This is a genomic window from Psychromarinibacter halotolerans (assembly GCF_029168315.1).
Classification (GTDB): domain Bacteria; phylum Pseudomonadota; class Alphaproteobacteria; order Rhodobacterales; family Rhodobacteraceae; genus Psychromarinibacter; species Psychromarinibacter halotolerans.
This window is the reverse complement of the sequence record NZ_JARGYD010000010.1, coordinates 56,357-159,039: the sequence shown is the minus strand read 5'-3', so window position 1 is coordinate 159,039 and position 102,683 is coordinate 56,357. Positions and strand designations below refer to the sequence as shown.

The 102,683-nt window shown below is 65.5% G+C and carries 106 protein-coding genes and 2 tRNA genes (1 of these 108 cut by a window edge); 60 read left to right on the top strand and 48 right to left on the bottom strand.

The genetic code is table 11. The features are described 5' to 3' along the window. The 14 genes from P1K30_RS20590 to P1K30_RS20525 form a co-directional block, all read left to right on the top strand. Positions 1-2,294, top strand: a 2,294-nt coding sequence (locus P1K30_RS20590) for a hypothetical protein (protein WP_275634664.1), incomplete at its 5' end; no start/stop codon positions are given. 16 nt (positions 2,295-2,310) lie between these two features. Beyond that, positions 2,311-2,766 carry a hypothetical protein gene (locus P1K30_RS20585; protein ID WP_275634663.1) on the top strand — a complete coding sequence of 152 codons (456 nt, stop codon included), beginning with the start codon at positions 2,311-2,313 and terminating at the stop codon, positions 2,764-2,766. Further along, a complete protein-coding gene (locus tag P1K30_RS20580) occupies positions 2,741-3,037 on the top strand; it encodes a hypothetical protein (RefSeq protein WP_275634662.1) in 297 nt (98 codons plus the stop codon). The genes P1K30_RS20585 and P1K30_RS20580 overlap by 26 nt, the downstream gene beginning before the upstream one ends. A gap of 65 nt (positions 3,038-3,102) precedes the next feature. Then, entirely contained in the window at positions 3,103-3,825 is a 723-nt protein-coding gene (locus tag P1K30_RS20575) for an NlpC/P60 family protein (RefSeq protein WP_275634661.1), read from the top strand. Positions 3,826-3,828: 3 nt separating this feature from the next. Next, entirely contained in the window at positions 3,829-4,119 is a 291-nt protein-coding gene (locus P1K30_RS20570) for a ubiquitination-like system serine protease family protein (protein WP_275634660.1), read from the top strand. Further along, entirely contained in the window at positions 4,116-4,394 is a 279-nt protein-coding gene (locus tag P1K30_RS20565; RefSeq protein WP_275634659.1) for a hypothetical protein, read from the top strand. The genes P1K30_RS20570 and P1K30_RS20565 overlap by 4 nt, the downstream gene beginning before the upstream one ends. Beyond that, complete coding sequence (locus P1K30_RS20560; RefSeq protein ID WP_275634658.1) at positions 4,375-4,749, top strand: hypothetical protein; 375 nt, start codon at positions 4,375-4,377, stop codon at positions 4,747-4,749. Before P1K30_RS20565 ends, P1K30_RS20560 begins: the two co-directional genes overlap by 20 nt. After that, positions 4,746-5,093: a hypothetical protein gene (locus tag P1K30_RS20555; RefSeq protein WP_275634657.1), complete on the top strand. Its 348-nt coding sequence runs from the start codon at positions 4,746-4,748 to the stop codon at positions 5,091-5,093. Before P1K30_RS20560 ends, P1K30_RS20555 begins: the two co-directional genes overlap by 4 nt. Before the next feature lie 45 nt (positions 5,094-5,138). Further along, entirely contained in the window at positions 5,139-5,507 is a 369-nt protein-coding gene (locus P1K30_RS20550; RefSeq protein ID WP_275634656.1) for a hypothetical protein, read from the top strand. A gap of 26 nt (positions 5,508-5,533) precedes the next feature. Further along, on the top strand, positions 5,534-6,883 hold the full coding sequence (locus P1K30_RS20545) for a hypothetical protein (protein WP_275634655.1): 1,350 nt from the start codon (positions 5,534-5,536) through the stop codon (positions 6,881-6,883). Next, positions 6,883-7,170, top strand: coding sequence for a hypothetical protein (locus P1K30_RS20540; protein WP_275634654.1), 288 nt, complete (start codon positions 6,883-6,885; stop codon positions 7,168-7,170). The genes P1K30_RS20545 and P1K30_RS20540 overlap by 1 nt, the downstream gene beginning before the upstream one ends. Next, complete coding sequence (locus P1K30_RS20535; protein WP_275634653.1) at positions 7,148-9,286, top strand: hypothetical protein; 2,139 nt, start codon at positions 7,148-7,150, stop codon at positions 9,284-9,286. Before P1K30_RS20540 ends, P1K30_RS20535 begins: the two co-directional genes overlap by 23 nt. Before the next feature lie 9 nt (positions 9,287-9,295). Next, a complete protein-coding gene (locus tag P1K30_RS20530; protein ID WP_275634652.1) occupies positions 9,296-9,589 on the top strand; it encodes a phage fiber-tail adaptor protein in 294 nt (97 codons plus the stop codon). A gap of 760 nt (positions 9,590-10,349) precedes the next feature. Next, a complete protein-coding gene (locus P1K30_RS20525) occupies positions 10,350-11,438 on the top strand; it encodes a cache domain-containing protein (RefSeq protein WP_275634651.1) in 1,089 nt (362 codons plus the stop codon). A gap of 992 nt (positions 11,439-12,430) precedes the next feature. Here P1K30_RS20525 and P1K30_RS20520 read toward each other — a convergent pair. After that, positions 12,431-12,772: a hypothetical protein gene (locus P1K30_RS20520; RefSeq protein WP_275634650.1), complete on the bottom strand. Its 342-nt coding sequence runs from the start codon at positions 12,770-12,772 to the stop codon at positions 12,431-12,433. Positions 12,773-13,273: 501 nt separating this feature from the next. Between P1K30_RS20520 and P1K30_RS20515 the strand changes: the two genes are divergently transcribed. Next, positions 13,274-14,560, top strand: a complete 1,287-nt coding sequence (locus tag P1K30_RS20515) for a DUF1963 domain-containing protein (RefSeq protein WP_275634649.1) — start codon at positions 13,274-13,276, stop codon at positions 14,558-14,560. Positions 14,561-14,737: 177 nt separating this feature from the next. Here P1K30_RS20515 and P1K30_RS20510 read toward each other — a convergent pair whose 3' ends face one another. Next, on the bottom strand, positions 14,738-15,412 hold the full coding sequence (locus P1K30_RS20510; protein WP_275634648.1) for a hypothetical protein: 675 nt from the start codon (positions 15,410-15,412) through the stop codon (positions 14,738-14,740). Between the two features lie 40 nt (positions 15,413-15,452). Between P1K30_RS20510 and P1K30_RS20505 the strand changes: the two genes are divergently transcribed. After that, positions 15,453-15,836, top strand: coding sequence for a recombinase family protein (locus P1K30_RS20505; RefSeq protein ID WP_275634647.1), 384 nt, complete (start codon positions 15,453-15,455; stop codon positions 15,834-15,836). Here P1K30_RS20505 and P1K30_RS20500 read toward each other — a convergent pair. Next, a tRNA-Thr gene (locus tag P1K30_RS20500) sits at positions 15,815-15,889 on the bottom strand. The genes P1K30_RS20505 and P1K30_RS20500 overlap by 22 nt on opposite strands. Positions 15,890-16,136: 247 nt before the next feature. Here P1K30_RS20500 and murA point away from each other — a divergent pair. From murA to P1K30_RS20445, 11 genes are all read left to right on the top strand, one after another. Further along, positions 16,137-17,405 (top strand): UDP-N-acetylglucosamine 1-carboxyvinyltransferase, encoded by a 1,269-nt coding sequence (gene murA, locus P1K30_RS20495; RefSeq protein ID WP_275634646.1) that lies wholly within the window; start codon positions 16,137-16,139, stop codon positions 17,403-17,405. Next, positions 17,402-17,878 (top strand): DUF2948 family protein, encoded by a 477-nt coding sequence (locus tag P1K30_RS20490; RefSeq protein ID WP_275634645.1) that lies wholly within the window; start codon positions 17,402-17,404, stop codon positions 17,876-17,878. Before murA ends, P1K30_RS20490 begins: the two co-directional genes overlap by 4 nt. 127 nt (positions 17,879-18,005) lie before the next feature. Beyond that, complete coding sequence (hisD, locus tag P1K30_RS20485) at positions 18,006-19,310, top strand: histidinol dehydrogenase (RefSeq protein ID WP_275634644.1); 1,305 nt, start codon at positions 18,006-18,008, stop codon at positions 19,308-19,310. Positions 19,311-19,614: 304 nt separating this feature from the next. After that, positions 19,615-20,103: a UPF0262 family protein gene (locus P1K30_RS20480; RefSeq protein ID WP_275634643.1), complete on the top strand. Its 489-nt coding sequence runs from the start codon at positions 19,615-19,617 to the stop codon at positions 20,101-20,103. A gap of 4 nt (positions 20,104-20,107) precedes the next feature. Further along, positions 20,108-20,572, top strand: coding sequence for an arsenate-mycothiol transferase ArsC (locus P1K30_RS20475; protein ID WP_275634642.1), 465 nt, complete (start codon positions 20,108-20,110; stop codon positions 20,570-20,572). A gap of 17 nt (positions 20,573-20,589) precedes the next feature. Continuing rightward, complete coding sequence (locus P1K30_RS20470) at positions 20,590-21,165, top strand: GNAT family N-acetyltransferase (protein ID WP_275634667.1); 576 nt, start codon at positions 20,590-20,592, stop codon at positions 21,163-21,165. After that, positions 21,162-22,055 (top strand): carbon-nitrogen hydrolase family protein, encoded by an 894-nt coding sequence (locus tag P1K30_RS20465; protein WP_275634641.1) that lies wholly within the window; start codon positions 21,162-21,164, stop codon positions 22,053-22,055. Before P1K30_RS20470 ends, P1K30_RS20465 begins: the two co-directional genes overlap by 4 nt. Before the next feature lie 76 nt (positions 22,056-22,131). Continuing rightward, positions 22,132-22,350, top strand: a complete 219-nt coding sequence (gene infA, locus P1K30_RS20460) for a translation initiation factor IF-1 (RefSeq protein WP_011455993.1) — start codon at positions 22,132-22,134, stop codon at positions 22,348-22,350. 77 nt (positions 22,351-22,427) lie between these two features. Beyond that, positions 22,428-23,003, top strand: coding sequence for a Maf family protein (locus P1K30_RS20455; protein ID WP_275634640.1), 576 nt, complete (start codon positions 22,428-22,430; stop codon positions 23,001-23,003). Continuing rightward, positions 23,000-24,022 (top strand): ribonuclease E/G, encoded by a 1,023-nt coding sequence (locus tag P1K30_RS20450; RefSeq protein ID WP_275634639.1) that lies wholly within the window; start codon positions 23,000-23,002, stop codon positions 24,020-24,022. The genes P1K30_RS20455 and P1K30_RS20450 overlap by 4 nt, the downstream gene beginning before the upstream one ends. 101 nt (positions 24,023-24,123) lie before the next feature. Next, positions 24,124-24,198 (top strand) — tRNA-Phe (locus tag P1K30_RS20445). 28 nt (positions 24,199-24,226) lie between these two features. Here the strand turns inward: P1K30_RS20445 and P1K30_RS20440 are convergent. The 6 genes from P1K30_RS20440 to P1K30_RS20415 all read right to left on the bottom strand — a co-directional run bounded on the left by P1K30_RS20440 (position 24,227) and on the right by P1K30_RS20415 (position 29,646). Next, on the bottom strand, positions 24,227-25,006 hold the full coding sequence (locus tag P1K30_RS20440; RefSeq protein ID WP_275634638.1) for an HpcH/HpaI aldolase family protein: 780 nt from the start codon (positions 25,004-25,006) through the stop codon (positions 24,227-24,229). A 113-nt stretch (positions 25,007-25,119) separates the two neighbouring features. Beyond that, positions 25,120-25,806, bottom strand: coding sequence for an ABC transporter ATP-binding protein (locus P1K30_RS20435; protein ID WP_275634637.1), 687 nt, complete (start codon positions 25,804-25,806; stop codon positions 25,120-25,122). Beyond that, positions 25,803-26,552 (bottom strand): ABC transporter ATP-binding protein, encoded by a 750-nt coding sequence (locus P1K30_RS20430; RefSeq protein ID WP_275634636.1) that lies wholly within the window; start codon positions 26,550-26,552, stop codon positions 25,803-25,805. Before P1K30_RS20430 ends, P1K30_RS20435 begins: the two co-directional genes overlap by 4 nt. Next, positions 26,545-27,528: a branched-chain amino acid ABC transporter permease gene (locus P1K30_RS20425; protein ID WP_275634635.1), complete on the bottom strand. Its 984-nt coding sequence runs from the start codon at positions 27,526-27,528 to the stop codon at positions 26,545-26,547. The genes P1K30_RS20430 and P1K30_RS20425 overlap by 8 nt, the downstream gene beginning before the upstream one ends. After that, positions 27,525-28,445, bottom strand: coding sequence for a branched-chain amino acid ABC transporter permease (locus P1K30_RS20420; RefSeq protein WP_275634634.1), 921 nt, complete (start codon positions 28,443-28,445; stop codon positions 27,525-27,527). The genes P1K30_RS20425 and P1K30_RS20420 overlap by 4 nt, the downstream gene beginning before the upstream one ends. Positions 28,446-28,497: 52 nt before the next feature. Further along, complete coding sequence (locus P1K30_RS20415) at positions 28,498-29,646, bottom strand: ABC transporter substrate-binding protein (RefSeq protein WP_275634633.1); 1,149 nt, start codon at positions 29,644-29,646, stop codon at positions 28,498-28,500. A 479-nt stretch (positions 29,647-30,125) separates the two neighbouring features. Between P1K30_RS20415 and P1K30_RS20410 the strand changes: the two genes are divergently transcribed. Further along, the gene (locus tag P1K30_RS20410) at positions 30,126-31,172 is read left to right on the top strand and encodes a siderophore-interacting protein (protein WP_275634632.1); all 1,047 of its coding nucleotides are present in this window, start codon (positions 30,126-30,128) and stop codon (positions 31,170-31,172) included. A 39-nt stretch (positions 31,173-31,211) separates the two neighbouring features. On the opposite strand, the gene P1K30_RS20405 is transcribed toward P1K30_RS20410, so the two are convergent. Beyond that, positions 31,212-31,988, bottom strand: a complete 777-nt coding sequence (locus P1K30_RS20405; protein WP_275634631.1) for an SDR family NAD(P)-dependent oxidoreductase — start codon at positions 31,986-31,988, stop codon at positions 31,212-31,214. A gap of 285 nt (positions 31,989-32,273) precedes the next feature. Here P1K30_RS20405 and P1K30_RS20400 point away from each other — a divergent pair, with 285 nt between their 5' ends. The 4 genes from P1K30_RS20400 (at position 32,274) to P1K30_RS20385 (ending at position 35,134) form a co-directional block, all read left to right on the top strand. Continuing rightward, positions 32,274-32,864 carry a TetR/AcrR family transcriptional regulator gene (locus P1K30_RS20400; RefSeq protein WP_275634630.1) on the top strand — a complete coding sequence of 197 codons (591 nt, stop codon included), beginning with the start codon at positions 32,274-32,276 and terminating at the stop codon, positions 32,862-32,864. Positions 32,865-32,952: 88 nt separating this feature from the next. After that, positions 32,953-34,446, top strand: coding sequence for a class I adenylate-forming enzyme family protein (locus P1K30_RS20395; protein ID WP_275634629.1), 1,494 nt, complete (start codon positions 32,953-32,955; stop codon positions 34,444-34,446). Continuing rightward, entirely contained in the window at positions 34,443-34,796 is a 354-nt protein-coding gene (locus tag P1K30_RS20390) for a MaoC family dehydratase (RefSeq protein ID WP_275634628.1), read from the top strand. The genes P1K30_RS20395 and P1K30_RS20390 overlap by 4 nt, the downstream gene beginning before the upstream one ends. Next, the gene (locus tag P1K30_RS20385) at positions 34,793-35,134 is read left to right on the top strand and encodes a hotdog family protein (protein WP_275634627.1); all 342 of its coding nucleotides are present in this window, start codon (positions 34,793-34,795) and stop codon (positions 35,132-35,134) included. The genes P1K30_RS20390 and P1K30_RS20385 overlap by 4 nt, the downstream gene beginning before the upstream one ends. A gap of 14 nt (positions 35,135-35,148) precedes the next feature. On the opposite strand, the gene P1K30_RS20380 is transcribed toward P1K30_RS20385, so the two are convergent. From P1K30_RS20380 to P1K30_RS20360, 5 genes are all read right to left on the bottom strand, one after another. Beyond that, positions 35,149-36,201 carry a branched-chain amino acid ABC transporter permease gene (locus P1K30_RS20380; RefSeq protein ID WP_275634626.1) on the bottom strand — a complete coding sequence of 351 codons (1,053 nt, stop codon included), beginning with the start codon at positions 36,199-36,201 and terminating at the stop codon, positions 35,149-35,151. Position 36,202: 1 nt separating this feature from the next. Beyond that, on the bottom strand, positions 36,203-37,234 hold the full coding sequence (locus P1K30_RS20375) for a branched-chain amino acid ABC transporter permease (protein WP_275634625.1): 1,032 nt from the start codon (positions 37,232-37,234) through the stop codon (positions 36,203-36,205). Next, positions 37,234-37,956: an ABC transporter ATP-binding protein gene (locus tag P1K30_RS20370; RefSeq protein ID WP_275634624.1), complete on the bottom strand. Its 723-nt coding sequence runs from the start codon at positions 37,954-37,956 to the stop codon at positions 37,234-37,236. Before P1K30_RS20370 ends, P1K30_RS20375 begins: the two co-directional genes overlap by 1 nt. Beyond that, on the bottom strand, positions 37,949-38,713 hold the full coding sequence (locus tag P1K30_RS20365; RefSeq protein ID WP_275634623.1) for an ABC transporter ATP-binding protein: 765 nt from the start codon (positions 38,711-38,713) through the stop codon (positions 37,949-37,951). The genes P1K30_RS20370 and P1K30_RS20365 overlap by 8 nt, the downstream gene beginning before the upstream one ends. Before the next feature lie 106 nt (positions 38,714-38,819). Next, positions 38,820-39,992: a substrate-binding domain-containing protein gene (locus P1K30_RS20360; protein WP_275634622.1), complete on the bottom strand. Its 1,173-nt coding sequence runs from the start codon at positions 39,990-39,992 to the stop codon at positions 38,820-38,822. 306 nt (positions 39,993-40,298) lie between these two features. On the opposite strand from P1K30_RS20360, the gene P1K30_RS20355 reads away from it, so the two are divergent. Genes P1K30_RS20355 through P1K30_RS20335 form a run of 5 tightly spaced genes read left to right on the top strand, consistent with a single transcriptional unit; the run spans position 40,299 to position 46,125 of the window. Next, on the top strand, positions 40,299-41,324 hold the full coding sequence (locus P1K30_RS20355) for a BMP family protein (RefSeq protein WP_275634621.1): 1,026 nt from the start codon (positions 40,299-40,301) through the stop codon (positions 41,322-41,324). 2 nt (positions 41,325-41,326) lie between these two features. Beyond that, positions 41,327-42,868 carry an ABC transporter ATP-binding protein gene (locus tag P1K30_RS20350; protein ID WP_275634620.1) on the top strand — a complete coding sequence of 514 codons (1,542 nt, stop codon included), beginning with the start codon at positions 41,327-41,329 and terminating at the stop codon, positions 42,866-42,868. After that, positions 42,858-43,907 carry an ABC transporter permease gene (locus P1K30_RS20345; RefSeq protein ID WP_275634619.1) on the top strand — a complete coding sequence of 350 codons (1,050 nt, stop codon included), beginning with the start codon at positions 42,858-42,860 and terminating at the stop codon, positions 43,905-43,907. Before P1K30_RS20350 ends, P1K30_RS20345 begins: the two co-directional genes overlap by 11 nt. Further along, entirely contained in the window at positions 43,907-44,851 is a 945-nt protein-coding gene (locus tag P1K30_RS20340; protein WP_275634618.1) for an ABC transporter permease, read from the top strand. The genes P1K30_RS20345 and P1K30_RS20340 overlap by 1 nt, the downstream gene beginning before the upstream one ends. Beyond that, a complete protein-coding gene (locus tag P1K30_RS20335; protein WP_275634617.1) occupies positions 44,851-46,125 on the top strand; it encodes an amidohydrolase family protein in 1,275 nt (424 codons plus the stop codon). The genes P1K30_RS20340 and P1K30_RS20335 overlap by 1 nt, the downstream gene beginning before the upstream one ends. Here the strand turns inward: P1K30_RS20335 and P1K30_RS20330 are convergent. From P1K30_RS20330 to P1K30_RS20265, 14 genes are all read right to left on the bottom strand, one after another. Continuing rightward, positions 46,122-46,610 carry an SRPBCC family protein gene (locus P1K30_RS20330; RefSeq protein ID WP_275634616.1) on the bottom strand — a complete coding sequence of 163 codons (489 nt, stop codon included), beginning with the start codon at positions 46,608-46,610 and terminating at the stop codon, positions 46,122-46,124. The genes P1K30_RS20335 and P1K30_RS20330 overlap by 4 nt on opposite strands. Continuing rightward, positions 46,607-47,749, bottom strand: coding sequence for an aminotransferase class V-fold PLP-dependent enzyme (locus tag P1K30_RS20325; protein ID WP_275634615.1), 1,143 nt, complete (start codon positions 47,747-47,749; stop codon positions 46,607-46,609). The genes P1K30_RS20330 and P1K30_RS20325 overlap by 4 nt, the downstream gene beginning before the upstream one ends. Positions 47,750-47,779: 30 nt before the next feature. Further along, positions 47,780-49,072: a TRAP transporter large permease gene (locus tag P1K30_RS20320; RefSeq protein ID WP_275634614.1), complete on the bottom strand. Its 1,293-nt coding sequence runs from the start codon at positions 49,070-49,072 to the stop codon at positions 47,780-47,782. Beyond that, positions 49,069-49,557, bottom strand: a complete 489-nt coding sequence (locus P1K30_RS20315) for a TRAP transporter small permease (protein WP_275634613.1) — start codon at positions 49,555-49,557, stop codon at positions 49,069-49,071. Before P1K30_RS20315 ends, P1K30_RS20320 begins: the two co-directional genes overlap by 4 nt. Next, on the bottom strand, positions 49,554-50,555 hold the full coding sequence (locus P1K30_RS20310) for a TRAP transporter substrate-binding protein (protein WP_275634612.1): 1,002 nt from the start codon (positions 50,553-50,555) through the stop codon (positions 49,554-49,556). Before P1K30_RS20310 ends, P1K30_RS20315 begins: the two co-directional genes overlap by 4 nt. 207 nt (positions 50,556-50,762) lie before the next feature. Then, positions 50,763-51,722: a LysR substrate-binding domain-containing protein gene (locus P1K30_RS20305; protein WP_275634611.1), complete on the bottom strand. Its 960-nt coding sequence runs from the start codon at positions 51,720-51,722 to the stop codon at positions 50,763-50,765. A 151-nt stretch (positions 51,723-51,873) separates the two neighbouring features. Beyond that, the gene (locus P1K30_RS20300; protein ID WP_275634610.1) at positions 51,874-52,806 is read right to left on the bottom strand and encodes a 2-hydroxyacid dehydrogenase; all 933 of its coding nucleotides are present in this window, start codon (positions 52,804-52,806) and stop codon (positions 51,874-51,876) included. Then, positions 52,803-53,951, bottom strand: coding sequence for a rod shape-determining protein RodA (gene rodA / locus P1K30_RS20295; protein ID WP_275634609.1), 1,149 nt, complete (start codon positions 53,949-53,951; stop codon positions 52,803-52,805). Before rodA ends, P1K30_RS20300 begins: the two co-directional genes overlap by 4 nt. Continuing rightward, the gene (gene mrdA / locus P1K30_RS20290; RefSeq protein WP_275634608.1) at positions 53,948-55,897 is read right to left on the bottom strand and encodes a penicillin-binding protein 2; all 1,950 of its coding nucleotides are present in this window, start codon (positions 55,895-55,897) and stop codon (positions 53,948-53,950) included. The genes rodA and mrdA overlap by 4 nt, the downstream gene beginning before the upstream one ends. Further along, positions 55,894-56,433, bottom strand: coding sequence for a rod shape-determining protein MreD (locus P1K30_RS20285; protein WP_275634607.1), 540 nt, complete (start codon positions 56,431-56,433; stop codon positions 55,894-55,896). The genes mrdA and P1K30_RS20285 overlap by 4 nt, the downstream gene beginning before the upstream one ends. Further along, the gene (gene mreC / locus P1K30_RS20280) at positions 56,426-57,334 is read right to left on the bottom strand and encodes a rod shape-determining protein MreC (RefSeq protein WP_275634606.1); all 909 of its coding nucleotides are present in this window, start codon (positions 57,332-57,334) and stop codon (positions 56,426-56,428) included. The genes P1K30_RS20285 and mreC overlap by 8 nt, the downstream gene beginning before the upstream one ends. Positions 57,335-57,406: 72 nt before the next feature. Continuing rightward, positions 57,407-58,444, bottom strand: a complete 1,038-nt coding sequence (locus P1K30_RS20275) for a rod shape-determining protein (RefSeq protein ID WP_275634605.1) — start codon at positions 58,442-58,444, stop codon at positions 57,407-57,409. A gap of 354 nt (positions 58,445-58,798) precedes the next feature. Further along, entirely contained in the window at positions 58,799-60,373 is a 1,575-nt protein-coding gene (locus P1K30_RS20270; protein ID WP_275634604.1) for a 2-isopropylmalate synthase, read from the bottom strand. Positions 60,374-60,736: 363 nt separating this feature from the next. Then, on the bottom strand, positions 60,737-61,498 hold the full coding sequence (locus P1K30_RS20265; RefSeq protein WP_275634603.1) for an SdiA-regulated/phytase-like domain-containing protein: 762 nt from the start codon (positions 61,496-61,498) through the stop codon (positions 60,737-60,739). A gap of 70 nt (positions 61,499-61,568) precedes the next feature. On the opposite strand from P1K30_RS20265, the gene P1K30_RS20260 reads away from it, so the two are divergent. Continuing rightward, entirely contained in the window at positions 61,569-62,234 is a 666-nt protein-coding gene (locus tag P1K30_RS20260; RefSeq protein ID WP_275634602.1) for an SDR family NAD(P)-dependent oxidoreductase, read from the top strand. Further along, positions 62,231-63,766, top strand: a complete 1,536-nt coding sequence (locus P1K30_RS20255; protein ID WP_275634601.1) for a cryptochrome/photolyase family protein — start codon at positions 62,231-62,233, stop codon at positions 63,764-63,766. Before P1K30_RS20260 ends, P1K30_RS20255 begins: the two co-directional genes overlap by 4 nt. On the opposite strand, the gene P1K30_RS20250 is transcribed toward P1K30_RS20255, so the two are convergent. Further along, a complete protein-coding gene (locus P1K30_RS20250; protein WP_275634600.1) occupies positions 63,763-64,488 on the bottom strand; it encodes a hypothetical protein in 726 nt (241 codons plus the stop codon). The genes P1K30_RS20255 and P1K30_RS20250 overlap by 4 nt on opposite strands. Positions 64,489-64,637: 149 nt before the next feature. Between P1K30_RS20250 and P1K30_RS20245 the strand changes: the two genes are divergently transcribed. The 6 genes from P1K30_RS20245 (at position 64,638) to P1K30_RS20220 (ending at position 69,160) form a co-directional block, all read left to right on the top strand. Beyond that, a complete protein-coding gene (locus P1K30_RS20245; RefSeq protein ID WP_275634599.1) occupies positions 64,638-66,200 on the top strand; it encodes a bifunctional metallophosphatase/5'-nucleotidase in 1,563 nt (520 codons plus the stop codon). A 248-nt stretch (positions 66,201-66,448) separates the two neighbouring features. After that, complete coding sequence (locus tag P1K30_RS20240; RefSeq protein ID WP_275634598.1) at positions 66,449-67,531, top strand: DUF429 domain-containing protein; 1,083 nt, start codon at positions 66,449-66,451, stop codon at positions 67,529-67,531. A 403-nt stretch (positions 67,532-67,934) separates the two neighbouring features. Then, entirely contained in the window at positions 67,935-68,141 is a 207-nt protein-coding gene (locus tag P1K30_RS20235; RefSeq protein WP_275634597.1) for a cold-shock protein, read from the top strand. Beyond that, entirely contained in the window at positions 68,138-68,377 is a 240-nt protein-coding gene (locus P1K30_RS20230; protein ID WP_275634596.1) for a hypothetical protein, read from the top strand. Before P1K30_RS20235 ends, P1K30_RS20230 begins: the two co-directional genes overlap by 4 nt. A gap of 198 nt (positions 68,378-68,575) precedes the next feature. Then, a complete protein-coding gene (locus tag P1K30_RS20225) occupies positions 68,576-68,737 on the top strand; it encodes a hypothetical protein (protein ID WP_275634595.1) in 162 nt (53 codons plus the stop codon). 165 nt (positions 68,738-68,902) lie between these two features. Beyond that, positions 68,903-69,160: a DUF982 domain-containing protein gene (locus P1K30_RS20220; protein ID WP_275634594.1), complete on the top strand. Its 258-nt coding sequence runs from the start codon at positions 68,903-68,905 to the stop codon at positions 69,158-69,160. 132 nt (positions 69,161-69,292) lie between these two features. On the opposite strand, the gene P1K30_RS20215 is transcribed toward P1K30_RS20220, so the two are convergent. Continuing rightward, entirely contained in the window at positions 69,293-71,680 is a 2,388-nt protein-coding gene (locus P1K30_RS20215) for a membrane-bound PQQ-dependent dehydrogenase, glucose/quinate/shikimate family (RefSeq protein ID WP_275634593.1), read from the bottom strand. 324 nt (positions 71,681-72,004) lie between these two features. Between P1K30_RS20215 and P1K30_RS20210 the strand changes: the two genes are divergently transcribed. Beyond that, entirely contained in the window at positions 72,005-72,667 is a 663-nt protein-coding gene (locus tag P1K30_RS20210; RefSeq protein ID WP_275634592.1) for an SOS response-associated peptidase, read from the top strand. A 351-nt stretch (positions 72,668-73,018) separates the two neighbouring features. Here P1K30_RS20210 and P1K30_RS20205 read toward each other — a convergent pair whose 3' ends face one another. From P1K30_RS20205 to P1K30_RS20195, 3 genes are all read right to left on the bottom strand, one after another. After that, positions 73,019-73,363, bottom strand: a complete 345-nt coding sequence (locus tag P1K30_RS20205; protein ID WP_275634591.1) for a PRC-barrel domain-containing protein — start codon at positions 73,361-73,363, stop codon at positions 73,019-73,021. 134 nt (positions 73,364-73,497) lie between these two features. Beyond that, positions 73,498-74,583, bottom strand: coding sequence for a Zn-dependent alcohol dehydrogenase (locus tag P1K30_RS20200; protein ID WP_275634590.1), 1,086 nt, complete (start codon positions 74,581-74,583; stop codon positions 73,498-73,500). 154 nt (positions 74,584-74,737) lie between these two features. After that, positions 74,738-75,958, bottom strand: a complete 1,221-nt coding sequence (locus tag P1K30_RS20195; protein WP_420852179.1) for a class I SAM-dependent methyltransferase — start codon at positions 75,956-75,958, stop codon at positions 74,738-74,740. 307 nt (positions 75,959-76,265) lie between these two features. Between P1K30_RS20195 and aspS the strand changes: the two genes are divergently transcribed. From aspS to P1K30_RS20180, 3 genes are all read left to right on the top strand, one after another. After that, on the top strand, positions 76,266-78,047 hold the full coding sequence (aspS, locus tag P1K30_RS20190) for an aspartate--tRNA ligase (RefSeq protein WP_275634588.1): 1,782 nt from the start codon (positions 76,266-76,268) through the stop codon (positions 78,045-78,047). 165 nt (positions 78,048-78,212) lie between these two features. Next, complete coding sequence (locus tag P1K30_RS20185) at positions 78,213-79,601, top strand: DUF1800 domain-containing protein (protein WP_275634587.1); 1,389 nt, start codon at positions 78,213-78,215, stop codon at positions 79,599-79,601. 11 nt (positions 79,602-79,612) lie between these two features. Then, positions 79,613-80,797: a DUF1501 domain-containing protein gene (locus tag P1K30_RS20180; protein WP_275634586.1), complete on the top strand. Its 1,185-nt coding sequence runs from the start codon at positions 79,613-79,615 to the stop codon at positions 80,795-80,797. Positions 80,798-80,919: 122 nt separating this feature from the next. On the opposite strand, the gene glpK is transcribed toward P1K30_RS20180, so the two are convergent. The 4 genes from glpK to P1K30_RS20160 all read right to left on the bottom strand — a co-directional run bounded on the left by glpK (position 80,920) and on the right by P1K30_RS20160 (position 84,118). Continuing rightward, positions 80,920-82,392, bottom strand: coding sequence for a glycerol kinase GlpK (glpK, locus tag P1K30_RS20175; protein ID WP_275634585.1), 1,473 nt, complete (start codon positions 82,390-82,392; stop codon positions 80,920-80,922). A gap of 425 nt (positions 82,393-82,817) precedes the next feature. Next, the gene (locus P1K30_RS20170; protein ID WP_275634584.1) at positions 82,818-83,315 is read right to left on the bottom strand and encodes a MarR family winged helix-turn-helix transcriptional regulator; all 498 of its coding nucleotides are present in this window, start codon (positions 83,313-83,315) and stop codon (positions 82,818-82,820) included. Positions 83,316-83,414: 99 nt separating this feature from the next. Then, the gene (locus tag P1K30_RS20165; protein ID WP_275634666.1) at positions 83,415-83,642 is read right to left on the bottom strand and encodes a succinate dehydrogenase assembly factor 2; all 228 of its coding nucleotides are present in this window, start codon (positions 83,640-83,642) and stop codon (positions 83,415-83,417) included. A 50-nt stretch (positions 83,643-83,692) separates the two neighbouring features. Continuing rightward, positions 83,693-84,118: a helix-turn-helix domain-containing protein gene (locus P1K30_RS20160; protein ID WP_275634583.1), complete on the bottom strand. Its 426-nt coding sequence runs from the start codon at positions 84,116-84,118 to the stop codon at positions 83,693-83,695. An 89-nt stretch (positions 84,119-84,207) separates the two neighbouring features. Between P1K30_RS20160 and P1K30_RS20155 the strand changes: the two genes are divergently transcribed. Beyond that, on the top strand, positions 84,208-85,410 hold the full coding sequence (locus P1K30_RS20155) for a pyridoxal phosphate-dependent aminotransferase (protein WP_275634582.1): 1,203 nt from the start codon (positions 84,208-84,210) through the stop codon (positions 85,408-85,410). A gap of 11 nt (positions 85,411-85,421) precedes the next feature. Continuing rightward, complete coding sequence (locus P1K30_RS20150; protein WP_275634581.1) at positions 85,422-85,844, top strand: hypothetical protein; 423 nt, start codon at positions 85,422-85,424, stop codon at positions 85,842-85,844. A 32-nt stretch (positions 85,845-85,876) separates the two neighbouring features. Here P1K30_RS20150 and glpD read toward each other — a convergent pair whose 3' ends face one another. Then, complete coding sequence (glpD, locus tag P1K30_RS20145; protein ID WP_275634580.1) at positions 85,877-87,457, bottom strand: glycerol-3-phosphate dehydrogenase; 1,581 nt, start codon at positions 87,455-87,457, stop codon at positions 85,877-85,879. Positions 87,458-87,517: 60 nt separating this feature from the next. Next, positions 87,518-87,868 (bottom strand): ArsR/SmtB family transcription factor, encoded by a 351-nt coding sequence (locus tag P1K30_RS20140; protein WP_275634579.1) that lies wholly within the window; start codon positions 87,866-87,868, stop codon positions 87,518-87,520. A 216-nt stretch (positions 87,869-88,084) separates the two neighbouring features. Here P1K30_RS20140 and P1K30_RS20135 point away from each other — a divergent pair, with 216 nt between their 5' ends. The 5 genes from P1K30_RS20135 to P1K30_RS20115 all read left to right on the top strand — a co-directional run bounded on the left by P1K30_RS20135 (position 88,085) and on the right by P1K30_RS20115 (position 90,691). After that, on the top strand, positions 88,085-88,417 hold the full coding sequence (locus P1K30_RS20135; RefSeq protein WP_275634578.1) for an AtpZ/AtpI family protein: 333 nt from the start codon (positions 88,085-88,087) through the stop codon (positions 88,415-88,417). A gap of 4 nt (positions 88,418-88,421) precedes the next feature. Beyond that, complete coding sequence (locus tag P1K30_RS20130; protein ID WP_275634577.1) at positions 88,422-89,198, top strand: F0F1 ATP synthase subunit A; 777 nt, start codon at positions 88,422-88,424, stop codon at positions 89,196-89,198. 70 nt (positions 89,199-89,268) lie between these two features. After that, a complete protein-coding gene (locus P1K30_RS20125; protein WP_275634576.1) occupies positions 89,269-89,505 on the top strand; it encodes a F0F1 ATP synthase subunit C in 237 nt (78 codons plus the stop codon). A gap of 74 nt (positions 89,506-89,579) precedes the next feature. Continuing rightward, positions 89,580-90,131, top strand: a complete 552-nt coding sequence (locus tag P1K30_RS20120; protein ID WP_275634575.1) for a F0F1 ATP synthase subunit B' — start codon at positions 89,580-89,582, stop codon at positions 90,129-90,131. A gap of 2 nt (positions 90,132-90,133) precedes the next feature. Beyond that, entirely contained in the window at positions 90,134-90,691 is a 558-nt protein-coding gene (locus P1K30_RS20115; RefSeq protein ID WP_275634574.1) for a F0F1 ATP synthase subunit B, read from the top strand. 93 nt (positions 90,692-90,784) lie between these two features. On the opposite strand, the gene P1K30_RS20110 is transcribed toward P1K30_RS20115, so the two are convergent. From P1K30_RS20110 to P1K30_RS20100, 3 genes are all read right to left on the bottom strand, one after another. After that, positions 90,785-91,540 carry an SDR family NAD(P)-dependent oxidoreductase gene (locus P1K30_RS20110; RefSeq protein WP_275634573.1) on the bottom strand — a complete coding sequence of 252 codons (756 nt, stop codon included), beginning with the start codon at positions 91,538-91,540 and terminating at the stop codon, positions 90,785-90,787. Positions 91,541-91,803: 263 nt separating this feature from the next. Beyond that, positions 91,804-92,457, bottom strand: a complete 654-nt coding sequence (locus P1K30_RS20105; RefSeq protein WP_275634572.1) for a YiaD family glycine zipper/OmpA-like lipoprotein — start codon at positions 92,455-92,457, stop codon at positions 91,804-91,806. Positions 92,458-92,596: 139 nt separating this feature from the next. Beyond that, on the bottom strand, positions 92,597-93,448 hold the full coding sequence (locus tag P1K30_RS20100; RefSeq protein WP_275634571.1) for a bifunctional helix-turn-helix domain-containing protein/methylated-DNA--[protein]-cysteine S-methyltransferase: 852 nt from the start codon (positions 93,446-93,448) through the stop codon (positions 92,597-92,599). 127 nt (positions 93,449-93,575) lie between these two features. Here P1K30_RS20100 and nth point away from each other — a divergent pair, with 127 nt between their 5' ends. Together nth and P1K30_RS20090 are read left to right on the top strand one after the other, a co-directional pair. Further along, on the top strand, positions 93,576-94,220 hold the full coding sequence (nth, locus tag P1K30_RS20095; RefSeq protein WP_275634570.1) for an endonuclease III: 645 nt from the start codon (positions 93,576-93,578) through the stop codon (positions 94,218-94,220). Then, the gene (locus P1K30_RS20090) at positions 94,217-95,206 is read left to right on the top strand and encodes an adenosine kinase (protein ID WP_275634569.1); all 990 of its coding nucleotides are present in this window, start codon (positions 94,217-94,219) and stop codon (positions 95,204-95,206) included. Before nth ends, P1K30_RS20090 begins: the two co-directional genes overlap by 4 nt. Positions 95,207-95,232: 26 nt before the next feature. Here the strand turns inward: P1K30_RS20090 and P1K30_RS20085 are convergent, their stop codons facing one another. The 4 genes from P1K30_RS20085 to P1K30_RS20070 form a co-directional block, all read right to left on the bottom strand. After that, positions 95,233-96,354: an iron-containing alcohol dehydrogenase gene (locus P1K30_RS20085; RefSeq protein ID WP_275634568.1), complete on the bottom strand. Its 1,122-nt coding sequence runs from the start codon at positions 96,352-96,354 to the stop codon at positions 95,233-95,235. 156 nt (positions 96,355-96,510) lie between these two features. Then, positions 96,511-97,416, bottom strand: a complete 906-nt coding sequence (locus P1K30_RS20080; protein WP_275634567.1) for a dihydrodipicolinate synthase family protein — start codon at positions 97,414-97,416, stop codon at positions 96,511-96,513. Between the two features lie 28 nt (positions 97,417-97,444). After that, a complete protein-coding gene (gene pdxA, locus P1K30_RS20075) occupies positions 97,445-98,395 on the bottom strand; it encodes a 4-hydroxythreonine-4-phosphate dehydrogenase PdxA (protein ID WP_275634566.1) in 951 nt (316 codons plus the stop codon). Further along, on the bottom strand, positions 98,377-99,522 hold the full coding sequence (locus P1K30_RS20070; protein ID WP_275634565.1) for a sialidase family protein: 1,146 nt from the start codon (positions 99,520-99,522) through the stop codon (positions 98,377-98,379). Before P1K30_RS20070 ends, pdxA begins: the two co-directional genes overlap by 19 nt. 277 nt (positions 99,523-99,799) lie before the next feature. Between P1K30_RS20070 and P1K30_RS20065 the strand changes: the two genes are divergently transcribed. Continuing rightward, on the top strand, positions 99,800-100,690 hold the full coding sequence (locus tag P1K30_RS20065) for a DMT family transporter (RefSeq protein WP_275634564.1): 891 nt from the start codon (positions 99,800-99,802) through the stop codon (positions 100,688-100,690). 47 nt (positions 100,691-100,737) lie between these two features. Here the strand turns inward: P1K30_RS20065 and P1K30_RS20060 are convergent, their stop codons facing one another. Next, on the bottom strand, positions 100,738-101,649 hold the full coding sequence (locus P1K30_RS20060; protein WP_275634563.1) for a LysR family transcriptional regulator: 912 nt from the start codon (positions 101,647-101,649) through the stop codon (positions 100,738-100,740). A 182-nt stretch (positions 101,650-101,831) separates the two neighbouring features. Here P1K30_RS20060 and P1K30_RS20055 point away from each other — a divergent pair, with 182 nt between their 5' ends. Further along, positions 101,832-102,683: the 5' portion of an ABC transporter substrate-binding protein gene (locus P1K30_RS20055; protein ID WP_275634562.1), read on the top strand. Its footprint extends 651 nt past the window's final position; the window shows 852 of its 1,503 coding nt (coding positions 1-852); it begins with the start codon at positions 101,832-101,834; its stop codon lies off the right edge, out of view.

Below are 102,683 nucleotides of genomic sequence, written 5' to 3'. Positions count from 1 at the left end.
GGCCCCACGTTGTCGAGCTCGATGCGATCCTGCGCGACTCCATCCACATCGAGCGTGTCGATTACACCGGCGACGCGACCAACGGCGGCGGGGGCACGATTGTCCGCTCGTCCACGGGTGCGTTCTACGGCGGGGTTCGGGGCGACTCCACACTGGACAACGGCTCGGACCCGGCGCTTTGGTACGCGCCCACCAACGACATATCCGCAGCGACGGTGACCGCGTTCCCGACCGGCTTCGGAGACGATTCCATCGTGGACATCGCCCTCGATGAGACGAACGGCTACGTCTACGTCGTGGCGACCGACACGCGCTACCGGGACGAGACGCCCGGGCCGGTGCCGATGATGGTCGGCTGGGCCACGCTCGCGGCCTTCCAGGCGGATCCGGCGGGGTCGATTACGTGGTGGCACCTGCTCGACCTTCACTACACGCACTCGAACAACAACGAGGCCAACAACGGTGTCGGGATCCAGAGCATCGCCTGCGATCCGGATAACGCGCTCTACATCTCGTTCTCGAACGAGCATGGCGTCCGCTTCTTCGATGACGACGGCGCCCCCCGCACCTATGACCTTGCGCTGGCCATCGGCGCGAACGGGCCGATCGGGGCAAAGCTGAAGCCGCGCAACATCCTCCGGCCGCCGGCCTCGGTGATGTCGCACTATGTCACGCCGCAAGAGATGAGCCTGGTGAGCCAGGGCCGCGCGACCTTCAAGGATGACGCGATCGCGTGGCAACGCGCGAGCGAGGTCGCGGCTCAGTTCGGGAAGACGATGTTCGTCCCGCCGCAGACTTATCGCTTCCTCACCCCGCCGACCTTCGCCGATGGCGCGAACATCCTCGGCGGCGGCGTCGATAACCCGAACGCCAACCAGTTCGGGCCGGGGCCGACGGTGATCATGGACTCGAGCATGACCGGGGCGCCCGCGATCCGGTCGCTCGGGAACCTGCGGATGCAGGGGATCTCCTTCCGAGGGACGAACAAGACCGCCGGCGTCGGAATGTACCTCGAGCGCGATACCGCGGACGGGTCGGAATACGAGGACCTCGATTCCAAGATCCGCAATTGCTACTTCTACCTCTTCGACCAAGGCATCGCGTCTAAGGGCCGGGGCATCGAGGTGGTCGATTGCGTATTCGCTGGCTGCAATTGGGCGTTCAACCCGGCGCCGTGGGTAGCGGCCGATTGGGTCGATAACCCGTCGCAGGAATACGACGGGGAGGGTGTCGGCGAGCGCGAGTACGTGTTCGAGGGCAACCGTGTCCACCAGTGCAACATCGCGGTCTCGGCGAATGAAGCGGACACCGAGAATATGCGCGGCCTGATCATCCGGCACAACCGGCTCGATCTCGGCGGCGTCCTGTTCAACGGCAAGTTCTACTCGGCCGACATCTCGCACAACCTGGTCGACATGGCCGATACAAACACAGGCATTGTCGACGTGCGGGCAGCCTTCCGCCGTCTTTCGGCCCTCGGAAACCACTTTCAGGGCGCGCCGATCGCGGCGGGCGGCGGGGATCTGACCGAGGACATGGCGCGGTACGGATACCGTTTCCGGGGCCCGGCCGCGAACTTCGTGATCGGTTCCGGCTCTGTCTATCGGACGATGGCCAAAGACAGTGCGCTCGGCACCAGCCCGGAAAATAACGAGTCCGCGTGCATCGTGTTCGAGGACACGGCGACGCGCGGCCGGATCGTCGACATGGATTTGCGGAACTTCGGGCTCTACGACGATGTGGGCAACTCGCCTGCGGTCGCGGGCACAGACGACGAGGCGGCGATCATCTTCAAGGCGGCTGTCGATCGTATGAAGATCGACGCGGACTTCGAGAGGAATGCGGATTCGAACGCGTTGAACATCGATTTCCGGGGCCAGAGTGTGACCCGCACCACGATCGCTGAGTCCTGCACCGCGCCCGACGGCGAGGAGCTCGTCGCCACGGCGAACGGCGGTTACGTCGATGGCGGCGGCAACGTGTTCTACATCCCGCGCAAGGCGAACCCGGAGCTCACCATCGATCTCGATGGTGAGATCACCGCGATCGAGCATTGGAACTTCGTTGACACCCGAAACAACGATGCGGCCGACAACTGCGACAACATCGCGAACAACTGGCCGCAGGGGACGGTCGGGTCGTTCCTGGCGGAGAACGCTGCCCGGGTGGTGACATTCCGCCACAACACTGGCGGCGGGAACATCCGCACGATCAGCGGGGCCGATTGGACGTTCGGCACCGACGGTAATGTCTTCCGAGTGATGAAGCTCGGGAGCAATCTCTACCAGATCTGACGGGGTGGGTGTGAGCATGCCAAAGAAGATCGCCCGGGCCCTGATCGAGCATGGCCGCGCGACCGAGTGGCTGACGGCGTGTGTGATGCTGATGTTCGCGGTCACGCTGGCGATGCCTGGCGACACGTTCAGGATAAGTCCGTCCTACAGCGGGTTCCTGAACCTCGGTTTCGACGAGGCCTCGATCGCCATGCCTCTGACGCTCCTGGCCGGGGCGCGACTGACGGCGCTTTACATCAACGGAAACTGGCGCCGGTCGCCGGTGATCAGAGCCTTCGGCGCAGCGGTCGGCGCGATGGTGTTTACGATGCTTGCGGTGACCTTCGGGTGGAATTGGATTTCGGCAGGAGGTCCGCGGCAGAGCGCCGTCGCCCTCGGAACGGGAACAGGCACTTATCTGACGCTTGCCCTCTTTGACTTCTTGGCAGCCTACAGGAGCGGTGCGGATGTTCGAGTTACTCGGCCTATCTGAGCAGGACGCGGTCGTGATCGGTACGGGTGTGGGTGCGTTTATCGGGGCGCTCCTGATCGCCGTGCGTGGCGCGAAAAAAGGCCGGCCGACAAGCGCGGCGGTCGCCGGCGCCATCCAGTCGGCCAACTGCCGCGTGCCCGACCTGCAGCCCGCGATCGAGGCGCTCCGCGCCGAGCAGGAGGAAATCTCGGACACGCTCCGCGAGATGCGCCGCGATGCGAACAGCACGCGCGAGATGGTCGTGCGGATCGAGGAACGCACCCGAGGCTGATTGCCACTGAACGAGAACCTATCCGCCCGGCCGTTGCGCCGGGCTCTTTCGCATGGGGAGACGCCATGACCGGCTACAATTACGACGCGCGCGATCTGCAGCGGCGGCTCGCTGCTCTAGGGCTCTATTCCGGCGAGATCGACGGTGTCGTCGGCCCGAAGACCGAGGCCGCGATCGTCGCGTTCAAGCGGGGCAGAGGCCTGCGCCCGCGGCCCTACATCGGGCCTCTGACCTGGAATGCGCTGATCGGCATGACGACGTCGACCAGTGGCCGGTCGGACGCCGCGTACCAGCCGCCCTGGCTAAACGAGTTGGGCAAGGTCATCGGCCTACACGAGGTTCGCGACAACGGCGCGCTGACGGCCTGGCTCCGGTCGGACGGACGGACGCTTGGCGATCCGGCCGCGCTGCCCTGGTGTGGCGATGCGGCCGAGACTGCAATGCTGCGGGCGCTGCCGAATGAGCCGGTCGTGCCATCGACGAACGATAACCCGTATTGGGCGCGCCACTGGCAGGGGTTCGGCAAACCCTGCGGCCGCGTTCTCGGCGCGGCCGTGCCGATGTCGCGTGACGGCGGAGGGCACATCGCGTTCCTGATCGGCGTCAGCCTCGACGGTCAGGCCATCCGCTGCCGGGGCGGCAACCAGTCGAACATGATCAGCGACGCCTGGTTCGATGCCGATCGGGCGCTCACCTATCGCTGGCCGGTTTCCTATCCGGAGAGCATGCAGCGGCCGGCGCCGATCATGGACGCGGCCGGCGCGATCCTGTCAGCGAACGAGGGCTGAGTGATGATGGCGCGGATCCGTGTCGACGGCAGCGACGTCGTGTTCGATTGCCCGGGCTGCGGCGGGCAGCACCGATTGAACATCGACCCGACATTCCGGCCGTGCTGGAGCTTTAACGGTGACACCGGCCGCCCGACGCTGTCGCCATCGATCAACGCCTTCGCGGAGCTTGGGCCGGAGCGCCGCACATGGCGCTGCCATAGCTTCGTGCGCGAAGGCAGGATCCAGTTCCTGCACGACTGCACGCACAGTCTGGTCGGTCAGACCGTCGACCTACCGGAGGTTCCGGCATGATGCGGCTGTTCCAGCGTTACTTCATCGGGGGGTGCAGCGGGTCGCGTGAGGGAACCTGGTTCCTCGTGGTGACGCTGCTCATCGTTCCGTTCTGGGTTGTCGTGGCCGCTGAGCTGAACGGGATTGCGATGGAGACGACCAGCGGCATGCTCTTGGTCATCGGCCCAGCCGTGCTGGTCGCATGGGGGACGGCCCACGGCCTCGAGAAGGCGGCGCGCGAGAAGTGGATCAAGCCGCGATCGGTGGAGGGGCCTGATGTTCCGCTGCCTGAATAGCGCCGCGCTGGTGGTGCTGCTCCTGGCGGGGTGCGGCGGGCCGCTCGAGTTGCTGACGGGCGGCGGTCCGAACGTGGCGGCGAGCGTCCCGATCACGTCTGGGCGCACCGCGACGAATAGCGTTGGCGTCTCGACCGTCACGACGTCCGAGACCACGATCGAGGCGCCTGGCGCGGAGAGTGTCACAAACCGGCAGGAGGCCAACGAGGTCCGGGCGGACAACGTGGGCTCGATCCACACGACCGAGGTGCCGGCTTGGTTGATCATCGCCTTTGCCGTCGCGCTGTTTCTCGACAGCCCACTGCGCTGGCCGGGGCAGATCATCAGCGTGTTCAGAGGGAAGGTCAGGACATGAGGATCCACGGAACCCGATACACTCGGGGCGCCCGAACCGGGCTGCTATTGGCTGTCTGTTCGGTCGCCATCTTGTTCGCGCTTTCACGGCTGGTCCTGGCTGATCAGCCGTTGCCGCGCTGCGCCGATCGCGAAACCTTAGAGCGCGAACTGCGTGCCCGGTGGTCCGAGGTCAAGGTCGCCGAGGCGCTCGCAACGGAGGGCGAGCTGATCGAGGTCTACGCGTCGCCCGGCGGTGCGACGTTCACCGTCGTCGTGGTGCGGCCGACCGGCGAGGCCTGCGTCGTCGCCGACGGAACGGACTGGATGCGCGGCGGAATGCCGGCGCCAGGCGAAGATATCTAATCCCGCCGCCCGCGCTGCGGGCAGCAAGCCATAGGAGACACTGACATGACATTTCTGAGCGACGAGGTCCGTGACCAGGGCCTCGATTATCTCGACGCGAATGGCACCCGCATCGACATCTGTTCGCAAGAGCCGGCAACCTACGCCGAGGCGACCACGACCTACACGCTCGGCAATAAGACCGGTCTCAACACCGGGGCGCCCGAGGACGGGGACAGCGAAGGCCGGAAGGTCGTGGTTCCCGCGGTCACCGATGGTTCCGTGACGGGGAACGGCACGGCCACGCACTGGGCGCTCACGAACGGAGCCGACGAGTTGCTCGCGACCGGCGCGCTTTCGTCGTCGCAGGTCGTTACGAGCGGGAACACCTTCACGCTCAGCGCGATCGACATCACCATCAACGACGCGGCCTAATTCACCGCAGTACAGGAGCGTCTCCAATGGCGAAGAAACTGATCGACACCTGGTATTTCGCGCACACGTCCAACGGGGCGCGGATCCAGGAAGGCTTCGACACTGTCCGCATCACACGCTCTGGGGATGGCTCCGATCTGATCGAGCTCCACACCGGCGGATTCAATTGGTCCGAGATCAAACCTGTCTTTACGCAAATCGAGATCGAGGTTCCGGACGAGGAGGAGCCGAGCCCGGATCCTGATCCGAGCCCGGAGCCCGACCCTGATCCCACGCCCGACCCGGATCCGAGCCCGGATCCTGACCCGACGCCGACCAGCGACTATCCGACCTCCGGCGATTACACGGTTCACAACGCGACCGAAATGTGGGCGGCGCTGAATGGCCAGAGCGGCGGCGCGACGATCCTGCTCGCCCCCGGGCATTATGGCGACCTGACGTTCGGCAGCTGGTACGGCAAGCGGGTCAACCTCGTCTCGACGGTCCCGGGCGGTGCAACCTTCGGCACCTTGAAGCTCTCGCTTTCCGGCGAGGCTTGGGGCCTCCGGGTCGATGGCCGCTTCACCGGCGACAGTTGCCGCGATGCGCTCTTCGCGGAGTGCGTGTTCAATAGCTGGGCCGAGATTCTGTTCGGCGAGAACGTCCGCGTCCGCGACTGTCGCGGCAAGACGACACTGTTCTGGCGCGAGGTTGCCGGGTTCGAGTGCATCGGAAACCGGCTCGAGAGCCCGGGCGGCTACGAGGGCGACCGCATCGTGATCGCGGGCGAGTGCTACGACGGGATCATCGCGAACAACTATTGCGGCGACCTGAAGCCGCGGTACTACGACGGCGGCACGTACACCCATAGCGACGGCATCCAGTTCTTCAACATGGCCGGGAAGCCCTGGCCACACGACATCGTGGTCGAGGGCAACGTCATCTGGGACGATCCGTCCACCAACGAGGGATCGCTCTTCACCCAGGGCATCGCGGTCGGTGGGCCCCGGATCACAATCCGCCGCAACCTCGTGATGGTGAACAGCCCGAACTCGATCATCATGGCGAATGACGGGACCGGCACGGCCGAGATCTACGAGAACACGGTCATCCCGTGCCCGAACGGGCAAGGTGGTCGGATCCGCGTCTACCCCACGGCGAACGGAACCCATGTGTTCGACAACGCCTGCGTCGAGGTCGTGGAGCATCAAGGCGCCTCGGCCGAGATCGGCTACAATTTCACCTTCTCGGTGTCTGAGGCCTTCGATCTCTTCGAATACAGCCGCGACGCGGGCGGCAAGCTCGTCTCGCGCGGCGACTGGCGCGAGTTCATCCCGAAAGGCGCGGCGGTCGGCAAGGGCGCGCAGGCGCGCATCGACGATCTGCTCGCGGCCTGATGGCGCGACTCCTCGTGATCGCCCGTGAGGGCAGCCGGAAAGGCGAGGTCGTGGCGATCAAGCCGGACGGCCACGTCTGGGGCAAGAAAGAGGGTCTACCCGACTTCGGTCGGGTGGATCTCTTCGGCGTTCCCGTCGGGAACCTGAGCGACCTTCTCGAAACCGCCAAGGACGCGGAGGGAGAGGACGTAGGCCGGCGCGCGGTTCTTCTCCGCAACCCGATGCCGCGATTGACGACCGAGCGATCTCTTAGGGGGGATCTTCGTGCCTACGACGAACATCTCTAGCATCCGGGCCAGCGGCGGTGGCGATTACACGACCATCGCCGCCTGGGAGGCCGCGACCGATAACGACCTCGTTTCGGCGGATGTCGTCGAGATCGGTCGGATCGACGAGGCGGCGAACTACAACGAGTCCGTGACGATTGCGGGCGCGACCACGGACGCGACGCGCTATCGCAAGCTCACCGTCGCGGATGGCATCTGGCATGAGGGTGTGCCTGACGTGACGGGCATCGCCCACATGAAGGGCAACCCGTCAGGGCGTTTCATCGTCATCGACGAGTCGAATTTCTGGATCGAGCGGCTGATGATGTCGCACGACGGTCAGTCGGTCGACACATCGGACGAGTGCATCCGGTGCCAGCCCGGCGGGCGCACGGGGATCCTGATCTCGCGTTGCATCTTCGAGGGGAGCGCGGTCGCAGACACTGACGCGATTTACTTCAACACCAGTACTAGCGCGGCCGCGAATTCGGCCTCGATCGACAACTGTCTCGCCTTCGGATTCGGGCGCGGCGGTCTCACAATTCAGTTCTACAATGGTGCGTCGAGCAGTCCTTGGACCTTAAACGTTGATCACTGCACGCTGAACGATTTCGACAACGATAGCGGCGGCGAGGGTGGTGGCTTCCAGTTCCACAGCTACGCGGCGGGCACGGTCAATTGTCCGATCACGTTCTACAACACGACCAGCACCGACCCGAACACGCACGCCGATTACGGCTACGACCGAACCGACACCTCCGGTTCTGCAACCTTCTCGGGGTCACACAACGCGAGCTCGGACACGTCTCTATCGACCATCGGTCTCACGACCGGCGCGCAACAGAGCGTAGTGCCGGCCACGATCTTCGAAGATCACGGCGCGCTCGATTTCACCCCTGCCAGCGGACAGGCGCTCGACGGCAACGGCACGAACCGCCAAGGATCCGAGCCGGATCCCCGGCAAGATTTCTCGCTCGACATCGGGGAAAACTCGCGCGGGACGACCGACGTCGCGATCGGGGCCTACGTCATCCCGTCGGGCGCCGGATCTCACGCGCTCACCGCGACCAGCGTTGATGCGACGGCCGAGGTCGGGGCGCCTGGAGTGTCTCAGGCGCACGGCCTAATCAACACCGGCCTCGAGCTCGCAACCGGCGCGGGCGCTCCAGCCATTGCCCAGGTCCATGAACATTCCGCGCTCTCTATTGAGGCTTCGAGCGAGGTCGGATCTTCTGCGCTTGCAGAGACCCACGGCCTTGAGGCTGGCGGGTTGAATTCCACTGTCGAGGTGGCCGAAGCTGCGCTGTTGCAGGGGAATGCTCTGACGGCTTCGGGTGTTGCCCTAGCGTCGCTGGCCGGCTTGTCATCGCTGGGGCAGTTGCACTCCCTGGCGCCGGCCGGCGCGCAGATCGATACGAACGGATCGGAGCCTTCTGTCGGGCAGGCACATGCCTTTGCCTCGGCCGACGTGACCGTGCCGATCGTCATCGGGCAGGCGGGCCTGTCAGTTGGCGCCCACGCATTGGGCGCGACAGGCGTCGCCTTGGATGGGCAGCTGTCAATCCCGGCTATGTCCCAGGTTCAAGCTCTGACGCCTGGCGCGCTGGCAGCAGAAGTCGCTAGCGGCACGCCGGCCTTGTCTGTGGGCACGCACGACTTGGCGCCGTTGGGGCTTGCGGTCGCCGTCCAGGCCACCGTGCCGGCTCTCGCGCAACGCCATGCAATGGCCGCGGTGCCTGTCGCGGTTTCGATCTCGAGTGATAGCCCATTCCTCGCCGAGGGCGTGGGGCTTTCTGGTGCTGCGCTTGAGGTGGTCGTGACGATCGGCGACGCGACTGTCGGGCAAAAACATGCGGTCTCCGCTAGTGGTTCAGTGATCGGCGTCGAAGTCGCCTCTCCGGCGGTGTTTCAGGTGCATGCCTTCACGGCCGTGGATCTACGTGCGCTGGTCACGGCGGCGATCCCGGCCTTGAACGGGACGGTCACTGCGCCGCCGGCGCGCAGGATCACTTCGGCCGATGGGCCGTCTTTCGGCGCTCGTCGCACCGCTTGCGATGGTGCGCCATTCGCACGGCGTTTGGTGGATGCTGACGGGCCGAGTTATTCCAGCCGCGCCACGATCGCGGCTTCGTTCTAGGAGGGCAGAATGCCGAGCACGTTGGCGAACAAGAAACCGGCCGAGGTCGCGGACTATCGGCAGGATTGGGATAAGCGGCTCGCTGAAGAGGAGAGCATCACCAGCAGCAGCTGGTCGGTCGCGGCCAGTGCCGAGAGCCCGGCCGCGCTGACTGTCCAGTCCGGAACCTACACCGATCGTGCTGTCACTGTCTGGCTGGCGGCCGGCACAGCAGGCGTCAGCTATGTGCTGACCAACATGGTTGAGACGTCCGGTAACCGGACGCTCGTCGGCTGCTATCGGCTTTACGTTGAGGCTTGCTGAACGGTCGCTGTCGGGACTGGAGCAGTGGACCTCACCTCCAAGCCGCGGACAGCCTTGTGGAGAGCACGTCGGCGCGAGGATCGCGGCTGGTCTGTACGACACCTCAAAGTGCACGTGAGTGGTGTGGCGTCCGGGCGAAACTTGGGCGACGTCGCCCGGACGCGGCGCTCACAGGGGCTAAACCGCGAGCAACATTATGCTTAGCCTGGTTCGTGCATATCTGTCTATGGAGTTTGGGCGAAGCAGCTGAACGGCACTTTGGAAGGCGACGTTAGGTTTGCTAAGCGCGCTTCATCGAAGCCGATCTCGCGTGGAATGTTCAATGAATGTTCTTAACTGATAAAAGTTAATAAAAATCGAACGAAACGCGATCGAAGCGGGAACCTGAGGGCTTTAGGCGCCCTTCAAAATCCGGAAATGGTCTTCAATATTGCTGCGCCCGGGCACTGGATACGGCGAGCGCCCGGACGCAATGCTCGCCGGGAGAGAATCTTAGCGAGCTGCTTTCTCCTTAGTTGCGTAGCCGATCAATGTCTATGACTGGCTCGATTCCGAGCACTAGCCGCTGTGTCAGGCATTACCCAGCGGAAGTGTGGCAGGTGCCCAATTCCCAACACAATTGCCCCGCAAGGAGGACACTGTCTAAGTTAACAAAGCGGCATGGTTACTCGTTCTTGGAAGAATCCTCGTACAGTAAAGGTCGATGATGCCCCATCACGCGCGCTCCCACAGCCCACGGATTGAAGCCGCTTTTTTCGGTTTGCTGGTTTTTTTCATCGTGGTCACGGCCGTTTCGGTCGCAATTGCCGTCAACTCCAGAGCCTCAGATTTTGAAGAGCAGGTTCAAAACGAGCTTGTTTTGCAAAGCGGGCGAGCTTTGTCCGTGCAGTTCAATACCTCGCTGGAGCGCGAGTGGGATAGTATCCGCGCCGTTGCCGATGCTATCGCTGGAGCGCCAAAAGCCGAGCTCGATGACTTTATGGACGCGGTTCCTGCTGCAGGGGGGCGCATCCAGTGGGCAGGATTTGTTGATCTCGCCGGGATTGTTGTCTCAGGGTCCGGTCGGATCTGGGAAGGAAACGACTTTGGCGAGAGAAGGTTTTTCCGGGAGGGAATGTCTGGCGAAGGCGTAGGCAACGTGTTCGAAACATCGGCTTTCTCGAGCTCCGAAGTGCCGGAACCGGTCAAGTTGGTCAACTTTTCGATGCCGGTGTTGGGAGGCACCGGGGAAGTCGAAGGTGTCCTTGTCTACTCTGTTCGTATTGCTTGGGTCGAAGCGCTGCTAAATCGTCTTGCGAGCGAAATGGGCTTGGAGATCGCGGTTCTGGATCAACGAAACGAATTCCTAGTTAACTCGTTGATTGGCACTGACTACGAAATCCCCGAAGCCATTCGAAGCAACCTGCAGCTCGGTATGTTCGACGCGATCTCTCTCACGGATGCAGGAGATCCGGGGCTTAGATTCGCCGTGCTTCCGAGCTTCACTTTGCAGAGCATGCCGTCGTTTGGGTGGAACTTGGTTGTTGCGCTTCGAGAAGACGGCGTATCGGGCGCTTTGCCGAAACTGCGGAACGCTGTATTCGTGATTGTGGCCATTGCGGCGGGTTTTGTCATCGCAGTCATATTTGCTCTGTTCCGGTTCCTGGTTTGGCCTTTTAAGAGGTTGTCCGGCGACGCATACGCCCTTGCTCAAGGGACCATCGTCTATCCCGTTTACCACCGGTCTAGTCGGGAGGCTGAAACACTGTCGGAAGCGCTTGCGCTTCTCCAAACCCGCTTGGAAGTGGCGGAGATAAAGCAGAAGAAGCCGCGGTTTACGGTCGTGCCGCACAAAAGCCGCGCGGGGTAAGGATCAGCTCTTCCCCGCGCCAACGCCGCAACAAAAATGAGCTGCGTTGTCACACCGATACGCGCATTTTCGCCTACGACGCGAATGCAGCGTCGACAAAACACATCTAGAAACTTAACCCCGCAACTACCCGCGGAGCCATTTGCCAAGCGGGTAACGCGGCCGGGCGGAACCCCATCAAAATTCGTCCGGTCGCACGCCTTCGGCAAGTCGCTCTATGGTTGCTCTGGTGGCCAGTCGGTTGATGCTGCTCAGCTCATGTTCAATTGGATCGCGTGGCGCATTGATCTGATCCGTTTAGACAGATCGCTAATTCGGCCGTGCACCGTGGTCCGTGAAACATTCGTCTTAGCGCAAGTGGCTATCGGCAACTCAGGGCTGATTTTCTGCATCTTGGGGTTGCCAAGTCTGGCGCAGGAAAATAAGTCCCGGCGCCTAGATTCGCGCCGGGACACAAACAATGAACTCGCTAAGAGATAACTTCACATATCACAGACTTGCGTTTGGTCGCAATGCCTCACCCACGGGTTGAAATGGGGATGAGCAAAAAGGCTACCTATCGGGACGGTGAAGCCGTCTATCGGATCAAGGCGCGAACTGCGACCCGAACGAACAATGGTGATACGCAGCACTTGGTTTCATACCGGGCCGAGAAACGCTACCGCGCGTTTTTAGCAATTTGGAAATGGCGACCTGTGGATTGGGGCGATTGGCGTGCAACGAAGGCCGAGGCTCGATTGGACGCAGCTCGTGACGCGTACCGGGCTGAGGGAACCAGATCTCCGGTCGTCCTTGATGACGACTGATTGATCCTGGCGAGTGCGCCGCGAGTGATCACACTTAGGGTCGGGGGCTCGAACATCCTCGCAGCGACTGGAACAGGGCTTACGCCGGATTGCGAAGCGACGGTTATACTGAGCAGGTCAGCTATGCGGACAGAGCGGACATTGACTGTTTCAGGTTGAATGACTGCTTGGCCGAAAGTCCAGAAGCTACTGGAAACCTTCAACTACGCCATAAAATTTACCCCAAGCTGCTTTTTGTTCGTCCGGGATTCCGCTTTCGTCATCCAAGATGAGTTGCTCTGGGGTAACCCAATCGATATTCAACGATAGAGCCGCTGAGCACAGCTGAGCTACTTGCCTCCCATTCAAGCCAGCCCCAAGAAATTCCTGTAAGCTTTCCCGCCCAGACGCCATTTCGTTCAGCGTGGTGACTATCTGAGTAACGTCTGCTCGTTCGGCATCTTCAGGAAAAGCCACAACAAGCGCATCAATTTGGGACAAATCTATATCTCTTTGTCCTCCGCAAGCCCACTTAACGGCCAAAGGCATTAGAACATACTCGAACCCGAAAAATGCGTTGTCGAATGGATGCTGGTCCTGTGTGGAGGCCGCCGAGCAAGCCATTGCGACGCAAGGAAGCAGCAACCCAGACGACAGAAATGATATGCTTGGTCGCATGGCCTCACTTTCAGGAAAATAAATTTTATTATAACTCGAACATTGCAACACGAAAACCAGGTACCAAGCAACAAACCTGTCGTGCGTGCAAACTACAGCATTAAGCACTCTGGGCTCGAAGCGGACTTGCGGCAACGCAGCGAGATGGTCACCTAGCTCGCAGCAGCGACCGTTACTCTCGGCCCTCTGCGGACATTCGAGCCAGGCGCGACGAACGGCACGAAAGAGCCCACAACGACAAATGCTGCGCAATACAGGGACGTCAGCTTTCATAAACCAATTCGCAATTCACAGGTCTTTTGTGAGCCGCCACATGCTCGCCTCACTCATTATTCACATGAAGGTCAGCTACAAACCCAAGGGCCATTTTTGATGCGAATTCTCAAGCAACTGTTTGCCGGGCGAAAGAAACAGGCAACCGCCGAGCCGGAGGAAGCCGACTTTGTGATGGGGCTCATCGAAAACGAAGTCACCACGTTGGAAATGCAGCAGGCCGCGAAAGCCGACGCCGGCCCTTCGGTCATGCTGACCCCCGCGGTTCCACTTCCGGCACGTGACGCCGCAGGGTGGTTCGGTGGGTCGCCAAAGCTTCCCAAAGACGTTCAATGGCCGGAGATCGACGGAACATCGCTGTGTTTCGTTGCGCAGATTGACTTGACCAAAGTGCCGCAGAACATCTGGTCGGGCGTCGGTCCACGCCAAGGTCAATTCGCCTTCTTCATACACCCCACGGAACTGGCGGCGAAAGTGCTCCACATAGGCGGGAAATTGGAGAAACGGTCAGGACCAAGTCCGGTTGACTCGCACTGGTGGCGCAATCACTACGATAATCTTCCGCCGGTCAGCACACATTTCCCCGAGTGGCCTGTGCAACTGGATGCATGTGTTGGCGCACTCCCCGAACCTGCCGGTTGGGAGAAAGGGAAAGCGCCCGGTTTCCCCAAACCATTTATGGCGGAGACATTCGATCTGACGAACCGGGCTCATCATCCTTTCGATGAACGGACTCTTGGTTTGTTGATTGACGGCATCGAGAACGAACTGAATGTCAGACAGGCTTCCTTGTCGAAGTTCTTGGAAGACAAAAAACTCAAGAATGAGGTCGCCGAGGCTTTGAAAGCTTTGCTGACTACCGTCCAATCGTCATCCTCTGAACTTCTGAAAATCAAGGAAGACCTGGCTCCGTACACCGCCAATTTTGACCATCAGAGCGTGGAACCACATTTGCACGCACTTGATGGGCTGGCGTCAGGCCACACCGTCTATCACAAGGACGACGAGGACGGTTACGCGGATATTGAAGTCGCTCATGGCAAGCTCATCAAATATTCCGGTGGTTTTCTGCAACTCCTCGAACGACACGCCAAATACGCCTACGTCGATACCCCTGAGAAGCTTACGCCAGTGGCCAAAGCATGGTTCGAATCGCGCTGGGCATTTGACGCTGTCTACGAAAGGGGAGGGATGTCACATCCTCCGCACGGTTTCATCTATACACCGCATGGACCTTCGACCCCGAATGAAGTCTTGCTCGAACTTCCAACCAGCGATCTAATTGGTTGGATTTGGGGCGACATGTACTCGGTCGTTTTGACGATTTCGCGCGACGATCTGGCGAACGGCAAATACGAGAATATCACGGTCGACATTACCAATTGAAAACCTGAACCGACGCTGGCAAATTCCCTCCGCCACCCTCAAAACGGTCATCCCAAGCAGGTCACCAGACGGCAGCTACGTCCGCAAACTAGACGTCCGGGCCCGGCGCAGCGACCGACCGCTTCGAGCCCATATTGCGTTATGCTGCGATATGCACCAATGGCCGCTTTTGCGAATTCATTTGAGGGACTGCGCACGGGTGTATCTGGCGCGCAGAACAAAGAATATCCCTAGCAACACACCGAGCGACATTAGTGGCCATGACATGGCAAAGAAGAGTTCCGAGCCGCTATTCGGATAAGGAGGTGCAGCCCCTTCAAGAACGCTACATGCCGAGCGACCTTGAGCGAGGATTTCGAAGCTTAGTCGAAATGAAAACCAAAGCTGCCAAATGAGGATCGGCAGAACTGGAAGCGAAAACAAAATTACAGTGCGGGGACTACTCGACAGCCATAGTCCAAGATGGGCAATACCGTAGAACGCTATGGAAAGAACAACGCCGTACAAGCGGTCTGCGTCACCTTGCGTACAGGTCCCAGCAATACGGGCTAGTATTGTATTGCCAGCTCCTAGATAGAAGAAGGCGGTGGAAAGTGGCTGCCAAAATTTCATATTTCGATTTAGCAGTGCATGCCTGATAAGTCGACGTCTAGCGTGACGACTAGATAGCAGCCGTTGGCGCAGCCGCAGCGAAATGGCGCTTGGTCCGCTGAGCCGCCATTCGTCCAGGGCGCAGCGAAGGTCTGCAATCCGCGCTTGCGGCGAGACCTCTCGGTCCTGCGGCACGAACCGTGCGAGCGTAGCGAACGGCAGGAACGTCGGCGCCTCGGCGGCAGACCAAAATCCGGACATGTAGATCCGGTCGCTATCCTACTACAGTGTTCCGGGCGAGTTGCACTTCGTCGTTCACTTCAATAACGGGACCACGAAGCGACCGAAATTCATACGGGCGATGAAGACCTTCCAACATAAGGGAAGCCAGTTCATCGTGTGGATGCTCGATCAACTCGGCTGCACGCTGGGCGGCGTGCTCGACACGCTGCAGATCCTCACGGAGTGCGGGGCGTCTTTCGTCAGCCTGACTCGATCAATTCATGTGATGCGATGCGAAACGAGAACGGCGCGTGAACGTGTTGTACCGAATTTGTACCGATCCGTTCCGCAGTTCGCTGCATGTTCCTGCGCGAAACGGCAGAGCGCCGCGAGCGCCGCGTCGCCAAGAATCCGCAAGGTCTTTGTTTTGCTGGTGTTTTCTGGTGCTGCCGGAGAGATTTGAACTCTCGACCTCTCCCTTACCAAGGGAGTGCTCTACCCCTGAGCTACGGCAGCCTCGTGTTGTGCGCGGCTGATTAGACGCAATCCGCCGGGGGTGCAAGGGTATTCTGGACGCTTTCTGCCACGTCGTTTATGGAAGATCCCATGGGCGAGAATACGGGCAAGAAAACAGGCCGAAAGCCGCAAGCCGGGACGCAGGATCGGGAAGATCGGTTGAAGGCTGCGCTGAAGGCCAATATCGCACGCCGCAAGGCGCAGGCGAAGGCGCGCGCGTCCGACAAATCCGGAGAATGAGGCAGTCATGGATTCGATCTTGGTGCGGGGCGGGACAGAGCTCTCGGGCGACATTCCCATCGCGGGGGCGAAGAACGCCTGCCTGACGTTGATGCCGGCGACGCTGTTGTCGGACGAACCGCTGACGCTGACCAACGCGCCGCGGCTGTCGGACATCCGCACGATGACCCAGCTTCTGGCGTCGCTGGGCGCCGAAGTCACGCAGTTGCAGGACGGGCAGGTGCTGGCGATGTCCAGCCACGACATCAACAACCTGACCGCCGACTATGACATCGTGCGGAAGATGCGGGCGTCGATCCTTGTGCTGGGGCCGATGTTGGCGCGCTGCGGCCGCGCCGTGGTGTCGCTGCCGGGCGGCTGCGCCATCGGCGCGCGTCCCGTCGATCTGCACCTGCAGGGGCTGGAGGCGCTGGGCGCGACGCTGGACCTGAAGGACGGCTATGTCCACGCCGAGGCGAAGTCCGGCCTGAAGGGCGCCGTGTTCGAGTTTCCCTTCGTGTCGGTCGGCGCGACCGAGAACATCCTGATGGCCGCGGTTCTGGCCAAGGGCACCACGGTGTTGAAGAACGCCGCGCGCGAGCCCGAAATCGTCGATCTGGCCCAGTGCCTGCGCAAGATGGGCGCCCAGATCGAGGGCGAGGGCACGTCGGAGATCACCATTCAGGGCGTCGACCGCCTGCACGGCGCGACTCATCCGGTCGTGCCGGACCGGATCGAGCTGGGCACCTACATGCTGGCCCCCGCCATCGCCGGCGGCTCGGTCACCTGCCTTGGCGGCCGGCTGGATCTGGTTTCGGCCTTCGCCGAGAAGCTGGCCGCGACGGGCGTCGACATCGAAGAGACCGCGACCGGCCTGACCGTCAGCCGCAAGAATGGCCGCGTGCGGTCGGTCGACGTGGAAACCGCGCCGTTCCCGGGCTTTCCAACCGACCTGCAGGCGCAGATGATGGCGCTGATGTGCACTGCCGAAGGGGTGAGCGTTTTGGAGGAACGGATCTTCGAGAACCGGTTCATGCACGCGCCCGAACTGATGCGGATGGGCGCGCGAATCGACGTGTCGGGCGGCACCGCCACCGTGACGGGGGTCGAGTCGCTGAAGGGCGCGCCGGTGATGGCGACGGACCTGCGGGCTTCGGTCTCGCTGATCCTTGCCGGCCTGGCCGCCGAGGGCGAAACGCGGGTCAGCCGGGTCTATCACCTTGATCGCGGCTACGAGCATGTCGTGCGCAAGCTGTCGGGCGTCGGCGCCTCGATCGAACGGGTGCATGGCGAATGACCGGTGACGCGCGTTTCGAGGATGGCGACGAGCAGCCGCTGCGCCTGATCGCCTACGAGGCCGAGGACCTTCAGGTCATCTCGGCGCTGGTGCAGGATGCGGTCTTCCCGGTGACCGAGATGGCGTGGAAGCCCAAAAGCGGGCGCTTCGCGGTTCTGCTGAACCGCTTCCGCTGGGAAGACGTTTCGGGCGGCGAACGCCGGGGCAGCTATGAGCGGGTGCAGTCGCTGCTGGTCATCGACGGTGTGCAGAAGGTCGCGACGCAGGGCTTCGACCGGGGCGACCGGGATCTTGTGCTGTCGCTGATGTCCTTGGGCTGGGCCGAGGGCGACACGCCTTCGGGACGGCTGGAGCTGGTGCTGGCCGGGGACGGCGGCATCGCGCTGGACGTCGAGGCGCTGGAAGTCACGCTGAAGGATGTCACCCGGCCCTATGTCGCGCCCTCGGGCCACGTACCGGATCACCCGGACTGAGACGCCCCTGCGGGGCGTGCCTCCGGCGGGGATATTTCCGGACAGAAGAAGCGGGGGAGCGGCGCGCCGGTCCGGCCGTCTTGTGATGCAGCGGCGGCGGCGCTAAGGGAGCGGCAAAGGAGTTGCCATGCCCGTTTTCCTGAACAGTGCCGACGCCGATTTCGAGGATCGTTTCACCGCGCTTTTGTCGATGAAGCGCGAGGACAGCCCCGACGTGGACGACACCGTCCGCGCGATCATTGAGGATGTGCGCGACCGGGGCGACGCGGCGGTGATCGAGCTGACCACCCGGTTCGACCGGATGGAGCTGACGCCGGACCGGCTGGCCTTTACCCCTGACGAAATCGAGGCGGAATGCGCCAAGGTGCCTGCCGAGGAGCGCACGGCACTGGAACTGGCGGCAGAGCGGATCCGCGCCTATCACGCGCGGCAGATGCCCGAGGATGCGTCGTGGGCCGACGCGGCGGGGGCCGAGCTTGGCTGGCGCTGGACGCCGGTGTCGGCGGCGGGGCTGTACGTGCCGGGCGGGCTGGCGAGCTATCCGTCGTCGATGCTGATGAACGCGATCCCGGCGCAGGTCGCCGGGGTAGAGCGTCTGGCGATGTGCGCGCCGACGCCGGGGGGCGCCTGTAATCCGCTGGTGCTGTTGGCGGCGAAACTGTCGGGCGTGTCCGAGGTTTACCGCATCGGCGGCGCGCAGGCGATCGCGGCGCTGGCTTACGGCACCGAGACCATCGCGCCGGTCGACAAGATCACCGGTCCGGGCAACGCTTTCGTCGCGGCCGCCAAGCGGCGGGTGTTCGGCAAGGTCGGGATCGACATGATCGCCGGTCCGTCCGAGATTCTTGTGATCGCCGACCGGCACAACGACCCCGACTGGGTGGCGGTGGACCTGCTGAGTCAGGCCGAGCATGACGAGAGCGCGCAGTCGATCCTGATCACCGACGACGCGGGCTTCGGGCAGGCGGTCGCCGCCGCTGTCGAGGCGCGGCTGGAGGTGCTGGAACGCCGCGCGATCGCGTCCGCGTCGTGGCGCGATTACGGGGCGGTGATCGTGGTCCGCGATCTTGCCGAGGCAGCGGCGCTGTCGGACCGGGTGGCGCCCGAGCACCTTGAGTTGTGCGTCGAGGATCCGGACGCCCTGTCGTCCGAGATCCGGCACGCGGGCGCGATCTTCCTTGGCAAATGGACGCCGGAAGCGATCGGCGACTATGTCGGCGGGCCGAACCACGTTCTGCCCACCGCGCGGTCGGCGCGGTTCTCGTCCGGGCTGTCGGTGATGGATTTCGTCAAGCGCACCACGCTGGCCAAGATGTCGCCCGCGGCGCTTCGGGCCATCGGCCCGGCGGCAGAGGTTCTGGCGGGGTCGGAATCGCTGGAGGCGCATGGGCTGAGCGTGCGGGCGCGGCTGGACCGGCTGAACGAAGGCTAGGCGCGGCGCCGATGGGGGAGCGTGGGGGCTCTGCCCCCGTCGCACCGGAGGTGCGCTGCGTAATGGCCGCAAGGGGGCTGCCCCCGTCGCACCGGAGGTGCGCTGCATAATAGCCGCAAGGGGGCTCTGCCCCCGCCGCGCGTGGCGCGGCGCCCCCGAGGTATTTGGAAAGAGAAGAAGGGGCGGCCGGTACGGGCGTGCGGTGTCGGCGCCTGCGACATGGGGGCGCGTGGCGGTTGCTGGGCCATTGCCTTTTGCCGGCGGGGCGTGCTGTTGTGATGCCGGTTGACGCAGGGAGGCCGGGATGAGCGACGCGACGATGGACCTTCGGTCCGTCACCATCGACGACAGCGGTCTGTCGGCCCCCACGCCGGAGATCGAGCAGGAGCGCAAGGTCGCGATCTTCGACCTGCTGGAAGACAATTCCTTTCGCCTGCCCGAACGCGAGGGGCGCGCGGTGCCGCCGCCGCCCTACGATCTGGAACTGTGCATCCGCGAGCGGCGTCTGGTGTTCGACCTGACCGGCGACAGCGGGCCGGTGGCCGAGTTTCACCTGTCGCTTGGGCCTTTCCGGCAAGCGGTGAAGGATTACTTCCAGATCTGCGAAAGCTATTTCGACGCGGTGAAGAAGCTGCCGCCCAGCCAGATCGAGGCGATCGACATGGCGCGGCGCGGCATCCACAACGAGGGGGCGCGCCTGTTGCAGGAGCGGCTGGAGGGGAAGGCCGAGATCGACATCGACACCGCTCGCCGACTGTTCACGCTGATCTGCGTGCTGCACTGGGGAGGCTGAGAGCTTGCCCCAGAGGCTGCCCCACTCGGTGTTGTTCTGTTGCGACCACAACGCGGTGCGGTCCCCGATGGCCGAGGGGCTGATGAAGAAGTTCTATGGCCAACAGGTTTATGTCCAGTCCGCCGGGGTGCGCAACGATCTGGAGATCGACGGGTTCGCCGTGGCGGTCTGCGAGGAGCTTGGCGTCGGGTTGAGCCGGCATCGGTCGCGCAGCTTCGACGAGATGAAAGAGTGGGGCGACGACCTGTCGAGCTTCGACCTGATCGTTGCCCTGTCTCCTGCCAGCCAGCGGATGGCGCTGGAACTGACCCGGCATTTCCATCTTGAGATCGAATACTGGCCGGTGCTGGACCCCACCGACCTTGGGACCCGACGCGAGGAGAAGCTTGACGCCTATCGCCAGACGCGGGACCAGATCCGGCGCCGGATCCTTGATCGGTTCGGTCCGCCGACAGAGGAGTGCGCGTGATCCGCGACGCCGACAGCATCGAGGTGCGCAGCCTGACCGGCGACGCGGTGGACGCGGCGCTGGACGACCTTGCGCGGTTGCGGATCGAGGTGTTTCGCGACTGGCCCTACCTGTACGACGGCGATCTGGAGTACGAGCGGCGCTATATGGCGACCTATCGCGACAGTCCCGGCGCGGTGCTTGTCGGCGCCTTCGACGGCGACCGGCTGGTCGGCGCGGCCACCGGCACCCCGATGGAGGATCATGCCGACGACTTCGCCGAGCCCTTCGCGGGACACGACCTGACGCGGATCTTCTATTGTGCCGAAAGCGTTCTGCTGCCCGCCTATCGCGGGCGGGGGCTTGGCCACGCGTTCTTCGACGCCCGCGAGGCGCATGCCCGGGCGCTGGGGCGTAAGACATCCGCTTTCTGCTCGGTCATCCGCCCGGCGGATCATCCTGCGCGCCCCGCCGATTATCGTGCGCTTGACGGGTTCTGGCGCAAGCGCGGCTATGCCCCGCTGGACGGGGCTGTCGCCCGGTTCCGCTGGAAAGACGTCGGCGATGCGGAGGAGACCGGGAAATCCCTGCAATTCTGGACGAAACCTCTATGAAAATCGCGACCGCCGCCTATCCGCTGGACTGGCACGACAACTGGGCCTCTTACGAGGACAAGCTGACCCGCTGGGTGGCAGAGGCGGCGGGGCAGGGCGCCGCGCTTTTGGTTTTCCCGGAGTACGGCGCGATGGAACTGGCCTCTTTGGCCGGGGCAGAGGCGGCGGCGGGGCTGGAAACCTCTGGGCGTGCGGTGTCCGACCGGTGGCCCGAGGCGGATGCGCTGCTGTCGCGGCTGGCGGTGGCGCATGGCGTCCATGTGCTTGGCCCCGGCGGGCCCGTGTGGGACGCGGCGCTGGGCGACCGGCCGGTGAACCGATCCAGCCTGTTCACGCCCGACGGGACGATTGCGCATCAGGACAAGCAGATCATGACCCGCTACGAGCGCGAGGAATGGGACATGCATCCGGGCGGCCCGCTAAAGCTGTTCGACACCGCGCTGGGGCGGATCGGTGTGCTGATTTGCTATGACTGCGAGTTTCCCCTGTTGGCCCGCGCGCTGACAGAGGCCGGGGCCGAGCTGCTGTTGGTGCCGTCCAACACCGAGGCGATGACAGGCTATTCCCGCGTTCGGATCGGCGCGATGGCGCGGGCGCTGGAAAACCAGTGCGTCGTGGTGCATTCGCCCACCGTGGGCGACGCGCTGTGGTGCGAGGCGGTGGACCGCAACGTCGGCGCGGCCGCGGTCTATGGCCCGCCGGACATCGGGTTTCCCGACACCGGCGTACTGGCGCAGGGCGAGCTGAACCGGCCGGGATGGGTCTATGCCGATGTCGACCTGTCGGCGGTGGCGCAGGTCCGCGCCGAGGGTGGGGTGGTCAACTTTAGCGACTGGCCCCGGCAGGAACCGCGATCAAAAATACCGGAATTGCACGTATTGCGCGCGTGAGACCTTGAAATAAGGCTGAAAAGGGCGCATCTAAGCGCCGCCCATAACTGTGTGGGCACGCAATCACGGAGTGACCATGGCCAAGGAAGAAATGCTCGAATTCCCCGGCGTCGTGAAGGAACTCCTGCCGAATGCGACGTTCAGGGTCGAGCTTGAGAACGGCCATGAGATCATCGCACACACGGCAGGAAAGATGCGCAAGAACCGGATTCGCGTTCTTGCAGGCGACAAAGTGCAGGTCGAGATGACGCCCTACGACCTGACGAAGGGCCGGATCAACTATCGGTTCAAGTAGGCGGACGTGCGCGTCCGCCCTGCGACTCGGGCCACAGCCTGGCCCGATCCTTCGGCAGGCTGCCGAAAGGTAAATCAATGCGGCTGATTCTCGGATCCGGAAGCCCGCGTCGGCTGGAGCTGCTTGCGAAGCTCGGGCTGACGCCTGATGCCGTCACGCCGCCGGACGTGGACGAAACGCCCCTGAAGGGCGAGCTTCCCCGCGCCTACTGCCGCCGCATCACCGCCGCCAAGGCGGATGCGGTGCAGGGCGGGCCGGATGACGTGATCCTGTGCGCGGACACGACCGTGGCGCTTGGGCGCCGCATCATGGGCAAACCCCGCGATGCCGGTGAGGCGGCTGAATTCCTGTACGCCCTGTCGGGCCGACGCCATCGGGTGATCACCGCCGTGGCGGTGAAGCGCGACGGCCGCGTCTGGACGCGCGACGTCGAATCCTCGGTGAAGATGAAACGCCTGTCGGACACCGAGGTGAACGGCTATCTCGCGACCGGGGACTGGAAGGGCAAGGCGGGTGCCTATGCCATTCAGGGGCCGGCCGGTGCCTTTATTCCGTGGATCCAGGGATCTTACACCGCGATCGTGGGCCTGCCGGTCCACGAGACCGCTCAACTGTTGCAGGCGGCCGGCTGGCCGGTCTTGGGGGAAACGTGAAGGGCAGCGTGATCGCACTTGGCGAATGGCGGGGCCGCAAGGCCGCCGCGCTGATCGTGGATGGCCGTCTGGACGACCTGCTGGTCGACCCCGAAGGCGATGGCCCGTTGCCCGGCGCGATCTTCCGTGCCGTCGCCGATCGCCCGATGAAGGGGCAGGGCGGCCTGACCGTGAAGCTTGACGGCGACCTGCGGGGATTCCTGCGGCAGTCCAAGGGGCTGCGTCCCGGTCAGTCGCTTCTGGTTCAGGTCGGCACCTTCGCCGAGGCGGGCAAGGCGGTTCCGGTCAACACGCGCCTGCTGTTCAAAAGCCGCCATGCCATCGTGACCCCCGACGCGCCCGGCGTGAACGTGTCGCGCCGCATCCGCGACGACGACATCCGCGACGAGCTGACGATGCTGGGCAAGTCGATGGTGCCCGAAGGCACCGGCCTGATCCTGCGGTCGTCCTGCGAGGGCGCCGGGATCGAGGAGATCGAGGCCGACATCGCCGCGATGGTCGACCTTGCCGCTCAGGTCGCCGCCGATGCGGACGGCCAGCCCGAGCTTCTGGTCGACGGCCCCGACGCGCATTTGTCGGCGTGGCGCGACTGGCCGAAGCCCGACCTGCTGGCCGACGGCCCCACCGCGTTCGAGGATCACGGCGTCGACGAAATGATCGACACCGCTTTGTCGTCGCGCATCGACCTTGGCGGCGGCGCCTACGCCTTCGTCGAGCCCACCCGCGCGCTGGTCGCGGTGGACGTGAACACCGGCGGCGACACGTCTCCGGCGGCTGGGCTGAAGGCGAACCTCGCGCTGATCAAGGCGCTGCCCCGCGCATTGCGCTGTCGGGGTCTGGGCGGCCAGATCACCATCGACTTCGCGCCGCTGCCCAAGCGCGACCGTCGCCAGATAGAGACCTCGCTGCGCGCCGCCTTCCGGTCCGACCCGATCGAAACGGCGCTTGCCGGGTGGACGCCGCTGGGTCATTTCGAGCTTCAGCGCAAACGCGAACGCGCTCCGGTCACGGCCGCCTGAACCGGCCGCGACGACAGCGTCGAAAAATCCCCGGAACCCTCTGGACAGTCGCCTGAACCGGCTATAGAGAGTGCCGACCCGAGCGGTTACCGCTCACCCGTGCCCGGGTAGCTCAGGGGTAGAGCAGTGGATTGAAAATCCTCGTGTCGGTGGTTCGATTCCGCCCCCGGGCACCATTTATTCCAAGCGAAAACAACCGCTCGCTTACGTCCCCGTCCGCTCGCGCCATAGCGCCACGCTGGCTGCGGCTGCGTTGGCCATGAAGCGGAAGTCGCCTCCGACCGTTGTCATGTCATAGCCCCAGTCCACCGCCCGGGCGGCGTAGTCCGCCGTGCCGCAGTGAAGCGCGGCGCGGATGCCGGCGGCGTGGCAGGTTTCGGCGATCTTCTGCAGGACCTCGATCATCTCGGGCTCTTCGCGGTCGAAGGCGGGCGGGTATTTCCCGTCGTGCAGCGAAAAGGTCAGGTCGGAGGGGCCAACGTAGATCCCGTCCAGACCCGGCGTTGCGGCGATGGCTTCGAGGTTGTCCAGCGCCTCGCGCGTTTCGACCATCGCCCAGCCGATCACGCGGTCGTTCGCCTCGGCGGCGATGTTCGCGCCCTGCGCGATCTGGGCGCGGGTTGGGCCGAAGCTGCGCTGGCCCAGAGGCGGGTAGCGCAGGTAGCTGACGAACTCGGCCGCCTGTTCGGCTGTGTTGATCATCGGGCAGATGATCTGCAGCGCGCCGGCATCGAGCATCTTCATGATGATCCCCGGCTCCAGCCACGGCACCCGCGCGCCAAGGACCACACCGCTGGCGCGCATCGCCTGAAGCATCGGCAGCACGTCCGAGTAATCCAGCGCGCCATGCTGGAAGTCGATGCTGATCGCGTCGAAGCCCTGTTCGGCCATCACCTCGGCCGAGAACGAATTGCCGATCGACAGCCAGCCGTGCAGCACGGGATTGCCCGCGTCCCATATGTCCTTGATACGATTGCCGATCATCGGGCGGCCCCCGGGTGGCCGATCCAGTTGAAACGTTGCATTGGCGTCCTCCCTCGCGTGTGCCCGCCATGATTGGAGCCGGGACCGGAGGGTGTCAAACCGGTTCCCGGGCGTCAGACGCCCAGATGCCGTTCGGAGATATCCGTGGTCAGGTCGGCGAAGGGCCCGGCCCAGACGGTCCGGCCGCGTTCAAGGATCACGGCGCGGTCGCAGGCGGTACGCAGTTCGGCCAGCGACTTGTCGATCACCAGCATCGCCATCCCGGTTTCGGCCTTCAGGGTCGCGATGGCGGCCCAGATCTCTTGCCGGACGATGGGGGCCAGCCCCTCGGTCGCCTCGTCAAGGATCAGCAGGCGGGGGTTGGTCATCAGCGCGCGACCGATGGTCAGCATCTGTTGCTCGCCCCCCGACAGGGACGCGGCGCGCTGGGTCAGGCGTTCGCCCAGCCGGGGGAATAGGGCGGTGACGCGGGCGCGGTCCCAATGGCCGGGGCGGGCGGCGGCGGTCAGGTTTTCGGCCACCGTCAGGTCGCGGAAACAGCGACGGCCCTCGGGCACCAGCCCGATCCCCAGCCGCGCGGCGCGGTGGCTGGGCAGGCGGGTCAGGTCGTGGCCGTCGAACACCAGCGTCCCGTGGGCGGGCAGCATCCGGCAGATCGCTTTCACCGTGGTGGATTTGCCCATGCCATTGCGGCCCATGAAGGCGACCGCCTCGCCCTCGGACACAGTCAGGTCGACGCCGAACAAGGCTTGGCTGGCGCCATAGGCGGCGGTCACGTTGGCCAGCGACAGAAGCGTCATGCCGTGTCCCCCAGATAGGCGTCGCGCACCGCGGGGTCGGCGCGGATCTCGTCCACCGTGCCGGTCGCGATGACGCGGCCGTAGACCAGCACGCTGATCCGGTCGGCCAGCGCGAACACCGCGTCCATGTCGTGTTCGACCAGCAGGATCGGGGCCTCGGCGCGCAGCGTGTCGAGGAAGCCGGTCAGCTGTTTCGAACCTTCGGGCCCAAGCCCCGCCATCGGTTCGTCCATCACGAAGGCTTTCGGGTCCAGCGTCAGCGCCACCGCGACCTCCAGCAGACGCCGTTGTCCGTGGCTCAGCTCGGCCGTCCGCACGCTGGCGACGTCGGCAAGGCCCACGCGGTCCAGGGCTGCCTCGGCCCGGTCGCGCAGGTCCCGGGTGCGCAGCGCCGCGCCGAAGAACCGCCACGGCCGCCCAGACGCGCCAAGCGCCCCCAGCAGCGCGTTCTGTAGCACCGTGTCCTCCATCGCCAGCGCCGAGATCTGGAAGGTCCGGCCCAGCCCCCGCCGCGCGCGGGCGCGCACCGTCTCGCGGGTGACGTCGTGCCCAAGGAAGCGCACGGTGCCGGCATCGGGGGTCAGCGACCCGCTGATCTGGCCGATCAGCGTCGACTTGCCTGCGCCGTTCGGGCCGATGATCGCGTGGATCTCTCCCGGTTGCAGGTCGATCGAGATGTCGTCGCTGGCCTTCAGCGCGCCGAAGCTTCGGGTGATGCCGTGGGTGGACAGGACGGGCTCAGTCATGGGTCCGCCCCCGTCCGGCCAGCATCCCGATCACGCCACCTTTGCCGGACAGCACGATCAGCAGCAGCACAAGGCCAAGGAAGACCTGCCAATAATCGCTGACGCCCCCCAGCAAGTGTTCCAGAAGCACGAAGATTGCCGCGCCCGCGACGGGGCCGAACAGCCGTGCGACGCCGCCGATGATGACGAACACCATGATTTCACCCGACATCTGCCAGCTTAGCATCGTGGGGCTGACAAAGCGGTTCAGGTCCGCGAACAGCGCCCCGGCCAGCCCGGTGACCGCGCCCGAGATGACCAGCGCGACCAGTTTTAGCCGCACGGGGTTCAGGCCTACAGTCTCGACCCGGTGCGGCACCTGCCGCGCGGCGTTCAGGGCCAGCCCGAAGGGCGACCGCGCCAGCAACGCGTTCAGGCCCAGCACGACCAGCAGCAGGGCAAGGCACAGGCCGTAGAACTGGATCGGCACCAGCGTGTTCAGCCCGGGAAACTCGTTGCGGACGTAGATCGACAGCCCGTCCTCGCCGCCGTAGGCAGGCCACGAGATCGCGAAGAAATAGATCATCTGCCCGAAGGCCAGCGTGATCATGATGAAGTACACGCCCGAGGTGCGCAGGGCGAGTATTCCGATCAGCAGCGCGGCCAGCGCCGAGGCGAAGATGGCCGTCAGCCAGATGACCGGCATCGACTTGGTGCCTTCCAGCACGAAGGGCCATTCCATCAGGGGCGTATAGTTCTGCGCGTGGCTGGCAAGGATGCCCATCGCGTAGCCGCCGATCCCGAAGAACACCGCGTGCCCAAGGCTGACCAGACCGCCCAGTCCCAGCGCGATGTTCAGCCCGACCGCGGCCAGCGCGAAGATCACGGCGCGGGTGGCCAGCGTGATGGTGAAGGGTTCGTCCGCGTACAGCGCCCATGCGGGCACCGCGATCAGCAGCCCAAGGATCACGGTGTTTACGGCGGTCTCGCGCGTCATGCGCGGGCTCCGAACAGGCCGGTGGGCCGCCAGACCAGCACCGCCGCCATCAGGATGTAGATCGCCATAGAGGCAAAGGCCGACCCGGTGGCGGTGGCGGTCGCGGGGTCCGCGAACAGCTTGAACAGTTCGGGAAGGAAGATCCCGCCCAGCGTGTCGGTCAGCCCCACCAGCAGCGCGCCGATCAGCGCGCCCCGGATCGAGCCGATGCCGCCGATCACGATGACCACGAAGGCAAGGATCAGCACCGGCTCGCCCATGCCGACCTGCACCGACTGGATCGCGCCCACCAGCGCACCGGCCAGACCCGCAAGCCCGGCCCCCAGCGCGAAGATCAGCGTGTACAGCTTCGAGATGTCGACCCCCAGCGCCGCGATCATCTCGCGGTCATTCTCGCCGGCGCGGATCTGGATGCCGATCCGGGTGCGCGAGATCAGCAGCCACAGCCCAAGCGCCACGAGCAGACCCAGCGCGATCAGCGCAAGGCGGTACAGCGGGTACTGGATGCCGCCGGGCAGGGTGACGGGCCCCGACAGCCACGACGGAATGTCTAGGTACAGCGGGAAGGACCCGAACAGCCAGCGGGTGCCTTCCGAGAAAATCAGGATCAGCGCGAAGGTGGCCAGCACCTGATCAAGGTGGTCGCGGTGGTACAGCCGCCGGATCACCACCAGTTCCACCAGCGCGCCCGCCAGCGCGGCCGCGACCAATGCCGCGACCAGCGCCAGCAGGAACGATCCCGTCGCGCCCGCCACGGCGGCGGCAGCGAAGGCGCCGACCATGTACAGCGACCCGTGGGCAAGGTTGATCAGCCCCATGACGCCGAAGATCAGCGTCAGCCCGGCGGCCATCAGGAACAGCATCACACCGAACTGCAGGCCGTTCAGGACCTGCTCTGCGATCAGAATGGGGGACATCTTCGGCCTTCGTCGAATGGGTGGCCCGGCGCGCGACCGGGCCACACGCGTCTTACATCGAGCACTCGTCCACGTAGGCGCTGGACCGATCCTCGATCGCAGTGCCGACGATCTTGTTGGTGTAGATGTCGCCTTCCTTGATCACCTCGCGGACGTAAATGTCCTGAATCGGGTGCTGGTTGGTGTCGAAGGCGAAATCGCCCCGCACGCTGTCGAAGTCGGCGGCGGCCAGCGCGGCGCGGAAAGCCTCTTGATCCGACGGTTCGGCCACGTCCAGCGCCGACAGCATCAGGTTCGCGGTGTCATAGCCATAGGCGGCGTACAGCGACGGCAGGCGGTCGTACTTTTCCTCGAAGGCAGCGACGAAGGCGGCGTTCGCCTCGTTGTCGAGATCCTTCGACCAGTTCGAGCCGTTCTTGACCCCAAGCGCCGCGTCGCCGACCGCTTGCAGGATCGCCTGATCGAACGAGAACGCCGGGCCCAGCACCGGCAGTTCGACGCCCGAATCCGCGTATTGCTTGAGGAACGAGATCCCCATACCGCCCGGCAGAAAGAAGAACACGCTGTCGGCGCCCGAGGCGCGGATCTGTGCGATCTCGGCGGCATAGTCGGTCTGGCCCAGCTCGGTATAGATCTCTCCGGCCAGTTCACCCTCGAAGAAACGCTTGAAGCCGTTCAGGCTGTCGTGACCGGCGGGATAGTTCGGGGCCATGATGAACGGGTTGGTGTAGCCTTCGGACTTGGCATAGGCGCCAGCGGCCTCGTGCAGGTTGTCGTTCTGGTAGGACACCGAGAAATACAGCGGGTTGCAGCCACGACCGGCCAGCTGCGCGGGGGCGGCGTTGGTCGACAGGTAGAACTTGCCCTGCGCCGTCGCCGACGGCACCACGGCCATCGCAAGGTTCGACCAAACGATGCCGGTCAGGATGTCGACCTTCTCGGACTGGATCATCTCGTCCGCGATCTGCACCGCCACGTCGGGCTTGCGCTGGTCGTCTTCGATGATGATCTCAAGCCCGTCGCGGCCGTCGTCCTCGATGGCCAGCATGAAACCGTCGCGGATGTCGATGCCAAGGCTGGCGCCGCCGCCGGACAGTGTGGTGATCATCCCGACCTTGGTCTGCGCCAGCGCGCCCGTGCTCAGCGAGGTGGTGGCCAGTGCCGCTAGCGCCGCCGCGGCAAGACTTGTTTTCATGGACATGTGCGTTCTCCCTGCGTTGTCCCGTTGTCGAAGTCCCGCCTTGTCGCGATGGCTGCCCGGCAGATCGTGCGGCGGTTTTGCTTCGTCATCGGTATGGATAGCCGAATTTGCGCGCAGGTACATGCGTTTGATAGATCTTCGTGCCCACCGGGGGCGCCCGCGCCCTGAATGCGTCGTCCGCGCCGTTATTCCGTGCATCCTTTGCGTCGTGTACAGGACCCGCGCCGCCATCGGGTGTCCCTGACCGCCCGCCACCCGGCGGTTGCGCGGCGGTAAGACTTTCGGCAACGCGCGAACTATATCGCTATTAAGATATTGGAAACGCTGCGTCACAACCCCTGATAGTCAGTTGCTTTGTGATGCAACAAACCTATGTTGCCGCCTCCGGCGCTTGGGGAGGGCGGCGGTTATCCGGGCTCATGCCCATATACGACAATGCCGCGCCGGTCCGAACCCCGGCAAACCGATGGTACCCCCCGATGACGTCCTCTTCTTCCGATCCGCTGACCCAAATTACCGCCGCACGCTACACGGGCGCGATCCCGTCGCGTCTTCTGGACGATATCGAGTCTCATGTCGCGGAAATCGGCGGCCCGCTGGAACGGCACGAAGACGGGGTGACGGTGACCTATCCGATGGCGACCGTGAACATGTGGGTCGGTCAGGACAAGCTGGATGTCGAGGTGGCGGCCCCAACGACGCTGTTCGCCTACCAGATGCGCGAAAGCGTGGCCTACATGCTGGATCACGTCTTCCCCGAGACCGCGTCGATGACGTGGCACGGGGCACAGACAACGCAGGATCTGCCGCCCAATTTCCACTTCGCCACCGTGCAGGCGGTGACCCAGCAGTCGCCGAATTTCGTGCGGCTGGAAATGCAGTGCGATGGCGTCGATACGCTGCTTGAGGGCGGGATGCACTTTTCGCTGTTGCTGCCGCCCGAGGGGCGCGCGGCGGTCTGGCCGCGTATCGGCACCCGGGGCCGTACCGTATGGCCGGAAGGCGACGACACGCTGCATCGCGCCGTCTATACCTTTGTATCGCTCGACCCCGACGCGGGGCGGTTCGCCTTCGACGTCTACCAGCACGGCGACGGCCGTGCCGCGATGTGGGCGGGCTCTGTTCGCCCCGGCGCGCAGGTGGCGATCATGGGGCCGGGTGGGGGGCGTTTGCCGCCGGGCGACGACCTTGTTCTGGCCGGCGACGACACGGCGCTGCCCGCGATCCGCAGGATTCTGGAACAGTCCGCGCCGGACCGGACGGGCGACGTCCTGATCGAGCTTGGCGATGCCGCCGATATCTGCGATCTGCCCCTGCCAGCCGGCATGTCGGTGACATGGCTGCTGCGGTCCGAAGGGCAGGACCTGTGGCAGGCGCTGATGGCGCTGCCGCCGCGCCGGGGCGAAGGTGTCTTCGTGTGGGTCGCGGCAGAGCCGGAACTGATGCGCAAGGCCAAGAAAATGTTCCACAACAAGTGGGACCTGCCCGCGACCCAAGGCTCGTTCAGCGCGTTCTGGGTCGGCTGAGCCCAAGGTCGCGCACTGGCGGAGCCGGGCCGAAGCGGTCTACTGACAGGTATGGCCGCCGTCGATCACAAGGCTGGCGCCCGTCATGAACCGCGACGCGTCCGAGGCAAGGTAGACCGCCAGCGCGCCAAGATCTTTCGGGGTGCCCCATGTGCCCATCGGGATGTCGGCGATCAGGCCCTCGATGATCTCGGGCTTCACCTTCTTCCAGTGCTCGTTCTGCTCGGTCCCGAACAGGCCGGGGCAGATCGCGTTGGCGGTGATCCCGTACTTCGCCCAGTCCACGGCCAGCGTGCGGGTAAACTGCTGCACCCCCGCCTTCGCGGTCTCATAGTGCCGCCCGCCAATGCCGCGCCCGGCGATCATCGCGTTGATCGACGCGATGTTGATGATCCGCCCGCCCTTGCCGGCGTCGATCATCGCTTTGCCGAGAATGCGCGCGCAGATGTAGGTCGAGGTCAGGTTCAGGTCCATGTACTGGCGCCACGTGTCCAGATCCAGATCCTCGGTCTGCACGTTCACGAACCGCCCGCCGACGTTGTTCAGCAGGATGTCGAAGCCGCCGATCTCGGCCACCGCCTTGTTGCAGACGTCTTCGCACTGTCCCATGTCGCCAAGGTCGGCCTCTAGCGTCCAAGCGGTGCGCCCGAAGGCGCGGATGTCTTCGGCGGTCTTCTGCAACGAGTCGGACGGACGCGCCACCAGCGCGATGTCGACACCGGCCTCGGCCAGCGCCAGCGCCATCTCGCGCCCCAGTCCTCGGCTGCCGCCAGTGATGAAGGCGCGCTTGCCGGACAGATCGAAACAGTAACTCATCGGACCCCCTTGTCGGTCATTGGCACGGTGCCCGAAGCGGGCCGCGCATCGTGTCGTGCGGGTCGTGGTTCGGTTCCGGCGGGGCGGGGTGCGATGGTCCCCGCCTGCATGGCGCGAACTGTGTGAGCCGTCCGCAAGCGTGTCAACGTGTTCCGCCCGAAGGGATTTAACGCAATTATTCAAATGCATCTTTGCGCGCCGGTCGCGTCGGTTTCCGGGCTTTTTCGCCGATGCGGCGGTGCGATTTCTCTTGAGAGCTGAAACATGAATCAGTATTCATGATCCATGTCGGGACCCACAGCACCCAAGACCAAGCGAGGCGCCGCGCGGCGCGAGGCGCTTTTGCGTGCCGCCGAGGCGGTGATCGGCGAGCAGGGCTTCGCCGCCTCGTCCATCGCCGACATCACCCGGCGGGCGGAAACGGCGCTTGGCACCTTCTACATCTACTTTTCCAGCAAGGAAGAGGTGTTCCGCGAACTGGTGCTGGAAATGGGCCGCCTGACCCGCGCGGGCGTTACGGAAGCGGTGCAGGGCGCATCCAACCGGCTGGAGGCAGAGAAGGCCGGTCTGCGCGCGTTCCTGCAGTTCGCCGCCGACCGTCCCGCGCTGTACCGCATCGTCGAAGAGGCGCGGTTCATCGACCCCGAAGTCTACCGCGCCTACTACGACAGCTTCGGTCGCGCCTATGTCGTTCAGTTGCAGCGCGCGCAGGCCAAGGGAGAAATCGGCCCCGGCGACCCCGAGGTCCGTGCGTGGGCCCTGATGGGCATGGCGATCAAGCTGGGCGAACGGTTCGTGCTGTGGGAAGACAAGCCCGACATCGATCACGTCGTCGAAGACGCCTTCGCGTTGATGCGGGACGGCCTGTCCCCCTGATCCGCCGCCGGGCCGGGCGAAAACGCCGTTGCGGCACAAGGCGCAAGACGTGTGGACCGGTTGGCAGAATCGCTCGAAGATGCGCGCCATGTTCGACCGCGTCCCCGACATGGCCGCCAAGCGCGCCGAGATCAGCCCGAACGTCGTCGCCTTCCGCGACGCGGGCACCGGGCGCGACTGGACCTTCGCGGAAATCGACCGCGCCGCGTCCGGCATGGCGCGCGGCCTGCGCGAGGCGGGCTATGCCAAGGGCGACCGGCTGGCGATCATCTGCCTGAACCGGGCCGAATTCTTCATCGCGCTGTTCGCTTGCCAGAAGTCTGGCGTCATCCTGTGCCCGCTGAACTGGCGCCAGCCCCTGCGCGAACTTGTGGTGACGGTCCGTCCCGCGGCGCCGCGCGGAATTCTGCACGATGCGCTGCACACCCGGCGCGCCCGCGCTCTGGCGGCGGCGTCGGGCATGGTGGTGCACGAGATCGAAACCGACATGGCCCGCTGGATGCGGCTGGACCCCTCCGGCCCGGCGCAGGCGGTCGATGGCGACCGGCCTTGGTACCTTCTGTTCACCTCGGGCACCACCGGGCGGCCCAAGGCGGTGATCAACACCGCCCGCATGGCGTGGGCCAACACGGTCAACATCGGGCAGGCGGTGGGTCTGACCGCCCGCGACGCGACGGTGAACTATCTGCCGCTGTTCCACACGGCGGGCATCAACCTGTACACGCTGCCAGCCTTCCTGACCGGGGCCTCGACGACGATCCTGCCACGCTTCGACGCGGCGGCGCTGCTGGCGTTGCTGGCAAGCGGGCAGGTCACGCAGTTCTTCGGCGTCCCGGCGATCTATCAGGCGTTCAGCCTGTCGCCCGGCCTTGATGCGGTGGACTGGTCCCGCGCCCGCTTCGGCTGTGGGGGCGCACCGCTGTCGGAACCCTTGATCCGCTTCTTCGCCGCGCGCGGGGCGCGGGTGCTGAACGGCTACGGGCTGACGGAAAGCGGCCCGACCGTGTTCCTGATGGATGCCGAACACGCGGAACAGAAAATCGGCTCGGTCGGACGGCCGCAGATGCTGACCGAGGTTCGGCTGGACGGCGTTCCGCCGGGGTCGGAACGGGCGGGCATGGCGGGCGAGGTGCTGATGCGCGGGCCGAACGTGACCCCCGGCTATTACGACGACCCGGCGGCGACTGCGGCAGCCATCGACGCGGACGGCTGGTTGCACACCGGCGATGTCGGGCGGTGGGATGCGGACGGGTACTTTCACCTCGTCGACCGGATGACCGACATGTTCATCTCTGGCGGAGAGAACGTGTATCCGGCAGAGGTCGAACGCATCCTGAACGACCATCCTTCGGTGTTGGAAGCGGCGGTCGTGGGCGTGCCCGATGACCGCTGGGGCGAAGTCGGCGCGGCCTTCCTGATCGCGCGGCCCGCCGCCGCGCCGGATCCGGCGGAACTGCGGGCATGGTGCCGCGACCGGCTGGCGGCTTACAAGGTGCCGAAGCTGGTGAACTTGCTGGACGACTTCCCGCGCACGCCCGCCGGAAAGGTACGCAAGCCCGAGCTTCGGAAGTTGCTGACATGAACTTGGACCTGTCCGAGGTGTGGTGCCCGACGCAGGCAGAGTTCGACGCCTTCGCCGCCCTGTCCGGCGACGCGAACCCGATCCATGTCGATCCCGAGTTCGCGGCGACGACGCCGTTTGGCCGGACCGTCAGCCACGGGATGCTGATCTATGCAAAGCTGTGGTCCATGCTGACGCGCGCTTGTCCGAACGCGCGTCACGTCGCGCATGACATGATGTTCCCGGCCCCCTGTTTCGCGCAGGACACGATCCACCTGTCGGTCGTGGGCCATGCCCCGGGGTCGGTGCTTCTGGTCGCCGTGCGCGAGGACGGGACAGAGGTCTTCACCGGCCGGGCCGAGCTGGCATGATCGACGTCGGACACTCTGCCGAGGTGCGGCGCCGGTTCACCCCGGCCGAGCTGTCCGCGTTGTGCGCGGCCGACCGGGTGCCCGAGCCTCTGCTCGCCGCGCTGATCTCGATGCTATTGGGGATGCATCTGCCGGGGCAGGGGACGAACTATCTCAAGCAGTCGCTTGCCTTCCCGGCCGCTGCGCCGCCGGATGCCGAAATCGTCGCGCGGGTGACGGTGACCCGGCTGCGCCCCGACACGCGGCTGGTGGATCTATGGGCCACCTGCCATGCCGACGGCGTGCTGGTCTGCGAAGGCCGTTCGCTGGTCAAGGCGGGTGTCGACACGATCTTCTAGAAAATCCTGTTCGCTCACCGCCCCGAGCGAAGGCGTCCGACGATGCCGGTCGGGAAGAAATAGACGCTCAGGATGAACAGCACGCCCAACCACAGAAGCCAGCGGTTCGGGTCCAGAAGGTCCGGGATCAGCGGCAGGCCCTGCGTCGCCTCGGACGCCACGCCCATCAGCGACTGCAGGTAGTTCTGCGCCAGCACGAAGATCGTCGCCCCCAGCACCGCGCCGTACATCGTGCCCATGCCGCCGATCACCACCATCAGCAGGATGTCCAGCATGATCTCGAAGCTCAGCGTGGTGTCCGGGCCGACATAGCGGAGCCAGATCGCGAACAGGCTGCCCGCGATGGCCGCGACCGCCGCAGACAGGCAGGTCGCCGTGACGCGATACCAGACGACGCGATAGCCGATCGCCTCGGCGCGGAAGTCGTTCTCGCGGATCGCCTGCAGCACCCGGCCGAAGGGCGAATTCACGATCCTGAGCAGCAGCAGGAACAGCACCAGACAGGCACCGAACACGAGGTAGTAGTTCAGCACCTTGCCGTTGACCCGGACGCCGAACAGTTCGCCCAGCCGGAAGGCGGGGGTCAGTTCGCGCGGGATCTGATAGTTCAGCCCGTCCTCGCCGCCGGTCAGGCCGGACAGCTGGCTGACCAGCACAGCGACCGCCGAGGCGACCGCCAGCGTGATCATCGCGAAGAAGATCGCCCGCACGCGCAGGGAAAACAGCCCGATCACCAGCGCAAGGACCGCCGCCGCCAGCGCCCCCGCGACGGTGCCGGTCAGCAGCGCGCCCCAGCCCCGGCCCATGTGGACCGAGGACAGCGCCACGCCATAAGCGCCAAGGCCGAAGAACATGGTGTGAGCGAAGCTGACGATGCCGGTGTAGCCCAGCAGCAGATCGTAGCTGGCCACCAGCACGATGAAGATGCAGATCCGCGCCGCCGTCTCAAGTGACCGAACGCCGGGGAACAGGAACGGCGCCAGCGCCAGCGCAACAAGGATGACAAGCAGCAGGACGGTCAGGACGGTGGAACGCGGCTTGTCGCCGGAAAGCAATCTGGTCAGCATGTCACTTCGCCTTCACCACCGGCATCATCCCCTGCGGGCGCCACATCAGCACGGCCGTCATCAGCCCGATGTTCGAGATCAGCGCCAGCTTGGGTTCAAGGAATGCGATGTAGTTCTGCAAGAGCCCCACCAGCAGCGCGCCGATGAACGCGCCTTCGACCGAACCCAGCCCGCCGATGATCACCACGATGAACACAAGGATCATCATCTCTTCGCCCATGCCGGCGGTGATGACCTCTTGGTACAGGCCCCACATCACGCCCCCCAGCCCGGCCAGCGCCGACCCGGCGATGAAGACGCCGATGAACACCAGCCGCAGGCGATAGCCCAGAGCCTCGACCATCTCGCCGTTTTGCACACCGGCGCGGACGATCAGGCCGATCCGGGTGCGGCGCAGAACCAGACGCATTGCGATGAACAGCACCAGTCCCACGGCCACCGCCAGCAGGCGATAGCGTTCGATGGCGGCACCGGCGAAGGTGATGGCGCCCTTCAGGGTCTCGGGGCGGTTCAGGAAGATTTCCTCGGGACCCCAGACAACGTGGATCAGCTGTTCGATGACGATCAGCCCGCCCACCGTCACAAGGATCTGCTTCAGGTGCGCGCCATAGACCGGGCGGACGATCACCCGCTCGAACCCCCATCCCAGCGCGCCGGTGACGCACATGGCGGCGACCACCGCCAGCAGGACGGCGGCGACGTTCAGCACCAGCGAGGGCGCGCCGGTCCAGCCGCCCAGCCAGATCAGCACGGTGATGCCCACGAAGGCGCCGACCGAAATAAAGGCGCCGTGGCCGAAGTTGATGATGTCCATCAGCCCGAACACCAGCGTCAGGCCAGATGCCATGATGAAGATCATCATCCCCATCGCCAGCCCGGACACCGTTAGGGTCAGCCAGCTGGACGTCGACCCGATGGCAAGAAAGCCCAGCACCACCAGCACCGGGATCAGAAGGTAGGGCGCGGCCTTTCCGATCCGGTCGGACAACGACAGGTCGGCGAAGGTCGGCTTATGATCGGGGGCGGCGGACATCAGTGCGCCTCCATGCTCAGGCCCATAAGGCGTTCCTGCAATTCGGCGCTGGCGGCAAGTTCCGCCATTGCGCCGGTCCAGACGACGCGGCCGTCGTCCATTACGGCGGCAGTGTCCCCCAGCGCCTTGGCGACCGAGAAGTTCTGTTCCACCAGCAGCACCGACGCGCCCTGCCGTTTCAGGTCGCGCAGCGCGCCGGCCATCGTCGACACGATGGCGGGGGCAAGGCCCTTGGTGGGTTCGTCGATCAGGTACAGCTTGCGCTCTTCCGCCATCGCGCGGGCGATGGACAGCATCTGCTTCTGGCCGCCCGACAGGTTCCCCGCCTCGGACCGCCAGAAGGTTTTCAGCGGCGGGAAGGCGGCAAAGATCCAGTCGAGGCGCGCCTTGTCCAGCGGGCCCGAGGCGGCGGCGAGGATCATGTTTTCCTCGACCGTCAGGTCGGTGAAGATGCCCATGTCCTCGGGGACGAAGCCGATCCCGGCGCGGGCGCGGGCGGGCGTGGGGATGTCGGTGATCGCGGCGCCGTCAAAGGCGATCTCGCCCGATTTCGCCTGCCAGTGGCCGATGATCGTGCGCAGCGTGGTGGTTTTGCCGACGCCGTTGCGGCCCAGCAGCATCGTCACCTGACCGCGCGGGACCTCAAGGTCGACACCCTGCAGGATGTGGTACTGGGCGATGTCAGTGTGGACGCCCTTTAGCGTCAGGATCGGATCAGACATCGGTCAGCTCCCGGCCCATGTAGGCCTCTTGCACCACGTCCGAGGCCATGACCGTCGCCGGGTCGCCGTCGGCGGCCAGCGCGCCGTTGTGCAGCACGATGATGCGGTCGGCGAGGGTGCGGATCACGTCCATCTTGTGCTCGACCAGCAGGATGGTGCGGTCGGTGTCGTGTTTCAGCTCGGCGATCAGATCCAGCACGACGGGCGCTTCGTCGACGCTCATGCCGGCGGTGGGTTCGTCGAACATATAGACCATCGGGTCCAGCGCGATCAGCATCGCGACTTCCAGCTTGCGCTGGTTGCCGTGGCTTAGCTCGGACACGTTCTGATCCTTCAGGGTGTCCAGCCGCACGCGGTCCAGCACCGCCATCGCGCGGGTGGTCAGTTCGACATGCGAGTCCGCCATCGAGAACAGCCCGAAGCCCTTGCGCTGATGCGCCTGAATGACCAGCCGGACGTTTTCCAGAACGCTCAGGTCCGGGAACAGGCTGGTGAGCTGGAACGCGCGGCCAAGCCCCTTGCGGCAGCGTTCCGCGACAGAGGTGCGGGTCACGTCCTCGCCCATCAGGCGGACGGTCCCGGCGGTGGCGGCGATCTGGCCGGAAATCAGGTTGAAATAGGTCGTCTTGCCCGCGCCGTTGGGGCCGACGATGGCGGTCAGCTGGCCGGCGGAAAAGGCGCAGGTGACGGCGTCCACCGCGACATGGCCGCCGAAGCGCACGGTCAGGCCGTCGGTTTCCAGAAGGGTCCGGGTCATGGGGGCTTTCGGCTGCGGTTCGTCTGCGGTTCGTTTGCGGGCGAAGGAACTGGGGAAGGGGGAGGGAAGGGCGCGCGACGTTTGGGTCGCGCGCCCAGGTCCGCGATCAGTTGTTGATCGGGATGTCCATGTCTTCGATGCCCAGTTCGCGGACCAGCACCGGGACGCCATAGTCCTTGCCGTCCTGAACTTCGGTCACGAAGTGGTACATGGTCTGCAGCGCCTGGTGGTCCTCGGCGCGGAACATCATCGGGCCTTTAGGGCCGTCCCATTCCATGCCTTCCATCGCCTCGATCAGCGCCTCGGTATCTTCGTAGGTGCCGGCCTTCTTGATCGCCTCGACGATGGCGATCCCCGCGGCCATGCCGCCTGCGGTGAAGAAATCGGGCGGGGTGCCGTGGCGTTCCATATGCTCGGTCACCAGCCAGTCGTTCACGTCGTTGTCCGGGATCTCGTAGTAATAATAGGTCGCGCCTTCCATGCCCGGCAGTTCCTTGTAGGCGGTCAGCGCCGCAAGGATGTTGCCGCCCGTGGCGATCTCGATGCCGAAGCGCGAGGGGTCCATCGCGTTGATCTTGGACATCGGGTTGCCGCCGCCGGCCCAGATGATGAACAGCTTCTTCTCGCCCTCGATGTCACCCATCGCGTTGAAGATGCGTTCCGCCGCGGCGGTGAAGTCGGTGGTGTCGGTGGGCACGTATTCTTCGTGCGCGAGCGTCGCGCCGGTGGCTTCCAGCGCGGTCTTGAATGCCGCCACGCCGTCACGGCCAAAGGCATAGTCCTGCGCCAGCGTCGCCACGGTCACGCCGTCGCCGCCCAAGGCTACGGCGTTGGCGATGGCGTCCTGCGACGAGTTGCGGCCGGTGCGGAAGATATAGCGGTTCCAGTTCGCGCCGGTGATCGAATCCGCCACCGCCGGTTCGACGATCAGCAGGCGTTCGTATTCCTCGGCCACCGGCAGCATCGCCAGCGCCACGCCCGAGCTGACGGGACCGACCGCGATATGCGCGTCGTCGTCGCCGTAGGCCTCGGCCAGCACGGCCTTGCCGACGTCGGGTTTCAGCTGGGTGTCCTTCTCGATCACGACGATCGGCTCGCCGTCGATCTCCATCGTGCCGCCGGTGGCGTATTCCAGCCCCAGCATCAGGCCGATGTGCGACTGTTCGGCATACGCTTCAAGCGCGCCGGTCTTGCCGTAGACATGGGCAATGCGGATTTCGGCGAAAGCCGGGCTGGCAAGCAACAGCGCCATGCTTCCGGCTGCAAGGATCTTCCTCATCCTGGACTCCTCCCTTTCAGGTCCGGTGATCTTGCTGAATTGTGAAACATGAATCAGCATTCACGTCAAGAACGCAGGCGGGTCTGTCGCGCCGCCAAAGCGCCGGATCGACCGCCCAGGCGAGAAGTGGGTCGCTTGGTGTGCTGAGTTCTTGTGCGGTCGGTGCAAGTTGTGCCAGATAAATGAACAGGACCGGCGCGCTGCCACGCCGCCGTCGCGCCGCGCTTGCGTCCGGCGGGCAAAATTTTACCGTTTGGACAAGCTCTGGAAAGGGCGAGTCCACACAGACCTGGGGGATCATCTGACATGTCGAAACTTCTCGTTCCCGCGCCGGTATCCCGCCGCCGCTTTCTGGCCGGTTCGGCCACCGCGCTGGCTGCGGCCGGCGCCCTGTCTCCGTCGAAGCTTTGGGCGCAAGAGACGCTGAAGGTCGCCGGGATCTACACCGTGCCGGTCGAGCAGCAGTGGGTCAGCCGCATCCACATCGCCGCGATGGCCGCGCAAGAGCGGGGCGATATCGAGTACACCTACTCGGAAAACACCGCGAACACCGACTATCCCCGCGTGATGCGCGAATACGCCGAACAGGGCTATGACCTGATCGTGGGCGAGATCTTCGGCGTCGAGCAAGAGGCCCGCGAGGTCGCCGCCGACTATCCCGACGTGGCCTTCCTGATGGGGTCGTCCTTCAAGGAAGACCCGGCGGTCCCGAACCTCGCCGTGTTCGACAATTACATCCAGGACGCCAGCTACCTGTCCGGCATCATCGCCGGCGCGATGTCCGAAACGGGCAACATCGGCATGGTCGGCGGCTTCCCGATCCCCGAGGTGAACCGCCTGATGCACGCCTTCATGGCGGGCGCGCGCGAGATGAACCCGGACATCACCTTCCAGGTGTCGTTCATCGGCTCGTGGTTCGATCCGCCCAAGGCCAAGGAAACCGCCTTCGCGATGATCGAGAACGGCGCGGACATGCTGTACGCCGAACGCTTCGGCGTGTCGGATGCGGCCAAGGAGCGCGGCCTGCTGGCGATCGGCAACGTGATCGACACGCAGTCCGACTATCCCGAAACCGTCGTCGCCTCGGCGCTGTGGCATTTCGAGCCGACGCTGGATGCCGCCATCGCCGCCGTGAAGGCGGGCGAGTTCACCGCCGCCGACTATGGCGTATATTCCTTCATGGCAGAGGGCGGCAGTTCGCTGGCGCCGCTGGGCACCTTCGAGGGCAAGGTCCCCGAAGAGGCGATGGCGCTGGTGGCCGAGAAGGAGGCCGCGATCAAGGCGGGCGAGTTCACCGTCGAGATCAACGACGAAGAACCGACGTCGATGTGATCATGGAAGGCGCAGGCCCGGCGCAGCCCGTTCTGCGCCTTTCCAACATCACCAAGCATTTCGGCCCCGTCGTCGCGAACGACGGGGTCTCGTTCGATCTGCACCGCGGCGAGGTGATCGCGCTGCTGGGCGAGAACGGCGCGGGCAAGACCACGCTGATGAACATCCTGTTCGGCCAGTACACCGCCGACGAGGGTTACGTGGAGCTGTTCGGCGAGCGTCTGCCGCCGGGCCGTCCCCGCGCGGCCTTGGACGCCGGGGTTGGCATGGTGCACCAGCATTTCACGCTGGCCGGCAACCTGACCGTCTGGGAGAACATCGTGCTGGGCGTCGACCGGCTGACCGCGGCGTCGCTGGGTCCTGCGAAGGTCCGGGCGCGAATCCGCGATCTGTCGGCCCGGTTTCACCTGAAGGTCGACCCTGACGCGCGCGTCGGCAGCCTGACGGTCGGCGAACGCCAGCGGGTCGAGATCCTGAAGGCGCTGTACCGCGACGCGAAGATCCTGATCCTTGACGAACCCACCGCCGTGCTGACGCCGCAGGAAACCGACGCCCTGTTCGCCACCCTGCGCGAGGCGGTGGGGCAGGGGCTGTCCGTCGTGTTCATCAGCCACAAGCTGCACGAGGTGCTGGCCATCGCATCCCGCGTCGTCGTCCTTCGGCACGGTCGGCTGGTCGCGGAGCGCGCGACCAAGGGCGCCACCCGCGAGGAACTGGCCGCGCTGATGGTCGGGGCCGAGGTCACCGCGCCCAGCTTCGAGCCGACCCAGCCGGGGCCGGTTTTGCTTTCGCTGAAAGACGTCAGCACCTCGGGCGAGGGTCGGGCGACCGGTCTGCGCAACGTGTCGCTGGACCTGCGGGCAGGGCAGATCACCGGACTGGCGGGCGTGTCGGGTAACGGTCAGGGCGCGCTGTCGGACCTGATCGCGGGGCTAGAGATCCCGGCGGCGGGAGAGATGTGGCTGGCCGGGTCGACGCCGCGCAGCTGGACCCCGCGCGCCGCCATTGCAGAAGGCATCGCCCGCATTCCCGAGGACCGGCACCACACCGGCACCATCGCCGACTTCAACCTGACGGAAAACGCGATCCTTGAGACCTACAGGTCCGGCTTCAGCAAGGGCGGCTGGATGAACTGGCCTGATGCCCGGCGCTTTGCGGGCGACCTGATCGACAAGTACGACGTGCGCTGTCCGGGGCGCGATACCCGCATCCGCCTGCTGTCGGGGGGCAACATGCAAAAGCTCATCCTTGGCCGCGTGCTGGAAGGCGAGCCGAAAATCATCCTTGCGAACCAGCCGGTGCGCGGGCTGGACATCGGCGCGGTGAACTATGTGCACGGTCAGCTGGCCGAGGCGCGGGCGCGCGGGGCGGCGGTGCTGCTGATCTCGGAAGACCTGGACGAGATCCAGCGCCTGTCCGACGTGATCCACGTCATTTCCGAAGGGCGCCTGTCGCCCGCCTTTGCGCGCGGCACGATGAAACCCGAGCACCTTGGCGCATGGATGGCGGGCCACGGGTTCGAGGAGACGACCCATGCGGCTTGAACCGATCCAAGCGCCCAGCTTCGCCCGCCGTGCCACGCCTCCGGCGCTGGCGATCGTTGCGACCTTCGCGGTCGCCGCGCTTCTTGCGATGATCGCGGGGGGCGACCCGCTGCGGGTGTTCGGGGAAATCGTGAAAGGCGCGGTCGGATCGAAGTTCGCCCTGCTGGAAACGCTGAACCGCGCGACGCCGCTGATCTTCACCGGCCTTGCCGTCGCCGTCGCGTTCCGCGCGAAGCTGTGGAACATCGGGGCCGAGGCGCAGTTGTACGCAGGCGCGGTGGTCACGGTGGTGCTGGGAACCGGCGCGCTGACCCTTCCGGCGCCGGTGCTGATCCCGGTGATCGGGCTGGCCGCCGCTTTGGCCGGGGCGCTGGTGCTGCTGGTTCCCGCGATCCTGAAGACCCGCTTCGGGGTGGACGAGGTGGTCACGACGCTGCTGTTCAACTTCATCTTCCTGCTGTTCGTGTCCTACCTGCTGGAAGGCCCGCTGAAGGACCCGATGGGCATGGGGTGGCCCAAGTCGCCGCGCCTGATCGAAGAGGCGCGCCTGCCGCGCATCGTCGAGGGGCTGCGCCTGCACTGGGGCTTCGCGCTGGCGCTGATCGCCGCCGTTGCGGTCTGGTTCATCCAGACCCGCACCACGCTGGGCTTCGAGATGCGCGCGGTCGGCCAGAACGCTGAAGCCGCGCGCTTTGCCGGGATGCCGGTGATGTCGGTGATCCTGAAGACCGCGCTGCTGTCGGGCGGCCTTGCCGCGCTGGCGGGCTTTTCCGAGGTGGCGGGGCTGAAGGGGTCGCTGACCTTGGATCTGTCACCGGGCTATGGCTACACCGGGATCGTGGTGGCGATGCTGGCGCTGCTGCACCCCTTGGGCGTGGTGGTGGCGGCGCTGTTCGTCGCGGCGATCTTCGTCGGCGCCGACAGCATGAGCCGCGCGGTGGGCGTGCCGACCTACCTTGCCGACATCATGCTGGCGACGGCGCTGCTGCTGATGGTGCTGGCGATCCTGCTGACCAAGTTCCGCGTGCGGAGAGACTGATGGAATTCCTCGACATCCTTCTGTCCGCCAGCTTCTGGGCCGCCGCGATCCGCATCGCGTCGCCGCTGATCTTCGCCACGCTGGGCGAACTGATCTGCGAACGCGCGGGCGTGCTGAACCTCGGGATCGAGGGGATCATGGTCGCGGGCGCCTTCGCGGGCTGGATCGCCGTCTGGGCCGGGCTGCCGCTGTGGGGCGGGGTGGCGGTGGCCTTCGCCACCGGGATGGCGCTGGGCTGTGTGCATTCGATCCTGTCGGTGCCCTTCGGGCTGTCGCAGCATGTCGTCGGCGTCGGGCTGACCCTGCTCGCCACGGCGCTGACCTTCTACACCTACCGCGTCGTGCTGCCCGAGGTGTCTTCGCCCCCGAAGATCCAGGCCTTCACGCCGGTCGAGATCCCGCTGTTGTCGAAGATCCCGCTGATCGGCCCGGCGCTGTTCAACCAGACGCCGCTGACCTACGCCGCATTCGTGATGGTCGCGGTGGTGGCGGTGGTGCTGTACCGCACGCCGGTCGGCCTTGCCGTCCGCGCGGCGGGCGAGAACCCCTCGGCCGTGGCGGCGCAGGGACTGTCGGTCACCGGCATCCGCATGGGCGCGGTGATCGTGGGGTCGGGGCTGATGGCGGTGGGCGGGTCGTTCCTGACCCTGTCGGCCTTCGACAGCTTCTTCTTCGACATGGTCAACGGACGCGGCTGGATCTGCATCGCGCTGGTGGTGTTCGGCGCGTGGCGGCCCGGCAAGGCGCTGCTGGGCGCGATCCTGTTCGCCGCCTTCGACGCCTTCCAGATCCGCCTGCAACAGACCAGCGTGGGCGGTGTCCTTCCCTACCAGGTGTTCCTGATGATGCCTTACATCCTGTCCATCCTTGCCCTTGTGATCATGTCGCGCCGGGCCGAGGTTCCCGCCGCGCTGATGGTGCCGTTCAACAAGGGGGAACGCTGATGTTCGATCTGCTGGTAAAGGGCGGCACGCTGCCCGACGGCCAGGTGGCCGACATCGCGATCACCGGCGACCGCATCGCCGAGGTCGCGCCGAAGATCGACGCTGACGCGCGCGAGGTGATCGACGCCACCGGCGACCTTGTCGCGCCGCCCTTCGTGGACCCGCATTTCCACATGGACGCCACGCTGTCCTACGGCCTGCCGCGCGTGAACGCCTCGGGCACGCTGCTGGAAGGCATCTCGCTGTGGGGCGAACTGCGCGACATCGCCACCGTGGACGAGATGGTCGAGCGCGCGCTGCGCTATTGCGACTGGGCGGTGTCGATGGGCCTGCTGGCGGTACGCACCCATGTCGACACCACCCCCGATCACCTGAACACCGTGACCGCGATGCTTGAGGTGAAAGAGAAGGTGAAGCCCTATCTCGACCTGCAGCTTGTCGCCTTCCCGCAGGACGGGCTGTACCGCGCGCCCACGGGCCGCCAGAACGTGATCCGCGCGCTGGACATGGGCGTCGACGTGGTCGGCGGCATCCCGCATTTCGAGCGCACGATGGCCGATGGCGCCGCCTCGGTCCGCGACCTGTGCGAGATCGCGGCGGATCGCGGCCTGCCCATCGACCTGCACTGCGACGAAACCGACGATCCCCATTCCCGCCATGTCGAGACGCTGGCCTACGAGGTGCAGCGGTTGGGCCTTGGCGGCCGGGCGACCGGCAGTCACCTGACCTCGATGCACTCGATGGACAACTACTATGTCTCGAAGCTGCTGCCGCTGATCGCCGAGGCGGGCGTCGCCGCGATCCCGAACCCGCTGATCAACATCGTGCTTCAGGGGCGGCATGACACCTTCCCCAAGCGGCGCGGGCTGACGCGGGTGAAAGAGATGCAGGCGCTGGGCATCGACGTGGGCTGGGGGCAGGATTGCGTGCTGGACCCGTGGTACTCACTGGGCACCGCCGACATGCTGGACGTGGCCTTCATGGGGCTGCACGTCGCCCAGATGACCCACCCCGACGAGATGGCGCGCTGCTTCACGATGGTGACCGAAACCAACGCCAAGATCGTCGGACTGGACGGCTACGGGCTGGCCAAGGGCTGCATGGCGTCGCTGGTGGTGCTGGACGCCGCCGACCCGACCGAGGCGGTGCGGCTGCGTCCGTCCCGGTTGGCGGTGGTGTCGAAGGGCAAGGTCGTGTCGCGGTCCGCGCGGGGCGACGGGGCGCTGTCGATCCCGGGCCGCCCCGATGCGGTGCGCCGCCGGCGCGGCGGCTAACGCCCGCGTTCGACGGTTGCGAAGGGGCGCACGGGCTGGCCTGCGGCGGCGGCCTCGCACTGGCCTCGGATCAGGTGGATCTCTGCCTCGTGGCAGGCGCACAGCTGTTGCCAGCGGGTGTCGTTCATATCCGCCCCGCGCCACGCCGACATGGTGACAAGGCATTGCGCGGGGTCCAGTCCGCAGACCTCGGCGGGCACCACCCGGATCGAGATGCGCGGCACCATCGCGCCCGGCTCGCCCAGCAGGAAATCGACGATACGCCGGTCCGGGTCCGCCGCGATGGCGAACCGCGTTTCCGACCCGTCGAACAGCGACCGTCCGGCGTAGATCCCCGGCGCACCCGGCACGGGGGCCGTGTTCATGCAGCCCAGCGACCAGCCTCCCAGCGCGATCGGGTCGGACACGAAGGCAAAGGCCGTGTCCGCCGGAACGTCTAGCCGCGCCGAGACCGCGTGGCCGTGATCCTGTGGCGCGGTGATCATGCAGGCGCCCGCAGTTGCGCCAGCGCACCCAGCAGGCGGTTCACCCCGTCCTCGGTCGTGACAGATCCGGGCGACAGGCGCAGGGTGCGGCCCCGGCAGTCGGTGTACAGCCCGACCTCGCGCAGGCTGGACACAACGCTGGCCGGTTCCGGTCCTTCGGGCAGACGCAGCATGACGCTGCCGCCCCGGCGCGCGTCGTCGTCCGGGCTGACCGGGGTCAGGCCAAGTTCGGGCGCGGCGTCCAGAATGCGCCGCGACAGCGCGCGGTTGTGCGCCAGCATCGCCGCTCCGTCCTGCGCCGCGTTCCATTCCAGCGCCGGAACCGAGCCAAGACAGGCCAGCGCCGAGGGCGTGCCGTGGTCGAACCGCCGTGCGTCGGACGCGAAGGTGAAGGCATCCAGATCCCACGAGAACGGGTTCTCTTGGCTGAACCAGCCGCGCAGTTCCGGGCGGCACTGTTCCAGCAAGGGGCGCGCGACGTGCAGGATGCCCGCGCCCGAGGTGCCGCCCAGCCATTTCAGACTGGTCGAGACGGTAAAGTCCACGGCGGGCGCGTCGACGCGATAGGGCAGCAGGCCGATCCCCTGCGTGACGTCGACCCCAACAAGGCTGCCCATCTTCCGCCCGTGCGCCACCAGCGTTTCAAGGTCGCACCGGTGCGACGCGGTCGAGGTCACGAAGGTCAGCAGCGCCAGCCCGACGGTGTCGTCCCACGCGGCGATCATGTCCTCGTCGCGCACCCAGCTTTCGCCCTCGCGCAGCGGCACGGTGTGCAGGGTGAAGCCCAGCCGCGGCGCCAGTCCGGCCAGCAGGAAATGCAGGCTAGGGAAACAGTCGCCCGCCACCAGCAGGCTGCGGCCGCGCAGGTGGTCCTCCGGCAGGCCGCCGATCAGGCTTAGCAGCGCGGTGGTCACGTTCTCGGCCGAGGTTACCGTCCCCGCCTCGGCGCCGATCAGCTGGCACCACAGGTCGATGAATCGTTGCCGCCCGCCCAGCACCTGCGGCCACTGGCTGTCGTCCGGCGTGCCCCATGTCTGCGCGTAATCGGTCAGTGCCGCCGCCATCGCCTCGGACTTGCCGGGGTACATGCCGATCGAGTGGTACAGGAAATAGCCCGAGCCGTCGGTGTTGGATGTCATGGCGCGAAGGTCTCCGTATTGGGGTAGGGGTCAGAAGCCCATCAGGGTGGGCAGCCAAAGGCTGAGGCCGGGGAAGGCGGCGACGATAGCAAGCGTGATCAGCGACACCAACAGGAAGGGTGCCGTTTCGCGCAAAAGCGGGATCAGGCCGCACCCCGCCAGCCGCTCGGCCGCGAACAGGCACACGCCCAGCGGCGGGGTCAGCAGGCCGACGTTGAGGTTCAGGATGGCGATGACGCCGAAGTGCAGCGGATCGATGCCCGCGTGCATCGCGGCGGCGGACAGCAGCGGGCCGAACAGGATGATCACCGTGGTCGGGTCGATCACCATGCCAAGCACCAGCAGAACCGCGTTGAAGATCAGCATGGTGCCGACATAGCCTAGGCCCATGCCCTCGATCTGGCCGCCGATCAGGCGCGGGACGTTCTCCATCCCCATCACCCAGCTGAACGCGGCACCGCATCCGACGATGATCAGCAGCTGCCCCGAGAACAGCGCCGACCGTCCGAACACCGGCCACAGGTCCCGAACGCGGATCGCGCGGTACAGCACCAGCGAGATCAGCGCGGCATACAGCGCGGCGACGGCCCCGGCCTCGGTCGGGGTCATCAGCCCGCCCAGCATCCCCGCAAGGATGATCACCGGCAGCATCAGCGGCAGGATCGCCTGCCCGGTGACGCGGGTCATCGCGCGCGGGCTGCGGTCCATCTCGACCGTCGGGAAGTTCTGCCGCCGCGCCTGTACCGCGATCAGCAGCATCTGCGCCGCGCCGATCAGCAGGCCCGGCACCAGCGTCGCCGCCATCAGCGCGCCGATCGACAGGTCGGTCATCGACCCGTAGATCACCGCGATCAGCGACGGTGGCACCATCGGCCCAATGATCGAGGACGACGCGGTCACCGCAGCGGCGTAGGCGGCGGAATAGCCCTGTTGCACCATCGCCGGGATAAAGATCCGCCCCAGCGCGGCGATGTCGCCCAGCGCGACCCCGGTGATCCCCGCGAACAGGATCGAGGCGCCGACGTTCACCTGCGCCAGCCCGCCCCGCATCCAGCCGAACAGCGCGTTGGCGAAGGACACAAGCCGTTCGGTGATGCGCCCGGCATTGACCAGCTCGCCCGCAAGGATGAACAGCGGCACGGCCATCAGCACGAAGCTGTCCATGCCCTGAAACACCCGTTCGGCGATCACCGGCAGGGCGTAGAAATTATCGGTGAACAGCGTCCACGCAAGGATCGCGGCGATCATCGACCACGCCACGGGAAGCCCGAGGATCAGCAGCGCCACGAAACTGACGATGAGAACGGTCAGCGACGGTGTCATTCGACGGGCGGCCCGTACACGATCCGCAGCACCGAGAAGCCCGCGGCGCAGACGAAGGCGACCGGCATCACGGCATAGGGATACGACAGCGGAATGCCCATGCCCGGGCTGTCCTGCCCGTGGGCGAACAGCATCGCGTCCAGCCCGTACCACGCCAGAACAAGGAAGACGGCCAGCGAAACGGTTTCCAGTCCCGCCTCCAGCACGCGCCGCGCCTTGGCCGACAGGCGTCCGAACGCGGCGGGCAGCAGGTCGATGCGGATGTTGGTGGCGTCGCGCACGCCCAGCGCCGCGGCCATCATCGCCATCCAGATCATCGCGAACCGCGCGGTCTCTTCCGCGAACAGCGGCACGCTGCCAAAGACGTACCGGCTGACGACCTGAAAGATCACCAGCCCGGTCAGCGCCATCAGGCAGAGTGCGACGAGGCCGCGCAGGGCCCCGTCGACAAGGTTCACGATCCGCATCATCGGCGCGGGGCTCACTCGGCGCCAGCGGCCGAGATGGCTTCGTCGACCAGCGCGGGCGTGTCGACGTTCTCTTTCAGCCACTCGATTGCGACCGGCTGCATGATCTCGGCGAAGGCCGCCTTCGCGGCATCGTCCAGTTCCAGCACCTCGACGCCGTTCCCGCGGGCGAAGTCCACGGCGGCACTGTCCTTCGCGCTCGACGTGTCCCGGTTGAAGTTGATCGCCGCTTCGGCCGCGGCCATGATCACCGCCTGCTTGTCCGCGTCGAGACCGGAAAAGAAGCCGTCGTTGATGCCCAGCGGGCCGAAGGCATAGGTGTGCGCGGTCAGCGCCAGGTGCGGCTGCACCTCGTACAGCTTCACAAGGTTGAAGACGGTGACAGAGTTGTCCTGCCCATCAACCACACCGGTTTTCAGCGAGGTGTACAGCTCGCTGAAGGCCACCGGCGCGGCAGAGGCACCCAGCGCCTCGACCGGAATGGTGGCAAGCGGGCCGAGAACGCGCATCTTCAGACCCTCCATGTCGGCGGGCGTAGCGATCGGGGTGCTGGCGCTGAAATGCTTGAACCCGCCGGATTCCCACCAGCCCAGCACCTTGATGCCGGTCTCTTCGCGCAGCGACTCCGCCAGCGCGTCGCCGAACTCGCCGTCCAGCACGGCGCGTGCCTGTTCGATGCTGGAGAACAGGTAAGGCATGTTCAGGATCTGGATGTCGGGAAAGACGGTGGCGATGTTGCCGTCGGCGGCATCGCTCATCTGGATCACGCCGCGGCGCATCTGCGCCAGCCGGTCGTTCGGTGCCCCCAGCGCACCGCCATAGACGATGTCCACGGTCATGTCGGAATTGGCTTCGACCTCGGTCTTGAAGGTCTCGTACATGCCGTTGATGAAGTCGAAATCGGCCATGCCCTCGGGCAGCGACAGCCCGACCTTGATGTCTTGGGCAAAGGCCGGGATCGCGGCCGACGTGGCAAGGGCGCCGGCGACGGCAAGCGCGCGGAAAATGGTTTTCACGGAAGAACTCCCTGTTGATGGAGCCGGGCACATGGGTGCGCCTCGGGTGTTTCTTGGCGGTCTGCGCATGACCCGCCGCAACGGGTCGCGGCCCGGCTGGCCAGCCTCGGAGGAGACGCGCTGGCGCAGGGACAGCTTTCACCATAGGGGCCCGACAACAGCCCGGAAGCCAAAAAATAATCAGGGTGATAACCGATGGTTATCCCGTCAGCGGTCGCCTGCCGGAACCGGGGCCGCACCGCCGCCGGTCGCGGCCGTCTCGGACACACCGCCGGGCAGGGCCCGCGCCGCCCGCGCCAGCCGGTCGGCCAGCGCGGCGGCCGCCGGGGTCGGCACGCTGGCGCGCCGCCGGATCAGGCACAGGTCCGCGCCCTGCATCCGCTCGGCGACGGGCACCTCGACCACGCCCACGGGTGCGGCGATGGAATGCACCATCTCCAGCGGGATCAGCCCGACCATGTCGCTGGCCGAAACCGTCGTCATCAGCCCGGTGAAGGTCTCGCAGGTCACCATGCAGGCCGGTCGCGGCAGTCCGGCCCCGTGCATCGCCGCCCGCAACGCCTGTGCGGTGGCGCATTCCTGCGTCGGCAGCACCCACTCCGCCTCGGCAAGCGCCTCAAGCGAGGTTGCGCCCGCCAGCGGATGCCCGATGCGGACGACGGGCGTCAGCGTGGTCGACAGCAGCGGCACGCGCAGCAGGTCCTCGGGCCAGTTCTCTTCCGGCGCGGGCGAGATCGCGAAATCCAGCGCCCCCTCGCGGACCTGCGGCAGCAGGAACGGATAGGCGCTGGCGGCGACGCGGACCCGCACGTCGGGCCACTCCTTGCGGAACCCGCTCATAACGCGCGGCATCAGCAACGTCGCGGGCATATGCGCCAGCGCAACCGACACCGACCCGGCCCGTTCGCCCTTGATGTGGTTCAGCGTGTCGATCCCGGCCTTCAGCTCGGCATCGACCAGCCGCGCGTGCATCAGCAAGGCCTGCCCGTACTCGGTCAGTTCCGCGCCATGAACGGACCGGTCGAACAGCCGCACGTCCAGATCGGTCTCCAGCCGCTGCAACGCCTTCGTCACCGCAGGCTGGCTCAGCCCCAACGCGCGCGCGGCCCCATGCTGACTCCCGGTGTCCACGATGGCCAGAAATATCCTCAGAGGGTTCAGCTTCATGCCCGCACGGTCCTTTCAGCGCCCAGTCCGAAGTGTCCGGTCCAAATCGTCCGGTCCCCGCCCCCTGCGCTTCTTCTCTTTCCAAGTACCTTGGGGGGAGGGAGCGGGCGCAGCGCGCGGGGGGCAACGCCCCCTCTTTGCCGCGCGTCCCTCAGTACCCGGCGTCGCGGTCGACGCGGAACAACAAAGGCTCGCCCGCCTCGGACCGGCGGATGTTCTCGGCGACCACCTCGGACGCGGTGTCGGCGCGGGTCTCGCTGGCGACGTGGGGGGTGATCGTCACCTTGGGATGCGCCCAGAACGGGTGATCCGCCGGCAGCGGCTCGACCCGGAACACGTCCAGCGTCGCGTGGCCGACGTGGCCCCGGTCCAGCGCCGCGATCAGGGCGTCGTCGTCGATCAGCGGCCCGCGGCCGGGGTTCACGATGACCGCGCCCTCCGGCAGCGCCGCCAGCCGGTCGGCATCCATCAGGTTCGTGGTCGCCGGCGTGTCGGGCAGCAGCAGGACAAGGATCTCTGCCGTCGACAGGGCCCGCGCCAACCCATCGTCGCCGGACAGGCAGGTGACGCCCTCGATGTCCTTCTGGCTGCGGCTCCAGCCGGTGACGGGAAAATTCAGCGCCGCCAGCGCGCGGGCGCAGGCGCTGCCCAGTTCGCCAAGGCCCAGCACCGTGACGGGACGGTTGCGCGCCAGCGGCGGCGGCGCCCAGTGCCAGGTGTGGTCCGGGTTCACGATATGCGCATCCATCCCAAGGTGATGGCGCAGCACGTGGCCGGTGACGTATTCCACCATGCCCTCGGTCAGGCCGGTGTCGACCATCCGGGTCAGCGGCTGGGTCAGGGTGGGGTTGCCGGTGATCTTCTCGACCCCGGCCCACAGGTTCAGCACCGCCTTGGCGCGGGTGAAGGGCGAAAAGTCGGTGGGCGTGTCGCGCGGGGCATAGATGATGTAATCGACCTCGGCCGGGGGCCAGTCCAGCCGGATTTCGGCGTCGATGCCTGCCGCCGCCAGCGCGGCGGTCAGCGGGTCGCGATAATCGGGCCAGCGGTCGGCGCCGCCGTCGAACAGGATCTTCAGTGTCATGAGCGCAGTCTGGGTCGGTGTATGTGGGCGGACTGGACCAGTCCGAAGGCAATGAGTAGCACCAGCATCGCCGAGCCGCCATAGCTGACCAGCGGCAGCGGCACGCCCACCACGGGGGCCAGCCCCATGACCATCGACATGTTCACCGCGAAATACAGGAAGAACGTCGCCGCGATCCCCAAGGTCAGGATCGCGCCATACCGGTTCTGGTTGTTCATCGCGGACACGACGCAGAAGAAGATGATCAGCGCGTAGATCGACAGCAACGACACGCCGCCGATGAACCCGAATTCCTCGGCCAGCGTGGTGAAGATGAAGTCGGTGTGCTTCTCGGGCAGGAAGTTCAGCCGCGACTGGGTGCCCTGCATGAAGCCGCGTCCGGTCCAGCCGCCGGACCCCAGCGCGATCTTCGACTGGGTGATGTGATAGCCCGCGCCCAGCGGATCCGTTTCCGGGTTCAGGAAGGTGTCGATCCGCCGGTACTGGTAGTCTTTCAGCAACTGCCACGCCGTGCCGCGGGAATAGAACACCGCCGTCACCATGCCGCCGCCCGCCGCCGCCACCGCGGCGAAGTACATCCAGTTCACGCCCGCCACGAACATCACAAGCGCGCCGCCGATCACCAGCAGCAGCGCGGTGCCAAGGTCGGGCTGGCGCAGCACAAGGTACGTGGGCAGCAGGATCAGCACCACGGGCACCACCACCCAAAGCGGCCGCGACACCTTTTTGACGTCAAGCCAGTCGTAATAGGCCGCCAGCAGCATCACGAGCGTGACCTTCATCAGCTCGGAGGGTTGCAGACGAAAGCCGCCGATCTCGATCCACCGCTGGGCGCCCATGCCGATGGCGCCCATGAACTCCACCCCGATCAGCAGCAACAAAGACACGGCATAGGCCACGCCAGAGATATTGCGCCAGAACCAGATCGGGACCATCGCGACCGAGATCATCAGCACCAGCCCCAGCGCGAACCGCTTCATCTGCGGTTCGACCCAAGGAGACATCGAGCCGCCCGCGACCGAATACAGCATGATGAACCCGACAGAGGCCGCCGCCGACACCAGCAGCAGGATCGCCCAGTTCAGGTACAACACCTTCGAGATGCCGGTCGGCACCCGCTTGACGGTATACTCAAGATAGCTCACGCGCGGATCTTACCGCCTGAATAGCTGGACGGGTCGCGCAGCGGCAGTTCCTGCTGGCGTGTGCGGATCGTGCCGCGCTGGCTGGACGGGTACGCGTCCAGCGGCGGGGTGCCGCCGTACAGCGCCTGCAACATGATGTCCCGCGCGATGGGCGCCGCCACCGCCGAACCGCCGCCGCCGTGTTCGACCACGACCGAACAGGCGACCTGCGGCCGGTCATAGGGCGCGTAGCACACGAACAGCGCGTGGTCGCGCCGGTTCCACGGCAGGTCGTCGTTGCTGGTCACGCCGCGCGCGCGTTCCGCCGCGGTGATGTTGCGCACCTGACTGGTGCCGGTCTTGCCGGCAAGCTCCATGCCGTCCGCCACCACCCGGCTGGACCGGGCGCTGCCGTGTCGGCCGTTCGTCACCGCCCACATGCCCTCGCGGACATAGTTCAGGTGGTCCGGATCGATATCCAGCACGCCGGCCTCTTGCACGATCTCTTCGGCGTTGATCGACTTGATCAGCCGCGGCGTCAGCGCGCGGCCGGTCGCGATGCGCGAGGTCATCACCGCCAGCTGCAGCGGCGAGGCCAGCACGAAGCCCTGTCCGATCCCGGCGTTCAGCGTGTCGCCGATCAGCCAGTCGGCGTCGCGGTTCTCGCGCTTCCATGCCTTGGTGGGGGTCAGGCCCTCGACCACGGCGGACAGCGGCACGTCGTGGCGCTGCCCAAGGCCCAGCCGACGCGCCATCGCGGTGATCTTCTCGATCCCCACGCGTTCGGCGATCTCGTAGAAATAGACGTCGCAGGATTGTTCCAGCGCGCCGGACAGCGACAGACGGCCGTGGCCGCCCCGCCGCCAGCAGTGGAACCGGCGCTGGCCCAGTTCCTTGTAGCCGCCGCAGAAGATCGATTCCTCGCGGTCGATCACGCCGTCCTCCAGCGCCGCCAGCGCCACCACCATCTTGAAGGTCGAGCCGGGCGGATACGCGCCCTGTACGGTCTTGTTCGACAGCGGGCGGTGGTCGTTCTCGAGAAGCGCGCGGTAGTCGGGCACGCTGATGCCGCGCACGAACAGGTTCGGGTCAAAGGACGGGGCGGATGCGATCCCAAGGATGTCGCCGCTGCCGCAGTCCATCACGACCGCGCTTGCGCTTTCCTCGCCCAGCCGGACCTGAATGTAGTTCTGCAGCGCGCTGTCGATGGTCATCTGGACGTTGTCGCCGGCGCCGCCCTCGACCCGGTCCAGTTCGCGCATCACGCGGCCTTGGGCATTCACCTCGATCCGGCGGGTCCCGGCCTGACCGCGCAAGTCGTGTTCCATCCGCGCCTCGACCCCGGTCTTGCCGACCTGGAATTTCGGGATCTGCAGGACGGGATCCTCGTCCTCGGACAGGTAGCCCTCGGTCAGGTCATAGTCGCTGACCGGGCCGACGTAGCCGACGATATGCGCGAAGTCGCGGTCCATCGGATAGATCCGGCTTTGCCCGACTTCGGGACTGACGCCGGGCAGGGCGGGGGCGTTCACCGCCACCTCCGAGAATGCTTCCCAGCTTAGCCGGTCGGCCACCGTGACGGGCACGAACGGGCTGCGGCGGTCGATCTCGTTCTTTACCCTTTCCAACTCTTCTTCGGGAAGTTTTATGATCCTTTGCAGTCTTCCCAGCACTTCTTCAACATCACCGGCATCTTCCTTGACCATCACGACGCGATAGTTCTGCTCGTTCTCGGCAAGGATCACGCCGTTGCGGTCATAGATCAGCCCGCGCGACGGGGCGATCAGCCGGATGTTGATCCGGTTCTCGTCGGCCAGCAGGCGGAACTGGTCCGCCTGGTCCACCTGCATGTACCGCATCCGCGCCGTCAGCAGCGCGGCGAAGGCGGCCATCGCGCCGCCCAGAACGAACCCGCGGCGGCTGACCTTGCGGGCGCCGGCCTCGGTGTCTTTCGGAGTACGTCTCATTTCGCGGCCCTCGTGGCATCGAAGTCTGCGGGGTTGATTTTCTGCACCTTGAACACGACCCGCGCCAGCACGACGACGATCGGGTAGGTGACAAGCGTCGCGATCATTTCAAGCAGCAGCAGCGCGAACCGGGCCTGCGGCACGGCGAACAGCAGCAACAACAACCAGTACCCGATATGGATCATCGCAAGAAACACCGCGACGGTCACGATTTCGACCATCAGCGGCTGTTCGCGCAGCGTCGCCTCGCGCGAGCGCAGCGCCTCGACCGCGATCACCACCAGCGCCGTCCACAGACCCGGCGGGCGCATGTACAGCAGGTCAGTCATCAGGAAGACGGCGGCGATCAGCAGCGTCGGCACGTACTGCGGACGGCGCAGCACCCACGCAAGGGTGATGCACAACAGCAGGTCGGGCCCCGGATAACCGTCGGGGCCAAGGTCGGTCGGCAGGATGTGCATCAGCATCAGGAACAGCGCGAGCCCGGCATACAGCGCGCCGTACAGCCAACGGACGGTGGCGCGGTTCCTATCCATCGCCCGCCTCTTCCAACAGGCCAAGCGACTCTTCCGGCGGCAGCACCAGCCGCCCCGGATCGGTCACCGGCGCCTTCGGATGCGACCGCAGCACACGCAGGTACTCCAGCCGCTCGTAGTCGGCGGCCAGCCGGATGCGCAGCCTGCGGTCCGGCCCCTGCACGACGGTGCCCACCAGCACGCCTGCGGGGAACACGCCGCCGTCGCCCGAGCTGACGACACGGTCGCCGGGCCGCACCAGCTCGGGGCTTTCCAGAAAATCGATCGGCGGCAACTTGGTGTTGTCACCGGACAGGATCGCCTTCTGCCCCGAGGGCTGGATCGTCACCGGGATGCGGCTGTTGGAATCGGTCAGCAGGATCACCCGCGCGGTGTTCGATCCGACACCGCTGATCCGGCCCACCAGCCCCAGCCCGTCGGTCGCGGCCCAACCATCGACGATGCCGTCACGCTCGCCAATGTTCAGCAGCACCGACTGCCGGAACGGCGACCCGCTGTCCGCCAGAACCACGCCGGTGACGAAGGTCAGCTTCGGATCGAGCCGCACGTTGTTCAGGTCCAGAAGCTTGGCGTTCTCCTGTTCCAGCTGAAGCGCCGCTTCCTTCCACGCCTTCATCTGCTGCAATTCGCGCCGCAGTTCCTGGTTCTGTTCGTAGATGCGGGTGTAGGACTGAAAGTTCTCGACCATGTCGACAACCTTGGTCACCGGCACCATCACGAACGAGAAGCTGGGCACGAACCGGTCGATGACCTGCGCGCGCAGCCGTTCGGCGCGGGGGCTGTCGATCCGCCAAAACAGGAAGGTCGCGAACAGCGCAAACAGAAGCACGCCGATCAGGATACGCCTGACCGGGCGGACATAACTGTCGCTTCCGCCGTTCTTCGTTCCGTTTCTGGCCACGTCCGTCTCCGCGTCGCCGGTTCGCACCCGGCCGGCCGCAAGGGTCGGCTGGGGCAGGGGTCGGTGACCCCGTCAGCTTTCGTAGTCTATCACATGCCGAAGCTGTTTTTCATATTCCAGCGCCTTACCGGTTCCGAGAGCCACACAATTGAGTGATTCATCGGCGACCGATATCGCCAGACCCGTCTGTTCGCGCAGCGCAAGGTCGAGTTCGCCCAGCAGCGCGCCGCCGCCCGTCAGCATCACGCCACGGTCGACGATGTCGGCGGCCAGATCCGGCGGGGTGGCTTCCAGCGCCGTCATCACCGCCTCGCAGATGGTCATGACCGGCTCGGCCAGCGCCTCGGCGACCTGCGCCTGGCTGACTTCGGTTTCCTTCGGCACACCGTTCAGCAGGTCGCGGCCCCGGATCTGCATCGACGCGCCGCGCCCGTCGTCGGGCATCCGGGCGGTGCCGATCGAGGTCTTGATGCGCTCGGCCGTGCTTTCGCCGATCAGCAGGTTCTGCTGGCGGCGGAGATAGTTGATGATCGCCTCGTCCATGCGGTCACCGCCGACGCGGACGGACCGGGCATAGACGATGTCGCCCAGCGACAGCACGGCAACCTCGGTGGTGCCGCCGCCGATGTCGACGACCATGCTGCCGGTCGGGTCGGTGATCGGCATCCCCGCGCCGATGGCGGCGGCGATCGGTTCCGCGATCAGCCCGGCGCGGCGCGCGCCCGCCGACAGCACCGACTGCCGGATCGCCCGCTTTTCCACCGGCGTGGCGCCGTGCGGCACGCAGACGATGATCTTCGGTTTCGAGAAGGTCGTCCGGCGGTGCACCTTGCGGATGAAGTGCTTGATCATCTCCTCGGCCACGTCGAAGTCGGCGATCACGCCTTCGCGCATCGGGCGGATCGCCTCGATCGAACCGGGCGTCCGGCCCAGCATCAGCTTGGCATCCTCGCCCACGGCCAGCACCTGCTTGCGCCCGTCTTTGACGTGATAGGCCACGACGGAGGGCTCGTTCAGGATCACGCCACGTCCCTTGACGTAGACCAGCGTGTTGGCGGTTCCGAGGTCGATGGCCATGTCGGCAGAGAACAGGCCAGAGAGAAAAGACATGCGGGCGGCACCTTCGTTCCGGGTAAAGGCAGCTTGGGCGCGGGACTCATGTCGGCGCACCGGGGGGTGTTATATGGACGGCTCGGTCCAAGGAAAAGGGGGCCGGTGGCGGCGATCCGCCCAAATGCCGGGCAGGGGCCCCAAGACGGGCGACAATTTGCCGGCTGCCAGAAAAGTGAAAGCGTGGCCGATTGTCGGGGAAGTGCGCGACAAGCTGCAAGCCACCGCAATAGTCACCGTCGAATGTTCGATTTGTGAAATTCTGGCTGGATCAAGAGCAGACCGGGCCGTGTCGTGGCCCGGTCTGTATTTTTTTCCGCAAAGGGGGTCGGCGCAGGGCCTGTGCCGCCGGGATTACCCGACGTCCTTGTAGCTAATGCCCTTCACGTCGGCATCCGGCGCGGTCTTGCCCAGCCGCACCAGCAGCCGGTTCAGCGCCGTGACATAGGCCTTGGCCGACGCGACGACGGTGTCCGTGTCGCTGGACTGGCCGGTCGCGATACGCCCGTCCTGTTCCAGCCGCACATGCACGGTGGCCTGCGCGTCGGTGCCCTCGGTCACCGCGTTGATCTGGTACAGCTGCAGATGCGCCTCGTGCGGGAACAGCTTCTTCACCGCGTTGAAGGTGGCGTCGACCGGGCCGTCGCCGGTGGCGGTGACCTGCTCGTCCTTGCCGTCGATCGTCAGGGTCAGGTCGGCCGACTGCGGCGCCTCGGTGCCGCAGATCACGCGCAGGAACTTCACCTGAATGCGCTCGTTGCCCACCTCGACGGCGGTGTCGCGCATCAGCGCCACGAGATCCTCGTCGAAGACCTCTTTCTTGCGGTCGGCCAGCGCCTTGAACCGGACGAACATGTCGTTCAGCTGGTTGTCCGCCAGTTCATAGCCCAGGTTATTCAACTTGGACCGCAGCGCGGCGCGGCCCGAATGCTTGCCCATGACGATGTTCGTCTCGGTCAGGCCGACATCAGCGGGGCGCATGATCTCGAAGGTCTCGGCGTTCTTCAGCATCCCGTCCTGGTGGATGCCGCTTTCGTGCGCGAAGGCGTTCTTGCCGACGATCGCCTTGTTGTACTGCACGGCAAAGCCGGACACCGTGGCGACCCGGCGCGAGATGTTCATGATCCTCGTCGTGTCGACGCCGGTGGACCACGGCATGATGTCGTGGCGCACCTTCAGCGCCATCACGATCTCTTCCAGCGCGGTGTTGCCGGCCCGTTCGCCCAGCCCGTTGATCGTGCATTCGATCTGGCGCGCGCCGCCCGCGACAGCGGCCAGCGAGTTCGCCGTCGCCATACCAAGGTCGTTGTGGCAGTGCGTTGCGAAGATCACGTCCTCGGCGCCCGGCACCTCGGCGATCAGCTGGCGGATCAGGTCGGCGCTTTCCTCCGGGGCGGTGTAGCCCACGGTGTCGGGGATGTTGATCGTGGTCGCGCCCGCGTTGATCGCGATGCCCACCACCCGCTTCAGGTAATCCCACTCGGTCCGCGTCGCATCCATCGGCGACCACTGGACGTTGTCGCACAGGTTGCGCGCGTGGGTGACCGTATCGTGAATGCGGTCGGCCATCTCGTCCATCGTCAGGTCCGGGATGGCGCGGTGCAGCGGCGATGTGCCGATAAAGGTGTGGATCCGCGGCGAGCGCGCGTGCTTCACGGCCTCCCAGCAGCGGTCGATGTCCTTGAAGTTGGCGCGCGCCAGCCCGCAGATGGTGGCATTCTGCGACTGCTTCGCAATCTCCGACACCGCGGCGAAATCGCCTTCCGAGGCGATGGGAAAGCCCGCCTCGATGATGTCGACGCCCATCTCGTCAAGCAGCTGGGCGATCTCCAGCTTCTCTTCGTGGGTCATGGTCGCGCCGGGCGATTGCTCGCCGTCACGCAGCGTGGTGTCGAAAATCAACACGCGGTTGGGGTCGGTCTGGGTCATGTCTGAATTCCGTCTGTTGTCCTTAAGCCTTTGGCGCGGGCGTCTCCTCCTCTGAGCGGTCGCGCCGAAAGGGCACGCTCAGAGGCGGCTAAGGAGCAGGAGACCGGCAAGGGGCAGCGCCGCGCGAAGCGCGGTCGGGGATGCGATATGCTGCCGGGTCATCATGCAAAGCGACATAGCATGGCGACCGAAGAATGCGAAAGCGAAAATTTGCCCCTGCCGTTCCCGGCTTCTTCTCTTCGAAAATACCTCGGGGGAGCCGCGCAGCGGCGGGGGCAGAGCCCCCCTTGCACGCTTCCATGCGCGCCCTTCGTCGCGACGGGCGCAGAGCCCCCATCCTTCGCCCCGTTCAAGAGGTCATGTTCAAGAGATCATACAGTCCGCCCCCGGCCGCGGCACCTCGGCCCCCGCGCCCACGGTGGGCACATAGTCGAAGGCCGCGATCCGCGCGCCGCCGTCGAACGCCATGAACACAAGGTTCGCCCCGGCGCGGATCGCGATCCCCTCGGGGTCGCGGCCATAGGCGATCAGCGGCGTCGTTCCCAGCAGCCGCCCCTCGGGGTCGAGCTCGTACAGCGAGTTCGTCCCCTCCCAGTCGTCCACCACCAGCAGGTGGCCGGTGCGTGGATCCCGCGCGATGCCCTGCGGTTCGGTCAGCGGCGGGTCAAAGGCGTCGCCGGACAGCGTGCGCGACACGTTGCCGTCCATGTCGGTCCAGATGATGCGGGCCGGGTCGTCCTCGACCAGCACCAGCGTCCCGTCGGGCAGCACCACCATGCCTTCGGTCATCGCACGCACGTTGCCCAGCCGGAACGGCGCGCCAAGGGCGGTGCCCTCCTTCGTCAGCCGCTGATACTGGCCCGCGCCGTCGCTGACGACGACGTGGCCATCCTCCAGCGCCACCGCCTTGATCCGGAACAGGTCGCTGCGCCAACGCCGCAGTTCGATCCCGTCCAGCGTGACAAGGATCATCTCGGGCCCCTCGTTGGCGATCCACAGGCCGCAAAAGGCGGGATCGTATTCAAGGCTGGCGGGGCGGTTCAGGTCGTAGAAGCCGGACAGCTTCAGGTCCAGCGCGGCCGAGGGCAGCGCGGACGCAAGAACGACAAGGGCGGTCAGGCGCATGGGGGTCTCCCGGGCGACTCGTCTTTCCCCAGCTTGGCGCTAGGTCACGCCCGGTCAAGCGAGAGGGTTCATGACACGCGTATTGGTGATCGGTTCGTCGGGCGGCATCGGGGCCGCGCTGTTTTCCGAGGCAACGGCAAGGGGGGGCAAGGTGACGGGCCTGTCGCGCAGCGGCGACGGGCTGGACATCACCGATCCCGACAGCGTGGATCGGCACCTCGGTGCGTTGGACACGACCTTCGACCGGATCGTGGTGGCCACGGGCGCGCTTCAATCCGGGGGGCGGGCGCCCGAGAAGGCGCTGAAGCAGATCGACGCCGCCTATCTGACACAGCAGTTTGCCGTGAACGCGCTTGGCCCCGCGCTGATCCTGAAGCATGTGCCCCGCCTGTTGACGCGCGATGCGCCGTCGGCGGTGGGGGTGCTGTCGGCGCGGGTCGGATCGATCGGCGACAACGGGCTTGGCGGCTGGTACGGCTACCGCGCGGCGAAAGCGGCGGTGAACCAGATCGTGCATACCGCTGCGATCGAACTGGCGCGGACCCATAAGAAGGCTGTCTGCGTGGCGCTGCACCCCGGCACGGTCGCGACGCCGTTCACCTCTGATTTCGTGTCGCCAGAGAACGCCACGCCCCCGGCCAAGGCGGCGGGCAACCTGCTGGATGTGCTGGACGGGCTGACGCCTGCGAAGACGGGCGGGTTCTATGACTATGCGGGCAAGGAGATCCCGTGGTGAGCCGCCTTGTGCTGGTGCTGGGCGACCAGCTGTCGCCCGATCTGACCGCGTTGCAGAAGGCCGACCGTGAAACCGACACCGTGGTGATGGCCGAGGTCATGGCCGAGGCGTCCTATGTCGCGCATCACCCCAAGAAGATCGCCTTCCTGTTCGCCGCGATGCGCAAGTTCGCCGACGCGCTGCGCAAGGATGGCTGGACGGTCGCCTACACCCCGCTCGACGATCCGGATAATGCCGGGTCCATCGACGGCGAACTGATGCGGCGGCTGGATGAAACCGGCGCGGACGAGGTGCTGTATACCCAGCCCGGCGAGTGGCGGCTGATCCGGGTACTGGAAGACTTCGCCTCTGCCGCGCCGGTGAAAGTCCGGCGGTTTGAGGACCGGCGCTTTATCTGTACCCATGCCGAGTTCGAGCAATGGGCAGAGGGGCGCAAGGCGCTGCGGATGGAGTATTTCTATCGCGAGATGCGGCGCAAGACCGGCCTGCTGATGGAGGGCGACAAGCCCGCGGGCGGCGCGTGGAATTTCGACAAGGAAAACCGCAAGCCGCCGCCGCACGGGGTCGACACCGCCCCGATGCAGTTCACCCCGGACGAGACCGTCGACAAGGTTCTCGACCTAGTAGACGCGAAATTCGCGCAAAATTTCGGGGCCCTGCGGCCGTTCTGGTTCGCCACCGCCCGGGGACAGGCGCGGCGGGCGCTGGCGCATTTCATCACGCACGCGCTGCCGCGCTTCGGCGATTTTCAGGACGCCATGCTGAGGGACGAGAAGTTCCTCTATCACGCCGTCATCTCGGTCTACCTGAACGCTGGGCTGCTTGACCCGCTGGAGGTCTGCCGCGCGGCCGAGGATGCGTGGAAGGCCGGGGACGTGCCGATCAATGCCGCCGAGGGGTTCATCCGGCAGATCCTTGGCTGGCGCGAATACGTGCGCGGGATCTACTTTCTGGAGGGCGAGGACTATCCTCGCCGCAACGCCCTGAACCACCAGCGCAAACTGCCCGATTTCTACTGGTCGGCCGAGACCGACATGGCCTGCGTCGCCCACGCGGTCTCCCAGACCCGGGACGAGGCTTATGCCCATCACATCCAGCGCCTGATGATCACCGGCAACTTCGCCCTGCTGGCCGGGGTGAACCCGCACGCGGTGCACGAATGGTATCTCGAGGTCTACGCCGACGCCTATGAATGGGTCGAGGCGCCGAACACGGTTGGGATGAGCCAGTTCGCGGACGGCGGGCTGTTGGGATCGAAACCCTATGTTTCGTCGGGCAGCTACATCGACCGGATGTCCGACTACTGCAAGGACTGCCGCTACAAGGTGAAGGACAAGACCGGACCGGACGCGTGCCCGTTCAATCTGTTGTACTGGCAGTTCCTCGACCGCCACCGCGAGCGGTTCGAGGGCAATCACCGCATGGGCAACATGTACCGCACATGGGACCGCATGGACGCGGATCACCGCAAGACGGTGCTGGCAGAGGCCGAGGATTTGCTGGATCGGCTGTCGAAGGGTGACCGGATCTAACGGCGCATCGTGTCGGCATAGACGGTATCGAAGTCCTCGCCGTTCTCGCCCACGCGCCGGATCAGGTCGCGCAGCCCCTCGCGCCCGGCGACCTCTTCGATCTCGGCCACCAGCCGCGCGGCGGCGCCATAGCTGTCGCGCCAGTCGCGGCCCTCGCGCAGGCGCACCCACGAAAAGAAGTCCTTCGCTTCGCGAATCCAGTCAGATTCACGCGGGTTGGCGGGCATCCACGGCCGGTCGTCGCCGGACAGGTAGGTCGCCAGCCCTTCGTCGAACCACGCCGGGTACTTGGGGCCAAGGATGTCCGCCGCCGACAGGTTGCGGTGCAGTTCGACGTGTACCCGTTCATGGGTCATGATCATCTCGTTCACGCCGCGCGGGCCCATCAGGATCAGGTGGAAGCCGAAGGTCATGCCGTTCGCCGACAGTCCCATCCGCGCCTCGCACTCGGACGTCGTGCACAGCACCCAGACCGGATCCGTCTGCAACGGGCCGAAGAAGGCTTGGACGTTCGCTTTCGCCGCTTCGATGTGTTGCAGCACGCGCGGCGCGGCGGTCGGGTCGTCGATATAGACGTCGGGCGCCACCTCGGTCAGGTCGTAAAGGTCGGGGGTGAAGGCGCGATAGGGGCTGGGGACGGCGGCGAACGCCAGCGCGCCGCCGACCACGGCGGCCACGGCGACCGACCGGACGCACAGCCCAAGAAAACGCACGATACCCATGCAAAGGCATATAGGGGCGGCGGGATGCCGCGCAATGCGGCAGCGTCTCGGCCCTGTCATGTCATACCGCTAGGGTGCGCGGGAAAGGCTTTTGACTCCGTCGCGTTACGCGGTCAGTCTGTCACGATAAACCAACTGGGAGACCCTAAATGCTCGCTCGTTTCCTGACCGCCACGGCGGTCCTGGGCCTGACCGCCGGAATGGCGTCCGCCGAGTACAAAATAACGATTCTTCACACCAACGATTTCCACGCACGGTTCGAGCCGATCTCGAAATACGATTCGACCTGCGGGGCCGAGGACAACGACGCGGGCGAATGCTTCGGCGGCTCTGCGCGCCTTGTGACCGCCGTCGAAGCGGCTAAGGAACGCGCTGGCAACTACCTTCTGGTGGACGGCGGCGACCAGTTCCAGGGCACGCTGTTCTACACCTACTACAAGGGCAAGGCCGCGGCCGAGATGATGAACAAGATGGGGTACGACGGGATGACCGTCGGCAACCACGAGTTCGACGACGGCCCCGAGGTTCTGAAAGGCTTCACCGAAGCGGTCGACTTCCCGATCCTGATGTCGAACGCCGATATCTCGGGCGAGCCGATCCTGACCGACGCGATCCAGAAGTCGATCATCATCGAGAAAGACGGCGAGAAGATCGGCATGATCGGTCTGACCCCGCAGGACACCGACGAACTGGCCAGCCCGGGCAAGAACATCATCTTCACGCCCCCCGCCGATGCCGTCGCCGCCGAAGTCGAAAGGTTGAAGGCAGAAGGCGTCAACAAGATCGTCGTGCTGTCGCACTCGGGCCTGAACGTCGACCGCGCCGTGGCCGAGGCGAACCCCGACGTCGACATCATCGTCGGCGGCCACGACAACAGCCTGCTGTCCAACACGATCGAGGGCGCGAAAGGCCCGTACCCGATCATGGTCGGCACCACTGCCATCGTGCAGGCCTATGCATACGGCAAGTTCCTGGGCGAGCTGAACGTGACCTTCGACGATGACGGCGTCATCACCGAGGCCGTGGGCGAGCCGATCCTGCTGGACGCTTCGGTGACCGAGGACGAGACCACCAAGGCGCGCATCACCGAAATGGCGGCGCCGCTGGACGAGATCCGCAACGAGGTGGTCGCCGAGACCTCCGAAGCCATCGAAGGCAGCCGCGAAGTCTGCCGCGCGATGGAATGCCAGATGGGCACGCTGGTGGCCGACGCGATGCTGGCCCGGGTGGCCGATCAGGGCATCGAGGTCGCGATCGCCAACGGCGGCGGCCTGCGGTCGTCGATCGACGCGGGCGAGGTCACGATGGGCGAGGTCCTGACGGTGCTGCCGTTCCAGAACACGCTGTCGACCTTCCAGGTCAGCGGCGCGACCCTGATCGAGGCGCTTGAAAACGGCGTCAGCCAGATCGAGGACGGCGGCGGCCGGTTCCCGCAGGTTGCGGGCATCAGCTTTACCGTCACCGCGTCCGCCGAGCCCGGCAGCCGCGTCTCGGACGTGATGGTCGGCGGCGAGCCGATCGATCCCGAAGCGACCTATGGCGTGGTGTCCAACAACTACGTCCGCAACGGCGGCGACGGCTATTCCATGTTCGTGGATGCCGAGAACGCCTATGATTTCGGCCCCGACCTTGCCGACGTGGTCGCCGAGTACCTCGCCGAAAGCGGCCCCTACACGCCCTACACCGACGGCCGGATCACGATGGCCGAATAATCCCGGACGGGGTGAGGAAATAGAAAGGCCCGCGGCAGTGCTGCGGGCCTTGTGCGTTGGGGGGAGGCGTCCTAGCCTTTTTTGGGAAACGCAGCACAGCAAAGTTTTCGGCGCCTCTTGGTGTGGCGCGGTGTCGCTGGCAAAATGCTGAGCAGGTTCCAACCTGCGGAAATGAGAAGCGTGAGACTATATCTACGTTTGGAACTGAGACATCTCGGATAGGCTAATCTACCCCAAAAGAGGCAAAATTGGTTACGGAAACGATCATCGGCTTTGACTCTGCTTGGGCCAATAAGGCACCCGGCGCGATCTGCTCTATTACCATGAAAAATGGACAGATTTCCGGATTCCGATTTCCCCAGCCCGCCAGCTTCGATGACGCATTGGCACTGACCCGCGACGTGGTTGTTGAGTCCGACTTCACACTTATTGCAATTGACCAGCCCACTTTGGTTCCGAACACCTCAGGGTGTAGACCTGTTGAACGGGTCGCAGGTAGTATCGTCAACGCAATCGGCGGAGGTGTGCAGCCCGCAAATCGCAGCAAAACCTCTATGTTTGGCAGCGACGCGCCAATATGGAATTTTCTAGACCAAGTTAATGCTCGAGAAAATCCAGCTGTGGCTCGGCTTGCATCCCATGGAGAATTTTTGATCGAAGTGTTCCCTGCGCTGGCTCTGCCTTCAATCATACCCGAAATTTGGTTTCGGAGACGTGCGGCTAAGTACAACCCGGTGGGAAGAAAGTATTATACACAGGATTGGCAGCTAGTCACATCGGGAGTCGAGAGGGCCTCTCGAGCCATGGGACTTCATCCTGTTGCCTCCGCTGCGAATTTTTTAGGCGGTTTGGAAAAGCCTACCAAGGCTGATCAAGATAACCTCGACGCGTTGATCTGTCTGATGGTCGGATTCATTTTTAGAAGGCGACCGCCAGAAGAGACTGCCGTCATTGGAGATAGAGACAACGGCTACATCGTAACTCCGGTCACTTCTGAGACCATGGATGTTTTAGTGCGTTCTGCGGCTTTGCGGAACGTTCCCATGAACGTGGCTTGGAGCCGTGATGCTGTGCGGGTTCCGTCTGCGCTTCAGTTGGCGAGGCCCGGTTATCTTCCCTACCCGGCAGGTGAAGTCGGCAAAGCTGACGACGGTCGCGACCTCTCCGTTCAAAAGCGCTGCCCCGTTTGCGGGCATCTTTTTCGCGGAAAAGGGTGGAGCGGCATCGACGCGCATTGGAAAGCTTTGCATGAGGACTTAATGCCTTATGCAGAGGCGTGGGAAGCTATCGCTGCGGGGCGTAAGATAATTCCGAGCCAACCCGATAATTAGCATCACCCACCCAGTGCGCTGGAGACGCTGACTATCTGCACTGAGGTAAGGCATTCACCCGATTTAGTCACCAACACCCCGCTGCCCGTCCTGCCCCTTTACGGACGGCTCGCGCCACCCATGCCCCACGAGGCGGTGGTGAAGGTGTCCAAGGCCTCTCCGACAAACGACCGGCTGCGGCCGATGCGCTGGCCCGCGCGGGGGCTGTGGCCGGGAACGCCGCCGTCCCGGCCGCATAAATGAGTCCTTGTGTTATCCTCCGCGAACCCCCATGTGTTGCAGGCTTACGTTTCTTCTCTTCGAAATGCTGTGTCCGTTTACCCGGGATCGGTTGATCGACTTGGATCGACTTTCGCCGGGCTGTCGCAATGCCGCGGGCAGCGTTTTTACAGGAGACACGGATATGGCCAATGGCACCGTGAAATGGTTCAACTCTACCAAAGGCTTCGGCTTCATTCAGCCGGAAGAGGGCAGCAAGGATGTCTTTCTGCACATCTCCGCTGTCGAGCGCGCTGGCATCAGCCAGATTGACGACGGCCAGAAGGTGACGTTTGACGTTGAGACCGGCCGCGACGGCCGCGAGTCCGCCAGCAACCTGGCGCTCGCTTGAGGCCGTCGCTGGAAGACCTGCTTGCGGGTGTTCCGGCTCAGGAGGGGAACGGTGGGAAAAGACTGACGCCCAGCGTTTCCGCCTCCAAGGCGAAGGCCGCCGAGCCGGTGACCGCGCTCGACAAGACCACCGAGAACGCCAAGCTCGTTCTGGAGGAAGAGGCCAAGGAGCGCGCGGCCAAGACCGCGCGCCTCAAGGCGGCTCGTGAAGCACGGGACGCCGGCGGCTCGGACTGAACCGTCCGTACCGCGATTGCGCCGGGGCGCACCGCAAGGTGCTGCCCGGGCACCCGATACCGACATAACAGGCAAGCGCGTCGAACGGGGCAACCTTCACTGGTCCCGGCTGTTCCGCGCGTTGCCGTCCGAACCGGCTTTTGGGGGGCTGTTACCCCTGACGGACCGGTTCGTTCGAACAGGAAGAGGAGAAGAATAATGGGTTATTCAAGCCCCAAGAAGCAGCTGGATCTCAAGGAATTCCTGAGCACGCCGGCGAAGAAACCCGTGGGTGGCAAGCGTTTCGGTTTTGGCAAGTTTCCCTTGCCGAAGTCCAAGCCGGGCACTGCGGACGCCTCGGGTGAAGACACCGACGACTGAGGCTGTCAGACCACCGGATGGGCTCGCCCGCGCCCCGCGCAGGCGGCATCCGACAGGCCGGACCACCGCCGCATACTATCCGATCCCGGCGCCGGACCAGACGGGTCCGCGCCGCAGGCATGCCCCCGACGGGCGGCCCGGATCGCCAGACGAGAAAGAAAGAAAATGATCGAAGTACATTGGGGCCAGCCCGTGGTCCTGCTTACCCCGCATGCCGGCGACGCCGAGCGGTTCGGCACCATCGAAAAAGCCCGCTACTGGCTGCGCCGCAAATGGCCTGTCTCGGATTCCGCGCGCCGTTCGGCGATCGCGAAGGTCGAGGCGGCGATGGAATGCCTGAGCCCGGTCGAGGACGCGCGGCAAGCCTTCCTTGCTGCCGCCCTGTCGGCTGGGTTCGTTCCCGCCGCCGCAGGCCAGGCTTGACCCGAAGCCGGTCCAAGCACGGCTATCGGAGATCGCTGCGCGCGTTATCCGCCCTTCCGTCTTTGGCAGCTGCGCATAAAAAATCCCGGCCAGGGTCATCCTGGCCGGGATTTCTGATCAACCTTCGCCGCCTTACTCGGGCAGGGCGAACGCCATGATATAGTCGCCCCGGATCGGGGTGGCACGGTTGCCGCCGACGGTGATCACCACGAACTGGCGACCGCTTTCCGGCGAGACATAGGTCATCGGGCTGGTTTCGCCGCCGACGGGCAGACGGCCCTTCCACAGCTCTTCCCCGGTGTGAACGTCCAGCGCACGGATGTAGTAGTCCTGCGTGCCGGCCATGAAGACCAGACCCGAGGCCGTGTTGACCGAACCGCCAAGGGTGGGCAGGCCGATCGGGATGTTGATCCCGGTGGCGATGCCCAGCGGGCCGGCGTCCTTGATGGTGCCAAGGGGCTTGGACCACAGGACATCGTTGGTGTTCAGGTTGACGGCCGACAGGGTGCCGAACGGCGGCTCTTGGCAGGGGATGCCAAGCGGCGACATGAAGCGATCCTGTTGCAGGCCATAGGGGGTGCCTGCCATGGCCGCCGCGCCACCGTGTGTGTCGCCGCTTTCCGCCATCTCGTCGTAGGTTTCCCGTTCGATCAGGCGCGAGATGATCGGCAGACGGATGTCGTTGACGATCATGATGCCCTCGTCCTCGTTGATCGACACAGAGCCCCAGTTCATCCCGCCGGACCAGCCGGGGTAGATGATGGTGGGATCGGTCGTCAGCGGGGTGAAGTCACCCTCGTAGCGTGCGCCCTTGAACCGGACCCGGCAGTACAGCTGGTCCAGCAGCGTGGCGCCCCACATGCGGTTTTCCGACAGTTCTTCCGTCCCGAAAGAGGGGAAGGTCGAATACGGCTGCGTCGGGGAATAGGTTTCGTTGTCGACGCCGTCGGTGGGAACGGGGCGTTCCTCGACCGGCACGATGGGTTCGCCTGTTTCACGGTTCAGCGCGAAGATGTGGCCGCGCTTGGTGGGCTGGTAGACCGCCGGGATGGTGCCGCCGTTGCCGTCGGGTGCGTCATACAACACCGGCTGCGAGGCGACGTCGTAGTCCCACAGGTCGTGGTGGGTGGTCTGGAAGTGCCACGCTTCGCGGCCGGTTTCGATGTTCAGCGCGACGATGGACGAGGAGTACTCGTTCGCCGCATCCGAACGGTGGCCGCCCCAAAAGTCGGGGGTCGCGTTGCCGACCGGCAGATACACCAAGCCAAGCGTGTCGTCGTAGGACATGGTCGACCAGACGTTCGGCGTCCCGCGGGAATAGCTTTCGCCCGGGGGCGGCAGCAGGGTGATCGACGGATCGCCCAGATCCCATGCCCAGACGAGTTCGGCGGTGCGGGCGTCGAAGGCGCGGATCACGCCCGAAGGCTCGCCCACTTCGGCGTTGTCGTGCACCCAGCCGCCGATGACGATCAGGCCACGGCCCACGGTGGGCGACGACGTCTGGAAGTAGTAGCCGGTCTTGATCTCGCCCATGCCGTTGCGCAGGTCGAAGATGCCGTTCTCACCGAACTCGGCACAGGGTTCGCCGGTCAGCGCGTCCACGGCCACAAGGCGCGCGTCCACGGTCGACGAGATGATGCGGCGCGAACACAGCGCATCGACGTCCAAAGCTTCGACATCGCCGTCACGTTCGGCGGGCGACTGGTCCGCGTTGGCGTCGTAGTAGATCACGCCCCGGCAGCGCGGGAAGATGTTGCCTTCCGCATCGGGGTCGAAGGTCCAGATCTCTTCGCCGGTTTCGCTGTCGACGGCGAACAGGCGCGAGGTGTGCGTGCAGCCGTACAGCATGCCGTCCACCTGAAGCGGGACCACGATGTGACCCTCGCCGCCCACGGGGACTTCGCCGGTGCGATAGGTCCATGCGGGTTCCAGCTGGGCCACGTTTTCCGGCGTCAGTTGGGTCAGCGACGAAAAGCGCGTGCCTTCGGCGTTGCCGCCCCAGACCGCCCAGTTTTCATCGGCGGGCGCGGACACACCGGCGCCAGAGGCGAGGTCCGGGTTGTCCTGCGGCTTGACGATCCACTGGGTCTGGAACGCGCCCACGAAGGTGGCGATGATGCCCAGCGTCAGGACACCGGCGGCGATGCGCGGCGCCTTGTAGGACCGGCCCGGCTTGAATTTATAGGCCGGCATCAGAAGCAGCACGGCCACGGCCAGCACGGCGGGGGCCATCAGGTCCGAGATCAGCGGCCAAAGCGCGAAGGCGCTGGTGCTAAGCGCCCAAAGCACAGTGACGACGAAGGTCGCAAGGTACAGCAGCGCGCCCGCGGGTTTGCGCAGAATTGTCAGCACCCCCGACACGGTAAGCGCAAGGCCCGCAGGTGCGAAGTAGATCGAGCCGCCCAGCATCAGCAGGCGAAGCCCGCCGCCCAGCAGCGCAAGGCCCGTGGCGGTCAGGATAAGGCCAAGGATCAGAAGGCTTACCTTCTTCCACGGCTTATCAATAGGTTGGTCCAGCATATGGTCCGTCCTTCAATTTCAGGGATCTGGCCGCCAGTCCGCTGCAAAGGGCAGGCTATTGGCGCCAATTGTCCTGCTCGAAGAACGCGAAACGCGGGCGGGGTCTATGTTCATTTCGTGCATTCCATTCATGTGGAATTTTCATGAGTTACCCGCCGGTTGGGCTATGGCCCCGCGAATGCGCGGTCTGCGCACCCGCGTGCGGGGCGAGTGGGCTGACTTTGATCTTGATCCGTCCGAGTTAGGCGCTGCGTGGCGGTCGAACGCGGCGGACCGCGCATCCCGTACTGGCCCCGCGCCCCCCGCTGCCCTACGTTCCTGCCCATGTGCGGACGTTTCGCTATCACCCTGCCGCCGGACGCGATGGTCCAGATGTTCGACGCCACCCCGGCGAACGATCTTCCCGACGTGCCGAACTTCAACGTCTGCCCGACCAACAGCATCTTCACGGTGGTCAGCGGCGACGGGGTGCGGCACCTTGGCCCGATGCGGTGGGGATTCATCCCGCACTGGTACAAGAAGCCCAACGACGGCCCGTTGCTGATCAACGCGCGGGCCGAGACGGTGGCCGAAAAGCCCGCCTTCCGCGCCGCCTGCCGCGAGCGGCGCTGCCTTATCCCGGCCAGCGGCTTCTACGAATGGACCAAGGACGCCGAAGACAACCGCCTGCCGTGGTACATCACGCACGAGGACGAGTCGCCCTTGGTGTTCGCGGGGGTCTGGCAGGACTGGGAGCGGGACGGCGAGGCGTTCACCACCTGTGCCATCGTGACCACGGAAGCCTCGGGCCCGATGACAGAGATCCACCACCGGATGCCCGTCACGGTCCGGCCCGAGAACTGGGGCTTGTGGCTGGGCGAGGAAGGCAAGGGCGCGGCGGTTCTGATGAAGGATGCGCCGTCGGATGGGTTCACGTTCCACCGGGTCGACCGCAAAGTGAACTCGAACCGCGCCAGCGGACCGGATCTGATCGAACCGATCGACTAGGCGTCCGTCCAGCCATTGGAAAAAGCCGGTCTTGTCCAACAAAAAACAGGCCGCGCGGGACGCGACCTGTCAAGTTGAGGCGGAAAAAAGGGCATACTCACACTACTGAGAAAGCGCCAAACAGGCGCCTTATGTCGTTAAATTAAAAACAGAATGAGACTTAATTAGGGCATTGTTTCCCGTTTGGTGTGCTGCCGCTGGCACACTCAACCGCAGCGATCCAAGGCCGACACAGTGCGGCAAAACCTGCGGCCCTCCCCCGAACGGGACTGACTCCATCCGGGGAAGGGCCTTCGCGATCTTGGGCTGGGCCGGGCAGGGGGGCGCCTGCCGGATGGCCCCGGCCCGCGATCACATCCAGTAGGGGTTCACAAGGTAGTGGTCATGCAGCCGCTGTTCGTAATCGCGGTTGCCATGCCAATCCTTGTCAGAGCGCGGCGCGCCTTCGACCTGTTCGCGGGTGATGTCGGTAACATAGCCGTCCTTGGCCGTGTCGTAGGTCAGTTTTTCCCACGGCACGGGGTATTCCTCTTCCCCAAGGCCAAGAAACCCGCCGAAATGCCTCACGGCATAGGGCACACGGCCCGAGCTTTTGTCGATCATCAGGTGGTCGATGTGGCCGATCTTTTCGCCGTCGCGGGCATAGACATTGGTGCCGTTGACGCGGTCGGACGAGATGATTGCTGTCGTGGTCATGGGATTGCCTCCTCTCACATATCCGGGGAGTCAACGGATGGTACAGCAAGGCGGTTCCGACCCTGTCGCACGCTGCGGCGCGGCGGAAGTTGGCGCATGTCTGGTGCCGGACAGGCCGCGTGCCTGTGCGGCTGTCAGTCGAACACGATCACGTTGCGTTTCGCGGACCCTGTCCGCGTGTCGGCGATCGCTTCGTTGATGGCGTCCAGCGGATAACGGCCGGATACCAGTTCGTCGAGCTTCAGGCGGCCCTGCCGGTACAGGTCGATCATCCACGGAATGTCGCGCCGGGGCACGCCGTCGCCCATCTTCGATCCAAGGATCTGCTGCACGGTGGCGGCGACGACAACGGGTTCATAGCGGGTGGTCTGGCCGGAATGCGGCATCCCGACGATGGTCATCTTGCCGTGAAATCCAAGGTAGCGCGCCGCCGTGTCGAACGCTGCGATGGCGCCGGTCGCGACGAAGACGTGATCCGCGCCGCCGCCCATGATCTTCTTGGCCTGCGACCACGGACGCTCGCCGGTGCCCAGCACGGCGGCGGTGGCGCCGAATTCCATCGCGATGTCCAGCTTCTCGGGCACCATGTCCACCGCCACGACATGCGAGGCGCCTGCGATCCGGGCGCCCTGTATCGCGTTCAGCCCGACGCCCCCGGCGCCGATGATCACCGCGCGCTGGCCGGCCCGCAGCCCGGCGCTGTTCACCACGGCACCGATGCCGGTGATCACTCCGCAGGACAGAAGGCAGGCGGCGTCCATCGGCAGATCCGCCGGGATCGGCACCAGTTGCGACTGGTCCACGACGACCGCTTCTGCGAAGGCGCCGGTACGGACGCCTTGCGCATACGGGGTGCCATCCGCGCCGCTGATCGGGTGGTCGCTGCGGTCGGTGACGGTCTGGCAGGCCCCGGGGTGGTTGTCGACGCAGGACGGGCACTGGCCGCAGGCGCGGAACAGTGTCACCAGCACGGTGTCGCCCTCGGCAATGCCCGACACGCCTGTGCCGACCCGCGTGACACGGCCCGCTGCCTCGTGGCCGTAGACGGCGGGCAGGTCACCGCCCCAGCCGCCATCGGCGCAGGATATGTCGGAATGACAGACCGCGCAGGCGGCGATCCGCACCTCGACCTCGCCGGGGGCGGGATCGGCCAGCGTGATGTCCTCGATCACGAGCGGTTCGCCGAACGCGCGGCAGACGGCTGCCTTGGCCTGTGTCATGATGCGTGCCTCCCCAAGACATCTGTCCCCGGGAAAGACTGGCCGCAGGAGACGCCGGCTGGCAAGCGCGAATGTTGGGCAGGGCTGCGGCGCACGATCTTCTAGAAGATCGTGCCCGTCAGGATTTTCTAGAAAATCCCTCTACGCCAGATGTTTACTCGGCCGCGTGGGTCGCGACCGGCGCGCGGACCGGTTCGACATCGTCACGGTAGAGATAATCGCGTGTCAGCGGTACGGCTTCCTGCTTGCGGGCCAGCTGGTACTGGAACACGCACTGGTCGTTCAGCCGGAACGTCAGCTCGCAGGCCACCAGATAGAACCGCCACATGCGGCAGAACCGTTCGTCGTACAGGGCTTCGACCCGGTCGCGGTTCGCCATGAAACGATCGTGCCAGTGCTTCAGCGTCTCGGCATAGTGCAGCCGCCAGACCTCGATGTCGCAGGTGTACAGCCGTTCCTTCTCGACCGCCTTCATCGACTCGGAAATCGACGGACAGTAGCCACCCGGGAAGATGTACTTTGTCACCCACGGGTTGGTGGCGCCGGGCGGGTCGGTGCGACCGATAAAGTGGATCAACGCGACGCCGTCCTCGGCCAGCCGGTCACGCACGTTCGAGAAATACTCGCGGTAATGCGGCACGCCGACGTGTTCGAACATGCCCACCGACACGATGCGGTCGAAGGTTTCGGTCACGTCGCGATAATCCATCAGGCGGAAGTCGACCTGATCCTCCAGCCCCTCGGCGCGGGCCCGGGCGCGGGCGATCTTGTGCTGTTCCTCGGACAGGGTCACGCCGACCACTTTCGCACCGTATTCGCGCGCCAGCGTCAGCCCCATGCCGCCCCAGCCACAGCCGATGTCCAGCACGGTCATGCCCGGCTCGATCAACAGCTTCTTGGCGATGTGGCGTTTCTTGGCGACCTGCGCTTCTTCCAGCGTCATGTCCGGACGTTCGAAGTAGGCGCAGCTGTATTGCTTGTCGGTGTCCAGAAACAGATCGTACAGCTGGCCGGACAGATCGTAGTGATGCGCGACGTTGTCCTTTGCCTTGCCCACCGGGTTGTTCTGCGCGATCCAGCGCAGCCCATTGCGCAGCTTTCCGGCCGAGGCGATCCAGCCCGGCGCGTTGCCCGCGTGCATGTTGACGATGGCCAGCGTCAGCAGGCCGTAGATGTCGTCATTTTCGATCGTCAGCGTGCCGTTCATGTAGCTTTCGCCAAGACCGAGTTCCGGATTAAGCGCCAGTTGCTTCAGCGTGGCCTTGTCGTGAACGGTGACATGGACGGCCGTTCCCTTGCCGTCGCCATAGGATTTCGTGCCGCCATCCGGATAGGTGACACGGAAGTTGCCCTGCCGCATGAGTGTCCGCAGCATTCGGTCGAAGATTTTTTCATACATTTTTCACCCCCAATCCCGCAGTCCGGCTGACCGGCCGGAGGCTGCCTTGGGGGTTTCTGCGACCCGCAAGGCGACGCGGAATGCATTAGAAACAAGCAAAGCTTGCGACTAGGTCGGGCACTTGTCCAGAAATCAATATTAACTTTTCATTAACCCGACATGCTTTAACGCACCGTGCCGCCGAAAGGTTCCGCGTCATGTGCATTTTTTTCGCTCTCTTGACTTCCGGGGCCGGGCGCGGTGTATCGCGCGTGCTTTCCAGCTCTGATCCAGAGGACCGACGATGCACGCTTATCGCAGCCATACCTGCGCCGAACTGACCAAGGAAAACGTGGGCGAGACCGTCCGCCTTGCCGGCTGGGTCCACCGCGTGCGAGATCACGGCGGGGTCCTGTTCATCGACCTGCGCGACCATTACGGCGTGACGCAGGTCCTGTGCGACCCCGACAGCCCGGTCTTCGCGTCGGTCGAGAAGGTGCGCTCGGAATGGTGTATCCGGATCGACGGCACCGTGAAGGCCCGCGACGAAAGCCTTGTGAACGCGAAGCTGCCCACCGGCGAGATCGAGGTCTATATCCGCGACATCGAAATCCTCGGCGCGTCCGAGGAACTGCCGCTGATGGTGTTCGGCGATCAGGAATACCCGGAAGAAACCCGCCTGCGGTATCGTTACCTCGACCTGCGCCGCGAGGTGATGCAGAAGAACATGACGCTGCGCTCGGACGTGGTCGCGTCCTTCCGAAAGCGCATGTGGGACATCAACTTCCGCGAATACCAGACGCCGATCATCACCGCGTCGTCCCCAGAGGGCGCGCGCGACTTCCTCGTGCCGTCGCGTCTGCACCCCGGCAAGTTCTACGCGCTGCCGCAGGCGCCGCAGCAGTTCAAGCAGCTGCTGATGGTGTCGGGCTTCGACAAGTATTTCCAGATCGCGCCGTGCTTCCGCGACGAGGACCCGCGCGCCGACCGCTCGCCCACCGACTTCTATCAGCTCGACCTTGAGATGAGCTTCGTCACCCAGCAGGACGTGTTCGACACCGTCAGCCCGGTGATCGCCGGCGTGTTCGAGGAATTCGGCGGCGGCAAGAAGGTCGACGCGCCCGGCGACTGGCCGCAGATCCCCTATAAGGAAGCGGCTCTGAAGTACGGCACCGACAAGCCCGACCTGCGCAACCCGATCGAGATGCAGGACGTGTCCGAGCATTTCGCCGGCTCTGGTTTCGCGATCTTCGCCAAGATCCTTGAACAGGACGGCACCGAGATCCGCGCGATCCCCGCGCCCAACGGCGGCAGCCGCAAGTTCTGCGACCGCATGAACGCCTTCGCCCAGAAAGAAGGTCTGCCCGGCATGGGGTACATCTTCTGGCGCGACAAGGACGGCGAGATGGAAGCCGCAGGTCCCCTGGCCAAGAACATCGGCCCCGAGCGCACCGAGGCGATCCGCCAGCAGCTTGGCCTTGGCGTCGGCGACGCAGCCTTCTTCCTTGGTGGCAAGCCCAAGTCGTTCGAGCGTGTGGCCGGCAAGGCCCGCGACGTGATCGGCGAGGACCTGAACCTGACCGACAAGGACCGCTTCGCCTTCGCCTGGATCGTGGATTTTCCGATCTACGAAAAGGACGAGGAAACCGGCAAGATCGACTTCGAACACAACCCGTTCTCGATGCCGCAGGGCGGGATGGAGGCGCTGGAAGGCGATCCGCTGGCCGTGCGCGGCTTTCAGTACGACCTTGCCTGCAACGGCTATGAACTGGTGTCCGGCGCGATCCGGAACCACAAGCCCGAAATCATGTTCAAGGCCTTCGAAATCGCCGGCTACGGCGAGGACGAGGTGAAGAAGCGGTTCGGCGGTCTGGTCAACGCATTCCGCTTCGGCGCCCCGCCGCACGGCGGCTGCGCCGCTGGTATCGACCGGATCGTCATGCTGCTGGCGGCCGAGGACAACATCCGCGAAGTGATGCTGTTCCCGATGAACCAGCGCGCCGAGGATCTGATGATGCAGGCGCCGTCCGACCCCACCAGCGACCAGCTGATGGAACTCGGCCTGCGGATCATCCCGCAGGACTGACGCCACCGGCCCGCGCGCCCGCCCCTCAGGGCGGGCCGCCGCCGGGGCACGGGCTTGCCATCATTGTGACTGTGGTGCGGGGCGCGGCTCTGCTAGGATCGCGCCGAAGCGCCCCGGCTGGAACCGGGGCGGCAGGCACCGACGCAAGCAGGTCTGGGCAGGCACATGACCGTGTTCGACGGCCCGATCGGGCCGGAAACTTACGCACTGATCCGTTTCGGCTATGGCTTTCCCGCCCGCGACGCGGCGACGGGCCGCCGCGCGATGCTTCGGGGGCTGACCGGCCCCGACCGGATGCGCAGGGCGTTTCCCAAGGCGGGCCTGCCCGAGGCCGCCGCGATGGGCGCCGACTATCTCGCGGCCCAGAGGGACCTGCGCAAGGACGTCCCCGGCGCCGATGCGCGGCGCAAGGCGGCGTGGCGCACGATCCGCGCGGCGCAGTATCACGGGCTGCTGACCGACTTCGCCCGCATCGCCGACACCGACACCCCGTTCCGCGAACGGCTGGTGCATTTCTGGGCCAACCACTTCGCCACCCGCACCAAGGGACGGCAGTCGCACGCGTGCGGGCCCGCCTTCCTTGACGAAGCGATCCGCCCCCACATCGCCGGCCGCTTCGCCGATCTGCTGAAGGCGGCGGTGACGCATCCGGTGATGCTGGCGTTTCTGGACCAGACAACCTCGGTGGGACCGAACAGCAAGGCCAACGCCAAGGGCCGGCGTGGCCTGAACGAGAACCTCGCGCGCGAAGTGCTGGAACTGCACACGCTGGGGGTGGGCGCGGGCTATACCCAGACCGATGTGACCGAGTTCGCGGAACTTCTGACCGGGCTGACCTTCAACCTGAAACGCGACACCGCCACCGTGTTCAAATCCAAATGGGCCGAACCGGGGGCGGAAACTGTGCTGGGCGTGCGTTACGGCGGCAAGGGCAAAGCCAAGCTGGGCGACATCCACGCGGCGCTTGATGACCTTTCGGTACACCCGGCGACCGCGTTGCATGTCAGCCGCAAGATCGCCGCCCATTTCACCGCCGACACGCCCGACCCGGCGCTGGTGGCGACGATGGAAACCGCATGGCGCGACACCGGCGGCGACCTGCTGGCCGTCTACGGCGCGATGCTGAAACATAAGGCCGCGTGGTCGGGGTTCGGCGCCAAGGTGAAGCTTCCGCAGGAACTGCTGGCCAGCGCGATGCGCGGCCTCGGGCTGAGCGGCGCCGACATCCTGCGTACCAAGTACGGACGCGGACGCGACTGGCTGATGCGCCCGCTGGTGGCGATGGGGCAAAGCTATCTCGGACCCGCCGACCCATCGGGCTTCCCGGACGAGGCAGCGGCATGGGTCCAGCCCTATGGCCTTGCGCAGCGGATCACATGGGCGATGGCGACGGTGCGTAGCGTCCCGGTCAAGGGGCTGCAGCCCGACCGTTTCGCGCGCGACCTGCTGGGCGATGCGGTGTCGGGCCGCTTGCTGCAGGCGGTGTCGCGCGCCGAAACGCGCGAGGACGGGCTGGGCCTTGCGCTCGCCTCGGCGGAATTCAACAGGCGATAGGGGGCAGGGGCATGACACATCTGACCCGGCGCGGGATGCTGAAAGGCGGGCTTGGCGTGGCCTGCTCGGCGGCGGCGCACCCGCTGATGTCGACGATGACGCTGGCCGCGACGCCGGGCGACGCGCGGCTGGTGGTTATCGTACTGCGCGGGGCGATGGACGGGCTGGACCTGCTGGCCCCGGTGGGCGACCCGGCCTACGCCGTGCTGCGCCCGACGCTGGGCCGCCGCGCCGCCGAAACCGGCCTGCCTTTGGGCGGCGGCTTCGTGCTGCACCGGGCGATGGCGCCGTTGATGCCACTGTGGCAGGCGGGCGAACTGGGCTTCGCGCAGGCGGTTTCGACCCCGTACCGGGACAAGCGCAGCCACTTCGACGGGCAGGATCTGCTTGAGGCCGGGACCGGCATGGACGTGGCCCTCGCGGCGCAGCGCGACGGCTGGCTGAACCGACTGCTGCAGGCGATGCCGGGCACCGAGGCGCACACCGCCTTCGCCGTCGGTCGGCAGGAAATGCGCATCCTGCGCGGCGATGCGCCGGTCTACCAGTGGACGCCCGAGGCCGAGATCGAGATCACGCCGCAGGCCCAGCTGCTGCTGGAACAGATCTACGCCCCCGATCCGCTGTTCTCGACCGCGGGCCGCAGCGCGCTGGATCTTGCCGCCGAGATCGGCCACGAGACGCTGCCGCCGCTGCCGGGCGGCGCCCGGCGGGAACCGCTGGCCGCCTTCGCCGCCGAACGGATGAACGAGGATGCCCGGATCGTGTCCTATTCGCTGAACGGCTGGGACACCCACCGCAACCAGAAACGGGCGCTGACCACCGCGCTCGACGTGCTGCAGCGGTCAATCCTGACGCTGAAGGACGGGCTGGGGCCGAACTGGTCGAAGACGGCGGTGCTGGCGATGACGGAATTCGGCCGCACAGCGCGCGAAAACGGATCCGGCGGCACCGACCATGGCACCGGCGGCGCGCTGGTGATGGCAGGCGGCGCGCTTCGCGGCGGCCGGATCTACGGGCGCTGGCCGGGCCTCGACGAAGCCGACCTGTACGACCGGCGCGACCTGATGCCCACAGCCGACGTCCGCGCCTACGCGGCGTGGGCGATGCGCGGCCTGCACGGCATCGACCGCGCCACGCTGGAACGCACGATCTTCCCCACGCTGGACATGGGCGACAACCCCGGCCTGCTGGCCTGATCCCGCCCTAAGCGCCTTCTTCTCTTCCAAAATACCTCGGGGGAGCCGCGCGGCAGCGCGGCGGGGGCAGCGCCCCCTCCTTCCGATCATCACGCACCTTCGGTGCGATGGGGCCGCGCCCCCTAAACCGACATCGTTGCCTTCACCGCGCGTTTCCAGGCGGCATAGCGCCGGTCGCGCCAGTCGTCGTCGCGGGCGGGCTCGAACTGGCGGTCAAGCGCCCATGTCTTCGCGAACTCTTCCTGCCCGGGGTAGACCCCCGCGCGCATTCCGGCCAGCCACGCGGCGCCAAGCGCCGTGGTCTCCAGCACCTTGGGGCGGTCCACCGGCGCACCGAGGATGTCGGCGAGGAACTGCATCGTCCAGTCCGACGCGCTCATGCCACCGTCGACCCGCAAGATCGCCTCCTCGGCGTCGCCCATGTCGGCATGCATCGCTTCCAGCAGGTCGCGGGTCTGGAACCCCACGCTTTCCAGCGCCGCCCGCGCGAACTCCGCCGGGCCCGAGTTGCGGGTCAGCCCGAACACCGCGCCCCTGCAGTCGGCGTCCCAGTACGGCGCGCCCAGTCCGGTGAAGGCGGGGACAAGGATCACGTCCTGCCCCGGGTCGGCGGTTTCGGCCAGCGGCTGGGTGTCCGGCGCGGCTTCGATCACCTTCAGCCCGTCGCGCAGCCACTGCACCACCGCACCGGCGATGAAGATCGACCCTTCCAGCGCATAGGTCGGCACGCCGTCCAGCTGATAGGCGATGGTGGTCAGCAACCGGTTCTTCGAGGTCACCGGCTCGGTCCCGGTGTTCAGCAGCGCGAAGCAGCCGGTGCCATAGGTCGATTTCAGCATCCCCGGCGCGAAACAGGCCTGCCCGACGGTGGCGGCCTGCTGGTCGCCCGCGACGCCAAGGATCGGGATCGAACCGCCCAGCAAGGTCGTCTCGCCGAAATCGGCGGCGCTGTCGCGGACCTCGGGCAGCATTTCGGCGGGGATGTCCATCAGGTCGCAGATCGTGGTGGACCAGCGCCCCTTGCGGATGTCGTACAGCATGGTCCGTGCGGCGTTGGTCGCGTCGGTCACATGGGACCTGCCCTCGGTCAGGTTCCAGATCAGCCATGTGTCCACCGTGCCGAACAGAAGCTCTCCGGCGCGGGCTTTCTCTCGGGCGCCGTCGATTTCGTCCAGGATCCATTTCAGTTTGGTCGCCGAGAAATACGGGTCCGCCAGCAGGCCGGTGCGGCGGGTGATCATCTCTTCGTGGCCACCGTCGCGCAGCGTGCGGCAGAAGTCGGCGGTGCGGCGGTCTTGCCAGACGATGGCGTTGTGGACCGGTTTGCCGGTGGCTTTGTCCCAAACCACGACGGTCTCGCGCTGGTTGGTGATGCCGATCGCGGCAGGCGCGGCGTCCTCCACCTTCGCAAGGGCTGCGCGGCAGGTGCGCAACGTGGTGTCCCACAGGTCCGCCGCATCGTGCTCGACCCAGCCGGACCGGGGATAGTGCTGTTCGAATTCCTCCTGCGCAGAGGCGGCGATGTCCATTTTCGCGTCGAACAGGATCGCGCGGGTCGAAGTCGTGCCCTGATCGATGGCAAGTACGTGCGTCATTCAAGCCTCCCTCTGCGGGGGCAACATAGGCCGATCCGGCAGAGGGGGTACAGGTCTGCCCGTCCTAGGGTCACACGAACGCGACGGAAATCGCGCCAAGTTTCGGGCGACACCGGGCGTGACACGCGCGGGCCGGTGTTCAGGTGACAGACGGGAAGGGGGGAGCCATTAACCGCAACCGGGCGATCGCCGGTGTGTGACATCCGGAAGAGCGCCGGTGTCCGATCTCGGGGCGGACGCCTGTGCGCGATAACGTGGCGGAGTGCGCCGGTGGGTGATCTTTAAGAGAGCGCCCTTGCTCTATACCCGGGGGCGTGCGCCAGTGGGTGGCAACCGTGGACGCGCCGGTGCGCAGCATTTCTGGTCGCGCCGGGGGCGTGTCCGGTGTGGCGGGGGCGCCTGTCGCGCCCATGCAGCGTGATCGGCTAGTAGATATAGCGGATCTGGTCGCTCCAGTACCGTTCCACCCGGCGAAGCGAGGTGTTGATTTCTTCGATCCCGTTCAGGTCCAGCACCGCGCGGCTTTCCAGACCTTCCGCGTGGCGGATGAACAGGTCTTCCACGATCTCCTGCACGCGGCGGCCCTTGTCGGTCAGGCGCACGCGCACGGACCGGCGGTCGATCTCGCACCGCTGGTGGTGCATGTAGCCGGCGTCGACGAGCTTTTTCAGGTTATAGCTCACGTTCGAGCCCTGATAGTAGCCGCGCGACTTCAACTCGCCTGCCGTCACCTCGTTGTCGCCGACGTTGAACAGCAGCAGCGCCTGCACTGCGTTGATTTCGAGCATGCCCAATCGCTCGAACTCGTCCTTGATCACGTCCAGCAACAGCCTGTGAAGCCGTTCGACCAGCGACAGGGCTTCAAGGTACTGCGCCATGAACCCCTTGTTCGCGGCGCCTGCGATCCGGCTTTGAATGCTCATGCTATGCTCCGCCAAAGACTGCTCTTTGGCCGTGCATAGCTTTGGAATCGCAAAGATATCGTTAAGCGAACCCGAGTTCGTTTCGCGTCGGTGCCCCGGTCAGCGCGCGCCCGCGTGCCGGGCGATGTCGTCCAGCAGGGCGGCGAAGCGTTCCGGCGGCTGTGCCTGACCGGACACCCACGGGTACAGGTCCTGATCGTTTTCCCACAGCAGGGCGTCGAACAGGTCCAGCGCCTGCGCGTCCATCCCGGCCAGCCGGTCCTGCGCATAACGGCCAAGGATGATGTCCATCTCCTTGATGCCACGGCGCGAGGCGCGCATCTGCATCCGCTTCAGCCGCGCCTCGGGGGTTTCCTGTGTCTCTGCCACGTTCTCGCTCACGATTGCTCCCTTAGTGCCTTCTGCAGCCGTTTCTCGATCCCGCCAAGCCGGTCCGCCGTCCGCTTCAGGCTGCCCTGCAGTGTGCGGATCTCGGTCAGCATCGCGCTGATTTCCTCGGGCATGGCATGAGAGTCGGGCGTTTCGATCCCGGCGCCTTCGCCGTTCAGAAGCCAGATCAGCGACACGTTCAGAACGCCGGCCAGCATCTGCAGCTTGTTGGCGCGGGGTTCCGACAGGTCGTTTTCCCACGCCGACAGCGTTTTCAGTTTCACGCCGATCTGCCGCGCAAGGTCGGATTGCGACAGCCCCAGCGCCTCGCGCGCGGCGACCAGCCGGTCCCCGAAGGTGGCGCTTTCGTTCGAATACCAGCCGCCGCCGTCCTCAGTCGTGCCGTCCTCTGCCATGTGGTCCTCCGCTTTCATCCCCGTCTCCGGCCGCCGGTCCGGGGGCTTGCATGGGTTCGGGGGCCAATCTACACCTTGCATCCGGCGCATTCCAACCGGAGACGACCATGCCCTTCCTTTCCGCGACACTGGCGCGCGTCAAGCCTTCCCCGACGATTGCGATGAATACCCGCAGCCAAGAGCTGAAAGCCGAGGGCAAGGACGTCATCGGGCTTGCGGCGGGCGAACCCGATTTTGACACGCCGGACAACATCAAGGCCGCCGGTATCGCCGCGATCGAGGCGGGCCGCACGAAATACACCGCGCCCGATGGCATCCCCGAGCTGAAGCAGGCGATCTGCGCCAAGTTCGCCCGCGAGAACGGGCTGAGCTATGAACCGTCGCAGGTGTCGGTGTCCTCGGGCGGCAAGCAGGTGCTGTACAACGCGCTGATGGCGACGCTGAACCCCGGCGACGAGGTGGTGATCCCCGCGCCCTACTGGGTCAGCTATCCCGACATGGTGCTGCTGGCGGGCGGCACGCCCGTCGTGGTCGAGGCCGGGATCGAAACCGGGTTCAAGCTGACGCCCGCGGCGCTGGAGGCCGCGATCACCGACAAGACCAAGTGGTTCATCTTCAACTCGCCGTCGAACCCGACTGGCGCGGGCTATACCCGGGACGAGCTGAAGGCGCTGACCGACGTGCTGGTGAAACACCCGCAGGTCTGGGTGATGACCGATGACATGTACGAACACCTTGTGTTCGATGACTTCACCTTCTGCACCCCCGCCGAGGTCGAGCCGTCGCTGTACGACCGCACCCTGACCTGCAACGGCGTGTCCAAAGCCTATGCGATGACCGGCTGGCGCATCGGCTATGCGGCGGGCCCGGTCGAGATCATCAACGCAATGCGTAAGATCCAGTCGCAGTCGACGACCAACCCCTGCACCATCTCGCAATGGGCGGCGGTCGAGGCGCTGAACGGCACGCAGGACTTCCTTGCGCCGAACCGCGCGCTGTTCCAACGCCGCCGCGATCTGGTGGTTGCCGGCCTCAACGCCTGTCCCGGCATCACCTGCCCGACGCCCGAGGGCGCGTTCTACGTCTATCCGTCCATCGCCGGATGCATCGGCAAGACCACAGCCAACGGCGCGAAGATCGAAACGGACGAGGATTTCTGCCTTGCGCTGCTGGAAGAGACCGGCGTCGCCGTCGTGTTCGGCGCGGCCTTCGGCCTGTCGCCGCATTTCCGCGTCAGCTATGCCACCGACGAGGCGACGCTGACCGAGGCCTGCGCCCGCATCCGCCGCTTCTGCGAAAGCCTGACCTGAGGAGACGCGCCATGTCCGCCGAGTTGCCGGAGTACTACTTCCGCACCCGCGAGAACGGCGCCTTTGTCTTCCGCGTCGACACCGAGAACCGGCAGCGGCGGATCGAGATGGAACAGATCGCGACGGTCAACATCCGCAACGGGCAGGTGAAGCCGCAGGGCAACCGCGACCTGACCGATGCCGACATGCGGGCGATCAGCGACTGGATGCAGGCGCGCACGCGGGTAGTCGAGGCGCGGCGTCTCGACGACATCCTGCGCACCGTCGATCACCTGAACCAGACGGCGCATTGGGCGAACTCGGACGCGACCGACGCGCAGCTTGAACAGGTCACGGACTCGTTGCTGCTGGCGATGCACGATCTGCGGTCGGTGCTGGTGCGGCGCAAGGCCGATCAACTGCTGAAAGCCTCGCGCGACAGCGCGGAAGACTAGGACACGACAGCGCGGAAAACTCGGGTGCCCGCCTAGCCGATCGGGATCAGCGCGGCCTTAATATATCCGTCGATCCGGGCGATCTCGGCCTCGGTCAGCCGCAGGCCCAGCTTGGTGCGGCGCCACAGGAAATCCTCGGCGGTCCGGACCCATTCGTTCTTGATCGCCCAGTCCAGTTCCCGCGCCGTCACGGTGCCGCCGAACGACCGGCCAAGATCCCCGACGGTCTTCGCATCGCCCAGTACCTTGCGCACCTCGGTGCCATAGCAGCGCACCAGCCGCAGCGCCCAGAAGTCGCTCAGGAACGGATAATCCTTCCGCAGCCCCTTCAGCAGGGTCCGCACCCCGGCGACCGGGAAGTCACCGCCGGGCAGGGCGACACCGGCGGTCCAGTCTTCGTCCATGCCGGGAAGGAACGGTGCGATCCGCGCCATCGCCGCCTCGGCCAACTTGCGGTAGGTGGTAATCTTGCCGCCGAAGACGTTCAGCAGCGGTGCGCCCGCGTCGTCGAGGCTTAGCACGTATTCCCGCGTCGCCGCCGTGGCCGAACTGGCGCCGTCGTCGTACAGCGGGCGCACGCCCGAGTAGGTCCAGACGATGTCCTCGGGCCGGATCTGTTTCTTGAAGTACTTGCCTGCGAAATCACGCAGATAGTCCGCCTCTTCCGGGGTGCAGACCGGCTTTTGCGACGGATCTTCATGCTCGGCGTCGGTGGTGCCGATCAGGGTGAAGTCCTCTTCGTAGGGGATCGCGAAGATGATCCGCCCGTCGGTGCCTTGCAGGAAGTAGCATTTGTCGTGGTCGTACAGCTTTTTCACCACGATGTGGCTGCCCCGGACCAGACGGATGTCTTCGGACGAGTTGATCCGCAGCGTGCCCTTGATCACGTCGGACACCCACGGCCCGCCCGCGTTCACCAGCGCGCGGGCGCGGTGGGTCTGCCGCTGGCCTTCGGCATCTTCCGTCTCGACCAGCCAAAGGTCGTCGCTGCGCGTCGCGCCGACAACGCGGGTGCGGGTCATGATCCGGGCCCCCCGCGCGGCGGCGTCGCGGGCGTTCAGCACGACCAGCCGGGCGTCCTGCACCCAGCAGTCGGAATATTCATAGGCATGTTCGAACCGCGACTTCAGCGGCGCGCCCTCGGGCGTGTCCTTCAGCGACACCGAGGCCGTGCCGGGCAGGATCTTCCGACCGCCAAGGTTATCGTACAGGAACAGCCCCAAACGGATCAGCCAAGCCGGGCGGCGTCCCTTCATCCACGGCATGAAGCGCGACAGCAGGCGGGACGTCGGTGTCTCGCTGTCGAAGCGCATGTCGCGGTGGTAGGGCAGGATGAACCGCATCGGCCACGAAATATGCGGCATCGCGGCCAGCAGTACCTCGCGTTCCTTCAACGCCTCGCGGACCAGCCGGAACTCGAAATACTCCAGATAGCGCAGACCGCCGTGGAACAGCTTGGTCGAGGCCGACGAGGTCGCCCATGCAAGGTCGTTCATCTCGGCCAGCGCGACCTTCAGGCCGCGGCCCGCCGCATCGCGGGCGATGCCGCATCCGTTGATGCCGCCGCCGATGACGAAAAGGTCGTGGATGGGTCCGGTGTCGTGCGTTTCCATGAGGCTGTTATGTAGTCTCGCGCCGCATACCGCCACCGGGCAATGCGCTGTGACGCTGGGTCATTCCGCCGTGTCGCGGGGGTCGGGGGCGGAGGACAGCTCGCGTTCAAGGAACGCTTCGAAGGCGTCAAGGTTCACTGGCTCGAATTGGCCAAAGCCCTGCATCCACACCGACGCCGCCTTCAGCGCGTCGGGTTCCAGCTTGCACCACTTTACCCGGCCGCGTTTCTCCTGACTGATCAGGCCTGCGCGGGTGAGGATCGCAAGGTGCTTCGAGATCGCGGCCAATGACATCTCGAACGGGTCGGCCACGTCGGTCACCGCCATGTCGTCTTCCAGAAGCATGGTCAGGATCGCGCGCCGGGTCGGGTCGGCGAGGGCGGCGAACACGGTGTCTAGGGTGGGCTCCATTCCATCCGAGTGACAGCGCCCAAAGCTTTGGTCAACCATTCGGTTGAATTTGCGTTTTCGGCCCGGGGGCGCGGCGCGGGCAGGGCGCGCCCATGTCGAAGCCTTTGGCGAGTAACGAAATCAATGACTTAGCCGGTTCTTAACGGGTCCTTTGCCAACTTGACTCCGACACGGTCCGTTTCTAGGTTCGCGGCGACTGAACGGGGGTTCCGCATTTTGGTCGATCCTGAAGACAAGGCCCGGCTAGATCGTCTGGACCAGAGGATTGCCGCGCTGAAAGACGCGAATGCGCCGAAGCCCCGTGACACGACACATGCCGTCGGCGGCGCAGAGCTTGCTTGGCGGATGGTGATCGAACTGGTGGCCGGAATCGGGATCGGTTGCGGCATTGGCTTCGGGCTCGACACGCTGTTCGGGACGATGCCGATCTTTCTGGTTCTGTTCACCCTGCTCGGCTTTGCAGCCGGCGTGCAGACACTGATGCGCACGGCTCGCGCCGCGCAGGAAAAGAACGAAAGGGCCGAGGGGCCCGAGAAGGACGAGGGATAGGATCGTGGCGACCGAAGAAAACAGCGAAGGCCTTGTCTTCCACCCGATGGACCAGTTCATCGTGAAGCCGCTGTTCGGCGAAGCGGGCGACCCGGTTCACTGGTACACGATCACCAACGTCACGCTGTGGATGTTCCTGACAATCGTCGCGATCTCGGCGCTGCTGGTGCTGGGCACCCGTGGCCGTGCCGTCATCCCGACCAAGATCCAGTCGGTCGCGGAACTTGCCTATGGCTTCATCTACAAGATGGTCGAAGACGTCGCCGGCCGCGATGCCGTGCGCTTCTTCCCCTACGTGTTCACGCTGTTCATGTTCATCGTGATGTCGAACTTCCTCGGGCTGCTTCCGACGGCGTTCACCACGACCTCGCACCTTGCGGTGACCGTGATTCTTGCGCTGGGCGTGTTCCTGACCGTCACCATCACCGGCTTCGTCCTGCACGGCAGCAAGTTCCTTGGCCTGTTCTGGGTCAGCTCTGCGCCGCTGGCGATCCGCCCGGTTCTGGCGATCATCGAAGTAATCTCGTACTTCGTGCGTCCGGTCAGCCACTCTATTCGTCTTATGGGCAACATGATGGCCGGCCACGCGGTTATCAAAGTGTTCGCCGCCTTCGCGCCGCTGGTCCTGCTGTCGGGCATCGGCGTGCTGGTGACCCCGCTGTCCATCCTCGCCATCACCGCGATGTACGCACTGGAGACGCTGGTGGCCTTCATTCAGGCCTACGTCTTCACGATCCTGACCTGCGTGTACCTGAAGGACGCGCTGCATCCGTCGCACTAATGCCCGAAGGCTTCGGCCCTCGACGCTTGAACCCAATCATCAGCCAATTCCAACGTAAGGAGAAACGATCATGGAAGGCGATATCGCACAAATGGGCGCCTACCTCGGCGCCGGTCTGACCGCCATCGGCATGGGTGGCGCTGCCATCGGTGTGGGCAACGTGGTCGGCAACTTCCTCGCCGGTGCCCTGCGCAACCCGTCCGCTGCTGGCGGCCAGACCGCGACCATGTTCATCGGCGTCGCCTTCGCGGAAGCCCTGGGGATCTTCTCGTTCCTCGTCGCGCTTCTGCTGATGTTCGCCGTCTGATATCTCTCTGAAACTCCTTACGCTCGGTTGGGCCTTCGGGCCCGGCCGAAAGTGACAGGTGTCAGGGGGACGACATGGCAGACAACACAGATACCCACGGGGTAGACGCGGCCGCGCACGGCGGCGGCGATGCCGTCGGTATGCCGCAGCTCGACTTCTCGAGCTGGCCGAACCAGATCTTCTGGCTGATCGTCACGCTTGTGGTGATCTACTTCATCCTCAGCCGCATTGCGCTGCCGCGGATCGCATCGGTTCTGGCCGAGCGGGCCGGGACGGTGACCAATGACATCGCTGCGGCCGAAGAGCTGAAGCTGAAAGCGCAGGAAGCGGAAGACGCCTATAACAAGGCGCTTGCCGATGCCCGTGCCGAGGCGAACCAGATCATCGGTGAAGCCAAGGCCGAGATTCAGGCGGAACTGGACGCGGCGAACGCCAAGGCCGACGCCGAGATCGCGGCCCGCACCGCCGAGTCCGAAAAGGCGATTGCCGACATCCGCGCCAACGCGGTGGCAAGCGTCGAGGAAGTCGCCAAGGCGACCGCTGCCGAGATCGTCGCGGCGCTGGGCGGGAACGCCGATGCGTCCACGGTCGACGACGCCGTGCAAAGCCAGATGAAAGGGGCCTGATAATGCGCAAACTCGCCATTCTCCCGGCCCTCTTCGCCGCCGGTCCGGCGCTGGCCGCCACGGGGCCCTTCGTGTCCCTGTGGAACACGAACTTCGTCGTTCTGATCGCGTTCGTGATCTTCGTCGGCCTGCTGCTGGTTCTGGGCGTGCCCAAGATCCTTGGCAACATGCTGGACAAGCGGGCGGATACGATCCGCGGCGAACTCGACGATGCCAAGGCGCTGCGCGAAGAGGCCCAGACCATTCTGGCGTCCTACGAGCGCAAGCAGAAGGAAGTCGCCGAGCAGTCCGAGCGCATCGTGGCCAAGGCCAAGGAAGAAGCGCGTCAGGCTGCCGAACAGGCGAAGGCCGATCTTGAAGCCTCGATGGCACGCCGCATGGCGGGCGCCGAAGAGCAGATCGCATCCGCCGAGGCGCGCGCCGTGAAAGAGGTCAAGGATCAGGCCGTCGTGGTTGCGGTTGCCGCCGCGCGCGAGGTGATCGCCAAGCAGATGACCGCGCAGGCCGCCAACAAGATGATCGACGACTCGATCGCCGCCGTGGAAAGCAAGCTGCACTAAGCAGCGGCCCCCATCGGCAAAGAATGAACCCGGCCAGTGGCCGGGTTTTTTCGTTTCAGCGCCGGTGTGTCCGGCGGGACTGCGTCAGGGACATTACTGCGCGGTGTAAGCGCCGTCCGCCAGATGGTAGCTGCCGGTGACAAAGCTGGCGCGGTCGGACAGCAGGAAGCACACAAGCGCCGAGACTTCGTCAGCCTCGCCAAGGCGTCCGATGGGGTGCATCGAGATCAGGCCTTCCCGTTGTTCCTCGGACAAAGAGGATTCGATCAGCGGCGTGTTGATAAAGGCCGGGCCGACCGCGTTCACGCGGATGCCTTTGGCGCTGTATTCGATGGCGGCGTTCTTGGTCAGGCCGATCACGCCGTGCTTGGCGGTGACGTAGGCCGCCGAGTTGGCGAAGCCGACCGAGCCAAGGATCGAAGCGATGTTCACGATCGAGCCGCCGCCGGTTTTCTCCATCGCCGCGATCTCGTAGCGGCAGCCATAGAACACGCCGTTGAGGTTGACGTTGATGACCTGGTTCCAGTCGTCCAGCGGGTATTCCCCCACTGGCGCGCTCGTGCCACTGACGCCTGCATTGTTGACGGCAAGGTCAAGCTTGCCGAAGGCGGACACGGCCTTATCGACCATCGCTTCGACCTGTTCCGGTTTGCTGACGTCGACCGAGAACGCCTCGGCCACGCCGCCCGCGTCGCGGATCTTCTTCGCCTGTTCCTCGGCCTGTTCCATCTTCAGGTCGGCTACCAGCACCTTCGCGCCGCCAGCGGCCAGTTCTTCGGCAATCGCTGCGCCGATGCCCGACGCGCCGCCGGTGACGATGGCGGATTTGCCTTCGAATTGCTTGTCCATGATGTGTCTCCTTCAAAGTGCGGGCGTTGCGGGCACCGCGGATTGCCGTGCCGGGCCTGCGCCCTGCGGGCAGACGGATTGTGCCTGCCATCGCATCACATGTGGGGCCGGACGTCGGGTCGCATCAAGGGAAAGGAGAGGGCGCGTCGGCGCAGCTTTGTGTGCAATGGTGCACCGAAATTTCGCGGAACCCGATAGAGGGTCGGCAAACGAAAAAGGCCGGGCGCTTGGCCCGGCCTTCGTGTCCGTTCCGATCCGGTGGATCAGTTCGGGATGATCGTGATGTCCACGCGACGGTTCTGCGCGCGGCCTTCCGGCGTCAGGTTCGATGCGATGGGCGCATCCTCGCCCCGGCCGCTGACCGAGACGCGCGACGACGGGGTGCCCGCGCCGATCAGGACCGACGCAACGGCGTTCGCACGGCGGACCGATAGGTCCTGGTTGTACGAGGCGGCGCCGGTATTGTCGGTGTGGCCCACCACCTGCACGACCGAGTTCGGGTACTGCTGAAGGCTGTTGGCCAGAACGCGCAGGTCGCCCTGCAGGGTCGGGCTGACGGCGGCGCTGTCGGTCGGGAACAGGATATCCTGCGGCATCCGCACGGTCAGCGTGTTGCCGTTGTTGATGATCTGGATGCCCGAGTTGTCGAAGTCGCGGCGCAGTTCGGCGGCTTGCTTGTCAAGGTCATAGCCCACCGCCGCGCCGACGCCGGCGCCGACGAGGCCACCGATCAGCGCGCCACGGCGGCGCGAGCCGGCATCGTCGCCGACGGCAACGCCGGCAAGCGCGCCCAGAAGGCCGCCGATTGCGGCGCCTTCGCCAGTGCGCTGGTTCGGGTTGTTCGTGGGGGTGTCCGGGCTGGTACAGGCGGTCAGGGCCAAGGCCGATACGGTGGCCAGGACCAGCGGAGTTTTCATGGTGATCGGCATATCTTTTGCCCTCTGCTCGTGCTTTGCGTTGCGAGGAACTTACAGCTAGCGCGGGTCGGCTCCAAGGCCATGCCTCGCGATCGTGAGCGGTTCTTCGCCTGCAAAATCACGTCGCTGAAACGCGGGATCATGCCTCGGCGCGGGCGGATTCGTAGGCGAGAAGCGCACGCTTGACCGGCAGCCCCCAGTGATAGCCGCCCAGCCCCCCGGACTTGCGCAGGGCGCGGTGGCACGGGATCAGCCAACTGATCGGGTTGCGGCCCACGGCGGTGCCCACCGCGCGGACGGCGCGGGGGTTGCCGATGGCGCGGGCGATCTCGGAATAGGTCGTGACCTGTCCCGTGGGGATCGACAGCAGCGCCTCCCAGACCTTGATCTGGAACGGGGCGCCGATCAGGAACAGCGGCGTCGGCTGGCCCGCGTCCTCGACCCCGAAGGCGTTCAGCACCCAAGGCCGCAGGGCCATCGGATCCTCGACGAAAGTGGCCTTGGGCCAGCGCGACAGCAGATCCTCCATCGCCGCTTCCTCGCCGGTTTCGGCGGCAAAGCCGATGCCGCAGATACCTTTGTCGGTGCCCATCACCAGCGCCGGGCCGAACGGGCTTTCGAACCAGCCCCACAGGATCGTCAGCCCCTCTCCGGCGCGGGCATAGTCGCCGGGGCTCATCGCCTCCCACCGCAGGAACAGGTCGTGCAGACGGCCGGGGCCGGACAGCCCGACGGCGTGGCTGGTGGCCAGCGTGGTGAAGTTCGACCGCAGCATCGCGCGGGCGTGGTCCAGCGTCAGGTACTGCTGGTACCGCTTGGGCGAAACGCCGACCCACCGGCTGAACAGGCGCTGGAAATGTGCCGGGCTCATTTTCATCGCGCCCGCGAGTTCGTCGAGCGACAGGCCATCGGCGGCGCCTTCGTCGATCAGGTCGATGGCGCGCCGCATCACGGCGAAGTGGTAACTGTCTTCCTGGCTTTGCTGGGTCATCGTGGTCATCCTTGATTGGCCCCAATTTATGGCACGGTGCCGTCTGCGGCGACCCGTTTCCTGCGCTATGGCAACAGGATGGCCGGTTGCGCTTGCAGCCACGCGGGACCCCGTGCCAAACGGTGGCATGGCCAAGCAGCTTGACTACAACACGATGTGCGAGATCTTCCGGCGCTTCCACGACAGCGAGCCGGAGCCGAAAGGCGAACTGGATCACGTCAACGCCTATACGCTGGTGGTCGCCGTGGCGCTGTCGGCGCAGGCGACAGACGCAGGCGTGAACCGCGCCACGCGCGAATTGTTCAAGATCGCCGACACGCCCGAGAAGATGCTGGCGCTGGGCGAGGAAGGCGTGATCGAGCACATCAAGACGATCGGCCTGTACCGCAACAAGGCGAAGAACGTCATCAAGCTAAGCCGCATCCTTGTCGACGAGTATGGCGGCAAGGTGCCCAGTTCGCGCGCGGCGTTGGTCTCGCTGCCGGGTGTGGGTCGCAAGACCGCGAACGTGGTTCTGAACATGTGGTGGGGCCATCCCGCGCAGGCGGTGGACACGCATATCTTTCGCGTCGGTAATCGCACGGGCATCGCGCCCGGCAAGGACGTGGATGCTGTCGAGCGGGCGATCGAGGACAACGTCCCCGCCGAATACCAGCGCCACGCGCATCACTGGCTGATCCTGCACGGCCGCTACATCTGCACCGCGCGCAAACCGAAATGCGCCGTGTGCCCAATCGAAGACCTTTGTCCCTACGAGGAGAAGACCATATGACGAAATCCTACGAGGTTGTCGGCATCGGCAACGCCGTGGTCGATGTGCTGACCCAGACCGAGGACGCGTTCCTTGACAAGATGGGGATCCAGAAGGGGATCATGCAGCTGATCGAGCAGGAACGCGGCGAACTGCTGTACGATGCGATGGAAGAGCGGATTCAGGCGCCCGGCGGCTCGGTGGCGAACACGCTGGCCGGTCTCGGAAACCTCGGCCTGTCGACCGCCTTCATCGGCCGCGTCAGCGACGACGAACTGGGCCGGTTCTACGCCGACGCCATGCAGGAAGACGGCACCGACTTCGTCAACGCGCCCGTCGCGGGCGGCGAACTGCCGACCTCGCGTTCGATGATCTTCGTGTCGCCCGACGGCGAGCGGTCGATGAACACCTATCTTGGGATCTCGTCCGAAGTCGGCCCCGACGACGTGTCGGACGACGTGGCGGGCTCGACCAAGCTGCTGTTCCTAGAGGGCTATCTGTACGACAAGCCGAAGGGCAAAGAAGCCTTCGAGCGTGCCGCCAAGCTGTGCCGCGACGCGGGCGGCGTGGCGGGCATCGCGCTGTCGGATCCGTTCTGCGTCGACCGTCACCGCGCCGACTTCCGCCGTCTGGTGAAAGAGCTCGACTTCGTCATCGGCAACGAGCAGGAGTGGACCTCGCTGTACGAGACCGACGACCTTGGCGCGGCGCTTGAACAGGCGGCGTCCGAGTCCGGGCTGATCGTCTGCACCCGCTCGGGCAAGGATGTTGTGCTGGTCAAGGGCGACGAGGAAGCCGTGGTTCCGGTCGATTTCGTGACCCCGGTGGACGCCACCGGCGCGGGCGACCAGTTCGCCGCCGGGTTCCTGTACGGTTATGTCACCGGCGCCGACCTTGCGACCTGCGGCAAGATGGGCTGCGTCGCCGCGAAAGAGGTGATCGGCCACATGGGCCCGCGCCCCGAAGCCGATCTGAAGGAACTGTTCAAGGCCGAAGGCCTGATCTGATCCAGATCCGATTTGTCGCGCGGCCCTCAGAAGGCCGCGCGATAGATCTCTTCGACATCGTCCACGCTCATGTCGCGCGGGTTGTTGTCCATCAGGCGCCGGATGCCGTGCGCCTCTTCCGCCCAAGGCCGCAGATCGTTCGCCGTCACGCCGTGGCTGCGCAGCGCCATGTCGATCCCAAGATCGCGGCAGAAGCCCGACGCACTGTCCAGCACCTCGGCCGGATCAGCAGAGGCCGGCAGGCCAAGGGCTTCCAGCACCTCGGCGGTCTTTTCCGGCACCGACGGCGCGTTGAACGCCAGAACATGCGGGAAGATCAGCGCGTTAGAGATGCCATGCGGCAGGTTGGCGTGGCTGCCCAGCGGATAGGCCAGCGCGTGGCCCGCTGCGGTGTTCACGGGGCCAAGGCACAGGCCGCCGTAGAACGACGCCATCAGCATCCCGGCCCGCGCCTCGGCATCGTCGCCGTTCTCGACCGCGCGTTTCAGGAACTTGCCCGCAAGCGTCATCCCCATGCGGGCATAGCCGTCGATCAGCGGGTGAGCGTTGACGTTGGTGAAGGCCTCGACGCAGTGGGCCAGCGCATCGACGCCGGTGGCTGCGGTCACGGCAGCGGGCACCGTCATCGTCAGATCGGGGTCCAGCACCGCGATGTCGGCCACCATCAGCGGGCTTTCCACGGCGGTCTTGGCGTTGGTTTCGCTGTTGGTCACCAGCGCGCGGATGCCGCCTTCGGACCCGGTGCCGGCAGTGGTGGCGATCTGCGCGAGGTCCGAACATTTCTTCGCGACCTTGTTCGGCCCCGCGACGTCGGCCAGCGACTGTTCGCTGTCCCACAGCACCGCCACCAGCTTGGCCACGTCCATGACCGAACCGCCACCCAGACCGATAATAAGGTCGGGCTTGTGGGCGCGGGCGGCCTCCAGCGCGGCGGTCAGGTCGGTGTCCTTCGGCTCGGGCGCCACGTCGGTGAAGACGCTGACGTCCCCGGACAGGCCAAGTTTATCGACCATCGGCGCGGTGACGGGCTGGGCCACGACGAAGACGCGGGCGTAGGGTTTCGCCCAGTCGCCAAGGCGGGCGGCGGCGCCCTTGCCGATCTCGATCCGCTTGGGCAGGTGCAGGGTGATCGCGCGGGAAATGTCCATGTATTCCTCCCTCTGGCGGGTTCTCTTGTTCAGTGCGGCGCTTAGTTCAAAGCGTCCGCCCGGCGGCAACGCCGGGCAGCGCCGACCCGCCCCCACGGGGCGGCGCTTGTGCGCCACCCCTCGGGCCGGCGCTGCCCTTGTCTCTTCCCTCGGGGGTCAGCCCCCCAGCTTCTCCATCTCGGCCCAGATCGCATCGCGCTCGGTCTCGGTGACCTCGACCAGCGGCGGAAGCACCCGCATCCAGCCGTCGTTGCCACGCGATCGGGCGATCATCGCCTTCACGGTGGGCAGCTGGACATAGCTGTTCGACAGCGTGCGCCATTCGTTGATCGTGTCCTGCGCGGACTCGACCTCGGCCTCGCGGCCGGGCTTGTCCCACGTTTCCCAGACCACGCGCAGCATGTCGGCGCGCAGGTTCGAGGTGGCGGTGATGCAGCCCGCCCCGCCGACGCGCAGCAGCGGCAGCATCATCGGGTCGGCCCCGGCCAGCACGCCCAGTTTGGGGAAGCGGTCGCACATGGTTTTCATGTTCTCGAGATCGCCGGACGAATCCTTGATCCCCACGACGATACCGGGGAAGGCGTCCATCAGGCGTTCGATCAGGTCGTGCGAGATCGGGATCTGCGTGACCTGCGGGATGTGATAGAACACCATCCGCATCGCGTCGTCGCCGACGCCCTCGATCACGCGCGAATAGAAGCGGTACAGCCCCTCGTCGCTGACGCCCTTGTAGTAATACGGCGGCAGCAGCACGACGCCCTTCGCACCGGCCTTCACCGCGTGGGACGAAAGTTCGATCGTTTCCGGGATGTTGGGGGTCGAGGTGCCGGGCAGGATGGTGCCGGGTTCCAGCCCGCCTTCGATCAGCCCGTCCAGCAGCGCCATCCGGTCCTTGGCCGCAAAGTTGTTCGCCTCGCCGGTGGTGCCCAGCATGGCGATGCCGTGGCAGCCTTCTTCGATCAGCTTCGTGCAGTGATCGACGTACAGCGGCAGGTCGGGCCGCCCGTCGGCATCGACAGGCGTAGCGGCGGCGCAGTGAACGCCTTGGATTGCGTGGTTCAAGTCTTCCTCCCTTTGGCCTTTTGCCGGGTCAGCGCCCGGCAGCCAGCTTTCGTGCGTATGCGATGGCGTGGACCATGTTCTCGTGGTTCGCGATGCCTTTGCCCGCGATGTCGAAGGCGGTGCCGTGGTCGACCGAGGTGCGGTCGATCGGCAGTCCCAGCGTGACGTTCACCCCGGTGTCGAAGGCGACCAGCTTGACCGGGATGTGCCCTTGGTCGTGGTACTGCGCGACGATCAGGTCGAAGGCGCCGTTGTAGGCGCGGTGAAACAGCGTGTCGGCCGAAATCGGGCCATGCGCGTCGATGCCCTCTTCCTGCGCGGCCTTCACGGCGGGGACGACCTGCACGTCATCCTCGGTGCCGAACAGCCCGCCTTCGCCGCAATGCGGGTTGATGCCCGCGACGGCGATGCGCGGCTTGTCATAGCCGATGCGCTTCAGGTGGTCGTTGCCGATGCGGATGGTCTTCAGGATCTGTTCCGGCGTCGCGCGGTCGATCGCGTCTTTCAGCGAGACGTGGGTCGAAACGTGGATCACCTTCAGCTTGTCCGAGGCAAGGATCATCCATGCCTTCGGTTGGCCGGTCAGGTGCGCCAGCATCCCGGTGTGGCCGTCATAGTGATGACCCGCCGCGTTCAGCGTCGCCTTGTTCAGCGGTGCGGTCACGATGCAGCCGATCTCGTTCGCCTCGGCGGCGCGGACAGCCGCCTCGACGAAGCGGAAGGCGGCATCGCCCGCGCGGGGATCTTCGACGCCGAAGGGCAGCGGGGCGCCCTCGACGGGGATGTCGATCAGCACCGCGTCAAGATCGACGCTGGTGCCCACGGCCTTTTGCGCCGCCTCAAGCGTTGCACGGCAGCCGAAGATGCGGGTCTGCGCTTGGTCCTCGGGGGACATGGCGTCGACCGCCTTCAGGGTGACTTCGGGCCCGACCCCGGCGGGGTCTCCCATCGTGATGCCGATCATTGCTGCTCCAGCCATTCGGGGCCTAGCGCCACGTGCTTGATGGCGCGCCGGTGGTAGGTATAGGCGAGGTGCAGGGTGCCGTCCGTCGCCTGGATCAGCGAGGGGTAGGACATTTCCTTGTTGCTGCCGTCAACCGAGTTGTTGTGCAGGCAAGAGCCGGGGCCGTCCTCGACCGTCAGGCGCACCGGGAAGGTTTTGCCCTCGTCCTCGGAAAAGCACAGGGTCATCGGCGCACGCGGCACGCCCCACGTAGGGTTGCAGCCGCCGCTGGCGTTGGGCCGGTCGTCAGCCTCGCCCAGTTCGTCGTACAGCGACTCGCGCCGGGCCTCGGGATGCTCGGCGGCGTTGGTCGGGTTGCAGGCCATCGCGATCCGGCCGTCCGCAAGGCGGATCACCGAGATGGACGAGTTGTTGTTGGGCACGTCGGTGGCCTGCGGGACCGACCAGCTTTCGCCGTCGTCCTCGCTGTCGGTGCGGTAGACGAAATCGGCCTGCCGGCGGCGGAAGAAGGCCGCCCACCGGGCACCGCCCAGCGGCACCAGCGTCATGTGCACGCAGCCGATGGACCCGGGAACCTCGATCTCGCGCCATGTCGCGCCGCTATCGGTGCTGATCGCCAGCGCGGCGGTGTCGTGGCTGCCGGTCCACTTCTCGCCCGGACGGGACACGCAGCGGAACAGCGGCAGCATCCACGCCCCGTCGGACCGGACGTGGACCGGGCCGCGGATGAAGGTGCCGGCGGGCAGCGTCAGGTCCTCCGGCGTCTCGCCCAGCACGCGCATCCGCACGACGCACCGATCCTGATTGCCGCCGGGCTGCGCGGTGTGCAGCAGCAGACGGCGCCCGTCAGGGGCGTCGAATTCCACCGGGTTCTGTTCGGAACGGTCCGGGTCGTCAGTGACCCGGACCGCCTTTTCCCAGCCGGAATCCGTGAGTGATGAACGATAGATGGAGATGTCCGACTTCCCCTCCAGAGAGCCGCCGAACCACAGACAGTGCACACCGTCCGGCGCTTCCGAAAGGAAGGCCGCGTGGTTCTGGATGCAAGGACTGTCCAGCAAGGCCTCGCGCCGGGCGGGACTTGTGGTTCGCAGGATGCCGTCCATGCCATCGGCGATTTCGGCGGGTGTCGCAAGCGCCATCGAATCGTCTTTCCGTACTGGTCTGCGGGTCATGTCCGCGGCGAGGATGTTTCGGGCTGAAGAGCAAAGTTGTCAAGTTGAAAAAGATGCAACCTCAATTTGTCGAGGCGCTTTGGTTTTGTTTTAGGATTGAAAATAAACAATAAAATGAATTGCTCGGCGCGGCTTTGAGAGGTTCGGAATTATGTGATTGACAAGTAGGGGTCTCATGATGGACGGTCGTCATGAGGAGGCCGCCGAGGAGACACGCGCGGTTTCGGGGAGAAGATGGACACTCATGTCATCGAACAGCAATCCGGTGCATCCGGACAAAAAGCAGATGCTTGGCGTGGCGCTGATGGTCGGCGTGGCGGTTCTCAGCGCGACGGACGCCGTGCTGGCGCGGCAGCTGTCGTCGGGCGTGCATCCCTTCGTGATGGGTTTCACGCGGGCGCTGTTCGGACTGTTGGTGTTCCTGCCGTTCATCCTGTCCCGGCCCGGGATCATGCGGTCGAACTATCGCGTGCTGCATATCCTGCGCGCGGCGCTGAAGCTGGCGTCGCTGATTGCCTTCTTCTTCGCCTTCGCCCTGTCACCGCTGGCCGATGTGACGGCAATTATGTTCGCAGCGCCGATCTTCGTGACCATCGGGGCGTGGGTGTTCCTGTCGGAAAGCCCGCGCGCGATCCGGGTAATCGCGGTGCTGGTGGGCTTCGCGGGCGTTCTGCTGGTGCTGCGGCCGGGGCAGGGCGCAGTGTCGCCGGGGCTGGTCTTCGCGCTGGCGGGCGCTTTGCTGACGGCGGTGATCCAGTTGCTGCTGAAACCGATGTCCGGGCGGGATTCCACGGAAACGCTGGTGGCGTGGAACCTGATCGCCACGGTGCCGATCGCGGCGGTGCCCGCGGCGCTGTTCTGGACCACGCCGACACCGGCCGAGTGGGGTCTTCTGGCGCTGCAGGGTGCGCTGGGCGCGCTGAACATGGGGATGCTGACGCGGGCGTTTTCGCTAGCCGAGGCGTCGCTGCTGGTGCCGATCGACTTCTTGCGGCTGCCGCTGGTGGCGGCGCTGGGCTATCTTCTGTTCGCGCAAGAGGTTCCGCTGACCACTTGGATCGGCGGCACGGTGATCTTCGGCGCCACGCTGCTGATGGCGCGCAGCGCCCGGTCCCGGAAGGATCGCGAGATATGATCCGGGGGCAGAATTTTCTGGCAGATCATGTGGCGCGGCGTGCGCGGTCAGTCGTTGTAGGGCGCCAATGCCTCGACGATCAGCTGCCGCATCCGTTCCTGCAGCACCGTCCGCTCGCCCGCCCGGTAAATCAGGTACAGGTCGCTGCGGAACTGGCGCGGCAGGTCGAGATCGACGAAGCGCACGTTCTTCATACCCAGCACGCGGGACGAGGCGGGCACCAGCGCCGCGCCGATGCCGCTGTTGACCATCGCCAGCACGGTGTGGGTCTGGCTGACCTCTTGCACGATCCGCGGCGTGACGCCTCTGGAACTCAGAAGCGTCTGATGCGTCTCGCGCACGAAACCGCCCCGCTCGGTCGAGTAGCCGACGAAGGGCGCCCCGTTCAGGTCCTCGAGCATGGGGTTGGCCTTGTCGGCCAGCGGGTGGCTGCGCGGGATCGCAAGGATGAATGGCTCGCTGACGACGCGTTCGCGCGCGATTTCGGGGCGGGTCTGTTCCATCCGCGTCAGGCCAAGATCCAATCGGCCGGACCGCTGCGCCTCGACGATCTCGTAGCTCATCATCTCGGTCGGATCGAGCGTCACGCCGGGAAACCGCTCTGCGGCCATCGTCACGATGCGCGGCACGAACTCCAGCGCCGCAGAGGGCACGAACCCCAGCGCGATGCTGCCGGACTGCCCGCGCTGCGCCTGCCGCGCCTTAAGGATCGCGTGCTCGGACCGCTGCAACATGTCGGTGGCCGAGTCGTAAAAGCTTTCGCCCGCCGGGGTCAGCGACACGCGGCGGTTCGTCCGCTCCAGCAGTTGCAGGCCCAGACCGTGTTCCAGCAAGCGGATCTGCCGCGACAGCGGCGGCTGGGTCATGTGCAGGCGTTCCGCCGCGCGTCGGAAGTTCAGCTCTTCCGCAACCGCAACAAAGCAGCGCAGCTGCGAGAATTCGTACTTTCCGCCGGCCATCCGATATCCTTCCGCAGAGGGGGACGGCGGCAGAGTGATCCACAAATTGGATCAATTCAATCCATCATTGGAATGTACATGGGTCACGGCCCCCGTACACTCCAGACTGTTTCCGCAAAAACGGAAGCTCTGCCGGCGCGGGAGGATTTGCCGGCGAGAAAGACACCTAGGGAGGTATCACAATGATCAGGAAATTCGGTGGCGTCGCGGCGCTGCTGCTATCGTCGACGGCTGCGTTTGCCCAGGGCGGTGACACGGACGTCACTATCGTCCTGTCCGAAGAACTCGACATCGTCGAGCCCTGCGAGGCGTCGCGGTCCAACGTCGGCCGCGTGCTGCTGCAGAACGTGTCCGAAACCATCACCGAGCTGCTGCCGGGCGAAGGCCTTCAGCCGCGTCTTGCCACCGAGTGGGAAGACATGGGCGACGGCACTTGGCAGTTCAAGCTGCGTGAAGGCGTGACCTTCCACGATGGCAGCGACATGACCGCAGCCGACGTGGCGCACTCGCTGGCGCGCATCAAGTCCGAGGACATCACCTGCGAAATCGGGGCCAAGTTCTTCGGCGGCACCACGCTGACGACCGAAATCGTGGACGACCACACGATCAACATCACCGCGGACCCGGCGCAGCCGATTCTTCCGCTGCTGATGTCGACCGTGACCGTCGTTCCCGAGGAAACTCCGATGGACGAACTGGTGACCCAGCCGATCGGCACCGGGCCCTACACGTTCGACGAGTATAACCGCGGTCAGGACATCAAGGTCTCGCTGTACGACGGTTACTGGGGCGAAACCCCGGAAGTCACCGGCGCCACCTACGTGTTCCGTGCGGACTCGGCTGTGCGTTCGGCGATGGTTCAGCAGGGCGAGGCGGATATCGCGCCGAACATCGCGCTGCAGGATGCGACCAACCCGGAAACCGACTTCTCGTACCCGAACTCGGAAACCGTGTACCTGCGTCCCGACACCACGATGGCGCCGCTTGACGACATCCGCGTGCGTCAGGCGCTGAACTACGCGGTCGACCGCGAA

Bases quoted from the DNA above. Each gene is read 5' to 3' on its own strand.
- P1K30_RS20585 (WP_275634663.1), top strand. From the start codon at position 2,311: ATGCCAAAGAAGATCGCCCGGGCCCTGATCGAGCATGGCCGCGCGACC.
- P1K30_RS20580 (WP_275634662.1), top strand. From the start codon at position 2,741: ATGTTCGAGTTACTCGGCCTATCTGAGCAGGACGCGGTCGTGATCGGT.
- P1K30_RS20575 (WP_275634661.1), top strand. From the start codon at position 3,103: ATGACCGGCTACAATTACGACGCGCGCGATCTGCAGCGGCGGCTCGCT.
- P1K30_RS20570 (WP_275634660.1), top strand. From the start codon at position 3,829: ATGATGGCGCGGATCCGTGTCGACGGCAGCGACGTCGTGTTCGATTGC.
- P1K30_RS20565 (WP_275634659.1), top strand. From the start codon at position 4,116: ATGATGCGGCTGTTCCAGCGTTACTTCATCGGGGGGTGCAGCGGGTCG.
- P1K30_RS20560 (WP_275634658.1), top strand. From the start codon at position 4,375: ATGTTCCGCTGCCTGAATAGCGCCGCGCTGGTGGTGCTGCTCCTGGCG.
- P1K30_RS20555 (WP_275634657.1), top strand. From the start codon at position 4,746: ATGAGGATCCACGGAACCCGATACACTCGGGGCGCCCGAACCGGGCTG.
- P1K30_RS20550 (WP_275634656.1), top strand. From the start codon at position 5,139: ATGACATTTCTGAGCGACGAGGTCCGTGACCAGGGCCTCGATTATCTC.
- P1K30_RS20545 (WP_275634655.1), top strand. From the start codon at position 5,534: ATGGCGAAGAAACTGATCGACACCTGGTATTTCGCGCACACGTCCAAC.
- P1K30_RS20540 (WP_275634654.1), top strand. From the start codon at position 6,883: ATGGCGCGACTCCTCGTGATCGCCCGTGAGGGCAGCCGGAAAGGCGAG.
- P1K30_RS20530 (WP_275634652.1), top strand. From the start codon at position 9,296: ATGCCGAGCACGTTGGCGAACAAGAAACCGGCCGAGGTCGCGGACTAT.
- P1K30_RS20520 (WP_275634650.1), bottom strand. From the start codon at position 12,772: ATGCCTTTGGCCGTTAAGTGGGCTTGCGGAGGACAAAGAGATATAGAT.
- P1K30_RS20515 (WP_275634649.1), top strand. From the start codon at position 13,274: ATGCGAATTCTCAAGCAACTGTTTGCCGGGCGAAAGAAACAGGCAACC.
- P1K30_RS20510 (WP_275634648.1), bottom strand. From the start codon at position 15,412: ATGTCCGGATTTTGGTCTGCCGCCGAGGCGCCGACGTTCCTGCCGTTC.
- murA (WP_275634646.1), top strand. From the start codon at position 16,137: ATGGATTCGATCTTGGTGCGGGGCGGGACAGAGCTCTCGGGCGACATT.
- P1K30_RS20490 (WP_275634645.1), top strand. From the start codon at position 17,402: ATGACCGGTGACGCGCGTTTCGAGGATGGCGACGAGCAGCCGCTGCGC.
- hisD (WP_275634644.1), top strand. From the start codon at position 18,006: ATGCCCGTTTTCCTGAACAGTGCCGACGCCGATTTCGAGGATCGTTTC.
- P1K30_RS20480 (WP_275634643.1), top strand. From the start codon at position 19,615: ATGAGCGACGCGACGATGGACCTTCGGTCCGTCACCATCGACGACAGC.
- P1K30_RS20465 (WP_275634641.1), top strand. From the start codon at position 21,162: ATGAAAATCGCGACCGCCGCCTATCCGCTGGACTGGCACGACAACTGG.
- infA (WP_011455993.1), top strand. From the start codon at position 22,132: ATGGCCAAGGAAGAAATGCTCGAATTCCCCGGCGTCGTGAAGGAACTC.
- P1K30_RS20455 (WP_275634640.1), top strand. From the start codon at position 22,428: ATGCGGCTGATTCTCGGATCCGGAAGCCCGCGTCGGCTGGAGCTGCTT.
- P1K30_RS20440 (WP_275634638.1), bottom strand. From the start codon at position 25,006: ATGATCGGCAATCGTATCAAGGACATATGGGACGCGGGCAATCCCGTG.
- P1K30_RS20435 (WP_275634637.1), bottom strand. From the start codon at position 25,806: ATGACGCTTCTGTCGCTGGCCAACGTGACCGCCGCCTATGGCGCCAGC.
- P1K30_RS20430 (WP_275634636.1), bottom strand. From the start codon at position 26,552: ATGACTGAGCCCGTCCTGTCCACCCACGGCATCACCCGAAGCTTCGGC.
- P1K30_RS20425 (WP_275634635.1), bottom strand. From the start codon at position 27,528: ATGACGCGCGAGACCGCCGTAAACACCGTGATCCTTGGGCTGCTGATC.
- P1K30_RS20420 (WP_275634634.1), bottom strand. From the start codon at position 28,445: ATGTCCCCCATTCTGATCGCAGAGCAGGTCCTGAACGGCCTGCAGTTC.
- P1K30_RS20415 (WP_275634633.1), bottom strand. From the start codon at position 29,646: ATGTCCATGAAAACAAGTCTTGCCGCGGCGGCGCTAGCGGCACTGGCC.
- P1K30_RS20410 (WP_275634632.1), top strand. From the start codon at position 30,126: ATGACGTCCTCTTCTTCCGATCCGCTGACCCAAATTACCGCCGCACGC.
- P1K30_RS20405 (WP_275634631.1), bottom strand. From the start codon at position 31,988: ATGAGTTACTGTTTCGATCTGTCCGGCAAGCGCGCCTTCATCACTGGC.
- P1K30_RS20400 (WP_275634630.1), top strand. From the start codon at position 32,274: ATGTCGGGACCCACAGCACCCAAGACCAAGCGAGGCGCCGCGCGGCGC.
- P1K30_RS20395 (WP_275634629.1), top strand. From the start codon at position 32,953: ATGTTCGACCGCGTCCCCGACATGGCCGCCAAGCGCGCCGAGATCAGC.
- P1K30_RS20390 (WP_275634628.1), top strand. From the start codon at position 34,443: ATGAACTTGGACCTGTCCGAGGTGTGGTGCCCGACGCAGGCAGAGTTC.
- P1K30_RS20385 (WP_275634627.1), top strand. From the start codon at position 34,793: ATGATCGACGTCGGACACTCTGCCGAGGTGCGGCGCCGGTTCACCCCG.
- P1K30_RS20380 (WP_275634626.1), bottom strand. From the start codon at position 36,201: ATGCTGACCAGATTGCTTTCCGGCGACAAGCCGCGTTCCACCGTCCTG.
- P1K30_RS20375 (WP_275634625.1), bottom strand. From the start codon at position 37,234: ATGTCCGCCGCCCCCGATCATAAGCCGACCTTCGCCGACCTGTCGTTG.
- P1K30_RS20370 (WP_275634624.1), bottom strand. From the start codon at position 37,956: ATGTCTGATCCGATCCTGACGCTAAAGGGCGTCCACACTGACATCGCC.
- P1K30_RS20365 (WP_275634623.1), bottom strand. From the start codon at position 38,713: ATGACCCGGACCCTTCTGGAAACCGACGGCCTGACCGTGCGCTTCGGC.
- P1K30_RS20360 (WP_275634622.1), bottom strand. From the start codon at position 39,992: ATGAGGAAGATCCTTGCAGCCGGAAGCATGGCGCTGTTGCTTGCCAGC.
- P1K30_RS20355 (WP_275634621.1), top strand. From the start codon at position 40,299: ATGTCGAAACTTCTCGTTCCCGCGCCGGTATCCCGCCGCCGCTTTCTG.
- P1K30_RS20350 (WP_275634620.1), top strand. From the start codon at position 41,327: ATGGAAGGCGCAGGCCCGGCGCAGCCCGTTCTGCGCCTTTCCAACATC.
- P1K30_RS20345 (WP_275634619.1), top strand. From the start codon at position 42,858: ATGCGGCTTGAACCGATCCAAGCGCCCAGCTTCGCCCGCCGTGCCACG.
- P1K30_RS20340 (WP_275634618.1), top strand. From the start codon at position 43,907: ATGGAATTCCTCGACATCCTTCTGTCCGCCAGCTTCTGGGCCGCCGCG.
- P1K30_RS20335 (WP_275634617.1), top strand. From the start codon at position 44,851: ATGTTCGATCTGCTGGTAAAGGGCGGCACGCTGCCCGACGGCCAGGTG.
- P1K30_RS20330 (WP_275634616.1), bottom strand. From the start codon at position 46,610: ATGATCACCGCGCCACAGGATCACGGCCACGCGGTCTCGGCGCGGCTA.
- P1K30_RS20325 (WP_275634615.1), bottom strand. From the start codon at position 47,749: ATGACATCCAACACCGACGGCTCGGGCTATTTCCTGTACCACTCGATC.
- P1K30_RS20320 (WP_275634614.1), bottom strand. From the start codon at position 49,072: ATGACACCGTCGCTGACCGTTCTCATCGTCAGTTTCGTGGCGCTGCTG.
- P1K30_RS20305 (WP_275634611.1), bottom strand. From the start codon at position 51,722: ATGAAGCTGAACCCTCTGAGGATATTTCTGGCCATCGTGGACACCGGG.
- P1K30_RS20300 (WP_275634610.1), bottom strand. From the start codon at position 52,806: ATGACACTGAAGATCCTGTTCGACGGCGGCGCCGACCGCTGGCCCGAT.
- mrdA (WP_275634608.1), bottom strand. From the start codon at position 55,897: ATGAGACGTACTCCGAAAGACACCGAGGCCGGCGCCCGCAAGGTCAGC.
- P1K30_RS20285 (WP_275634607.1), bottom strand. From the start codon at position 56,433: ATGGATAGGAACCGCGCCACCGTCCGTTGGCTGTACGGCGCGCTGTAT.
- P1K30_RS20275 (WP_275634605.1), bottom strand. From the start codon at position 58,444: ATGTCTTTTCTCTCTGGCCTGTTCTCTGCCGACATGGCCATCGACCTC.
- P1K30_RS20270 (WP_275634604.1), bottom strand. From the start codon at position 60,373: ATGACCCAGACCGACCCCAACCGCGTGTTGATTTTCGACACCACGCTG.
- P1K30_RS20265 (WP_275634603.1), bottom strand. From the start codon at position 61,498: ATGCGCCTGACCGCCCTTGTCGTTCTTGCGTCCGCGCTGCCCTCGGCC.
- P1K30_RS20260 (WP_275634602.1), top strand. From the start codon at position 61,569: ATGACACGCGTATTGGTGATCGGTTCGTCGGGCGGCATCGGGGCCGCG.
- P1K30_RS20250 (WP_275634600.1), bottom strand. From the start codon at position 64,488: ATGGGTATCGTGCGTTTTCTTGGGCTGTGCGTCCGGTCGGTCGCCGTG.
- P1K30_RS20245 (WP_275634599.1), top strand. From the start codon at position 64,638: ATGCTCGCTCGTTTCCTGACCGCCACGGCGGTCCTGGGCCTGACCGCC.
- P1K30_RS20235 (WP_275634597.1), top strand. From the start codon at position 67,935: ATGGCCAATGGCACCGTGAAATGGTTCAACTCTACCAAAGGCTTCGGC.
- P1K30_RS20225 (WP_275634595.1), top strand. From the start codon at position 68,576: ATGGGTTATTCAAGCCCCAAGAAGCAGCTGGATCTCAAGGAATTCCTG.
- P1K30_RS20220 (WP_275634594.1), top strand. From the start codon at position 68,903: ATGATCGAAGTACATTGGGGCCAGCCCGTGGTCCTGCTTACCCCGCAT.
- P1K30_RS20215 (WP_275634593.1), bottom strand. From the start codon at position 71,680: ATGCTGGACCAACCTATTGATAAGCCGTGGAAGAAGGTAAGCCTTCTG.
- P1K30_RS20210 (WP_275634592.1), top strand. From the start codon at position 72,005: ATGTGCGGACGTTTCGCTATCACCCTGCCGCCGGACGCGATGGTCCAG.
- P1K30_RS20205 (WP_275634591.1), bottom strand. From the start codon at position 73,363: ATGACCACGACAGCAATCATCTCGTCCGACCGCGTCAACGGCACCAAT.
- P1K30_RS20200 (WP_275634590.1), bottom strand. From the start codon at position 74,583: ATGACACAGGCCAAGGCAGCCGTCTGCCGCGCGTTCGGCGAACCGCTC.
- P1K30_RS20195 (WP_420852179.1), bottom strand. From the start codon at position 75,958: ATGCTGCGGACACTCATGCGGCAGGGCAACTTCCGTGTCACCTATCCG.
- aspS (WP_275634588.1), top strand. From the start codon at position 76,266: ATGCACGCTTATCGCAGCCATACCTGCGCCGAACTGACCAAGGAAAAC.
- P1K30_RS20185 (WP_275634587.1), top strand. From the start codon at position 78,213: ATGACCGTGTTCGACGGCCCGATCGGGCCGGAAACTTACGCACTGATC.
- P1K30_RS20180 (WP_275634586.1), top strand. From the start codon at position 79,613: ATGACACATCTGACCCGGCGCGGGATGCTGAAAGGCGGGCTTGGCGTG.
- glpK (WP_275634585.1), bottom strand. From the start codon at position 82,392: ATGACGCACGTACTTGCCATCGATCAGGGCACGACTTCGACCCGCGCG.
- P1K30_RS20170 (WP_275634584.1), bottom strand. From the start codon at position 83,315: ATGAGCATTCAAAGCCGGATCGCAGGCGCCGCGAACAAGGGGTTCATG.
- P1K30_RS20165 (WP_275634666.1), bottom strand. From the start codon at position 83,642: ATGCAGATGCGCGCCTCGCGCCGTGGCATCAAGGAGATGGACATCATC.
- P1K30_RS20160 (WP_275634583.1), bottom strand. From the start codon at position 84,118: ATGAAAGCGGAGGACCACATGGCAGAGGACGGCACGACTGAGGACGGC.
- P1K30_RS20155 (WP_275634582.1), top strand. From the start codon at position 84,208: ATGCCCTTCCTTTCCGCGACACTGGCGCGCGTCAAGCCTTCCCCGACG.
- P1K30_RS20150 (WP_275634581.1), top strand. From the start codon at position 85,422: ATGTCCGCCGAGTTGCCGGAGTACTACTTCCGCACCCGCGAGAACGGC.
- glpD (WP_275634580.1), bottom strand. From the start codon at position 87,457: ATGGAAACGCACGACACCGGACCCATCCACGACCTTTTCGTCATCGGC.
- P1K30_RS20140 (WP_275634579.1), bottom strand. From the start codon at position 87,868: ATGGAGCCCACCCTAGACACCGTGTTCGCCGCCCTCGCCGACCCGACC.
- P1K30_RS20125 (WP_275634576.1), top strand. From the start codon at position 89,269: ATGGAAGGCGATATCGCACAAATGGGCGCCTACCTCGGCGCCGGTCTG.
- P1K30_RS20120 (WP_275634575.1), top strand. From the start codon at position 89,580: ATGGCAGACAACACAGATACCCACGGGGTAGACGCGGCCGCGCACGGC.
- P1K30_RS20115 (WP_275634574.1), top strand. From the start codon at position 90,134: ATGCGCAAACTCGCCATTCTCCCGGCCCTCTTCGCCGCCGGTCCGGCG.
- P1K30_RS20110 (WP_275634573.1), bottom strand. From the start codon at position 91,540: ATGGACAAGCAATTCGAAGGCAAATCCGCCATCGTCACCGGCGGCGCG.
- P1K30_RS20105 (WP_275634572.1), bottom strand. From the start codon at position 92,457: ATGAAAACTCCGCTGGTCCTGGCCACCGTATCGGCCTTGGCCCTGACC.
- P1K30_RS20100 (WP_275634571.1), bottom strand. From the start codon at position 93,448: ATGACCCAGCAAAGCCAGGAAGACAGTTACCACTTCGCCGTGATGCGG.
- nth (WP_275634570.1), top strand. From the start codon at position 93,576: ATGGCCAAGCAGCTTGACTACAACACGATGTGCGAGATCTTCCGGCGC.
- P1K30_RS20090 (WP_275634569.1), top strand. From the start codon at position 94,217: ATGACGAAATCCTACGAGGTTGTCGGCATCGGCAACGCCGTGGTCGAT.
- P1K30_RS20085 (WP_275634568.1), bottom strand. From the start codon at position 96,354: ATGGACATTTCCCGCGCGATCACCCTGCACCTGCCCAAGCGGATCGAG.
- pdxA (WP_275634566.1), bottom strand. From the start codon at position 98,395: ATGGCTGGAGCAGCAATGATCGGCATCACGATGGGAGACCCCGCCGGG.
- P1K30_RS20070 (WP_275634565.1), bottom strand. From the start codon at position 99,522: ATGGCGCTTGCGACACCCGCCGAAATCGCCGATGGCATGGACGGCATC.
- P1K30_RS20065 (WP_275634564.1), top strand. From the start codon at position 99,800: ATGTCATCGAACAGCAATCCGGTGCATCCGGACAAAAAGCAGATGCTT.
- P1K30_RS20060 (WP_275634563.1), bottom strand. From the start codon at position 101,649: ATGGCCGGCGGAAAGTACGAATTCTCGCAGCTGCGCTGCTTTGTTGCG.